Below are 89,094 nucleotides of genomic sequence, written 5' to 3'. Positions count from 1 at the left end.
GCCGAGCAGCTCCGGAACGGCGAGGTGGCCTATCTGCTTCAGAACAAGCGCACGGAAAACGTCTGGGGCCAGAACCTCGGCAGCGACGACGAGCCCCTGCTCACCGCCGACGGCGCGAAGCGGGTCTATAAGGTGGATTTCACCTTCAACAGCCAGGTGCGCGCCACGCGCTACGCCACGCGCAACAAGGCCATCTACGGCTCCATGCCCACCGTGCAGGAAATTCTGGGCACGGGCTACAACCCACAGCATTATTACTCGGGACTGACCTTTGCCGACAATTTCAGCGGCTCCACCAGCGTGACCGCCGACAAGCAGGTGGCAGTAAGCTTCACCCACAAGGTAGTCTGCGAAATCGCCTCGAAGGCTGACTGGAAGGCGTTCCGCGACCTCGTCAACGGCGGACAGACCAAGCTCAACGCCAAGATGACAGCGGACGTCGACCTCGGCTCCGACATTTGGCAGGTGGGCAATCATTACGCCGGCACGTTCGACGGACAGGGACATACGCTGAAAATCAACTGGAATGACACATCAGGCTGGTTAGCCCCCTTCTACACTGTGGACGGCGCCACCATCAAGAACCTGCGCACCGAAGGAGAGATTAAGTCAAGCTCGTACTTCTTGTCAGGATTGGTTCAAAGCGCCTATGGCAACACCACCATCTCGGGCTGCGTCAGCGCGGTGAACATCACGAGCACCTATGGCAATGCCTCATGCGACGCGGCGGGCATGGTTGAATGCGTAAGGGATAATGCCAATGTTACCATCACCGACTGCGTTGTCAAGGGCAAGATCAACGCCACGACAGAGAAAGGCAAGGAAAGCATCGGCGGATTTGTACATCTTCTGTATGGTAAGTGCACCCTGAACAACTGCCTCTACGCCGGCGAGAACAATGGAACCAGATGGTCAAGGACCTTCGCCCCCTACTCTGGCTCAACCCTCAACAACTGCTACTACCTCAACCCCTGCGGCGATAAGCAGGGCACGCAGGTAACGAAGGAGCAGCTCAAGAGCGGCGAGGTGGCTTATCTGCTTCAGAACAAGCGCACGGAAAACATCTGGGGACAGTTGCTCGGCACGAACGACGAGCCGCAGCTCACCGACAAAGCCGAGAAGCACGTCTGCAAGGTGGACTTCAGCTACAACGACCAGGTGAAAGCCACGCGCTACGCCACCAACGGCAAGGGTATCCACGGCGGCATGCCCACCTTTACCGCAAAGGACCTCATGGGTAGCAGCTACAACGAGCACCATTTTTATACCATCGCCTTTGGCGGCGACTTCAACGGCTCAACCACCGTCAACGCCGACCGGACCGTGGCAGTGCTCTTCAACCATAAGGAAGCCTACGAGATAGCCTCGAAGGACAACTGGAAGACGTTCTGCGCCCTCGTGGACGGCGGACAGGCCGGCCTCGACGCCAAGATGACGGCGGACGTCGACCTCGGCTCGGACATCGTGATGGTGGGCGTGACCAGAAACTATTCCGGCACGTTCGACGGAGGGGAACATACGCTGAAGATCAACTGGAATAGCGTTTCAGCCAGACAATTAGCACCTTTCCAGAATGTGAAGGGCGCAACCATCCGCAACCTGCGCACCGAAGGGTATATCAAGTCGAACACTTATGGGTTGTCCGGATTGATTTATTCCGTGGATGGCGCAACCACCATCTCGGGCTGCGTCAGCAATGTGGATCTCACGAGCAGCTATGATAAAAATGCCGGATGCGACGCTTCGGGCATGGTTCACCATGTAACCAGCGGTGCCAGTGTTGAGTTCACCGACTGCCTCGTCAAGGGAAAGTTCCACGCCACGACCGACAATGGCAAGAAAGGCATGGGCGGATTTGTATATGGTCAGTATGGCACCTGCAAGCTGACCAACTGCCTCTACGCCGGCACAAACAACGCCACTGAAAGAAGCAACACCTTTGCCGACAAAGCCACCCTCACCAACTGCTACTTCCTCAACGCCTGCGGCAATGAGCAGGGCGAGAAGATAACCGAGGAGCAGCTCAAGAACGGCTACGTGGCCTACAAGTTGCAGAACGGCAGAGACACGCAGTTCTGGGGACAGACGCTCGGCACCGACAACGAGCCGCGGCTCATCGCCTTCGACAACTCGGCAAAGAAAGTATATCAGGTGGCATTCACCTACAACAACGAGGTAAAAGCCGCGCGCTACGCCAACAAGGGTGGCACCGTCAGTCTGCCCACCTTGCAGGAAGCCCTCGGCAACAGCTACAACCCACACCATTACTACACCGGACTGACCTTTGCCGACGGCTTCAACGCCTCCACCACCGTAACAGCCGACAAGCAGGTGGCTGTCAGCATCACCGAAAAAGACTGCTACGAAATCGCCTCGAAGGAAGACTGGAAGGCGTTCCGCGAACTTGTGAACGACGGACAGACCGGCGTCGACGCCAAGCTGACGCAGGATGTCGACCTCGGCGAGGAAATCCTGATGCTGGGCTATTACTTGCCCAACATTTACGAAGGCACGTTCGACGGACAGGGCCACACGCTCTCTTACAACTGGACTACCCCGGACGACGAAAGAGCCCCTTTCAAGAACGTGAAGGACGCCACCATCAGGAACCTGCGCATCAAGGGCAGCATCACGCTGACCTTAAAAAAACCGGACGACCCACAGTCGCGCGGTAGTCAGGCGGCAGGATTAATTAATTACGCGTATGGCAACACCACCGTTTCGGGCTGCGTCATCGACGTGGACCTCAAGGGGAGCAGCTCATTGGCAGGCATACTTCAATGGCCGGATGACACTGCCCATATCACCATTAACGACTGCTTAGTCAAGGGAAACTTCCACGCCACGTCCGACCTGAATGGCGGTACATATAGAACTATATCCGGATTTATAGCTCATAGGCACAAAGATGCCGCCTGCACGCTGAACAACTGCCTCTACCTCGGCACCAACAACGCCCTCGACCACGACAAAACTAGCCACACCTTCTGCTCGGAAAGTGAGCTGAACGAGGGCACCGGCTTTACGCGCATCACCAACTGCTACTACCTGAACGCCTGCGGCAAGGTACAGGGCGACAGGGTAACCGCCGAGCAACTCAAGAACGGCCACGTGGCGAAGCTCCTGCAAGGCAATCGCACCGACCAATGCCACTGGGCACAGCCGTTGGGCGAGACGCCGGGCCCCTACCGCGAGACCGGCAAGGCAGAGACCAACTACGTTTATTATGATACGGCGAACAGTCGCTGGGCGTGTGACGACTTCCGCCTCACCGACGGCCAGTCGCTGCCCATCGGGCTCGACTTCATCGCCGCCAGGGCGACCTACGAGCGCACGTTCGCCGCAAGCGGAAAGGCCACCATCTGCCTGCCCTACGAGCTGCCCGCCAACGGCTTCAAGGCCTACACCCTCTCGGGCGGCGACAACAGCGCAGTCCATTTCGCGGATGCGAAGGATAAGCTCGAAGCCTACAAGCCTTACCTGATTACTGCCGACGGTGTGCCACAGCTCGGCGGCGAGAACATACAGGTGAAAGCCTACAAGGCCGACGTCCTGAAGCAGACCGCCGCAGGCACAGGCCACAGCTTCACGGGCACGGTAGCCGGCTTGGACAACGCCGCTGCCGCCGCCGCCAACGCCTACATCCTGCAAGACGACGGCAAGTTCCACAAGGTGACGACGGACTATCCCACCGCCACGGTTCCCGCCTATCATGCCTATGTCGTTTGTCCGAAGACCTCAGGCGCCAAGCAGCTCTCCATCATCATCGACGGCGAGACCACCGGCCTGCGCGCCATTGAGACCACCGACCAGGACGGCACCATGCGCTACTACGACCTACAGGGGCGTTACATCGGTACTACGCTCCAAGGTCAGCCCAAGGGTATCTACATCGGTAACGGTAAAAAGATCGTGCATTGACGCATGTAGGGGGATGTGATTCATCACGCCCCCTACAACGAACAACCATTAAAACCATCAACAACAATGAAAAAGATATATGTCACCCCCCCAGCACCCAAGTAGTTAGACTTGAATTGACAAGCAGCATTCTGGCCGGTTCGACCTCGGTGAAAATCAGTGACGATCCCGCAACGGAACCGGCATGCGCTAAAAAAGGGTTCTTTGATGATGATGAAAGTTTGGAAGAGTAGCCCGTGGACTTGCAGATACTGATTGTCGGCTTCTGTTAAATCACTCATTGAAAATCAAGTAAAATGTAAAATGTTTATGTAGAAAAGCTTCGTGAGAAGCCAGACTTGACAGAGGGCCAAAGCGTTGGCCCTTCTTTTTTTGTTATGGAGCCATGTCGGATTTTGGGAAAAAATTGTTGGTCGGTTAAAAACTTGCAATCCATTTGCTTTTTTCTCCTTTTTCCTTTACCTTTGCTGTGCAATGTCCGCCCAATGAGGGCCGGCCATTGGCTGTCGTTACAACATTATACCGTAAAAACTATTAATCAGACATGGAAGAGATCCACCAAGCACCTGAAATCAATCTTGAAATAAAGCCCGAAGTGGCTGTCGGGAAGTACAGCAACCTGGCACTCATCAGCCATTCCCACAGCGACTTCGTCCTCGATTTCGCCACCATCCTGCCCGGCATGCCGAAGCCCGAGGTCGGCAGCCGCATCATCATGGCCCCGGAGCACGCCAAGCGGTTGGCCGCCGCCCTGCAGCAGAACCTCATGAAATATGAACAGGAGTTCGGCAAGATTGACTTGGGCATACAGGAAGAACGCATCGTGGCGCCGTTCGGCAACGGCGGCGCGCAGGCGTGACGTTGCAATTGCTGCTCCTGTGTAGTTCTTCTGCCTATTTCAAAGGTTGAAGAATGATTATATTGTGTTAAATAACGTATTCGTTTGTTTGTTTGTTGTAATATTAGTTAGGTGGTTTGAAAAAAACTTCCTACCTTTGCAGCCCGAAATGGGGGGTATTATACCCGTTTTTGTAATTCTCTGATTATAAACAAAATAAATATATAAATCTTAAAAGTAAAATTATGCCTACAATTCAACAATTGGTAAGAAAAGGCAGAAGGGTTTTGGTAGACAAGAGCAAGTCGCCGGCGTTGGACTCATGTCCTCAGCGTCGTGGCGTCTGCGTTCGTGTCTATACGACAACTCCCAAGAAGCCTAATTCGGCAATGCGTAAGGTTGCCCGTGTTCGTTTGACAAACCAGAAGGAAGTCAACTCCTACATCCCGGGAGAAGGCCACAACCTGCAGGAGCACTCGATCGTTTTGGTTCGTGGTGGTCGTGTAAAGGACCTTCCCGGTGTGCGCTATCACATCGTTCGTGGTACGTTGGATACCGCCGGTGTTGCCAACCGTACACAGCGCCGCTCCAAGTATGGTGCCAAGCGTCCAAAGGCAGCCAAGAAGTAATTTGGCTGAGAGCTGAGAGCCGAGAGCCACAAGGCTGAGGGCTGGGAGCTCTACATTTTTTTTATTTTTTAGTTGTTTTGCTGGAGAATTGTTAACACAGGTTGAGTAAATGTCCGGGAGCGGACGTTGAAGACAAGACATTATTACAGCCTCCGCAGACTACAAATTTTTTTATTTTCAATAATGAGAAAAGCAAAACCAAAGAAGCGTGTGATCCTTCCGGATCCCGTCTTCAACGACCAGAAGGTCTCGAAGTTCGTGAATCACTTGATGTATGATGGCAAGAAGACCATCTCTTATCAGATTTTCTACAATGCCCTTGACGCCGTGAAAGTCAAGATGTCGAAGGAAGAGAAGTCGCCCCTCGAAATCTGGAAGCAGGCTTTGGACAACATCACTCCGCAGGTGGAGGTGAAGAGCCGTCGTATCGGTGGCGCCACTTTCCAGGTGCCGACCGAAATCCGTCCGGAGCGCAAGGAGAGCATTTCTATGAAGAATCTTATCGCTTTTGCCCGCAAGCGCAGTGGCAAATCGATGGCAGACAAGCTTGCCGCTGAGATCATGGACGCCTACAACAGCCAGGGTGGAGCGTTCAAGCGTAAGGAAGATATGCACCGTATGGCCGAGGCTAACCGTGCATTCGCTCATTTTAGATTCTAAAAAAGAAAGGTAACAAAAGAAAATGGCAAATCGCGATTTACATTTGACTCGTAATATCGGTATCATGGCGCACATCGATGCCGGTAAGACAACAACTTCTGAGCGTATTCTGTTCTATACGGGCAAGACTCACAAGATTGGTGAGGTGCATGATGGTTCCGCCACCATGGACTGGATGGCCCAGGAGCAGGAGCGAGGTATTACGATTACGTCGGCCGCAACCACCTGCAACTGGAACTACAAGGGTAATTCCTATAAGATCAACCTGATCGACACCCCGGGGCACGTGGACTTCACTGCCGAGGTGGAGCGTTCGCTGCGTGTGCTCGATGGAGCCGTCGCTACATATTCTGCCGCCGATGGCGTTCAGCCTCAGTCGGAAACCGTATGGCGTCAGGCTGACAAATACAATGTCCCCCGCATCGGTTATGTCAACAAGATGGACCGCTCGGGTGCGGACTTCTTCGAGACTGTGCAGCAGATGAGGGATATCTTGGGTGCCAACCCGTGCCCTGTCCAGATTCCCATCGGCGCGGAAGAGAACTTCAAAGGCGTCGTGGACCTGATCAAGATGAAGGCCATCCTGTGGCATGACGAAACCATGGGCGCGGAATATGACATCGAGGACATCCCCGCCGACCTCGTTGATGAGGCGAACGAGTGGAGGGACAAGATGGTTGAGAGCGCAGCCAATTTCGACGACGAGTTGATGGAGTTGTATCTTGAAGGAAAGGATATTCCGGAAGAAATGCTGATTGCGGCCATCCGCAAGGGTACCATTGCCATGGAGCTGACTCCGATGACATTGGGTTCTTCCTATAAGAACAAGGGCGTTCAGCCTTTGCTCGACTATGTATGCGCATTCCTGCCCTCTCCGCTGGATACGGAGGCCATCGTCGGTACGAATCCCGATACAGATGAGGAGGAAGACCGCAAGCCTTCGGAGGAAGCGCCTACGGCAGCTCTTGCGTTCAAGATTGCCACAGACCCGTTCATGGGTCGACTGGTGTTCTTCCGCGTCTACTCGGGTAAGATTGCCGCCGGTTCTTACGTTTACAACCCGCGTTCGGGTAAGAAGGAACGCATCAGCCGTCTGTTCCAGATGAACTCAAAGCAGGAGATTCCCATGGACTCGATCGACGCCGGCGACATCGGCGCAGGTGTGGGCTTCAAGGATATCCGCACGGGTGACACGCTTTGCGACGAAGCCCATCCCATCGTGCTCGAATCCATGACCTTCCCCGACACCGTGATTTCCATCGCAGTGGAACCGAAGAGCCAGGCCGACATCACGAAGCTGGACAACGGACTCGCAAAGTTGGCCGAGGAAGACCCGACATTCACCGTGCGTACCGACGAGCAGAGCGGACAGACCATCATCTCCGGTATGGGTGAGTTGCACTTGGATATCATCATCGACCGTCTGAAGCGTGAGTTCAAGGTGGAATGTAACCAGGGCAAGCCCCAGGTGAACTACAAGGAAGCCATCATGGGTACAGCCCAGAGCCGCGAAACCTACAAGAAGCAGTCCGGAGGTCGTGGTAAGTTCGCTTGCATCGACGTGACCATCGGTCCAAAGGATGAAGATTACACGGAAGGCGACTTGCAGTTCGTCAACGAGGTCAAGGGTGGCAACGTGCCCAAGGAATTCATTCCGTCAGTGCAGAAGGGCTTCCAGGATTGCCTGAAGAACGGTGTGCTCGGCGGCTTCCCGATGACCGGCATGAAGGTGACGCTGACCGATGGTAGCTTCCACCCCGTAGACTCCGACCAGTTGTCTTTCGAGTTGGTTGCCCATCAGGCGTTCAGGGTTCTTTGCCCGAAGGCCAAGCCTGTATTGATGGAGCCCATCATGAAGGTGGAGGTCGTTACTCCAGAAGAGAACATGGGTGACGTCATCGGTGACTTGAACAAGCGCCGCGGCATGGTGCAAGGTATGGAAGAGGCCCGAAGCGGCGCCCGTATCGTCAAAGCCATGGTTCCCTTGGCTGAAATGTTCGGTTATGTGACGGCCCTCCGTACAATCACTTCCGGACGTGCCACCAGCACGATGGAATACGACCACCATGAGCCGTTGTCTTCCAGCATAGCCAAAGCTGTATTGGAGGAAGTGAAAGGCCATGCCGATCTCGTATAATCGTTGAAAACCAACCGGAAAAGAGACATTGTTTAGCGAATGACTCTTAAACAATGTTTCTCTTTTCTTATATAATAAATTTAATTACACTAATATTTTATGAGTCAGAAAATCAGAATCAAGCTGAAGTCTTACGACCATCAGCTGGTTGACAAGTCAGCCGAAAAGATTGTAAAGGCTGTGAAGGCTACGGGTGCCATCGTCAGCGGCCCCATTCCATTGCCCACCCACAAGCGTATCTTTACTGTAAACCGTAGTACTTTCGTTAACAAGAAGTCGCGCGAGCAGTTCCAGCTCTCCGACTTCAAGCGTCTCATCGACATCTACAGCTCTACCGCCAAGACCGTTGACGCGCTGATGAAACTGGAATTGCCTTCAGGCGTAGAAGTGGAAATCAAGGTTTAATGAATTGAATAGCGGATTTTTAAATTTATAAATTATATTGAAATGCCAGGATTAATTGGAAGAAAAATCGGAATGACATCCGTTTTCAGTGCCGACGGCAAGAATGTGCCGTGCACTGTTATCGAAGCAGGTCCTTGTGTTGTAACCCAAGTCAAGACAGTAGAAAAAGACGGTTACAAGGCCCTTCAGCTGGGTTTCGGTGAGGCGAAGGAGAAGCGTACTTCAAAGCCTCTGATGGGAACCTTCAAGAAGGCAGGCACAACACCTAAAAAGCACTTGGCCGAGTTCAAGTTTGATGAGGAATACAACCTCGGAGACACGATTACGGTGGACATCTTCAGAGACAGCAAGTTTGTCGACGTGGTGGGTACATCCAAAGGTAAAGGTTTCCAGGGCGTTATCAAGCGTCATGGATTCGGTGGAGTAGGACAGTCTACCCACGGACAGGATGACCGTGCCCGCAAACCAGGTTCCATCGGTGCCTGCTCTTATCCTGCAAAGGTGTTCAAGGGCATGCGCATGGCCGGCCAAATGGGAGGTGACAGAGTCACCACTCAGAATCTTCAGGTGTTAAAGGTAATTCCAGAACAGAATCTTCTCATCGTAAAGGGTTCTTTCGCTGGATGCAAAGGTTCAACTGTTTTAATTGAGAAATAATGGAAGTTAGTGTTTTGAATATCAACGGTCAGGAGACCGGCAGAAAGGTAACCCTGAATGAGGCTATCTTTGGAATAGAGCCTAACGATCACGTCCTCTGGCTCGATGTAAAACAGTATCTGGCAGCACAGCGTCAGGGTACTGCGAAGACGAAGGAGAGAAGCGAAGTGAGCGGCTCCACACGCAAGCTCGGTCGTCAGAAGGGCGGCGGTGGCGCACGTCGAGGCGACATCAATTCTCCGGTGCTCGTCGGCGGTGGTCGCGTGTTCGGCCCCAAGCCACGCAACTATGACTTCAAATTGAACAAGAAAGTCAAGGTGTTGGCTCGCAAGTCGGCCCTTTCCTACAAGGCTCAGGACAACGGCATTGTTGTTGTCGAAGATTTTACATTGGAAGCTCCGAAGACGAAAGATTTTATAAATATCACTAAAAATCTTAAAGTCGAAGGCAAGAAGATTCTCGTCCTTTTGCCAGAAGCAAATAAAAACGTATATTTGTCCGCTCGTAACTTACAGGGTGCTGAAGTTATGCCCGCATCTACACTCAATACTTACAAAGTCTTGAATGCAGATGTTCTTGTCATAGCAGAAAGTTCATTGAAGGCAATCGAAACTGTCTTAATCAAATAAAAGGAGAAATTAGATATGGGATTTATCATCAAACCTCTGGTCACTGAGAAGATGACCAAAATTACAGAAAAGAGGCCAAACCGTTATGGCTTTATCGTTCGTCCTGAGGCTAACAAACTCCAGATTAAGAAAGAGGTCGAGGGTCTGTATAATGTTACAGTTGAAGAAGTGAACACACTTCGCTACGCCGGCAAGCGTTCAAGCCGCTACACCAAGACGGGTCTCGTGAGGGGACGGAGAAATGCGTTCAAGAAAGCCGTCGTGACCATCAAGGATGGCGAAACAATTGATTTTTACAGCAATATTTAAATAAAAAATGGCAGTACGTAAATTAAAACCGGTAACTCCGGGACAAAGACACAAGATTATTGGCACGTTCGAGGATATTACTGCATCCGTGCCAGAAAAGTCTCTCGTTTACGGTAAGCGTTCTACCGGTGGTCGAAACAACACCGGTAAGATGACCGTTCGCTACATTGGCGGTGGTCACAAGAAGAAGTATCGTCTGATCGACTTCAAGCGAGAGAAAGATGGTGTTCCAGCTGTAGTGAAGACAATCGAGTACGACCCGAACAGGTCTGCCCGCATTGCCCTGCTTTTCTACGCTGATGGTGAAAAACGTTACATTATTGCTCCTAACGGACTGCAAGTAGGCACTACATTGATGTCGGGTGCAGAAGCTGCCCCTGAAGTCGGTAATGCACTTCCTTTGGCAAACATTCCTGTCGGTACTGTAATTCACAACATTGAATTGCGTCCGGGGCAGGGTGCTTTGCTCGTTCGTTCGGCTGGTAATTTTGCTCAGTTGACTTCTCGTGAAGGTAGCTATTGTGTAATCAAGCTTCCTTCCGGTGAGACTCGTAAGATTCTCTCTGCTTGTAAGGCTACTGTTGGTAGTGTGGGTAACTCCGACCATGCTCTGGAACAGTCTGGTAAGGCTGGTCGCTCCCGCTGGTTGGGTCGCCGTCCTCACAACCGTGGTGTTGTCATGAACCCTGTCGATCACCCGATGGGTGGTGGTGAAGGCCGTCAGTCCGGTGGACATCCGCGTTCACGCAAGGGCCTGTACGCCAAGGGTCTCAAGACACGCGCACCGAAGAAGCTTTCCAACAAGTATATTATCGAAAGAGCTAACAAGAAATAATAAAGAGTAAATTATGAGTCGTTCACTTAAAAAAGGTCCATATATCAACGTTTCTCTTGAGAAGAAGGTTCTTGCCATGAACGAAAGTGGCAAGAAGAATGTTGTCAAGACATGGGCCAGAGCATCAATGATATCCCCGGACTTTGTGGGACACACTGTTGCAGTTCATAACGGAAACAAATTTATCCCTGTTTACATTACCGAGAACATGGTAGGCCATAAGCTCGGCGAGTTTGCGCCTACACGTCGCTTCGGCGGTCACTCCGGTAACAACAAGAGGTAAGCGGGTTTAAACCATCTAAAATTAAGAATTGATAATGGGAGCAAGAAAACATATCGCTGCTGAAAAATTAAAGGAAGCACGCAAAAACCAGTACTTCGCCAAGCTCAAGGGTGTTCCTTCCTCGCCACGCAAAATGCGCTACGTCGTAGACATGATTCGTGGCCTTGAGGTGAACCGCGCCCTCGGAGTACTCAGGTTCTCGAAAAAGCAGGCTGCTGTAGATGTTGAGAAACTTCTGCGTTCGGCCGTTGCCAACTGGGAAACAAAAAACGACCGTAAGGCAGAAGACGGAGAGCTCTATATAAGCAGAGTCTTTGTTGACGAAGGTGTTACAATGAAACGTATGAGACCGGCACCGCAGGGCCGTGGTTACAGAATCCGCAAGCGTTCCAACCACGTGACTCTCTTTGTTGATGCCAAAACTAACGACGAAAAATAATAGATAGAATGGGACAGAAAGTTAATCCAATAGCAAACCGACTTGGAATCATCCGTGGTTGGGATTCAAATTGGTTCGGTGGCAAGGACTTCGGAGACAACATCGTAGAGGATCGTGAAATCCGCAAGTATCTGAACGAGCGCTTGGCTAAGGCAAGTGTTTCTCGTATTGTCATTGAGCGCACGCTGAAGCTCGTCACCATCACTATTTGCACAGCCCGTCCGGGTATCGTTATCGGTAAAGGTGGTCAAGACGTTGACAAATTGAAAGAAGAGTTGAAAAAACTCTACAACAAGGACATTCAGATCAATATCTTCGAAGTGAAGAAGCCTGAACTTGACGCTAATATTGTAGGAAACAACATCGCTCGTCAGGTGGAAGGCAAGATTTCGTATCGCCGCGCCATCAAGATGGCTGTTCAGAATACGATGCGCGCAGGTGCCGAAGGTATCAAGGTCCAGATTACCGGTCGTCTGAATGGTGCGGAAATGGCTCGCAAGGAAATGTTCAAGGAGGGACGCACCCCGCTGCATACGTTCCGTGCGGACATCGATTACTGTCAGGCAGAAGCCCTCACCAAGGTAGGTCTGCTGGGCATCAAGGTTTGGATTTGCCGTGGTGAAGTCTACGGCAAGCGAGACTTGACACCTAACTTTGCTCAGGAGAAACAGAATGGTGGCCGTTCTAACAATGGTGGCCGTAGCGGCCGCGGTAATCGCAAGAGAAACAATAACCGTTAAAAAGTAAGAAGCTATCATGTTACAGCCAAAAAGAGTAAAATATAGAAGACCTCAGGATGGGCGCGGCAGGAAAGGCAATGCCCAGCGAGGAACACAGTTGGCTTTCGGTTCGTTCGGTATCAAGACGCTTGAGGCCAAATGGATTGACAGCCGCCAGATAGAAGCTGCCCGTGTGGCAGTGAATCGCTACATGAACCGTGAGGGTCAGGTATGGATTCGTATATTCCCGGACAAGCCCATCACCCGCAAGCCTGCCGATGTTCGTATGGGTAAGGGTAAGGGTGACCCCGCAGGATGGGTCGCTCCCGTTACACCGGGACGTGTCCTCTTTGAAGTGGAAGGTGTAAGTTTCGATATCGCAAAGGAGGCGCTCCGTCTCGCAGCACAGAAACTGCCGGTAAAGACAAAGTTTGTTGTAAGACGTGATTTCGATAAAAACGCTTAGTTATGAAGAGTAAAGAAATAAAAGAACTCGAAACCAAGGATTTGGTAGAGAAGTTGGAGTTGATTCAGGAAAAGCTCACACGGATGAAGCTGAACCACGCCATCGCTCCGCTTGAGAATCCATCTCAGATTAAGGCCACTCGTCGTGACATCGCCCGAATGAAAACCGAACTTCGTCAGAGAGAACTTAACAAATAATAATGGTCCAGATGGAAACAAGAAATTTAAGAAAAGTAAGACAGGGTGTTGTCGTCAGCAACAAAATGGATAAAACCATTGTTATTGCAGCTAAGTTCAAGGAGAAGCACCCTATTTATGGTAAGTTTGTTCAGAAAACAAAGAAATACCATGCGCATGATGAAAAGAACGAAGCCAACATGGGCGACACCGTTCTCATTATGGAAACCCGTCCTTTGTCGAAGACGAAACGATGGAGATTAGTTCAAATTGTTGAAAAGGCTAAGTAATTATGATACAAGCAGAATCAAGACTTACAGTATGTGATAACAGCGGCGCGCGCGAGGCTCTTTGCATTCGTGTCCTGGGTGGTACCGGCCGCCGTTATGCAAGTGTTGGTGACGTCATTGTCGTTTCTGTCAAGAATGTCATCCCCTCAAGTGATTTGAAAAAAGGTGCGGTATCTAAAGCTTTGATTGTACGTACAAAGAAGGAGATTCGTCGGGCAGACGGCTCATACATCCGGTTTGACGACAATGCTTGCGTACTGCTCAACAACGCAGGTGAGCTTCGCGGCAGCCGTATCTTCGGCCCGGTGGCTCGTGAGCTCCGTGCAGTGAACATGAAGGTCGTTTCTTTGGCACCTGAGGTTCTTTAATCATTTAATTTTAAAAGTAATGAGTAAATTACATATAAGGAAAAACGATACAGTGGTTGTCCTTTCGGGTGGCGATAAGGGCAAGACTGGTAAGGTGCTCAAGGTGTTGGTTGAAAAGAACCGTGCCATCGTCGAAGGCGTGAACATCGTCTCAAAGAGCATGAAGCCATCAGCCAAGAATCCTCAGGGAGGATTCGTCAAGCAGGAGGCTTCCATCCATATTTCTAACTTGAGTTTAATTGACCCGAAGAGCGGCAAGCCCACTCGCGTAGCCATCAAGCACGAGGGCAAGAACGTTGTTCGTATCTCTAAAAAATCCGGGGAGGTGATTAAGTAATGGAAACAGCACAGTTAAAGAAGCAATATAAAGAGGTGATTGCACCTGCTTTGCAGAAACAATTCAACTACTCTTCAGCTATGCAGACTCCTGTACTGCAGAAGATTGTCATCAACCAGGGATTGGGCGACGCTACACAAGACAAGAAGATTATCGATGTCGCAGTCAACGAAATCACGACCATTACGGGTCAGAAGGCCGTTGCCACCTACTCCAAGAAAGACATCGCAAACTTCAAGCTTCGTAAGAAAATGCCAATCGGCGTGATGGTGACGCTGCGTCGTGAGCGCATGTATGAATTCCTGGAGAAGCTCGTGCGCGTGGCTTTGCCCCGTATCCGCGACTTCAAGGGTATCCAGAGCAAGTTCGACGGTCGTGGCAACTACACGTTGGGTATCACGGAGCAGATCATCTTCCCTGAAATCAACATCGACGAGATTGACCGCATCCAAGGTATGAACATCACTTTCGTGACGACAGCCAAGACTGACGAAGAAGGTTATGCTCTCCTCAAGGGATTCGGCCTTCCTTTCAAGAACGCTAAAAACGATTAAGCATTATGGCAAAAGAATCAATGAAAGCCCGCGAAGTAAAGCGTGCGAAGCTCGTTGCTCGTTACGCTGAAAAGCGCGCAGCTCTTAAAAAGGTTATAGCTACAGCCAAGGATCCGGCCGAGGCTTATGAGGCAGCTCGTAAGCTCCAGTCTTTCCCGAAGAATTCCAACCCTATCCGTCTGCACAACCGCTGCAAGATCACCGGACGTCCCAAAGGTTATATCCGTCAGTTCGGCCTTTCTCGTATCCAGTTCCGTGAGATGGCTTCGCAAGGGCTCATTCCCGGCGTAAGGAAGGCAAGTTGGTAAAAATGGCATACGATTGTTAGTGATTAGCGACGAAGACCTTTTCTTCTGTGCTATTCACTAATTATTGTGAGCCGTCGACAAGACCATTTATTTAATATTGTCGGGGTAGTCCCGATTAATTAAACATTTATATTTTATGACAGATCCAATAGCAGATTATCTGACTCGACTCAGAAACGCGATCATGGCCCATCACCGTGTCGTAGAGGTTCCTGCGTCAAACATGAAGAAGGAAATCACAAAGATCCTCTTCGAGAAAGGTTACATCCTCAATTACAAGTTCATAGAGGATGGCCCCCAGGGTACTATCAAAGTAGCTTTGAAGTACAATCCTGAAACAAAGAAAAACGCCATCAAGTGTTTGAAGCGTGTGTCCACGCCAGGTCTTCGCCGCTACACCGGCTACAAAGACATGCCGCGAGTTATCAACGGACTGGGTATTGCAATCTTATCTACGTCCAAAGGTGTCATGACCAACAAGGAAGCTGCCGACCTCAAGATTGGTGGCGAAGTTCTTTGCTACATTTATTAATTGGAGGATTGAATATGTCAAGAATAGGAAAAATGCCAATTGAAGTTCCTGCAGGAGTTACGGTAAACTTCGACAAGAACACGAATGTAGTATCGGTGAAAGGCCCCAAGGGTGAACTCTCACAATGGATAGACCCCTCCATCAAATTCAGCAACGCAGACGGTCACCTCACTTTCGAGGTGGATGAGGACAGTCCTGTAAACATCAAGCAGAAACAAGCTTTCCACGGCCTCTATCGTTCGCTGGTGAACAACATGGTTGTCGGTGTAAGCGAAGGATATAAGAAGACCTTGGAACTCGTGGGCGTAGGCTATCGCGTTTCCAACCAGGGCAATCTCGTGGAGTTCTCTCTGGGCTATACGCACCCCATCTTCATCCAGCTTCCCAACGAAGTGAAGGTCGAAACGAAGTCTGAGAGAAACCAGAATCCAATCATCTCGTTGGAATCTTGCGACAAGGCTTTGCTGGGTCTCATCTGTGCAAAAATTCGTTCTTTCCGCAAGCCGGAGCCTTACAAGGGCAAGGGTGTCTTGTTCAAGGGTGAAGTTATTCGCAGAAAGTCTGGTAAGACAGCTGCAGCCAAGTAATTTTAATTGAATTTGCAATTATGACAACAAAGAAAGTTGAAAGACGAATTAAGATAAAGTTCCGCATTCGCAAGAGTGTCAAGGGAACCGCAGAGCGTCCACGTTTAAGCGTTTTCCGCTCGAACAAGCAGATTTATGCTCAAGTTATTGACGATTTGACCGGCAACACGCTGGCTTCCGCCTCTTCACTCGGCCTGGAAAAGATGGCTAAATGTGAGCAGGCTGGCAAGGTAGGCGAGTTGGTTGCCGAGAAGGCAAAGGCCGCAGGCGTGGAGTCTGTTGTCTTCGACCGTAACGGTTATCTCTATCACGGTCGTGTGAAGGAATTGGCTGATGGCGCTCGCAGGGGCGGCCTTAAATTTTAAACGATTATGGCAATGGATAAAGTAAAAGTAAATAGTGATGTAGAATTGAAAGACCGTCTGGTCGCTATCAACCGTGTAACCAAGGTTACGAAGGGTGGTCGTACATTCACTTTCGCTGCCATCGTCGTTGTAGGTGATGGTAAGGGCGTAATCGGCTGGGGTCTTGGAAAGGCCGGCGAAGTCACGACTGCCATTTCCAAGGGCGTTGAGTCGGCAAAGAAAAACCTGGTGAAGGTCTCTGTTTTGAAAGGAACTGTTCCTCATGAAGTGGAGTGCTCGTTTGGTGGTGCGCAGGTTCTCCTGAAGCCCGCCGCAGCCGGTACCGGTCTGAAGGCCGGTGGTGCCATGCGTGCCGTGTTGGAGAGTGCCGGCGTCACCGACGTGATTGCCAAGTCGAAAGGCTCCTCCAATCCGCACAACCTCGTGAAGGCCACCATTCAGGCTCTTGGCGAAATGCGCGATGCCTATACTGTCGCAGGCTGCCGGGGCATCTCAATGGACAAAGTGTTTAACGGCTAATAGGATATCAAACAATGGCAACAATTAAAATCAAGCAGATTAAAAGTAAGATTGGTTATCCAATAGACCAGAAGCGCACTCTGAAGGCTTTGGGTCTGCATAAGATCTCACAGGTTGTTGAGGTTGAGGACACTCCTAGTCTTCGTGGCATGATCCGCAAGGTTCATCACTTGGTAACCGTAGTTGAATAATTAATTTTTAAATCGAATCGATGATGAATTTACATAGTTTGAAGCCCGCTAAGGGTTCTACGCATTCTGCTCGTCGTATTGGTCGTGGTCCGGGTTCCGGTCTCGGTGGAACTTCCACTCGTGGCCATAAGGGTGCCAAGGCTCGTTCTGGTTACAAGAGAAAGATTGGTTTCGAAGGTGGTCAGATGCCGCTGCAGCGCCGTGTTCCCAAATTTGGCTTTAAGAACATCAACCATAAGGAATACAAGATTGTCAATCTTTCGACCCTCCAGTCTCTGGCCGAAGCCAACGGCTTCACCAAGATTGGCAAGGCAGAGTTCGTGGCCGCAGGTCTTGCCAAGGCAAAGAGCCTGGTGAAGATTCTTGGCAACGGCGAGCTGAAGGCCAAAATTGATGTTGAAGCGAATGCATTCTCTAAGACGGCCGAAGAAGCAATCAAAGCCGTTGGTGGTAATGTAACTATAATCTAAGTAAATGAAAAAGTTTATTGAGACACTAAAGAACTGTTGGAAGATCGAGGACTTGCGTCAGCGCCTCCTCGTTGTTCTTCTATTTACGGCTATCTACCGTTTTGGCTCGTTCGTTGTGCTTCCCGGCATCAACCCGAGCATGTTGGACAAACTTCAGTCGCAAACCGCAGGCGGCCTTATGTCGCTTCTGGACATGTTCTCTGGTGGTGCATTTTCCAATGCATCCATGTTTGCACTTGGAATCATGCCTTACATCTCAGCTTCTATCGTTATGCAGCTCCTCGCTGTCGCCGTGCCTTATTTCCAGAAGTTGCAGCGTGAAGGCGAGAGTGGCCATAAGAAAATAAACTGGTACACAAGATGGCTTACTGTGGCCATCTTGCTGTTCCAGGCTCCCGCCTACCTTCTCAACCTGAAGGTTCAGGCCACCCAGGCTTTGGCGTCGGGGATTTCATGGACGGTGTTCATGATTCCCGCCACCATCATCCTTGCGGCAGGGAGCATGTTCATTCTGTGGCTCGGCGAGCGCATCACGGACAAAGGAGTGGGGAATGGAATCTCGTTGATCATTATGATTGGTATCATTGCACGTCTGCCACAGGCTTTCGTGCAGGAAATCGGCTCTCGTTTCACCGCCATATCCAGTGGTGGACTCGTAATGTTCATTGTCGAGATTCTGATTCTCTATGCAGTTGTTTGCGCATCCATTCTGCTGGTGCAAGGGACACGCAAGGTTCCTGTTCAGTACGCAAAGCGTCTGGTCGGCAACCAGCAATATGGTGGTGCACGTCAATATATCCCCTTGAAGCTCTTTGCAGCCAATGTAATGCCAATCATCTTTGCCCAGGCATTGATGTTCATTCCGTTGGTGGTCGTGCGTTTCCAGGCAGAGAACTCTTCGTGGCTCATGCGTTCTTTGATGGACAACCGCAGCTTGCTGTATAATTGTATCTATGTGGTCCTCATCGTGGCCTTCACCTACTTCTATACGGCGATTACGCTTAATCCGACGCAGATGGCAGAGGACATGAAGCGCAACAACGGCTTCATTCCCGGTGTCAAGCCGGGCAAGGATACGGCGGACTATATTGATACCATCATGTCTCGTATTACTTTTCCAGGTTCATTTTTCATCGCTTTCATCGCCGTCATGCCGGCGTTGGCCCACCTCCTCAATGTCCAGGACGCTTTCTCCCAGTTCTTCGGGGGGACGTCGCTTCTCATTTTGGTCGGCGTGGTCATCGACACCTTGCAGCAGATTGAAAGCCATTTGATGATGCGCCATTATGACGGTCTTCTCAATTCGGGTCGTACACGTAGTAGAGGCGGCGTATCTGCCTACTGAGATTGATATTCATATATCGTTCTCTCACGGCATTTACAATTGCCCATAGACTTGCAACAGCAGGATATCGCTCCTGCTTTCAATCCTCCGGATGGATATGACTCGACTCCTCTGTCCTGACATTCGGCCGAGGTGGTGAGGATTTCCATTTGGAGGAATATTTACACAAAGCATGATTCCGCTTATCCCTGTTGCGGCGAGCGACATTACGTAGTGGCAATTAAATTTAGAAGCACAAATATTCATTATGGCAAAGCAATCAGCTATTGAACAAGATGGCACCATCGTTGAATCTCTTTCAAACGCGATGTTTCGTGTGGAGTTGGAGAACGGTGTGCAGATTATAGCTCATATTTCCGGCAAGATGCGGATGCACTACATCAAGATACTTCCGGGAGACAAAGTGAAAGTAGAGATGAGTCCGTACGATTTGACCAAAGGAAGAATCGTATTCAGATACAAATAATTCAATTACAGCAATGAAGACAAGAGCATCATTAAAGAAGCGCACACCCGACTGCAAGATTGTTCGTCGCAAAGGTCGTCTGTTCGTTATCAACAAGAAGAACCCTAAGTACAAATTGCGCCAGGGTTGATGTTAAAGATTTGTAATTAATCATTGGTTGCTGAATTAATGATTAATTTTGCATGCTCTTTAACGAGAATCAAACGTTTTTATATTATTTTTATTCAATTTACAAATGGCAATAAGAATTGTTGGAGTAGATTTGCCCCAGAACAAGCGTGGCGAAATCGCATTGACCTACATCTATGGTATCGGTCGAAGTAGTTCAGCAAAGATATTGGATAAAGCCGGCGTTAATCGCGACCTGAAGGTCAGCGAGTGGTCTGATGACCAGGCAGCTAAAATCCGTGAAATTATCAGCGCTGAATTCAAAGTGGAAGGTGATCTCCGTTCCGAGATCCAAATGAACATCAAGCGTCTGATGGATATTGGTTGCTATCGTGGTGTTAGACATCGTAATGGTCTTCCTGTTCGCGGTCAGAGTACTAAGAACAATGCTCGTACCCGCAAGGGAAAGAAGAAGACTGTTGCTAACAAGAAAAAGGCTACTAAGTAATTAAGGAGGTAATTATTATGGCAAAGACAAAAGCAACATCCAAGAAGAAGAATGTACGCGTCGACGCAGTCGGTCAACTCCACGTACATAGTTCGTTCAATAATATCATCGTTTCTTTGGCAAACAGCGAAGGTCAGGTCATCTCCTGGTCATCGGCCGGCAAGATGGGCTTCCGCGGTTCAAAGAAGAACACTCCTTATGCCGCCCAGGTGGCAGGCGAGGACTGCGCCAAGGTGGCTTTCGACCTCGGTCTTCGCAAGGTGAAGGCCTATGTGAAGGGCCCGGGCAACGGCCGTGAGTCTGCCATCCGTGCCGTGCACGGTGCAGGCATCGAAGTTACGGAAATCGTAGACGTGACTCCATTGCCGCACAACGGCTGCCGCCCTCCAAAGCGTCGTAAGGTTTAACTCTTAATACATTACAAGATTATTTTTATATTATGGCTAGATATATAGGTCCGAAATCTAAAATTGCGCGTCGTTTTGGTGAACCCATCTTCGGCGCCGACAAAGTTTTGTCCAAGAGAAACTTCCCTCCTGGACAGCATGGCAACAACCGTCGCCGGAAGATGTCCGAGTACGGAGTCATGTTGGCAGAGAAGCAGAAAGCCAAGTACACCTATGGTGTGCTTGAACGCCAGTTCCGTAATATGTTTGAGAAGGCCGCCAAGGCCAGCGGCATTACCGGTGAGGTTCTTCTTCAGAACCTGGAGAGCCGTCTCGACAATGTGGTGTTCCGTCTGGGCATTGCCCCGACCCGTGCCGCCGCCCGCCAGCTGGTAGGCCACAAGCACATCGTCGTCGATGGCAAGGTTGTTAATATCCCTTCTTTTTCAGTAAAGCCTGGTCAGATTGTTGGCGTTCGAGAGAAAGCCAAGTCTCTTGAGGTCATCCAGACGGCACTTGCGGGTTTCAATCACAGCAAGTACCCATGGATAGAGTGGGACGAGACTTCTAAGAGCGGCAAGTTCCTGCACAAGCCGGAGCGTGCCGACATTCCGGAAAACATCAAGGAGCAGTTAATCGTTGAGTTGTACTCTAAATAAATCATTAAGTTAATGGCGATATTAGCATTTCAAAAACCTGATAAAGTTGTAATGTTGGAGGCCAACGACAAATTCGGCAAGTTCGAGTTTCGTCCTCTTGAGCCGGGCTTTGGCGTTACCATCGGCAACGCATTGCGCCGCATTCTTCTTTCATCGCTGGAAGGCTATGCTATCAACACCCTGCGTATCGGGGGTGTCGAGCATGAGTTCTCTTCCGTGCCAGGTGTGAAGGAGGATGTGACCAACATCATCTTGAATTTGAAACAAGTAAGATTCAAGCAAGTAGTAGAAGAATTCGAGAATGAGAAAGTTAGTATCACCGTAGAGAATTCCACCGAATTCAAAGCTGGTGATATCGGCAAGTATCTGACTGGATTTGAAGTGTTAAACCCTGATTTGGTGATTTGTCATATAGATGCCAAAGCTTCCATGCAAATAGACCTCACGATCAACAAGGGCCGCGGCTATGTTCCGGCCGATGAGAACCGCGAGTTCTGCACGGATGTCAACGTAATTCCAATCGATTCTATCTACACCCCTATCCGTAACGTCAAATATTCGGTTGAGCCTTATCGTGTCGAACAGAAGACCGATTACGACAAACTGGTCATTGAAGTTACGACCGATGGTTCCATATCCCCCAAGGATGCGCTCAAGGAGGCTGCCAAGATACTCATTTATCACTTCATGCTCTTCTCCGACGAGAAGATAACATTGGAGAGTCCTGACACGGAAAGCAATCAGGAGTTCGATGAAGAGGTTCTCCACATGCGCCAGTTGCTCAAGACAAAGCTTGTCGACATGAATCTTTCTGTCCGCGCGCTCAACTGTCTGAAGGCGGCCGACGTCGAGACGCTTGGCGATCTTGTCCAGTACAACAAGACCGACCTGCTCAAGTTCCGCAACTTTGGTAAGAAATCGCTTTCTGAGCTTGATGATTTGCTCGAGAGTCTGAATCTGTCGTTTGGAACCGACATTTCAAAGTATAAACTGGACAAGGAGTAGTCTGAACATGGCGGCGGCCTGTGGGGCTGTGTCCCGCGGCCGTGCTGCCTTTAGGTGAATGTCCACAACAATCAAAAAACAAAATGAGACATAATAAAAAATTCAACCATCTGGGTCGTACTGCATCTCATCGTAAAGCCATGCTTGCCAACATGGCCATCTCGCTGATCATGCACAAAAGAATCACTACGACCCTCGCAAAGGCAAAGGCCTTGAAGAAGTATGTGGAACCGCTTCTGACCCGTTCAAAGAAAGATGACACCAACAGCCGCCGCGTTGTTTTCCGTTATCTTCAGAACAAGGAAGCCGTCAAGGAACTCTTCGGCGAGGTTGCTGCCAAGGTGGCTGACCGTCCGGGTGGCTACACCCGCGTCATCAAGCTGGGCAACCGTCGTGGCGACGCCGCCCCCATCGCTTTCATCGAGCTTGTAGACTTCGATGAGAACATGGCAAAGGCTCCCAAGGCCGAGAAGAAGACTCGCCGCAGCCGTCGCTCCACCAAGAAAGAGGAGGCTGTCGAGGCTCCCGTAGCCGAAGAGCAGGTGGCCGAAGCCCCTGCCGCTGAGGAAGCAAAGGCTGAATAAATTAGCAGAATATCCATTCTCATCAATAGTGAAGGCCGTCGACGCGAGTTGGCGGCCTTCATTGCGTTTTTTGCCAGGCTGTTTCGTCGTGCTTGTTGCCCCCTGCCGTGGTGTAGTCTCTCGGGCGGCTGTAGGACATGGCCGCATATTGCGTGTGATGGGGGAGGATGGACATGACACGGACATGGCGAGTCTCTTATTATGCCGTGTTGCCCCTTCTTTTGCTTCTGCAAGTGCATGATTCCCGTGTGATGGTGAAGTTGTCCCGGCTGCCCTTTCAGACAGTGAAAGGCCTGTTTTCGGCTCCTGAAAGCAGTGCTTTCAGCGTGCCGGAAGCCATCGGTTGCAAGCCCGGAAGCCTGCTTTGAGCTGCGAGCGGCTGGGGGCTTGCGCCGTCCGCATGGAACTTTTATTAATTAGCCTTAAACTTCAATCCGTTCATTAGAAAAAGATTGTAGCATTATTCCTAATGAACGATTTGGGTTTAATGAATCGTAATCCGCACCGATAGCCACTTTGTACTTTTGGAAAATTTCTTTATCTTTGTAATTCCAAAAGTTGAATATCACATGTGCATAGTTTCAGAATACATGCTAAAGGACGGTCGCTTCCCTTTGTTCGTGCAAGGGGATTCTTTAGATGTGTTGCGCAGAATATCCGACTGTTCCGTGGATTGCTGTGTGACAAGTCCCCCATACTGGCAAAAACGTCAGTATGAAAATGGAGGAATAGGGCTTGAAACGTCTCCCAAAGAATATATTGACAGTCTCTATGAAATCATCAAAGAGTTGAAACGTGTACTCAAGCCAAGTGGCGCTTTCTGGCTTAATATCGGAGATTCCTACCACAATAAATCATTGCAAGGTATTCCTTGGCGAGTCGCATTGAAGATGATAGATGACGGCTGGATTCTCCGCAACAACGTGATATGGAACAAGCATAAGGGCGGTCTGTCGCCCAACCCCGACCGATTCGGCTCGGTGTTCGAGGATTTTTTCTTCTTTGTGAAGAATGACAAATATTATTTTGACGCAGACTCTATTCGATCAAAACCTCGTCAGGCCACAATCAGGAATGGTGCTGTCGTATCGGCCACAGGTGTCAGCGGAATCAGGTACAGACGGCAGATAGAACTTTCGACAAGCCTGACAGACGAGGAAAAGGAAAATGCCATAAATCAATTGGATTATGTGCTTGGTCGTATCAAGCGCGGTGAGATTTCAGATTTCCGAATGGTCATCCGAAACGAGCAGCGTATAACACATTCTGATTCCATAAAGCTTTCAGGACGTGCCAAGGAACTTAGAGACAAGGGGTTCTATTTCCTTTTCTACAATCCGAAAGGTACGATGCCCAGTGACGTGTGGGATATTATCCCTGAAGATTCACAGCACCGCAAGATGCACTTTGCTCCATATCCTGAGGAGTTATGCGTGATTCCAATCAAGTCTACTTGCCCAAAAGACGGAGTGGTGCTTGACCCCTTCAGCGGTACAGGTACGACAATGAAAGTGGCTTACGAACTGGGGCGTAAATCTATCGGCATTGACCTGTCGAACGAGTATATCAAATTAGCCAAGCAAAGAATATGTCAAGAGTCAGGGAATTATTTACCTTTTCAGTAGAGCAAGAGGAGCTGAAGTGGAGAAGTATTCTAAAAAGTCAGCACTGCCGCTATTCGGGTAAACGCTGCTTCAAGGTACGCAAGAGCCAGGCTGCCATTTCAATCGGCACATGCACCGTTCGGTATGGAGCGGATGACAAGGATGTCATCATCTGTCCCCAAAGATTGTTGGAGCGTAAGCAGATTTTCGCAGACTGTCTGCATCTGCTGACCTCACATCAGCCCGGAAACGAACTGCATCTTGTTAGGGAGGTATCTGTCCCTGGCGGTAGCGTAGATTACTTTCTCGTATCAACAGACTCCAACCGTAAAGTCAAGGATTTCGTGGGAATCGAGTTGCAAACTATGGATACGACCGGAACGGTATGGCCGGAACGTGAACTCGCCCTGCAAGAACTTGGATTGAAGGAAAACGTACCTGTTCCTGACAAAAACTTTGGTATGAACTGGAAGATGACCGCAAAGACAATTCTAGTGCAGTTGCATCATAAAATAGACACTTTTGAAAGCATCAACAAACATCTTGTCCTTATTGTCCAAGACCATCTCCTCGAATATATGAGAAAGGAGTTTGTGTTTGCATACGTGAACTCACAGCCCCTGATAGGAGACTCCATGCACTTTCATTCCTATAAATTGAAAAAGGAAGACACAAACTACAGGTTGGTACTTGACAACAGGTTGAGTACAGATAGTGATGGCATTTCAAAGTTATTGGGATTGAATGCAAATGCAAATGTCGGATTCGATGAAATAGCCAAAGTGCTGGAAGTGAAAATATCAGATGCGACAATATTCACTATCGCATGACAGCTATTTGCACCTGCATACAATTTCCCTTGATGCGCTTTTTGGTTACAGCCTTCAAACTCTACTATAAAAGGATTTACAGGGGCGACTCCCTTGCTTTGTTCGCAACTTCTTTATACGTTTGCATGCGTATTACTCATGCTCAACCCATCATGCGCTCGAAAATGAAAAAACTATTGCTGGCTTTCCTCTGCCTTTCCTTCTGCGGCTTGCAGGCCCAGACCATCCAAGATTCGATTGCCATCGCCACGGCGCCGTGGCGCGTGCTGTCCTCTGCCGACGGGGTCACCGTCAGGCAAATGGCGTTTCCCGTGCTCTATGGCGCGCCGCAAACCATTTCCATCGTCGAAACCAGGCTCACGGGCGGGCGCAGGGTGGGCATTGCCGTGACCGGACAAGGCAAGACCGTCGGCGCCACAGCCGACAGTGTCGGAGCCTTGGCCGCCGTGAACGGCTCCTATTTCGACATGAAACGGTTCAATTCGGTGTGCTGTCTCAAGGTGGACGGCCAGGTCGTGGACACCACGGAGACCCAAGAGCTATCCCTGCGTGTCACCGGTGCCATCCTTGCGGACGGCCGGAAACTGCGAATCATGCCCTGGAACCGGCAGACGGAGTTGGGCGACAGGCGGCGTCGGGGCACCCTCCTGGCCTCGGGCCCCCTGCTGCTGTGCGGCGGAAGGCCCTGCGACCTGACCGGTTGCGACAGCGGATTCGTGGCGACGCGCCATCCCCGCACGGCCATCGCAACGATGGGAAACGGCAAGCTCCTCTTCGTCGCCATAGATGGACGTGCCCCAGGCCATGCCGGGGGGATGAGTCTGCCGCAACTGGCCCATTTCCTGCGTGTCATCGGTTGTCGCGACGCCATCAACATGGATGGCGGCGGCTCCACGACACTTTGGGCTGCGGCCTGCGGAGGCGTGGTGAATCATCCCTGCGACAACAGGCGTTTCGACCATCAGGGCGAACGCAAGGTGGCCAATGCCATCTATGTCTACAGATAGTTGTTGTCCGGCAGGCGGGGAGACGTCTGCCAAGACATGGAAAAGCCCTGTCCGACGAATGATGGCATGCGTCAGGACAGGGCTTGTCGGTTGATGGCGCGCAGGGCTATTCGCTCTGCATGGTCACCTCTATGCGACGACGACTGTCGAGAAGGTCTTTCGCCATTTGTTGCACATCGCGGGCGGTGAGGTTGCGCACCAGCTGCTCGTAGCCGGTGTGGAAATCAATGCCGTCTTGCAGCTGATGGTAGATGACATAATCCCAATAGCCGTTGTCGATGATGTTTTGGCCGTAGGTCTTCAGCAGATACTTCTTCGCCTTGTCCATGCTCGCCGGGTTGGGGCCGCGTTCGGCGATATGCGCCAGCTGCCGGTAGACGATGGGTATCAGTGTGGCATACTTGGCGGGGTCGGTGCGGAAGGTGATGCGCAGCATGGCCGTGGGACGGTTGTCCTTCTCAAGCTCATAGCTGACGCTCACCCCGTAGGTGCCCCCCTTCTCCTCGCGCACGCTGTCGGTGTAGGCCGTCTGCAACACGCGTTGCAGCACGTCCAGCGCAAGGTCGCTCTTGGCGGTGTAAGGCTCTTCAAAGGTGTAGAAGATGTTGACCAATGCCGAGGGCGTGTTCATCCGCTTTTTGAAGAGCCGCGTCTCGTCGGCGTCACGCACGTCGGGCGTGGGATGTTTCTTCCAGCCTGTCGGTTGGGTTGCCGTGTTGTTCTTGCTCGACGGCAGCGTGGCGACATACCGGCAGAGCAGGGGACGCAGGGCGTCGATGTCGACATTGCCCACAAGCAGCATGGTGAACTTGGACGCATCGGCGAAGCACTCCCGGTAGATTTGCCACACACGGTCGTAGGACACGCGGTCGAGCGTCTCGCGCTTGGTGGGCTGCATGCGTGGATGGTTGCCGTAGAGTATCGCGACGAGCGAGTCGTTGTAGCTCACCTGCGGGTTGGCCTCCCTGTTGGTCAGGAAAGAGCGCATGCGGTCTATCGCCCCATTGAAGGCAATGGTGTCACGGCGGGGCTGCGCGAAGTAGAGATAGGTGAGCTCCAGCATTGTCTTGAGGTCTTTGACCGACGACTTTCCGGTAAGCTGCTGCGTGTCGTCGCTGATGGATGGCGTGACGCCGGCCATCTTCGAGGCGAGCATTTTGTGCAGCGTGTTCTTGTCGAAAGCCCCCACACCAGCGTCGGTGATGGCGCTGGTGACAAACGGGAAGTTGGGCGCGTCGCTGTCGGGATAGCGCGACGTGCCGCCCTCGCCCCAGAGGCGCATGGCTATCTGGTCTTTGCTGTGATCGGTCTGCTTGACATAGACGGTGACGCCGTTGCTCAGTTCCAGCACCTTCGTGCCATGCAGGCCCGCCCGTTCGCCGACGATCGTCCCCGGTTGGGGCGGCGTGGGGATGAGTTCGCCGGTCAGTTGCGGCTCGCTGTAAGGCTCGTAAGTCCTCGCTTGCGCGTCGAGCACATACCGTTCGAGCGTGTCGTCGGGCGGCAGAACGAACTCGGGCTTGTCGGGTGCGTAGACCACCAGCACCTGGTTCCTGTCCGAAATCAAGCTTTTCACCGCCCTGTTCACCTGCTCCGAGGTGACGGTACGGTTGAATTGCCTGATGAGTTCAAGCTGGAACGCCTCCGTGACCACCGGTTCGGCCGACAGGAAGTTCTGCAGTGCCTTGTTCACGAAGTAGTGGTTGCGGCGGTCGTTGCGCTCGGCATATTGGCGTTCGGCCACCTTCAGCCGTCGGTCTTGCGCCCGTTGCAGTTCGCTCTCGGTGAACCCGTAGCGGCGGGCACGCTCGCTCTCGGCTATCACGGCGTCGAACGAGCCTTTCACATTCTCCTGCCTGCAGCCGAAAGAGAGCCGGAAAGCATCCTTGGTGCGCGACACCAGGAAGGGGCCGGCATGGGCCGAGGCCGACAGGAAGGGCGGGACGGCCTGCTGTTGCAATTCCTGCAAACGGGCGTTGAGCATGGAGAGGATGAGCGACTCGATGTAGTTGTCGCGCAGATAGCCGACGGTGGTCTTCTCGCCGTCGGGCACCACATCGTGCTTCATGAAGAGGTTGGCCAGCATGATGGGCTGTTCGCTGTCGCGGTCGGTGGCCACAATCATCCGGTCGTTGTCGGCCACGGGATAGTAGACGCGCTCGGCGGCCCGTTTGGGGCGTGGAATGGCGCCGAACAGCCGCTTGATTTTCGCCTCCACCTCGGCCGGGCGGATGTCGCCCACCACGATGATGGCCTGCAAGTCGGGCCGATACCATTTCTTGTAATAGTCGCGCAGGTCCTTGTAGGGGAAGTTGTCCACGATGTCCATCGACCCGATGGGCAGGCAGTCTTCATACTTCGTGCCCCGGTAGACCGTCGGGAGCACCCGTTCCATCATGCGCTGCGTGGCCTTTCCGGCACGGCGCGTGCGCCATTCTTCGTGTATCACGCCACGCTCCTTGTCTATCTCTTTGTCGGTGAGCAGCAGGTCGTGGCTCCAGTCGTGCAGGATGAGCAGGGCCGAGTCGAGCACGGCCTCGCGCCCCACAGGCACCGCCGATATGTTGTACACCGTTTGGTCGACGCTCGTATAGGCATTGAGGTTGGCACCGAACTTCACGCCCACGCTCTCACACCACGGCACGATGGCCGGCGACTTGCCGTTGCCCCGAAAGTGTGTGGTGCCGTTGAAGGCCATGTGCTCCAGGAAGTGGGCCAGTCCGCGCTGCCGAGGCTCTTCGAGGATGGAACCCACCCGTTGGGCGATGTAGAAGTCGGCTATGCCCGGCTCCTTGGCGTTGTGACGGATGTAGTAGGTCAGTCCGTTCTTCAGCTTTCCCGTCAGGAAAGAAGGGTCCTGCTCCAGTGCTTGTGCGACGACGAGGGTCGGCGACAGCAGCAAGAGCAGCACCCATGGAAAGTATTTCTTCATGTAGGAAATGTTTCAGGGTTTGCAAGTCTGATGATTTCAACCACTTGCTTCTTCTTTATCTCACGACCATCTTCTTGCCGCCGATGATATAGAGGCCCGCAGGCAGGTTGTCGATGGCCTCCGCCATGGTCTTGGCCCGCTTGACGAGCACGCCCCTGAGCGTATAGACGTTGCAGTTGCCCGCATTGTTCTGCTGCACGTTCAGGTCCTTGATACTGGCCGGCACGCCACTCTCGGGTTGAATGTCGTCGCAGGTGTGCTTCGTGAGGACAATGCCCCAGTTGTAGAATTGGGTCGGTTCACCTGTTGCGCCCAAGACGGTGCCGGAGTTGCCGCGTGGTCTTGCCATGGAAACGAAAGCGTTGCCGTCAATCAGGGGTGCTCCCAACATGCCTACAGAGGCTTGATTGAGTACGATTTCTTCCTTCTCTTTCGTAAGTTTACCGTCCTTGAGCGTATATTTGTTGAGCCGGGCTTTCGTTGATAATGAATATCCGTAGACCCAAACGGTGGCAGGGTCTTTCGTTTCGACCACGGCATAGGCGGCTGTGATGGACTTCCCGTCTATGCCGGCAGCCAGCCGGTTGCCGCTTTTGGCGTCCGCCTTTACGATCATGGCTTCACGCATCTTGGTCGTTGTGGAGATGAAAGGCGTCGGAGAGGCGTCGTCGGCCAAGCTTCCCGTAATCAGACCGGTCATATAGAGGCTGCCGTTATAGTATTGGAGGTTCATGTTCTGTACGGCATAACTCGTGCCACCGAACTTCCCGCCGACCAACATCTTGATGTAGTTGGGCTTCAAATCATTTGTTCTGATGGAAGCATAGATGAGGTTGTGGCAATCGTTGGGTTTCAAGGTGGTGTCGCCGAACTTGATGGTGGCGGTGCCGTCGCCCTGAAAGCGTCCGCTCACATAAAGAACATCATCATGGATGACCATCTTCTCGAATGTCGCAAACTTGATGTTGCTTTCGTCTTCTGTCATGAACTGGAGCAGATAGCCGTCCTTATCGAGTTTGGCGATGAACGGGTCGCCTGCCGATGACTGTATGCTGCCGTCCCATGCTGCCGTGTTCTTGGCCTCGTGCGTCTCCTTTGTGCCGTCACGCTTTTCAAAGGTGACGGACGACATGTAGTTGCCGCACACATAGATGTTGCCCTTGCTGTCTACGACCAGCCCCTTGTAATAGATGGCATAGCTGCCGAAAGTCTTGCCTTTGACGGTGGGATGCGTGGTGGTGGCTATCAACCTGGCCCATTCCACGTGCCCGTCCTTGTCTATCTTGGCGATGACCCCTTCAACGGAAGAATGGCCGTCTCCGGCCGGCGTGTAACTCACTTCCACCTTCTTGTCGTCAGCCCCGACGAGGCGGAAGAGTGTCGTTTCCGTCTTGTCGGCCAGATTGCGCACGTCGCCGGCAAAGACCAGGCCGCCGTCGGCCGTCGGATAGATGGATTTGTTGTTGTAGAGATAGCCCTTGTCCGAGTACACCGTCCACATCACGGCGCCTGTTTGGGGATTCATTTTCTGCAACAGGAGGTTGTCGTTGACGGAGTTGTCATTAGTCCCGACATACAGGCAGCCCTCAATCTCTTTCCCTTGGGCGTCTTTAAGCGGTTGCCCGTCGAAATAGACTTTGGTTCCAGTGAGCGTGTTGGTACCGAAGGCGTTGAAGGTTACATAGTTGCCGTCCGTAGTCTTGATGACGGAAACGGGCGTGTTGCCGGACTTGGTCTGCCCGTAGATGGTGTGGTGCCACTGGTATTTGAAGTCCGCGGCATGAGCTGCGGCCATGGTTGCCAGCATTACAAACGAAAGGAGTAAATTTTTCATCATAGTCTTTGGGTTTTAGTTGAATATTTATTGATCTCAAATTCAGAACTCCATGCCCAGCGAAAGGCGCAGGAGGTTGTTGTGTTCTGTCTTCATGTAGCGTGCGTGATTCCATTCGGCGGCGACAAACACGCTGTAATGGCGGTTCACGGCATAGTCGGCTTCGGCCCGCAAGGCGGCTTCCTGGCGGTTGTTGCCGTAGAAGGCACAGCGATGACGCACGGGGGCCATCATGCGCTCATTGACACTTCCGTTCAGCGTCGTGCTGCAACGGCTGTTCCAGGCGTAGTCCAAGCGCGCGGCGGTTTGCAGTAGCCACCGCTTCATCTGCCACATTCCTTTCAGCGAGAAGGTTGAAATCTGCGCAGAAGAGGACATTTTCCGCCATGGGTCGACGTGGCTTTCGCGGATGTGGCGGTAGTGTTGGGTCAACGAAAGGTCATATACGGCCGTGCCCGACGGGCGATATTGGCACAGCAACGCCCCCGAGAGGTTCCATCGTCTCTCCCGATACTGCCGGCCCGAAGCGATCTGTGGATAGATGTTGTCTTGCGCCGAGCCGAAGATGTTTTCCATTCCACGCCGCTCGTCGTGGGTTTCCGCCATCCTCACGCCCCACGTGCAAGCTTGTCCCTTGCGCAGGTAGCCCAGTTCGAAGCCTTGGTGTCGCAACTCCAACTTCGTGAGCGGAAGTTCGTTGAGGTCGGAAATGATTTTCTCCACAGCCAGGAAACTGTAGTTCAACGAAGCGTAGACGCCGTTTCGGGGAGCGGCGGGTCGCAGCTCCATCGTGGCATTCCATCCCAGTCCTTTGTAGTAGGTGGAGGTGTAGGAACCCCTGAACCGGTAGTAATCCACGCCCAGTCCGGTGAGATGATAGACGGCCGGCTGCGACGTCTCGTTGTAAAACGCGAGCGCGTTCGTCTGCTTGTAGCGTCGGACGCCCGCCGACAGTCCCCCCTCGTAAGTCCCGCTGAAGAGGCCTGACCAGCCCATTCCCGCCTTCACCTGCAAGTCTCCCGTGAGGTTCTTGGGGCGCGGGTCCACTGTCCGGTATTCCAACCGGGCCGTGTAGCGGCCTTCCACACCGATTGTCCATCTGTCCTTGTGGTGGGCGAAGCCCCCCGTGAAGTCGTAGGTCTCCTTGCGCGAGACGCCTCCGCCGACAGTATCGGCCATGACATAGGGATAAAGAAGGTCGAAATCGGTGGTCTCGTTATAGCGTATGTGGCGGGTCTTGCCATTGGCGTAGTGCGCCGTCCCCCAGAGGGAGACATGCTTCTTTCGCAGAAACGCGTCTATGTCGCCCACGACTGCCGTCGTCTTGTCGCCATGCTCCAACTGCTGTGGAAGCGTGGCCCGGCTGTCGGTGTAGGTCGAGGCCAACCGGTTCAGCGAATACCGGTAACGATTCCATTGCATGGCGGGGTTGCGGTAGACTTCCGGAAACCATGAGCGGGTGTCGCTCCGGTGTTCCAACTGTCTCTCCACAACGTTGTCGTCGGCCTTTGCCGAAGCGATAGGGCCGACGACGGCAAGCGAAACCGCCATCAGGAAGTGAGCTGTCTTCTTGTTCACGTCTTTTGCTTTTAGTCCTTTACTTCTTCTACTTCTTCGGGGTCACGCCATCGTAGGTGTGTGTCGAAGCCTTGGTGCCGTCGGCACTGATGGCTGTTCCCTGTTCCTCTATCACCGAAGGGATGCACTCCGTGTTGAAATCTTCTGTGGAATTGTTGGTGTCTTGCAGGTGGATGACACCTTTTCCGTCTATGAATTGCAACTTGCGGCGAATGCTGCGGAAGTAACGGGTCTTGTCGCGATCCACATATCCGACGTGCGTCCATCCCGCATCCACCGACGGAGGGAGGATGTTCCACAGCCGTTTGCTCTGCACGCTGCAGTTCACCCCGTCCACAATCCACGCGTTGGGAATCTTGTAGGCCGTTTGCTGCATGGGGAAAGTGCCCTGCGGGAGATACATCGTATAATAATAGGTGTACAGATAGTCCTTGAGATACTGCTCCTTGCTGACGTTTTTCGGAATGCGGGCCAGCGCAAACGACGTGAATCCGCGGTTGTGCAGGACATAGAAGCTCAGCGTGTAGCAATACCACTTGTCCAGATTGGGCACCGTGGGGCTGTCTATGTCGAGATGCGTGGGCGACGTGGAGATGTCGTACCACTCGAAGTCGGCCTTGCTCAAGTCAAACGAATTGGGGTTGGCCACCCGGTGGTCGATACCCGTGTCGCAGATGAGCAGCGACTGGCCGGGCATGACCGGATGTTCCGTTCCGTTGCCGGGAATCACGTAGACCGACCATACCGTAAACGTGTCCTTGCGGATGTCGGGCGAGTATTCGAAAAGCTGCACCGACTTGAACTTCGACTCGCAGAAGGCCAGCCCGTCGGCATAGAGCACATGGTCGGTGTTGTTGAATATCTTGATATAGCCGTCGCCATAGTATTGCGAGCCCGAGGCGCGCAGCGTGCCGGAAAAGAATATCTCCTCAAAGATGAAGTCGTCGTTTGCCGCCGAAAGGAAGGTCTCTATGCGCAGACTTCCCGAAGTTTCCGTAAGCGAAACGTTCTCGGCCTTGCCGGTGAGGTGTCCTTTCGCCGTGGCGGTCTCCGCTCCGTCGCCATTGTCGTAGGTGACGTCGGCCGAATACACGCAGTCGTAAAGTCCTTCGGGCAACCGGATGTTGCCGGAGTGGGCCACGCTCGTCTTCTCGCCCGACGTGAGGTTGACGAACTGAATCTTCTCCGACACTACCTTGAGGTTTTTCACGTTCGTGGGATAGTCGATGGTGAGGTTTGTGGCGACCTCCTGTAGCGCCTTGTCGTCGCTGCACGACGAGAGCAGGGCAAGCATGGCCAGCGCCAAAGTGTATAGAATGCTTTTCATCTTTCTGTTTTTGGGGGGATTGTTGGTTGGGGATTATATGTTGAGATTGGCTTCCACCCCGAAGTAGGGCGAGGCGTTGCGGCGTATCACCTTGCCGTTGGACTTGTAGTCGGGCAGGTAGTCCAATATCTTGTTGGCAAAGAAAGACAACCGCATGTAGCGTCCGATGCGCTTGGTGGCCTTGAGGTTGACGATCATCGACATCGGCACCGTGAACGGGCGGAACATGTCGGCCTTGTAGGTTTGCACCAGCTGCTTCAGAAGAACATCCTGTTCACTTTCCAGGGTGTAAGGATGGACTTTCCCGTCAACCGCCGAGATATAGGCGATGGGGTAGCCGTTCTTCTCCTGCCGCTTGGTCTTGATGAGCCACATGTACTGCACCGATGTGGTGAAGATGAATCCCCACTCGGGCACTTGGGTGTCGAGGGTGAAGTTGGTGTTGAGCCTGTCGTTCACCCGTCCGTCGTTCCAGTCGTAGAGGCCCACGTAGGATTCGCTCACGGGGCGGTTGTCTATCACCGTACTCACGGGGTCGAACATCGGCTGGCTGTTGGTGTAGGTGGTGTGGAACCACGCTCCGCTGACATTGACGCGAGTGCGCAAGGCGCGGATGCGGGCCGAGGTGAATTGCAGTTCGACGCCCTGCTTCACCATCTTGCTGCCGTTCGAGGCCTGCTGGTAGCCGTCGAGCACGTGTCTGTTCTCGAAGGGCAGCGTGCGCCAGTCCGTGCCGGCGGACATCCGCGAAGCGTCATATTTCTTGTAAAGGTAGTCGCCGTAGATGCGGGAATAGCGGAAGCCCGACGTCATTTGCTCGTAGAAATAGTCCAGGCTCAGCGAGTTCTCTTTCCAATCGACGTCCAGGCGCACTTCCCACTTGCGGTTGCGGGCCGGCTTGATGGCATGGTTGGTGGGGTCCTGTCTGTAGCTCATCACCACGAAGCGGCTGTCGCGTTCTGGGTTTTGGGTGTCGTAGTAGGCCAGTTCCACGAAGTCGCTGTAATAATTGTCGGGATAGAGATAGTTGAGCGTGGGGTTTTTAGTCGTCAGCCCCCATCCCGCAGCGACCGCCAGGCGCAGCGGACTGCCTCCGACGGTGAGATAAGGCAACCGCCAGTTGAGGTTGACACGTGGGTCGGCATATACCTTTCCGTTCATCTCGAAGCGTTTGTCAAGTCCCGGCATGGTGTTGAGGCGCACGCCGAGCATGCCTTCCAATACGCTGCCCCCTATCTTCGCCACGAAGTTTTCCTCGCCGAAGGCCGACAGGTTCTGCAGCCCGGGGATGTCCTTGTAGCGTCGCGGCCTGGCCGACCAGCCGTTGACACTGAGCGGATGGCTCATGTCATACACCTGACCGTCGCCATAATTCTTGGAATAGTCCCAGTTGAGTCCCAGTTTCAGGCGGTTTTCCAGCTTGCCCGCGTCCAAGCGGAGCAGTGCCTTGGCCTTGAGCCAGGCGTTGAAGGGCTTGCCGTCGCACAGATAGTCGGCCACATATTCGGCATAGACGGCGGCGGCTTCGCGTTCCCCTTCCTCCCATCCCGTGGGCACAATGCCGTAGCGTTGCGGGGCCACGAGGCGTCGCTCGTGCAGGCGGTCCAGCTGCTGCGACACGGAGGTGTTGACCTCCAACTCGCGGAGCAGCCCCTTTTTGCGCGTCATCGACCAGCTGTTGGTGAAGACCATGCGGTTGTAGTTGGAGCGGTATTCGTCGATACGCCCGTAGTTGAGGTCGGGATCGGCCTTGCTGTTGTCGAAGGAACCGGAATAGTCGAATGCCGACTCCCATTTCCACGCCGTCTTTCCCGCCGTCGTCCTGAGCGTGTAGCGCAAGGAGGCGTTCAGCCGCTTGTAGTTTTCGAGATTGTCGGTGGGATCCACCTTGGAATCCAGATAGCCGAGGTCTACGTTCAGCACCCGTGCGTCGCCACTGCCGAGCGCAACGCCTTTCCCCAAAGAGAACAACTTGCTGTAGCCGTCGGCCTTGAAGCGGGCCGAGAGCGGCATTTTGCGGCGTATCTTCCTGATGTTCACAATGCCGCTGGTCAAGTTGCCGTATTCCACCGATGGTATTCCCCGTATCACTTCCACGCGCTCGATGTCGTCGGTGCCTATCGTGCGCATGTCAACGCCCTTGTTGGTGATGTTGCGATAGTTTTCGGCCCCGCTGCCCGAGGTGACGTGTTGCGTGTCCGAAAGCGGGGAAAACTGAAGGTTGGCGTCGGTGTTGATGGGCGTTCCGTCCACGACGAACTGCGTTCCGAGCGACGAGATGGCAAAGGCGTTGTTGTGCGACAAGGCCCCGCCGGAAGTCATGTTGCCCGTTTCGCGCAGACTTATCGTGTTGGCCACGCCCATGTTCGGGTCTTTGGAGTAGCCGCCGGGCAGCAGTTCCATCAGGTCGGCCAGACTGTTGGGTTGCAGCTGGTTCATCGCGTCGCGCCCGATGATCGACCTGGTGACGAGGCCCTGCGCCTCCTTGGCCGTGACCGTCACTTCGCTGAGGCGGAGGTTGGCTTTCAGGCTCACGTTCAACGTCGTGTTCTTGGAAAACGTCACGGTGCGCCGGTAAGGCTCGTAGCCCACATAGCTCACCTTCATCACATAGCTTTCGCCCGCCACCAGGTTGATGGAGAAGCGGCCGTCGGCATTGGCCAGCGTGGCCTTGGGGTGCTTGCCTTGAAACGAAACTGTGGCCATGGCAAGCGCAGTCTTGTCGGTGGCGTCGGCCACGACACCACTCACATTGACATGTTGCTGACCCGCGCAATGCAGCGAAAGCCAGCAGCACAACATAATGAAAATAAATCTTGAACCCATCGGGAAAGTATACAAATGACGAAACCGGTTCTTATGGTTGCAAAAGTAAATCGATTCAAAACCATCAACAATACCTAAAAATGACTATTTTCTGTTGTTGGCAATCATCAAATGGAGAGGCGCAGCGTGATTCTTCACGCTCCTACGGCCCACGCCATTCGCAGAGACGGAAAATTGGGGCTCGGAAGACGTCAAAACAAAACATTTGTAAAATTCCGAGGCTCGGAAGACGTCAAAACAAAACATTTGTAAAATTCCGCGGCTCGGGAAACGCCAAAACATAACGTTTGTTAAATTCCGCGGCCCGGGAAACGTCAAAACAAACGGCGGCGGACTTTCCGCTGCCCGGGAAACGCCAAAACAAACGGTGGGACGGAAAAACGGAGGCGGTTTTTGACCATTCCATCACATGAAAGGCAATTTGGCACGGCGAAAGAGAACAAATCGGTGCGGACAGGCCATATTCGCCTGCCCGCTCTGGCCAACGACGCCCATTCCCGCTACATGTACATGAAGGACGTGCTGTCGGGAATCCCCTGCCCGTCGTGGAACCCGCAAATTGACCTGCATTAATAATTCAAGGGGAAATGGATCATAAGGTTGTCGTTGGTGGGGCATGAGAGAATTTCTTTGTAATTTTGTGGCGGAAAATTTCTTTTCAATTCATATCGGCATGATTATTACGATAGCACGGCAGTGCGGTTGCGGTGCCTTGGAGGTGGGCAAGCTCCTGGCCGCACGTTACGACATCCCTTTTTACACTCGGAAGAGTCTCATGCAGATGGCCAAGGACAACGGTGTCCTGGGCAAGATGCACGACTTCTTCGAGGAGCGGCCCGTCGACGAACTGATGTATGCCATCTCGGCGTTCGAGAACGAGGAGGGCAACGACGAGACCAACCATCATTCGATGCGCCTCTTGGCCAATCTGATAGGCCGGCGTGACTGCGTGATCATCGGCCGTTGCGGCAACTACATCTTCAGAAACAGGGCCGACCTGGTGTCGGTGTTCCTGAAAGGGAACTTTGAGGAGCGTGTGAAGGCGATGGCGCGCTGCGACAACATGAGTCTGGCGGAGGCGGAAGAGTTCGTGCGCGAGACCGACGACAGCCGCGTGCGCTACCACAAATACTACACGGGACTGACCTGGGGCAATGCCGACGACTACGACATCTGCTTCGACAGCCTGCGGCTGGGCACGGAGAAGACGGCGTTGCTCATCGGGGAGTATGTCAAGGATGTTGGATTGTAAACAGTTGAATATGAAATTCGTAAAGCAATTCTTGCTCATCCTTCTTTTTTCCTTTCTCGGTGAACTTCTTCATTACGTGATTCCGCTGCCCTTTCCGGCCAGTATCTACGGCATTGTGTTGCTTTTCGCTGCGCTGTCGGCCAAGGTCGTGAAGGTGAAGGACGTGCGCGAGGTGAGCGTTTTCCTCATCGCCGTCATGCCGGTGATGTTCATTCCGGCGGCAGTGGGGCTGATCGACGCGTGGGACGACATCCGCTCCAACCTGTTGCAGTATGTTGTCGTGACGGTGGTCAGCACGTTCGTGGTGATGGCAGCGGCCGGTTGGGTGACGCAATACGTTGTTAAAGGCAGAAAGGGAAAAGAGTAAAAGGGCCTTTGGAAAAGTAAGAAAGTAAAAAGGAAAGACGATGATGAAAGAGTTGTTGGAGGGGTCGGTTTATTTCGGCGTGTTGATTAGTTTGGGTTCCTACGCCATCGGCATGTATCTGCGCCGAAGGACGGGTTGTTCGTTCGTGAATCCGTTGCTTGTCTCCATCCTGTTGGTGATATTGGTGCTGTTGTTCGCAGGCGTCAGCTATGAAGATTACAACGCCCAGGCCTCGTGGCTGGGCTATCTGCTCACGCCCGCCACCATCTGCCTGGCCGTCCCGCTGTATCAGCAGGTGGAACTCTTGAAGAAGAACTACCGCGCCATCCTCTCCGGCATTGCCGCCGGTGCCCTTTCGAGCATGCTTTCGGTGTTGTTGCTGGCCCTCTTGTTCCGCTTCGACCATGCGGCCTATGCCACATTCCTGCCCAAGTCCATCACGACGGCCATCGGCATGGGCGTGTCCGAAGAGCTGGGAGGCTATGTCTCCGTCACCGTCGTGGCCATCATCGTCACCGGTGTGCTGGGCAATATCTTCGCCGAACGCTTCCTGAAACTGATCAAGGTGGACGAACCCATCGCCAAGGGTATCGCCATCGGTTCGTCGTCGCATGCCATCGGAACCTCCAAGGCCATGGAGATGGGCTCCGTCGAGGGAGCCACGAGTGGCCTCTCCATCGTCGTGAGCGGTATTCTGACCGTTGTCGGCGCCTCGCTTTTCGGTCTGATTCTGTGAAAAACGGCTGATTTGCACGTGACGGATGGCTTATGGCATGTCGTTTGCATAGACAAGTATCAAACCCTTTAACACTTTTATAATGGCATTAGGAAAATGGATAGGCGAATTTCTCGGTTTCATTTCGGGCGGCGGAGAAGAAATTCCAGGCCATCAACGAAGCCAAGGAACGCATCTTCAAGGCCCGCGGCATGGCGTAAGGGCTATTTTAGCAGCCAATATAAAAGGGTGAAAAGGTGAAAGGGTGAAAGGGTGAAAGGGTGAAAGGGTGAAAAGGTGAAAAAGTAAAAAGAAGACATGAAACGATAGGGAAAACCCTATCCCATGGTAGGGGAATTGCGTTGGCGATTCCCTGTTTTCGTTCTACTTTTGCAAGTGGATAAAACGTTTATATGATGAACAAAGGTATCATTGCAGTCATGGGCGCAGCCCTCTTGTTGAGCGGTTGTGGCACTTATACGGCAGAAGGAGCCTATACCGGTTCCACACTTGGTTCGATATTGGGCAGTGCCATCGGTGGTTTGTCCGATGGTCCGAGGGGCTCGGACGTGGGAACCATCGTAGGAATGGTGGGTGGAGCGGTCGTGGGAGCGGCTATCGGCAATGCAGCTGACCGTCAGGCTGAGGCCGAAATGATAGAACATAGGGAAGCCGTGAAGCAACGGCGGGCCGACCGCGACCGCTATGATTACGACCGCCGGCTGCCTCAGACCAGCTCTTCTGCCGACCCGTATGACAGCGGCTACGACCCCAACAACGGTGGCGACGACCGCATCTACGATTTCGACAGTCCCGATTATACCGGCGACTACAGCGCGCAGAAGCCTGTCGAGGTCTATCCGAACCGCTCGAACATAGACAAAAAGGCCGACACCTATCGTTATACGCCTAACATCGAAATACGCAACGCCCGCATCGTGGACGACAATCAGGACAACGTGATTTCGCGCGGCGAACTTTGCAAGGTGATTTTCGAGGTGTTCAACCGCGGCAATACGACCCTCTACGACCTTCAACCCATGGTGGTTGAGGCCAAGGGCAACCGCCATCTCTACATCTCGCCGAGCGTTCATGTCGAGAAACTGCAGCCGGGCAAGGCCATACGCTACACCGCCATGGTGAAAGCCGACAATCGTCTGCGTGACGGAATGGCCAAGATTTGCGTTTCGGTGCTGCAAGGCACCAAATCAATATCTAAGGTTTGTGAGTTCAATGTTCCTACGAGAAAATAGGAACTGCGGTGGAAAAACAAAATTCTCTCAATTATATTTCTCGCTCATGAGGCCTGTGACCTATGGTTGCAGGCCTTTTCAATAGTTGTCCAAGGCTTTCTTGATACGTTCTTTCCGTGTCGGTTTGTGGTGGTCGACGAGCAACTTGTCCACGCCCCACACAATAAGTCCGAGCAGGTTGGGGCCTCCCCTCATCGGTCGCGACAGGGCAATCTCTTCTTTTGTCATGGGCTTGAAGAGTTCGCCGCGACGCTGGTGGCCTATGACCTCCACGTCGGACAACGTATGTATCTTGGGTATCAGCATGATGGTGTCCTGCTTGAAGTCCTCCCGGTCCATCCGTCGTGGGTAATACTTGCCGTGACTGATGGTGATGCGGTTGAAATTGCGGCTGCTGAGGATGAACTCGCCCCGCCAGTTGGTCTTCACCGACTGGTTGCCGTCGGTGTAGATGTTCACGTCGCGCAAGGGAGTGTGGGTGATGGCGTCGGCAATGACGAAAGTATGCTCGCCGCTTTGGGACGCAGGTTGTTGAGCCTGTGCCGTAGAGGCGAGGATCGAAAAAGCGGTTGTCAGCAATGTTTGGGCATTTCTCCACATGGTTGTGACGGCTTGAAGATGGATTCCGCCGACAAAGATAGAGGAAAAACGGGAAAGCGTCACGTTAACGACAACCAAATAGATATAATGTCGTTTAACGTCCGCAGCATGTCAAACCATGTTCTTTTGCAGGTTGGCCAGGATCACACCGGCCAATATCATGCCCGAACCGATGTAGGCGATGGTCGTCATGGGCTCGTCGAGGAAGATGGCGCTGGCCACGATGGTGGTCAGTGGATTAAGGTAGGTGTAGTTCGTTGTCTTGAGTGCGCCGAGCTTGTCGATGACCCAACTCCACAGCGCAAAGCACAGGAAGGAGGCCACAATGCCCAGGAACAAAGCGTTGACATAGATTTCCGGTTTCAGGAAATCGCGCAGGGGGAACTGCCATGGGTCGACGGCGAACACCGGCAACATGGTGACCAGGCCGTAGAAGAACACCTTGCGGGTGAGGAAGGCGGCATTGTAGTTCTTGCTGACCTTTCGGATGAGCAGGCTGTAGACGGCCCAGCTGACCGAAGAAGCCAGGGCCAGCAGGTCGCCCACGGGGTTCAGGCGCAGCACAACCTGGCCGTTGAAGATGACGAGGCCCACGCCCGCCAGCGCCAGGATGGAGCCCGCGATGAGCTGCCAGCCCGCCTTGAACTCCCTGTAGATGGCCAGGGCGAAGAGCGTCGTGATGAGGGGAGCCGTCGAAACGATGAACGAGACGTTGTTGACATAGGTCAGTCCCACGGCCATGTTCTCACTGACGAAGTAGAGCGAGCCACCCGTTATGCCGAGCCCCATCATCCGGAGTTCGTCTTTCCAGTTGTGACAGAACAGCCGTTTGGGTGATATGAACCAGATACAGATGTAGGCCAGCAGGAATCTGACCACGAAAATCTCCGATGGACTCATGCCGTGGAGAATCAAAATCTTGCTGTTGATGAACGTCTCGCCCCAAATCAGTGCCACGATCAGCGCGATGAGATGAAACCAAAAGTGTTTGTTGTTCTGCATAATTATCGCAAAAATATAAACAATCGGCCATATATCAAACCTTTATTCGTTATTTTTTCAACTTTGCGGTTATTTTTTCCCGTTCATGTGGTCGGCTCTTCAAGCGGGTAGGTTGTCGATGGTGGGCGTCGGCGAGTATTCGGCGGTGAATGGAATGGCATAAACGTATTTTATACTACATAATGGATGAATCCTGACTTTTATTTATACCTTTGCATCCCAGTATGCTTCATATTTGTAAAAGTTATACGGATATTCTTAGGATAAGTATGAAAAAAACTGCAAACTATTTTTTGTCCCAAAAAGGGGAGCGGCGGCTGACCATGCTCACGGCCTACGACTACCATACGGCATGCGCGATTGACGAGGCCGGTATCGACATGATTCTGGTCGGCGACTCGTTGGGCAACGTCATGTTGGGCTACGAGAACACGCTGGCCGTGACCGTCGACGACATGATACACCATGGGAAGGCCGTCTGTCGGGGCGCCCGCAACGCGTTCGTGGTGGTGGACATGCCTTTCATGTCTTACCAGACATCCATTTATGACGCGGTGAAGAACGCCGGACGCATCATGAAGGAAACCAACTGTCAGGCCGTGAAGCTGGAAGGAGGGGCAGGTTATGCCGACCGCGTGCGTGCCATTGTGGAAGCCGGCATACCTGTAGTGGGACATGTCGGCCTTACCCCGCAGTCGTTCAATACGCTGGGGGGCTACAAGGTGCAGGGCAAGACTGCCCAGGCCGCCCAGCAGCTGCTGGACGACGCCCGTGCGCTGGAAGCGGCCGGGGCTTTCGCCGTCACATTGGAGTGTGTGCCCGAGGCCTTGGCGCGGAAAATCACGGAGCAGGTGTCGGCCCTGACCATCGGTATCGGGGCCGGGAAATACTGTGACGCGCAGGTGTTGGTGTATCAGGACATGTTGGGCTATGCCGACGGCTTCACGCCGAAGTTTGTAAAGAAGTACGCCAATCTTCATGACACCATGCTCGAAGCGTTCCACCGCTATAAGGACGAATGTGAGTCGGGGGCTTTCCCCGCCAAGGAACATACGTTCAGCATTGACGAGGATGTGTTGGAAAAATTATATTGAACATTGTTTTACGAAACGCCGTCTTGCCGTTGCGGGGCGACACAGATTAACGATAGGATAAAATGCAAATAGTAAAGACGATAGAAGAAGTCCGTGCCATCGTTTGTGCGTGGCGTGAGGCCGGGCTCTGTGTAGGGCTGGTGCCGACGATGGGCTTCCTGCACGAAGGTCATCAGAGTTTGATCGCCTGTTCGGTCGCCGACAACGACCGCACGGTGGTGTCGGTGTTTGTCAACCCCATTCAGTTTGGCCCGACGGAAGACTTGGAGGCCTATCCGCGAGACATAGAACGTGACAAAGCCTTGGTCGAAGCCACCGGTGGCGACTTGATTTTCAACCCTGAACCAGTGGAGATGTACCCTCCCCACTTCACGACATTTGTCGATACCACCGAGACGACGGAGCTGTTGTGTGGCGCTCGACGCGCCGGACACTTCCGTGGCGTGTGTACCGTCGTGAGCAAACTGTTCAACATCGTAGGCCCCGACCGTGCCTATTTCGGGCAGAAGGACGCCCAGCAGCTGGCCACGGTGCGCAGATTCGTGCGTGACTTGAATTTCAATATTGAGATTGTTGCGTGTCCCATCGTGCGCGAGGAGGACGGATTGGCCAAGTCGAGCCGCAACACTTATCTTTCGACCGAGGAGAGAAAGGCCGCGCTTGTCTTGTCGAGAAGCCTTCGGCAAGCCCAGGCTGCCGTGGAAAACGGGGAGCGGAGGGCCAAGGTCGTTGTGGACATCATTGCCGACTGCCTGAAGCAAGAGCCGTTGGCACGCGTGGATTACATTGAAGTGGTGGATTTGGACAACGTGCAACGTGTGGAAAAGATAGAAGAAAACACGTTGGTCGCCATCGCCGTATATATAGGAAAGACCAGACTTATCGATAATTTCATATGGAAGTGACACTGCTGAAAGCAAAGATACACCGTGCCGTCGTGACGCAGGCCGACCTGGACTACGTGGGTAGCATCACCATCGACAGCAAACTGATGGCTGCCGCAGGCATTGTGGAATACGAAAGAGTGGAGATTGCCGACGTGAACAACGGCAACCGTTTCGCGACATACGTCATCGCGGGCTATCCAGGCTCGGGCATTATCTGTGTCAATGGCGCGGCAGCCCATTGCGTGGAGGTGGGCGACAAGCTGATCATCATGGCTTATGCGTCCATGACGCCGGCCGAAGCCGCTACCCATCATCCCAGAGTGGTGTTTGTTGATGGTGATAACTATATTACTCGTCAGGCAAGCTATGAGCGGCACGGACTCCTCAGCGAACAGGAATGAAGAAGAGAATATGATGTTGAAAGGGAAGAACGTTGTGTTGGGCGTGTCGGGCAGCATTGCCGCTTACAAGGCTGCCGGTCTGGCTTCGACGCTTGTCAAGTTGGGGGCGGAGGTCGACGTGGTCATGACGGCGAACGCGTGCCGGTTCATATCGCCGTTGACGTTTGAATCGCTGACGTCGAGAAAGTGTATAATTGACACATTCGACCGCAATTTCTCTTTTGACGTGCGCCATGTGTCGTTGGCCCGCAAGGCCGACGTGCTGATGGTGGCGCCGGCCACGGCCAACGTAATCGGAAAGTTTGCCAATGGCATTTGCGACGACATGCTTTCGACCACCTTCATGGCTTGCCGCTGTCCCAAAATCGTCGCGCCGGCCATGAATACCAACATGTGGACCAATGAGGTGTTGCAAGACAATCTGCGAAAGCTCGTGCATTACGGCACGTCGATCGTGCAGCCTGCCGAGGGACGGCTGGCCTGTGGCGACGTGGGAAGTGGCAAACTGGCTTCGGAAGAAGAACTGCTACAGCACATCCTGCTACAGATAGGTTTGCCGCACGGCATGCAGGGCAAGCGTGTGCTGGTCTCTGCTGGGCCGACGCAGGAGTCCATCGACCCCGTGAGATACATCACCAATCATTCCACCGGCAAGATGGGGTTTGCCTTGGCGAAGATGGCTCGGATGAGAGGGGCCGAAGTGACGCTTGTCACAGGGCCGGTCAGCTTGTCGCCGTTCCATGGGGTGGAGACGGTGGCGGTGACGACGGCGCAGGAAATGTACGACGCGGTGACGAGCAGGAGCGACAACTTCGACGTGGTGGTGATGTGTGCCGCCGTGGCCGACTATACGCCCCACAATCATGCGCCGCAGAAGATGAAGAAAGGCGAAGGGGATTTGACGATTCGCTTGACGCGCACCCGTGACATACTGGCGCATTTGGGACATAACAAGCGCGACGGACAAATCATCGTCGGCTTTTCGATGGAAACGGAGAATCTGTTGGACAACTCCCGCGCAAAGCTGGTCAAGAAGCAGGTGGACATGATTTGCGCCAATACAGTCGCGTCGCGGGACACCGGCTTTGCGGTCGATACCAACCAAGTGACACTTGTCACGGATGACGGCGTTAGGGAACTGCCGTTGTGCAGCAAGGACGAGACGGCCAACCTCATCCTTGATGCTATTATGGAACGCTTGCGGCACATCGCGTGAATCCGCCCTTCCGATTTCCAATGAAACTTTGATTGGTTGAACGTTCATTGGAAATCTCATGGAGAGCCTCAAGCCTGTGTAGATGATGGTTTTGGGGTGATATCATAAAGAAAGGCGAGTTGCCCCGCCTTGTTTGTTTTCACAACGGAATAATCCTTATTGTGACTTGCTTGAAAACAGCCGCAAATATAAACAATTAATAACTAAGAACCAAATAAAAACAGTAGAAAAATGAAAACAATTCTTGGATTAGACTTGGGAACCAATAGTATTGGTTGGGCTAAAGTCTCTGTTGACGACCATGGAAATTACTTGCATGACATTAAATTGGGTAGCCGCATCATTCCGATGAGTCAGGACATCTTAGGCAACTTTGACAAGGGAGTGACGGAATCGCAGACGGCTATTCGTACTGGTTTTCGAAGCGTTCGGAGGATAAGGGAGCGTTCGTTGCTGCGGCGGGAGCGCTTGCACAGAGTGTTGCACGTGATGGGATTTCTGCCCCCTCACTACGATTCCGCAATAGGGTGGAATAGGGAAGAAGCCTCCACTTATGGCAAATTCCTCAATCATGGCGAGCCCAAGTTGGCCTGGGAACGTCTTGAGGATGGCTCCATGCGTTTCCTTTTCATGGACTCCTTCCACGAAATGATGGCCAATTTCGCCCGTCATCAGCCTGCATTGGTGGCTGACGGAAGGAAGATCCCGTTGGACTGGACACTCTATTTCCTGCGGAAAAAGGCCCTCTCGCAAGCTGTCGGCAAAGAGGAGTTGGCGTGGATACTGCTTAACTTCAATCAGAAACGAGGATATTATCAGCTGCGCGGGGAGGAGGAAGAAGAAAATCCAACGAAGCGCGAGGAATACTATGAGCTGAAAGTAGTCAGCATAGAAGTCGCAGAAGAAGGAAAAGGGGGCAATACCTGGTATCGTGTTCAGTTGGAAAACGGATGGATATACCCCTGTCCCAGCAAGATAGCCTTGGATGATTGGGTAGGAAAGATCAAGCAGTTCATTGTAACCACCGAGTATGAGAAGGACGGAACGACTCTCAAGAAAGATAAGGACGGTGAAGTCAAGCGGTCGTTCCGTGCACCGGATGAAAACGATTGGGGGCTTCGGAAGAAACGTACCGAGTCGCAGTTGGAAGACTCGGGCAAGACCGTCGGTGCCTTTATCTACGACCATTTGCTGGCAGAACCTGTCGATAAGATTCGTGGAAACTTCATCCGTACTATTGAACGCAAATATTATAAACAGGAACTGGAAGCTATCTTGCGTGAGCAAAGCAAGCATCACGAGGAACTGCAAAGCAGGGAAATGCTGGCAAAGTGTGCGGAAGAATTGTATCAAAGCAATCAACCCCATCGGGACAGCTTGATGAAGAAAGACATGGTTTACCTGCTTCTGACCGACCTTATCTTCTATCAGCGTCCGTTGAAAAGCAAGAAATCGCTGATTGCCGAGTGTCCTTACGAGTATTATAAATATAAGGATAAAGAGAAAGGAAAGAAAAAACGGCAAGGAATCAAGTGTGTCGCGAAGTCGAATCCCTATTATCAGGAGTTCCGCCTGTGGCAGTTTATCGTCAATCTAAGGCTCTTTGACAGGACTGACGACAAGGAGGTGACTGCCGAATATCTCCGTTCGAGGGAAGATTACGCCCGTTTGTTTGCTTATTTGAACGACCGGAAGGAAATCAATCAGGAGACATTGCTGAAGGATTTCTTTGGATTGAAGAAGGTAAAGATAGGTGCCGAAAAAGAGTTTGCCATCCGTTGGAACTATATAGAAGACAAGGAGAAGAAGTATCCCTGTAATGAGACGAGGCACGAACTGCTTCTTGCGCTCGACAGAGCAGGCATGGATCGTAGCTGGCTCGACGATTCGGAACTTCAATACAGGCTTTGGCACTTGCTCTATTCGGTGGAAGCCAGAGACGAAGCCGAAGGTGCGCTGCACAAGCTAAGGGATGATGACGAGTTTGCCGGTGCCTTCCTGAAGGTGAAACCCTTCAAGAAAGATTATGGAGCCTACTCGGAGAAAGCCGTGAAGAAGCTGTTGGCTGTCATGCGTATGGGCAGTTGGTGGCACGAGGAGGATATCTGCAAGCAGACAAGAGATAGAATAGAACGTATTGTGCAGGGAGATATAGAGGAGAAAATACGAGAGCGGATGGGTCATGCGGCTTATTCTTTCAGCCATCTTGCCGATTTCCAAGGTCTGCCCGAATGGCTGGCGTGTTATGTCGTGTATGGTCGGCATTCAGAGGCAACGCATATACTGCGTTGGGACTCTCCGGATAAACTGCTGTCATACATTAAAGGCTTCAGACAGCATTCGCTTCGCAATCCTATCGTAGAGCAGTGTATCCTCGAAACACTCCGAACGGTTCACGATATATGGAAAGAAGCAGGACACATAGATGAGATTCATGTAGAACTTGGACGCAGAATGAAGAGTACGGCCGAGCAGCGTGCGCACATGACGAAGAATATATTGAGAAATGAAAACACCAATTTGCGCATCAAATGCCTGTTGATGGAACTTAAAAATGATGCTGACGTCAAGGATGTACGCCCTTACTCGCCAATGCAACAGGAGATATTGCGTATCTACGAAGAAGGAGCTTTGCAGCAGTTGACCAAAGATGATACCGAGTATGCAGAGATTTCCAAGATATCGAAGATGGCACAACCTTCGGCGAAAGAACTTTTAAGGTATAAACTGTGGTTGGAACAGAAGTATCGGTCGCCCTATACAGGAAAGTCCATCTCTCTGTCCAAGCTCTTTACTTCGGCCTATCAGATAGAACATGTCATTCCGCAAAGCCGTTACTTCGATGATTCTTTTAACAACAAGGTGATTTGCGAGTCGGAAGTGAATACGCTGAAGAGCAATATGCTGGGCTATGAGTTTATCAAAAATCATGGTGGCGAGATTGTCCACTGCACGATGCTGGGCGATGTAAAGGTTTTCAGCGAGAGTGAATACAAGACTTTCGTTACCGAACATTATTCCAATAACAAGTATAAGAAGGAGAAACTTCTGCTGGAAGATATTCCGCAGGAGTTCCTGAACCGCCAGATGAACGACAGTAGATACATAAGTAAGGTGGTGAAGGGGTTGCTTTCGAATGTCGTCCGTACTGAAGATGAATTGGAAGCAACGTCTAAGTTTGTCGTTTCCTGCACAGGTGGGATTACCGACAGGCTGAAGAAAGACTGGGGACTGAATGATGTTTGGAACAGCATTGTTTATTCTCGTTTTGAGCGACTCAATAGGTTGACAAAGTCAGAAAACTTTGGACATTGGGAGAATAAGGAAGGGAAACGGGTGTTCCAGACCTCTGTTCCGATGGAATTGCTGCCTGGTTTCAACAAGAAGCGTATCGATCACCGCCATCATGCTATGGATGCGCTGGTGATAGCATGTGCCTCGCGCAATATCATCAACTACCTGAACAACGAGTTTGCTAAAAGTCCAAAGCAGCGGGAAGACTTGCGTCAGTTGCTTTGCGAGAAGAATCGTATCATCCGCAAGCCGTGGGAAACATTCACGCAAGATGCGCGTGCGGCATTGGAGGATGTGGTTGTCAGCTTCAAGAATTATGTTCGTGTCATCAACAAAGCTACCAATTACTATGAACGGTACGATGCAGACAGCAAGAAGACGATGGTGCCGCAGAAAGGCAACGAGATGTGGGCGGTGAGAAAGCCAATGCACAAGGAGACTGTCTTCGGACATGTCAACCTTCGCCGGAAAGCTGTTGTCAAGCTAAAGGAGGCTTTGGAAAACATCTCTTCTATTTGTAATAAGGAGCTGCGCGACTATATTAATGTCTTGGTGGATAAGCAATTCAATACCAAACAGTTGCTTGCTCATTTCAAGAGCACGGATTACCGTTGGAACAAGCAGTATATAGATAAGGTGGAAGTGTGGCGATTCAGTGATGAAAAAGAGCCTATGGTGGCAACGCGAAAGTTGCTCGACACCTCATTCGATAAAAAGCGCATTGACGCAATCACCGATACAGGCATTCAGAAGATTCTTCTTAACTATCTTGAAGCTAAAGGCGGAGACCCTGCCATTACCTTTACACCAGAGGGAATTGCCGAGATGAACCAGAACATTGCAGTTTATAATGATGGTAAAAAGCATCAACCTATTCTAAAGGTTAGAGTTGCAGAGACTATGGGGGAAAAGTATCAAGTAGGAGAAACTGGTAATAAGGCTGATAAATATGTTGAGGCTCAGAAGGGAACCAATCTTTATTTTGCTATCTACGAGGATGAGGAAGGTAAGCGAAGCTACGATACCATTCCGTTGAATGAGGTAACAGAACGGCTGAAGCAGGGCCTGTCTCCTGTGCCGGAGAAGAACGAAAAGGAGGTTCCTTTGAAGTGCTATCTGTCGCCCAACGACTTGGTGTATGTGCCAAGGGAAGAAAATGGTAATGAATTGGACAAGGAAAGAATCTATAAATTTGTAGATTCTAGCGGTACAACTGCGAATTTTATTCCTCACAGGTCGGCGGGGCTTATTTATAATGTGGATAAGAAGATAGCGGAGTCTTTCTGTAATGGTACTATTATTCAAAACGAATATGGAGTAGGTAGTCCACAATCAAAGAATCAAAAGTCTTTGACAGGTGAAATGATAAAGGCCGTGTGCTGGAAACTTGATGTAGACCGGTTAGGAAATATCCTCAGAGTCATAAAGTAAGGCTGTCTTGTTATGATAAAGAAAACTCTTTGCTTCACCAATCCTATCTATCTGAGTCTACGCAATGCCCAGTTGGTGTTGCATTTGCCTGAAGTAGAAGGTAACGATACACTGCCCGAAACGCTGAAAAAAGAGGCCGAGCGCACCATCCCGATAGAAGACATTGGGGTGGTCGTGCTCGATAATCGGCGCATTACAGTAACCTCCGGAGTACTTGAGGCACTGTTGGCAAATAATTGTGCGGTCATTACTTGTGACCAAAAAGGTATGCCCGTGGGTTTGCTTCTTCCGTTATGTGGCAACAATACGCAAAACGAGCGGTTCCGTATGCAGTTGGAAGCTTCTCTGCCATTACGTAAACAACTCTGGCAGCAAACTGTAAAGCAAAAGATTCTCAACCAGGAGCATGTACTACGAACTAATACTGACAAAGAGACCAACTGTATGCGAGTATGGGCAAACGATGTTCGTAGTGGTGATTCGGAGAATCTGGAAGCAAGGGCTGCCGCCTACTACTGGCGTAATCTTTTTACGGACTATCCTGATTTTGTTCGTGGGCGGGAGGGTGCACCGCCCAACAATCTTTTGAATTATGGTTATGCCATCTTGCGTGCAGTGATAGCCCGATCGCTGGTAGGGAGTGGCCTACTGCCCACTTTGGGAATTCATCATCACAACCGGTACAACGCTTATTGCTTGGCAGATGACATCATGGAACCCTATCGTCCGTTTATAGACCAACTTGTCATTGACATGATTCGTTGCAATGGCGAAGTTTCGGAAATTACGAAAGAACAGAAAATGCAGCTCTTGGCGATTCCGATGTTGGATGTTGTGGTGAATGGCAAGCGAAGTCCACTGATGATAGCTGCGCAACAGACGACAGCGTCTCTTGCAAAATGCTTTGCTGGGGAAGCCCGGCACATCAGTTATCCGGAAATGTAACTGTTTATGTCCAGTTTCAATCGCCTCAGCGAATATCGGATTATGTGGATTCTCGTATTTTTCGATTTGCCGACGGAGACCAAGAAGGAAAAGAAAGCCTATGTTGATTTTCGTAAATCCCTGCAGAAGGACGGGTTCACTATGTTCCAGTTCTCCATTTATGTGCGACATTGCGCAAGTATGGAGAATGCGGAAGTTCATATAAAGCGTGTCCGTGCGTTTCTACCAAAGCTTGGAAAGGTTGGGATTTTGTGTATTACCGATAAGCAGTTTGCCAACATCCAGCTTTTCTATGGTGAAAAACCGAAGCCCCCTAATGCTCCCGGTCAGCAGCTGGAACTGTTCTAATCTTCAATTGATAGAAAACGAAAATCCCACCCTTGGCAAGTGGGATTTTGTTTTGTAGTATCACTTTTTTATTTTTGCAATATCTATATATTGTATTGGTAATCAATATTATATAGATAATCAGTTGTTGCTGATACTGCAAAGGTAGTTGTTTTCAAGCAAATCACAACATTTCGGCAAGTTGGGATTCAAGGGCGGCGGTTGTTGCTGATACTGCAAAGGTAGTTGTTTTCAAGCAAATCACAACTGAACCTTGTGTGCCTCCTGAGAGCAATGGTTGTTGCTGATACTGCAAAGGTAGTTGTTTTCAAGCAAATCACAACGGAACTACAAGGATTCCAGAGGTTACCAAGTTGTTGCTGATACTGCAAAGGTAGTTGTTTTCAAGCAAATCACAACGGCTGGGGAACTTGGCTACGTACTGCCGGAGTTGTTGCTGATACTGCAAAGGTAGTTGTTTTCAAGCAAATCACAACATGTCGGGAATGGTATTGTGCAGAGCATGGTTGTTGCTGATACTGCAAAGGTAGTTGTTTTCAAGCAAATCACAACTGGTCATAGAACTGGCCATTCGCAGTTGCTGTTGTTGCCGATACTGCAAAGGTAGTTGTTTTCAAGCAAATCACAACATGTCGGGAATGGTATTGTGCAGAGCATGGTTGTTGCTGATACTGCAAAGGTAGTTGTTTTCAAGCAAATCACAACTGGTCATAGAACTGGCCATTCGCAGTTGCTGTTGTTGCCGATACTGCAAAGGTAGTTGTTTTCAAGCAAATCACAACCAGTCCGTTGGCAGCCGAAGCCGACCTTGCGTTGTTGCTGATACTGCAAAGGTCGTTGTTTTCACGCAAATCACAACTGATGTGCGGGTTTACTTTCATGAAGATGATTTGTCAAACGTCGTCGGTATCTTGATTGTCTTTTAGTAGCATGAGTGCAAACTGATGAATCTTTGGTAAAAAAAAGTTCGGTGCAAAGCCGCGAAAGTACGGGCGTCGCCCTCCGCCAACTTTCTTAATTCTTTCTGATTAAAGTTCATGCTTTCCTTTCTACTCTTTTAATAAGTCGGTTTCTCATGACAAAAATACCTAAAATTAGATTGGCAGCCAAACACACACACTTTCGTCCAGATTTCCGATGAAATAAGCATATAGTGGGAAGGCACAGTATCTCCGTCTTGTCAAGTAGATTCGTCAGAAGACCATACATCGGCTGTCTGATAAATGTGTACTTTGTTCATGACTCTATTGATTTGTAATCGCCTTTTGAGTATGGTAATACAATATTGCAACCCTCCAAGAAAAGAAACAGACCATACTTTCCCAAAGAAAATGGAAAATGTCCATTCAGTTGGCACCTGACCCAAAAGTTTTATATATTTTTGCATTGAACTTGTGGTATGATTCAAATATCCATAGTTTCCAACCTAATCAATCCCGCATATTATGCCCACAAAGATCGTTGCACTCGACATCAAGGAGAGACATCCTAAGTTGCTTGATTCCAAAACCGATTTCATATATGCACGTTTTGGAAACCAGCTCCTGACCATTCTCCGCCAGCAACTCCCTGACAACACGATAGAAGACAACATCGACATTGCCCTCACGCTCTATATGGAAGACATCATTGCCGAGAGCGGATTGTGGCACGGCTTTGTGATGAGGCACAAGGAGCTTTACGGGAAGTATCTTCCTTTTTATCCCATTGATGAAGACGAATATTTCCTCAACGATTCCAACGTCGAAGACATCCAGTTTCTCATCTGAAACTATTTGTCCCTCAATGAAGGGAAACTCATTCATCCCATAAGCCCATTTATTCTCTGTGCGCCACAAGTAGTATTCAATTTCTGTCTGAACAGCTTCGAGACGTTGCCTGTCAATGAAGCGCTGCACGACTATTTCCACCGCTGCGCGTTCATGGACGACTTCGTCACGATGCGCTTCACACTGGAGTGGCTGCTTTTCGACAGCTATCTCACTTTCACCCCGCAACTCGCTGCCAAATATCAGAATTTACATCAACATCTATACGAAACCCTCTATGCGGAAACGGACAACATAAGGCAGTCCATGTACATGGCAAACAGCCTGAGCGTTTTCTTGTTTAGGGTTGGTCTTTTGGCGCTTTATCCCAGCGAATGGCTGGAAAACATCCTAAGAGCCAACTGACAAGACAAGTATGCCGCACGTCTCTCAAGCATTTTCTTTGATAATATCAACATCTATAAAGTCATAGAAGAACAGGACGATGGCATACTCTTCGAATTGAGTGACGGCAAGGAACGGTTTGTGGAATACGCGGCTTTGAACCTCAAGCGCGGCGTGATCGGAAAGTCAAAGAAGATCATCATGTCTCTTGTCTTTTATATGGACAGATGGGAGTTGAACGGTGTCATGAGCATGTTGTCCGATGATGACGACAAGCCGCTGGCGGAATCGACCGAAGACACGGACGCCCCATCCACCATAGGCATTCCCAACTACAAGAAGCTGATGAAGCTGTCGGGCAACAGTCCGCTCTTCTATTTTAAAGATGAAAAAGAATACCTTGACTTCCTGAGGAAGGACATGGGACTGAAAAACGTCGATGCGCAAATCGGCATGTTCCAAGGTGACGGTGAAAACATCGTAGCGTTCATCCCCAGTCCGTCAACAGGCTTTGAGACGTGTTCCAACGCTGCGCAATGTATCTGTGATGAACGAAATCCATACTACGTTGCCACTACCGGCATAGACGAGCAATGGAACCTATTCGTCTCACTTTCCACCCATGAAATGCTCCAATATCTTTTCGAGCGTGACATGCTGCCTCAGCTCCGCTTCCCTTGTCCGCCGGGATTGGAAGCAGAAAGCCACAAGATAGTCGTAGAGAACTGGGATTTTCTGGAACGGAATTTCAAGCGTATAAACTATTAGAAATCATGACCAAAACCAAACTGAGAAAGAAACTTGAGGCACTTCCGAAAGAAAACGTCATCAATGTCGTGATGGCACTCTATGACGCCAGCAGGGAAGCCAGGATGTATTTGGACTTTTACACCACACCCAACAGTCTGGAAGAGGGCAAACGCTTCAAAAAAATCATCCGCCGCGAGTTCTTCCCCGAGCGGGGATTTTCCGAACGACCTTCATTTGCCACATGCAGAAAAGCCATCTCCGATTTCAAGAAGATGAAGCCTCAGCCTCTATATCTCGCCGACCTCATGATTTATTACATAGAAAACGGCTGCGAATACACGATGACCTTCGGCGACATGTGGGAGCAATACTACACCACTCTTGAAACCAACTTTGAAAAAGCCATGAAATATATTATTGAGCACGGACTGCTGGCCGACTTCAAAGAACGCGTCGAACGCATGCTCAACGCGACGGATTGCGGCTGGGGCTTTTCGGACACGTTGAGGGATATCTACGCGGAGTATAGCAGGTGATATTGCCGTAACATGGGGCCACTTTGCCATACTCGTATATAACAGGCGGATTTACAATGCGGTGAAAGCCGCCATCAAACCAAAGATGATACCTGGCGTGTTCGCAATGGCGAGAGGCCAATCCCTCTTCTCTTTGAACAGCCCGTAGCCCACCCACAGCGTACAGTTTACTGCTGCCATAAACGGTTGGATGAAAGTCCCCTTTTGTCCGGACAAGTTGTTTTCGATTTGCGGAATATAGAACACATACATCAATACAGATGTTACCATTCCAATCCATCCCAGTGTTGTGAAAAATCGTTCCTTTGTCATCATTGTCAAATTTCAAGTAGGTAGATACCATGAATGTCCACTCCCTTTTTCTATCTAAAATTCGCCGCTTTCGTCGCATGAAGATGCTACACATTTGGCGTAACAAGGTGGAGTTTCATGATTTTGGAATGCAAAACTAAGACTTCGGATAGAGATATGCAAATTTTAAAATGCTTTTTTCACATCTCTTTGCGGACTACAAGACCCTCGGCTTTCGCTTCAGTTTGGGAGAACGCATGGAATAAGATGGCGTCCCATATCTCGGAGGTTGGGAAATCAGCTTCGCAATCTCGTCCTTTTGTACTTCTTGTTTCATGAGTTGCTCAAGCATGTCGGCGTAGAGCTGGTGTATGCTGCCGTCTTTGCGGTCGGGCCAATTATAAGCAAGGTAGCGGGCGTACTCCAAGCACTTCATGTTCCATGCGTGCGGACTTTCCTTCAACGCATGACGCGCTCTGCCAACGAGGAACTTCAACCGGTTCATTATTTCCGTTTTGTTCTGAACGGTGTCTGCTAGTAGAGAGTCGATGTGTGCGGCAGCTTCGTCAAACTTCATCCGATTCATGTCGTTTTCTATGCGAATGAATGCCAGATTGAACTGTTTGCCTTCAAAGTCGCACAATCTTTCTATCTCGCTCGGCTTGCCATATTTGGTCTCGGCAAAGAGTTTGGCGTCCACCGACTTTTTTGAATACAGACGACAGTAGTCCTCGTAGTTTCGGGAAACGTCCTGAAGATATGGCGTCAGGCCAGAGATGGCAACGACAAATGCTTTCCACACCATACTGTCGCGCAACGTGTGGCCTGTTTCAATGAGCTGATTAAATGCCCGACCCACGGCCTCTCTGTCGTGAACAGCGTGCTTATAGTGTATGTAATTCAACAGAAAGTCCTTGTCGCGCTTGCCTTTTTGATAGGCTTCCGTCAAATAAGTGGAATGCTTTTCGGGAACCAACGCGCCCTTGCCCGTCTCTATGAACGTTTCAGGAGTTTGCGTACTCGAACTCACATGCACCGCTTGCTCCGAATCGGGATTGATGAAGCAATACGTAGGATAGAGGCGTACATGATACTTGGACGCAAGGGCGACTCCCTCGCCGTGCTCCGCATCTATCTGCACACAAATGAAATGGTCGTTGTAGAAGGCTCCCACCTCGGGCAGCGAGAATACGTTTTCGACCATATTGAGGCAGGGGCCGCACCATTGGGTGTAGAAGTCTGCAAAGACAAGCTTATGCTGCGACTTGGCCATTTGCAGTATCTCGTGCCATCCGCGTCGTTCGAAGTGAATGCCACCGTTGCCTCCATGGGCTGGAATGCAAAGCTGTTGCAGGAAAAAAGCAACCAACAATGGGAATGTTCTCAATCGTTTCATGTCTCAATCCACTAAATATTCATCGTTACGTCCAAATGTCCTATACTTATAAATGACCAACGGCTTGACGCCACAGACGCCTGTATACTTGTTCAACACTTTAGGCTTCGCTCCTTCGAGACTCACCTCGACGATATCGCCTTTGAGTTCGTCACCCTTCCCTTGCGTGTCGTCGCCATATCGGGAAACGGCTATCACCATCTTTTTCTCATTCCGGTGCAGGCAAATATCAGAGATAACGGCTTCCTTGGAATAACCCAATTCTTCCAAAGAGATAATTCTATCCGACGTATTAGGTGCTATTCCGGAAGCTACATTGAGGATGTTGTACTTATAGATTCCTTTGGTCGTGTTGAAATATACGTATGGCGAATTGCGCAGCATGAAGAATCTGGAGGATGGCGACGCTTCCGTTGCATCAACAGAGGCTATATGGTTTTGGCTCTCCGTGTTGAAAGTGGCAAAGCGCACCTTCCCTTCCTTCTCCATGGCGGCAAAGCAGAATCCCATCTGATACGTGTCTTCACCATAGAAAGCCTTGTAGCCGGGGAAGGATACGTCGGGATCCACGGCGGTCAGTTCACCGGAAGAGAACGTATAAAAGACGCCTTGGTTCTCATCGAACACACATTCCATATCGGTTGTCGTCCAGCCTGCGTTCAGGTTCTTGCCCTTGTTGGGCGTGGGTTTCCTGCCCGTGACAAACATCATCGGTGAGAACTTGCATTTCTGTCCTTCTCCCCCTGCATAGTTGGAGTAGAAAACTTCCGGCTTCTTGGCTCGTTCGTATGAAATGACATAGATTCCTCCGCCGGCTATCACGTAGAGATATTCATCGTTCATGATACTGCCGTATGGGGTCCTTCTCCATTGAAAGACGATGTTGTTCATGTATTCGGGCGTATAGGAAGAATAGTCGGGAATAGGATAGAGTTCGCCGTAACTGAGAAAGAAGTTCTTGTCTATCTTTCCCATGTAGTCCAGCGTGACATTGCTCAGCTGCACGAGTCCTTCGTCGCAAATGAGTTTTATGCCGTAGCCGCCGTATCTCCTGACATAGGCGAAGGCCCCGTCCACAAAGGTCTGGTGCAACTGTCGCGGGTGGGTTCCTAATGATTCGTCATGGTTCTTGTTGTAGAACATCGTCATGAACTTGGCATTGGGAATGTCCAGCCTCAAATAAGACAAGTCCGCTTTGCCGTCTTTTGAACTCACGACGAGAATGCCATCGGAAGAAGTCGAGTAGTTGACGATGAGCTTCGTCGTGACAAACGTCTTCACCTTGGTGTCCTTTTCCGTAATTGTAAACAGCAGCGTGTAGCTTCCCTGCGCGACGCCCACTTCATAATCCAAGTCCTTCCGCGTGGAAATGACTTTATCGGCTATCTTCCATTCATAGGTATATTTGGAAGTGTCGTTGCCAAAGATGGATCCGCTGATGTCGGGATTGATCTCCAACTTGGAGAATCTGTCAATCTCGACGCTTTCGGGTATTCCCTTGACCGCGACCTCATCTATCTCATGATAGTCGTAGTTTCCCTTGTCCTCATAGCATGCCGACAACGTCGCCAGCAGCAACAGGCCCAATAGATATTTGATTGTTTTCATAAGTTTTCTCCTTTTTCTATTCACCATCCATGTCTATCAAGTTGTCGAAGCCCACTCGTTTCCCCGTTTCCTGGTCTATGACGACATTGTCTTTCAGATAGCCTTTCAGCGCGTTGATGTAACGGTCTGCGTCATTGAGAATATTCACCTTGCTGTAAAATTCTTCCGTATTGAACATCAGAAGTATTCTGTATTTCTGCGGATGATAATAGCCCAACGCGTAGACGTTCCACCATTTGGGCTGGGCCACGTAATTGTTCATGGATATCTTGACCTCATGCCCCTCGCGTATGCCGGGCTTCAGTTCCTCCGTCTCCACCAATCGCAGGATGAGCGACTTCTGTTGTTTCAGCGTGAAGGAAGGACTCAGGTGCGAACGCAACAACACGACCCTCAACGTATCCGTCCAAGTGTTGGCATGAAAGGTGTAGGTTTCCGGCAAAGACATGTAGTCTTCATTCACCTTGGCGGTCGTCGTGCCTTTCACAACCGTTCCTTTCTCGACCGCTTCCACCCGATAATGCTTGTCGGCCAACAACGGGTTGCCCAATATCAGGACTGGAATCTTCACCTCGAAACTTTTCACCTCGTCGGGCAGCAACCCCATGGAAACCTCCAACGAGTCGCGCACAATCAATCGTTTGGCCGCGTAATTGGGGTCTTGATACAGATATTCGAAATAGATTCTGTCGCCTTCCGAATAGGGCACGTCAATGTCCTTGGAACAAGCCATGGTCAAGACGCATGCGGGAATCATCCATAGTTTTAGCCAAATATTTTTCATTTTTCCTCCTTTTTCAATGATAAATGCCATATTCCTTTTCATCTTCCGGCAATGGAAAGACCAACACGGAATTGGACGGTTCGATGTTGACCAATATATTCAGGATAGGACTGTTCAGCCGTTTGTATTCATAGAACATCTTCCCCTCTCCTATAAACTCGCGGCGCATCTCCGCAATCAGCACATCCTGGTTGATGACCGGCTTGTCGGCTGCAGCCGAGTTGGAAATGCGTGAACGCCGAAGCGTGTTCAATGTCTCCAACGCATCCGACTCGTCCAGTCGCATTTTGCATTCCGCCGCAATCAGATACATTTCCGAGAGCTTGATGAGCACCTGCTTGGGATAGAACTTCTTGATATCTTCTTTGGTGTATTTCACAAGATACTTGCTTTGCGGTTTCACCCAAGTCGACAACCTCACATCGTTGTTGTTGTTCTCAAACTGGTCGTTGATGTCGGTGGCCAAGGGCAGGGCGGCACCGCTCACGGACGTCTGTGTGACGATACCGAGATGCAATTTCTGGGCATTGGTCAGAATGGACTTGTTCCTGAGCGAGAAGATGTGTTCGTCGTTGAACAAGATATCCAATGAGTCGGGCTGCACATTGATACTCTTGGCCACGTCCAACAGCTTGAACTTGCCCGACCGGATAACGTCGGCCGCAGCCTGTCCGGCCTCCTTGTAGTTTCCTTCATCCAGCAAGACACGCGCACGTAAGGCCTCGACCGCATAGTAATTGGCACGTGCCACGTAGCGGTCGGCTTCCGTCTTGTCGGCAAAGTCGCAAGGCGTCACCTTCCTGATGGCGTCCTGTTCCAGTTCCTGCTTGGCCCTATTCAGGTCCCGCTTGATGTTTTCAATCACCTGACGGACGCTCACGGCTGGTGTCGCTTTCACGCCAAACGTCTCCACATACGGGATGGCAGTGGCTTGCGGCTCTCTTTTGACGTCGGGAGCGAACATCCGCAAGAGGTCGTAGTGCAGATAGGCCCGCAAGAAGAGACATTCCCCCTTGATCTGATGTTGGGTTGAAGTGGGCATGACCTTCCCGTTCTTGTCGAGCCACAGCAGGATGTTGTTGATTTCGGCCACCACGGCATACATCTTGTTCCATATCGAACCAATCTGCGTCCTCACCTGCTCGTTGCCATACTGGTAATCCTTGGCATAATGATATTGGTGATAAACCGTCGCCATGGCTTCGTAGTCATACACCTGTCCCAAGACATCCAACAAACCGAACGTAAGCTCCTGACCATACAGGTTGGCAGACGACATGTCGGCATACACGCCGGCCAGCGCATCCTTGAAGCCCTGTTCCGTCGAGAAAAGTTTCTCTTCGTCGACAGAAGTCTCAGGTTCCACCTTGAGCCAGTCGTTGCATGAGGACATAAGCAAGGCGAAAACACCTATTACAATATATCGAATGAGTTTCATAATCGTTTAAAATCTAATGTTCAAACCAAAAGAATAAGAATGCGCATAGGGGTAGGCAATGCCTCTTTCCTGCTTGATGGAGGAGAATCGAACCAAGTCGGTGGCCGATGCTGTCAGCTTCACATACTCCACGCCGAATGCCGCAATGAACTTCTTGGGCACGGTGTAGGTTAACGAGAGATTGGACAAGACCAGCGAGTTGTTGTCCTGCACGAACCGGCTGGTCTGGTAAACGGGCGACTGGTCGTCGATTCTTCGGAACATGGTGTGGTCTCCCGGTTGCTTCCAACGGTCGTAGAGCACCCGCTTGTCGGCATTCAATGCCGGATTGGCGCCCTCCACCTTGGTTGCCAACGTGGAATTATAGGCCTTTCCGCCATACTTGTAGGTTGTCACGGCATAGAGGTTGAAGCCCTTCCAGGCGATGTTGTTGATGATGTTGCCGTTGTATTTGGGCTCGGTGTCGCCCACGACCACCTTGTCCTTATAGTCATAGATGAAAGACAGAGAGCCGTCGCGCTTATAATAAATCTCGTTTCCGGTGGCCGGATCGATACCCCCCGAGCGAACCACATAGATCGCTGTCGTGGAGTTGCCGTTCTCATATTGGTTGGCCACCCTTCCGCCTATGTTGCTGTTTTTGTCGGTGTTGTGCCGCTTGTTCATATCTTCCAACTCGTTGGAAATCTTGCGAATCCTGTTCTTGTTGTGGAAGGCGGAGAAGGTGGTCGTCCACGAGAAGTCCTTCGTCTTGAGCCAGTTGGCCGACAAGCGGGCCTCCCATCCCGTGTTCTCCACCTCGCCCACATTCTCCGTATAGGATGTGAAGCCGGTAGAGGGCGCAACGTTCATGGGCAGCAACAGGTTGTCGGTCAGCTTCCGGTAGACGTCTCCATAGAAAGCCAGCCTACCATTGAACACCGAAATGTCCACACCCAGGTTATAGGCCATGGTCTGTTGCCATTTCAACTTGTTGTTTCCATAGCCCTGCAAAGTCGCTCCCCAAGAGTCGAGATAGATGTTGTTGGCATGATAATAGTAGCGCGTGATGGCCTGCGACGAAGCGAAATTGATGTTGCCCGTGCTACCCATCGAGGCCCTGAGGCGCAGATTGGCAAACTTTTCGTTCATGAATTTCTCCTTGTGTACGTTCCATGCCACACCCAACGACCAGAAAGGGGCAAAGCGCGAGTCATTGCCGAACTTGGAAGAACCATCCGTACGGAACGAGAAATCCACGTAGTAGCGTTCCTTCAAGCCGTAGTTGGCATTGAACAAGACACCGAACAGACGCGACACATCCGACTCGCTTGCCGGTTTGCTGTTGGCCGCGTACTGCTGGGCGAAGTGGATATTGTCGAGATTGTCATTCAAAAAGCCGGTTGCCGAGAACCCTTGGCCACGCACGGTATTGTCCGTGAAGTTGGTGCCGAGGGTCATGCTGAGAGTGTGTACCTTTCTGAATGTACTGTAATAGGACAACAGGACGTTGCCGTCGAGCGTGGTTTCGGTGGTATTGAAATACGTGGCACGACCCTTCTTTTCAATCTCCGTCTCCTCGGCATAGGCCGGAGAGTTGGGCGAAACGAAGGTTTCCTGCTGCGAAAGGGCCTTGGCATAGCTCAAGCGAGCCGTCAGTCGAAACGCGTTCAGGAAGCGCCATTCCAGATAGAAGTTGTCCGTCCAGGTCGTCGTGTTGGTCTTGTCGCGGTTGGCCAGCGTGGCATTGATCATCGGATTCACGTGGTTGGTGGACAAGACCTTCACCAAATGGCCTTCGCTGTCGTAGATTCGGTCGTATGGATTCTGCTGGGCGAAGAGACTGAACGAGCCGTATGGCGAGTTGTTCGACTTCACTTCCGAAACACTCAGGTCGTTGCGCACCCTGAAGTTCTCGCCTATGTTGTAGTCCAGAACGGCACTGAGCCCGTAGTTGTCCCTGTCGGAACCCTTCATGACGCCCGCGTTCGTGTCGTATCTTCCGTTCAACTGATAGCGCAGATTGTTGTCGCCACCCTCCAGAATGACCGAATACTTCTGGTATAAGGACGTGCGCAAGGGCTGTGAAAGCCAATAGGTGTTCACGCCGCGGGCCACCTCCTGCAACCGTGCGTTGTAGAGGCGGTCCATCGCCAGTTGCCCTTCCAGCCCGCCGGCCGCAAAAATGTATCTTCCCGCAAGGCGTTCGAACTCCAGTTTTTCGGCGGCATTCATCAGGTTGTAGTCCCTCAAATCAGGAACCGACAGGGCATAGTTGGCACTGAAATCCACCTTGATACGCCCCGGTTGCGGTCGCTTGGTCGTCATCACGATTACGCCGTTGGCACCACGGGAGCCATACATGGCCGTGGCGGAGGCGTCCTTCAGAATCGTTATGTTGTCTATGCGGTTGATGTCATAGTCATAAACGGTCTGGGCGGAAACCTCCACGCCATCCATGATATAGAGCGGGCCGTTGGGATTGGCACGGGAACTCTCGGCGGAACCCCTCAAGTCGAAAGTGCTTTGCCCGCGCAGCGTCACCTCGGGAACGTGGTTCGGGTCCGACCCGTAGTCCGCCTCCTCGGTCAACCGCAGCGACGGGTTGTAGGCGGAAAGCGTGGAGAGAATATTGGTGGCTCCCAGGTCTTTCAACTGCTCGGCCTTGATTGTGATTTCAGAGCCTGTGTAGCTTTCCTTCGACCGACTGTAATAGCCGTTCACTACGACATCCTGCAACATGAACTCCTCACTGGCCTCCATGTAGACATCCATGTGGTTGTGCCCCGTGTAGTTTTTCTCGGCGGTCTTCATGCCGACATAGCTGAAAACCAGCGTCTGTCCCGGGGCTACCTTGATTTTGTATTTGCCATCTACATCCGTGACCACGCCGCCGCTCACGCCTTTCACCCTGACGGTAGCGCCGATGGCAGGCTGCTTCTCGGCGTCGAACACGGTGCCGTAGACATCGCCAGAGGCAAGCCCCGCTGCCGGTTGAGCTGGTTTCGACAAACGGATGAAGCGGTCTTTCACGCTGTAACGCAACGGCGTATTCCTCAACAAGTCGCGCAAAGCCACATCCATGGTGACGCCATTGATATGTATGCTCACCCGATAAGGTTCCACATCCTCCGACGAAAACTGAAGTTTGTAAAAGCCCGAAAGCCGTTCTATGGCCTTCAAGGCCGTGCTCAAACGTTCTTCCGAACACGCATACGTGATGCGGTTTCCCTGTGTCAGCTGCTGGGCGTGCAGCGATGGTGCGGAAAACAGCCATAGAAGCAAGACCAACAAAGCGGCCTCGACCTTTCTTTTTCTCCTGTCTCTCATATAAATTTCAGCTGTGATATTAAACTATTGCTACTTATGATAACAAGGAAGGGCAGCAAACGGTCACCTCTACTCCCCCAAAAAAACAAAATGAAATAATTTAACAAAAGGCTCAAAATGCTTGCGTTTTTCTGAAACAAACTCTTTTTGCCGGCAAATATGCGAGTTTTGAGCGAGTTTGGTATTTGATTGTGAATCAACAACTTCCGATTTTTCAAGAAACAACAGGCCACTCTCCAGCCGCTCAAAGCAGCCCTTTTGGCTTACAAAAGCAGTCTGATTGGCTTCTCAAAGCAGCCTTTTTGTCTTGCAAAAAGGCTGCTTTGAGAAGCCAATAGCTATGCTTTCATCGGCTGAAAGCATAATGATGAAGAATCAAAGCCGGATATTCGCCCTCCGATTCCTCGCCTTTCATCCCCTCAACGCGCTATAAGCTCGATTTTAAAATGCAGAAATCCGTGAGCTTTCCTTGACAAAACAGAGACCGGGCACAAGTCGAACGGCTCCCGTTCAATAGACCACGATGTTGGAACCTTGGACGACGATCTTGAACTTGCACAGCAGATTCAGGTCTTCAATGCCCTGACGGACGTCGGCGGAGCGCAAGGCGCTGAAGTGAAGCCTGAAGTTCTGGTGGCGTGCGTCCTTGAACACCACGCCCAGGTTGTACCAACGGCCGAGCTCCTTGAGGATGTTGACCAGCGGCGCGTCGTCGAAATAGAACATGCCTTCGACCCATTGGCGCACGGCGTAGGTGTCAGCCTGCCGCACACGCACGACACCTTGCGGGTCGCACCAGGCCTCTTGGTCGGGCGACAACGTGGCTTCCGTCTTCCCCGTATGGCTGTTGAGTATCTCGACGGCCCCCTTCACAAGCGCCACATGCGGCTGTTCGTGGGCGTATTGCCTGATGTTGAACTCGGTGCCCAACACGCGGACGTTCATCTGGCTGCCCACGACGACGAACGGAACTTTCGTGTTTCGGGCCACTTTGAAATAGGCCTCACCGTCCAATTTCACCTTTCTTGCCTGGGCGGTGAACTTCTCCGGAAACTCGATTCTGCTCTCGGCATTGAGCCATATCTCCGTTCCGTCTTCCAAGATGACCTTGAAGCTCATGCCGCGCGGCGTCTGGATGCGTTGCAGGGGCGTGTGGGCGGAGGGGGTGGAGGTCGTGGAAGCGACGTCCGCCGGGCTGCCGTGTCCCGCATGTAGCGCGGCGGCGCGGAAGGAAAGGGAGTCCAGTCCAGCCAAGGTCTTGGTCCGGCTGCCCGACCGGAAGGTGACCTGTCCCACTTCATCCTGGTGTTGCAGGACGACGAGCGGCATGCTTCGGCCGGCCTGCGCCCCCGACTGGAGACGTTGGTAGACGACCATGCCGCACCACATGGCCGCCGCGCCGACCGCCGCAGCCGCCACGAGTTTCCAACGGGCCGTCGACCGCGGCTCGTCTTGTCCGTTGCGGGCCTTGAACTTCAGCCATTCGGCCTCCACATCGGGCGTGCTGCTGTGGCGTCGCCTGTAGAAAACCCTCGCCAAGAACTCTATCTTTTGATGATTATTGTTCATGTCATAAAATCGTTTTATTGATTAAAACACGTTTGTCCGTTTATTCGTCACCTCTTTCCTTCACCAATAACGCAGCCCGAAGCGCCGCCATCATCTTGCTGACGTGCTTGTGGACAGCACTGACGCTGACCGACAGACTGTCGGCCACCTCCTGATAGGTCTTGTTCTCATAACAGCAGGCCTCGAAGACGAACTGGGTCAGCGGCGTCTGTCGCTCGATGACCTCCTGCATCTTGGCCAACCGCTGTTCCAACAACTCGGAATCGCCCAGCATCTCTTCCTTCATCCGGGCATAAGCGGCGCGGTTGTCGCACTCTACCTTCCGGTGACGCAGATGGTTGAGCGACTTGTTCTTGATGGCGGTGAACAGATAAGGGGCCATTTGGTAATGCCGTATGCGGTCGTATGACTTCCATAGGTCGGCAAAAAGCTCGCTCACCAGGTCTTTGGCCACCTCTTCGTCCTCCACCCAGTCCAAGGCCTTGTAGAACAAAGGCGTGTACCACTCCTTGAAGAGGGCTTCAAATTCATCTGCGTGGGGGTGAAACTTTGACATGGGCATTGAGCTTATATCGGATGCGGAGACCTTGCCCGACGAAGAACGCTTCATGCGGACAGGTCGATCATGATTTGCAAAAATAAGAAGAATGCACGAATTACGGCCACGAACTGTAATAATTTATCGTTACCTTTGTCTTATAAGCGAAATGCAGAACAAAAATGGAAGATGAAGCTATCGTAAGACGGATATTGGAACAGGGCGAAACGGGGTGTTTCGGCGAAATCGTCAGCCGCTATTCCGGCCCCGTCTATTCCAAGACCCTGGGCCTCATGAAGGATGAAGACCTGACCCGAGACATCGTTCAGCAGGCTTTCATCCGTGCCTACAGCAACCTCGACAGTTGGCGGGGCACCCATCTGGGCGGCTGGATCAACGCCATCGCCACGCACCTGGCGCTGAACGCTCTCAACAAAGCCCGACGGCGACGCACACAACCCATTGAGGAGTGCGACGTGAAAGCCCCGAACGACAGCTACTCGGACGAACATGAGCGCAGGCTGCAGGCCATGGAAGAGGCCATCGGCCGACTTCCGGAACTCGACCGGAACATCATTCGACTGCATTATTACAAGCAGAAAAAGGCACAAGAGATCGCCGCCACGCTGGGACTCTCGGCCAACAACGTGCTCGTGAAACTGCATCGCATACGTGAACAACTGAAAAAGCAAATCAACAATGAAAGAGATGAATGACCAACTGTTCGACACGCTCATCAGGGAGAGCTTCGACCGCCGACATATTCTGGACGAAATCAACGCGCAAGTGATGCGCGACATCAAAGCCTCGGCACGCCGGCAACGCCTCCGCCATTGGGCTCGCCTGCTGACTTTCTGCTTCGGCATGCCGGCCATCCTCATGGCCGTGGCGGGCGGCACCTATTATGCCGTCAGCCAGATGCAGCACTGGCAGGACGTATTGCCGCTGCTCGCGTCGGCCCTCTTCGGGCTGGCAGCCATCGGATGGCAGTTCAACAAAAGATTGTCGGAATATTCTTGGAAATAGACTGTAAGTTTTCAGCAACTTATCGGTCATATAAACAGAAAACAAATTCATAACCCTTTAAAACATATCATTATGGGACCTGAAATCATTGGCTTAGCCTCATCCGTATTGGGAATCACTTGTGGAATCGTCGCCGTCGTCAGCAGCAGTATTGTCAAAGTGAAGAAAATGAACAACGAAAGGCGTATTCGAGAGTCGATCATCGCCAACAACGTCGACCCCGAGACCGCGCGACAACTGGTCACGCCCGAAGAAAAGCAGAAAAAGAACCCCTACGCCGTGCTTCAGTGGGGCTGCGCATTGCTCGGCCTGGCGCTCGGCTATCTCTTCACACTGCTTCTGAACGGCCTGTTCGGCGTGAATATAAACGAAGATTCCCTGCCGTTCTGGATCATTCTGTCGGCCGGCGTCGGCATCGGACTGCTGTCTTCTTTCGCCATCAAACTGAATATGGAAAGCAAGAAAGACGTCTCCGACCGGCAGGAGAATTGAGAACATCGCCGTCCTTGAATGCGCAAACGGGTGAAATCGGCTTCACATAAGGCTGATTTTACCCGTTTTCTTTATTACCTTTGCATGCGACAAGCTGCACTCGGCCATTTGAAAGCAAGCTTTCATTGCGCTCGTTTGCATTGTCTTTGCAAAATCCACGGAAGAATAGTTTATTTATGCAAATCATTTTATCCTCTGCCAAAATCATGAAGACAAGGACAACGGCCACCGCGCCCTTGTCTTCGCAAGCCGCGTTTCGGCAGGAAGCCGGGTTGTTCGCACAGGAAATGGGCCTGTGGGAGGAAGAAGACATCGCGCGCGAACTGCATTGCAATCTGGAAATAGCCCGCGAAAACAAGCGTCGCTTTGCCCGTTTCCCCTATGACGGGGAAGGGCTGCCAGCCCTGCTGGCCTATCACGGACAGGCCTACAAGTATCTGAAGGCCGACACGTTCTCGGCCGACGACTTTCGCTTCGCCCAGCAACATCTCTTCATCCCGTCGTTTCTGTACGGACTTCTGCGGCCGCTCGACCTCATCCTTCCCTACCGCATGGAGGGCAACGTGAAGCTCGAAGCCACCGACAACCAGACGTTCTTCGCCTACTGGCGGCCCCGCCTCACCCAAATGCTCATCGACGCCGTGCAAGCCGACGACGGCATACTCGTGCATCTGACCACGGGCGAGTTTGAACATGTGTTCGACTGGAAGCGGGTGAAGCGGGAGGTGCGTGTCGTCCAGCCCCTGTTCTACGTCGACGACGGCCGCAGGCTGAAGACCATCGTGGTGCATGCCAAAAGCTGCCGTGGCGCCATGACCCGCCACATCATCCTAAACAGGCTGTCACGGCCCGAGGACATGAACGATTTCGAGCTGAACGGCTTCAAATACAACGCCCGTTTTGGCGACGCCGACCATCCCCACTTCATTCTCGACATGTGATAGTCAGCGGAGCGAACGGGGCTTTTCTTAAGGTCGTGGTTCCGCTTTCCTGCGGTAGAACCTCACCCAGTCAATCCGCATCTCGCAGGGAAGGGTGGCCGGGTTGACCTTGCCTACCCACATCCCGCCCAGCTGCATGTCGAGCATCAGGTAGAAAGGTTCGTCGACGAAAGGGTATTGACCTTCGCTCTCCAGTCCCGGCAACCGGGGATAGGCGAAGGTCTTGCGGCCATTGATGGAGAAGACGAGGCTGTCCTTGAATATCTCTACGGCATAGGTGTTGTAGCGATGGTTGCGTATCTTGCCCGTAGAGCCGTGGGGCGGCACCTTGTATTTCTTCAAGTCATACGTGTAGTGCGTGTGTATGGTCTGATAGGCGATGGTGTCATGGTTGAGATGTTCCATGATGTCGATTTCGCCTCCCAACGGCCATTTGCCTTTCATGGGAAGCATCCAGAACGCCGGCCAGGCCCCGATGGCTTCGCCGAGCTTGGCCTTGACGACCATCTTGCCAAGGCCGAACCCCCGCTTCGTCCGCACGCCGCCCGTCAGATAGCGGGCCGTGTCGGCTTTTTCCACGTTGTTGACCGTTCCCCGCAAAATCAAGCGTCCGCCTTTCACCGCATAAAGACTTTCATGCGCTGACATGTACTTGTTCCAATCAGATTTGCCGCGCGGTATCTTCTCCCAGCGCGACGTGTCGACGGCATTGCCGCCGAAGTTCTCCTGCCATGCCAGCCGATAGCCCGAAGTCCGGCAGGACGACAGCACCAACAGGCCGAAAGATAGCCAAAACCAAATGTATTTCTTCATAAACAGATAACGGAATGACATGAAATTATTGTGAAAAGGACTGGAAAGAAAAGGAAAACCGACAGGAAAACAAATGAATATGCTATCTTTGCAGAAGACAGGCGGCACTCGACAATACGAAAGTAAACTTTCATTGTGCTCGTTCGCACTGTCTTTATAAGGACAAGTTACACATTAATATATTATAGAAATGGAAATAGGACAGAAGCTACCCGAGTTTCTTGGCGTAGACCAGGACGGTAGGGAATTGAGACTGAGCGACTTCAAAGGCAAACAACTGGTGCTCTACATCTACCCCCGCGACTCCACGCCGGGCTGCACCAACCAGGCTTGCAGCCTGCGCGACAACTACGAACGCTTCCTCGCCATGGGCTATGCCGTGGTGGGTTGCAGCACACAGGACGCCAAGTCGCACAAGAAATTCATTGAGAAATACCAATTGCCGTTCCCGCTCATCTGCGACACGGAGATGAAACTGGTGAACGAACTGGGTGTCTACGGCGAGAAGAAGAACTACGGTAAGACCTACATGGGCGTCTTCCGCACCACCTTCATCGCCGATGGGAACGGCATCATCACCCGCATCATGGGCCCGAAAGAAATCAAGGTGAAGGAACATGCCGCACAGATTTTAGGCTGACATCTTCTCTCTATAAAATAAAAAGCACATGAAACACAACTATTTCAAAACGGCCATCACCCTCATGGTGGCCGTTTTCGCTTTCCAAGCACAAGGGCAAGGCCTCCAGGGCGACTGGACAGGCAAGCTGGACCTGGGCGCGCAGAAGCTGTCGCTGGTCTTCCACATTGACATCGTGGGCAAAAAGGTGACACTCGACGTGCCGGAGCAGGGAGCCGCGGGCATTCCGATGACCGTCAACCACCTTTCCGACGATTCCATCAGCGTGCTCGTGCCCCAAATCAGAATGTCGTTCAGCGGACGACTGGCCACCGATGAACTTCATGGGACATTCACCCAAGGCCCCATCACCCAACCTGTTGTCTGCATCCGTGGGCAAAGGAAATACCTGCGGCCGCAGGAACCCACGCCGCCGCTGCCTTATCCTACGGAGGAAGTGGTTTTCAAGAACGACAAGGCGGGCGTCACCCTCAGCGCGACGCTCACCTATCCCAAGGATTTCAAGCGGGGAAAAACTCCCGTCGTGCTCTTCGTGACGGGCAGCGGGCCGCAAAACCGCGACGAGGAACTGTTCTTCCATAAGCCTTTCCTCGTCATTGCCGACGCGCTGGCCAAGGCGGGTATCGCCTCGCTGCGCTACGACGACCGTGGCGTAGGCAAGTCGACGGGCAAATTCGGTGAGGCCACGACGTTCGACTTTGCCGACGATGCCGCCGCCGGACTGCAATATCTGCGCGACCGGAAGGAGTTCGGCAAGGTGGGACTGGTCGGTCACAGCGAGGGTGGGATGATTGCTTTCATCCTCGGAAGCCGCAAAAAGACCGACTTCATCGTGTCGTTGGCGGGCCCTGCCACACGCGTCGACACGATGATGTGCATGCAATTCAACAAACTGGCAAGGGCCAAGGGCGCGACCGCAGACGTCGTCAACTCGGCTGAAAACGCCCGAAAAATGCTGTTGGCCATGAATCCGAGCGCATGGATGAAGGCCTTTGTCGACCTCGACATGGTGCCCTACGTGAAGAAAGTGGACTGCCCGGTGTTCCATGCGAACGGCTCGCTCGACCTCAACGTGCCGGCCGAACTGACCATTCCGGCCCTCCGCCGTCACCTGCCGTCCAACCGGAAGACGCTCATCAAGGAATACGGCGGGCTGAACCATGAGTTCCAGCATGCCACGACGGGCAATCCCGAAGAATGTGTCAACATCGAAGAGACGTTCGCCCCCGAAGTATTGCATGACATGACCACTTGGATCAACAAGTTGTAATCCATTCCCAAAACAATCCCCGGATGACAGGCAGCCCGCCATGGGCCGCCTGTCATCCGGGGATTTTCCGTTGATAAGGAGCGAGTGTCTCGAACTACTTCTTCACCAGCTCCATCGTGTCACGGGCGATGACGATTTCCTCGTCGGTGGGCACCAATACGACCTTCACCTTCGAGTCGTCGGCCGAGAGGATGCGCTCCTCGCCACGGCAGTGGTTGCGCTCGGCGTCCATCTTGATACCGAGATACTCCATATCAGTGCAGGAATCCCAGCGAACGCCTTCCTGGTTCTCGCCCACGCCGGCCGTGAACACGATGATGTCCACACCGTTCATGGCTGCAGCGTAGGCGCCGATGTATTTCTTGATGCGATAGTTGTACATTTCCAAGGCCAGGTGGGCACGCTCGTTGCCGGCCTTGTCGGCATTCTCTATCTCACGCATGTCCGAACTAATGCCCGTGATACCGAGCACGCCGCTCTCCTTGTTCAGGAAGTCGGCCATCTCCTGGGGCTTCATGCCGGTCTTGTCCATCAGGTAAGTGACGGCCGAGGGATCGATGTCGCCGCAGCGGCTGCCCATCATCAGACCTGCCAGCGGCGTCAGTCCCATGGAGGTGTCAATCACCTTGCCGTACTTCACGGCAGCCACGCTGGCCCCGTTGCCGATGTGGCAGGTGATGATTTTCTGCGTCTTGATGTCGACGCCGAGGAAGTCGCACACGCGCTGGCTCACGTAACGGTGGCTCGTGCCGTGGAAGCCATAGCGGCGAACATGGTATTTCTCATAAAATTCGTAGGGCACGGCATAGAGATAGGCGTGTGCCGGCATGGTGGAATGGAAGGCGTTGTCAAACACCGTCACCTGCGGAACGTGGGGCATGAGCGCGTTGACGGCACGAATGCCACGCAGGTGGCCGGCGTTGTGAACCGGCGCCAGGTCGCAGAGGTCGTCGATACCGGCCTCGACTTCGGGAGTGACGATGCAACTCTCGTTGAACTTGTCGCCGCCCTGCACGATGCGGTGGCCCACGGCGTCGATTTCATCCAGGCTTTTCAGCGCGCCTATCTCGGGGTCGAGCAGGCACTTGAACACCAATGCCACGCCTTCCTTGTGGGTCGGCAGGTCGGCCATGATCGTTCGCTTGTCGCCGTTGTCGAGCTTCACCTTGATAAAGGCCTCGTCCAATCCGATGCGTTCAACACCACCTTGTGCCAATACAGCCTCGTCGTCCATATTGTACAACTTATACTTAATGGAACTGCTGCCGCAGTTTAATACTAATATTTTCATATATTAAATGTGAAATGTTAAATGTGAAATGTTATATTACTTCTTCGCATCTTGTGCCTGACAAGCCGTGATGGCTATCATGTAGTAGATGTCGTCGACGCAGCAACCACGGCTCAGGTCGTTCACCGGACGGGCGATACCCTGGAGAATCGGGCCGATGGCCGTGGCGCTTCCCAGGCGTTCCACCAGCTTGTAGCTGATGTTGCCCACTTCCAGGCACGGCACCACCAGCACGTTGGCCTTGCCGGCGATGGGACTTCCCGGGGCTTTCTTGGCCCCGACGGCAGGCACGAGGGCCGCATCGGCCTGCAGTTCGCCGTCGAGTTTCAGGTCCGGAGCCAGCTCGTGAGCCAGCCGGGTGGCCTCAACCACCTTGTCGACCACTTCGTGTTTGGCGCTTCCTTTGGTGGAGAAACTGAGCATGGCGACCCTCGGGTCGGTCATGCCGGCCACGCTTCGGGCGGTCTGGGCGGTGCTGACGGCAATCTGTGCAAGCTGTTCGGCGTCGGGCACCGGCGTCACGGCCACGTCACCCATGACGATGATACCGTCATCGCCATAGGCCTTCTCGTGCGTCAGGAGCAGCATGGCGCCGCTCACGCAGGTGATACCGGGGGCGCACTTGATGATCTGCAAGGCCGGGCGAAGCGTGTCGCCCGTCGTGCTGAGCGCGCCCGACACCTGGCCGTCGGCCCCCTCGGTCTTGATGATCATGCAGCCCAGATAGAGCGGATTCTTCACAAGTTCGCGGGCCTCTTCGAGGGTCATGCCCTTCTTCTTGCGGAGTTCCGCCAGCAAGGTGGCATACTCTTCGCCCTTGGGGTTGTTTTCCGGGTCGACAATAGTGGCCCTGTCGATGTGGGTCAGCCCCCATTCGGCGGCCAACCGCTTGATTTCGGCAGGATCGCCGATGAGAATCAGCTTTGCAAGGTCGTCGGCCAATACACGGTCAGCAGCCCTCAATGTACGCTCCTCCGTAGCTTCAGGGAGCACAATGCGCTGTTTGTTTGCCTTTGCGCGGGCAACAATTTGCTGTAATAATTCCATGTTGATGTGTATAAAATAACAATTTGTTCATTAGGATATAACCGGAAATCGCCATTTTGCCATTTCCAGTTTGCAAAATTACGACTTTTTATCGAGACGCGGCCGTCTTGCCGCCACAAAAAGCGGTTTTGTTGTCAAGCCAACTCTTTGGTCAGAATGCTTTCCAGCTCCTCGGCACTCAACCGCAGGCGGAACTCTCCCTTGATGGCCACCGAGATGCGGCCCGTCTCTTCGGACACGACCACGGCCACGGCGTCGCTGTCTTGCGAAATGCCCATGGCCGCCCGGTGGCGCAGGCCCAGTTCTTTCGGAATGTCGAAGTTGTGGCTCACGGGCAGAATGCAGCCGGCAGCCTTGATTCGTTTCTTGGAGATAATCATGGCACCGTCGTGCAGCGGCGAGTTCTTGAAGAAGATATTCTCGATGAGCCGTTGGTCGATGCGGGCGTCAATCAGGTCGCCCGTCTCCACGATGTCGTCGAGTGGCGCGCCCCGCTCTATCACAATGAGCGCGCCCACCTTGTTCTTGGCCATGCTCATACAAGCCATCACGATGGGCATGATGGCCTCCTTGTCGGCCTCCTCGCGCCGCTTGTCGCCCATGAAGGCCATCAGCCGCTTGAACCGCTGGTGGGCGCCGAGCGAATAGAGGAATTTGCGGATTTCTTCCTGGAAGAGAACGATGAGTCCGATGACGCCCACGCTGACGAGTTTGTCGAGGATGGAGCCGAGCAACCGCATTTCAAACACCTGACTCACGAAGAGCCAGAGGAGCACAAACACCATGATACCGATGAAGACGTTGAGCGAGCGGCTCTCTTTCATCAACCGGTAGATGTAGTAGAGCATGAGCGCCACGAGGACGATGTCGATGACATCCTTGATTCCAAATACGAAAGGCATTTTCTTTACAGGCTTTTTAGGTTGGATGAATGATTGGGAATGGAATCTGTCAATAGCTGCCGGTGGCCAGCTTCGTTATCCGCACGGCCTCCACGGCTTCCTTCACGTCGTGCACGCGCAGGATTCCGGCACCTTTCTGCAAGGCTATCGTATTGAGGACGGCGGTGCCGTTGAGGGCCGTCTCGGGCGAACCGCCCACCAATTTGTATATCATGCTCTTGCGAGAAATGCCCACCAGCAACGGCAGTTCAAGCGTCTGCAGGCGTTCCATGTGGCGATAGATTTCATAGTTCTGCTCCAGCGTCTTGCCGAAACCGAAGCCCGGGTCGAGAATGATGTCCTTGGCGCCCCGGTCGCGCAGCTGTTGCACCTCGTCGGCAAAGGCTATCAGCATGTCGTGCAGGTTGGACTTGACCGACATCAGGATGTAGGGACACTTCAACCGGCCCACTTCGTCGAACATGCTGCCCTGCTCGTGGATGGGCGTATTGACGATACCGGTCAGTCCGCCCTCACTCACGTCGTTGATGATGTCGGCCCCCCATTCCTCGATGCAGCTGCGGGCCACCAGCGGGCGATAGGTGTCCACGCTGACGGGTACGTCGGGCACCTCGCGTCGGACAATCCCGAGCGCGCGCTTCAGCCGTTCGCGCTCCTCCTCTTCGCTCACCTCGAAGGCTCCGGGGCGTGTCGAGAAGGCTCCCACATCAATCATCGTGCCGCCTTCCTCCACGATTTGCAAGGCCCGTTCGGCTATGTCGCGTTCCGTCTGTTTGCGGCTGCCCGAGTAGAAGGAGTCGGGCGTCACGTTGAGAATGCCCATCACCTGGGGCTCACGGAGCGACAGCAGTCGTCCGCGTACATTTATCGAATAATCCATCATACGGACAAAAGTAATAATAAAAGTTGAAAAACAATGCAAGAAACGGCAATCATTCAACGAGGTCGTGCGTCTTTTGCCCCAGACTATGCCCACGACCGATTTCCCACGGCTGCCCTTTCAGCGGCCGAAAGGGCAGCTTTTACAAGCTGAAAGGGCCACCGTTGTAAAGTAAAAGGGCCACCGTTGCAAAGCAAAAGGGCCACCGTTGCAAGCAGAAAAGGCAGCTATTGCAAGCTGAAAGGACGGCTTTTCAAAAAATAATGCTATCTTTGCGCCATCCTATCATACGATAAAGTTCTGCGTTATGATCATAGATACATTGGAAAACCTGAAGTTGTATGCGCCCATGAACGCGCGCATCAAGGACGTCGTGGCTTTTCTGGCCGAGCACGACCTGCGTGGCATGCCCGAAGGTCACCACGAAATCGACGGCCCCGACTTCTTCGTCAACATCCAGGAGCATGGTGCCAAGACCGCGGACGAGGCCGTGCTGGAATACCACCGGTCGATGGTCGACGTTCAGATTCCGATAGGTGGCCCCGAGACCATGGGCTACACGCCGGCAAGCAAGCTGCCCCAGGACGGCTACGACGCCGCGACCGACGCCGCTCTGTTGCCCGGCATTCGTCCCGAAAGCTTTGTGACGGTGCAACCCGGCGAGTTTGCCATCTTCCTTCCCACCGACGGCCACGCCCCCTGCGTCGCCCCGCCCGCCGGTTTCAAGAAAGCGGTCTTCAAGATGAAGGCTGACAGGTGATTGCGTTCCACACTTCACATTCTACATTTCACACTTCACATATCCATGTTCAAAGACTTTTTACTGGTCGGCCTGGGCAGTTTCATGGGTGGCGGCACCCGTTTCCTGATTGCCAAATGGGCACAGACGCTGGTAGCGGGAGCCTTCCCTCTGGGCACTTTCCTTGTCAATATTCTGGGATGTCTGCTGATTGGCTTCCTGTCGGGGCTTCCCCTACAAGCGGGATGGCTGTCGCCATCGAGCCGTCTGGTGCTGGCAACAGGTTTCTGTGGCGGTTTCACCACATTCTCCACCTTCATGAACGAGAACATGACACTCCTGAAAGACGCCAACTACATGCTCTTGTTCGGCTACCTATTGGCCAGTTTGGCTGTAGGTTTTGTCGGTGTCGTCATCGGTAGTCAGCTGGCCGGATGGATGAAAGCTTAGAACCATCGTGACAAACCGGCTGTGTAATGGATAAACTATAAGCTGACCATCGTGGATTCCGACACCAATCATATCTTCTCCGTGGCTTTCACTCATGACGAGCGGAAAGCGTTCGACATGGTTTTCACCCGTTTCTTTCCACGGGTGAAACGCTTCGTCATGGGCTTCTGCGGCGACGAATACGAGGCGGAGAACATCGCTCAAGACGTATTCATGAAGCTGTGGGTGAAGCGAAGCCACATTGCGTCGGTGGAGAATCTCGACGCCTATATCTACGCCATGGCCCATCATGCCGCCCTCGACGCCCTGAAGTCGGTGGCCTTGCGCAGCCATGCCGACGTCGAAGGCTCGGAAATAGCCGACGAGACCCGCGTGGAGGACGCCATCTACAGCCGTGAGTTGCACGAAATCATCCATCGCCAGATCGAGAAAATGCCGCCCCAGCAACGCCGTGTGTTCCGAATGAGCCGCGTGGACGGCCTGAAGAACGACGAGATAGCCGAAGCGTTGCACATCAGCAAGCGCACGGTGGAGACGCACATCACCGCCGCCTTGGCCGAACTCCGCCGCCTCGTCACCTTGTTTGTCGTGGAAATGCTGCTCCAGCAGTTCGGTTGAAGTCAAATCGGTTCATTGAAACGCTGCTCCAGCAGTTCGGTTGAAGTCAAATCGGTTCATTGAAATGTTGCTTCAGCAGTTCGGTTGAAGTCAAATCGGTTCATTGAAACATGGTCATGGTGCATTGCGCATGCAACTGCTTGTACTGAGCATGCAACCGCTTGTAGTGCGCCTGCAACCGCCTTGGCGGTTGGTCTTTTTATAGAGCAGGGTTGTGAGCGCAGCGAGCTACCCTGTTCGGCAAGTGGTGACAAGAAACTAGGCCGAAGGCCTTGGTCTTTTTTACGTTTGTGGTAGATGTCGTCGGGAATAAAGGGTGAGCCGTCGGAGTAGCCAATGGATTTTGAAGCATGCGGAGGCACGAGATGCAAGGGTGATATGATGGCCATGGTTGCGGGCGGCTGCCCCTCTATGACGGGCGGGCAGGCTCGCATGCCGCCCCCCGAGGCTTTCCTGCGGGTGTTGAAGCCAGCGGCTTCACCTCTCCGTAACCCCCGGTCATGCCGCAGGATGACCGGGGGAGGGGTGCCCGCCATCCATCCGTCGACCCTGGAGGGGTCGCCCACCATCATCATGGCAGTCTTTGGGCGACCCTTCCAGGGTCGATTTCCGCCTGGTCTTTTATCCCCTGGTCACTCCGCTTCGCAGAGCTGACCAGGGGTTACTGAGCGATGAAGCCTCCGGCTTCACTTCCTGCGCAGTCTGCGACAGGCATTTGTTGATACCCAATGGTTCGTGGAGGCATAATCATGGGCATTGTGCATGCAACCGCTTGTGCTGAGCCACCACCCGCTACGCGGTTGCAGGCGCACAGGGTGGTTGACCTTGTTTATATAATGAGATTAATGCCCGTGAAGCGTAATGATGGCAACCGCATGACGATTGTCAGCGCAGTATACCATGGCAATTTTCCAATGATTGATTTGGGTTGATTAGCTTAACTTCTTTTAACTACGTGTCCTTCGTGCTTTCGTCGTTATGTCAGTAAACCGCGAAAGCATGAACAACTACATAGCCTATCAAATCGTAAGAAACTTTGTGGACGGACTCATTCCACGCCGCTATCGCCCGCTTGTGGCGCGTTGGTTGCGTGGCGACGAGGATGTGGAGGCCAAGGAAATGGCCTTCAGAAAGGTGTGGGACCAGACGCCGGAGAGCGAAACGGTAGACCTGGCGCAGTCATTGGCCGCCTTCCAACATAGTCGCGACGCCTACGAACGGCGTTGTGCCACGCTCCGTCTGCGTCGGCGGGTTGTCAAGTACGCGGCCGGCTTGCTGCTGTTGTTGGCTTCCGGCGGTGCCCTGTGGTATTCGGCTTCGTCCTATCACGCCCGCTCGGGTGAGCTGCTGGAGTGCAGCGTGGCCAACGGGGCGACCGACGGGCTGACCCTTTCGGACGGAACGCGGGTGCGTGTCAACGCCGGTTCCACGGTGCTGTATCCCCGTAAGTTCAGCCGTTTTGCCTCGAATCGTGAGGTCTATCTGGAAGGCGAGGCCCATTTCGACGTGTCGAAAGACGCCAAGCAACCTTTCATCGTACACGTCGGCAACCTGCGCATACGCGTGTTGGGCACCCGGTTCAACGTGAAGGCCTACGCCTGTGACGAGAATGTCACGACAACGCTGGAGGAAGGGAAGGTCAGCGTGAGCAACGGACGGCACTCGGCCCTGTTGAATCCCAACGAACAGCTCGTCTACAACCGCGTCAGCGGACTGATGCGGAAAAGCTCCGTGGACAGCGAACGCTACAACGCGTGGATGCAGGGCAGGCTGGTGTTCGAGCAAGAACAGCTCGGCCGTGTGCTTGCCGACGTGTGCCGCAAGTACAACATCGAAGTCGTCGCAGCCCCCTCGGTCGACACGGGGCGAAGATATACCATGAGTTTCCGTAACGACGAGCGCATCGACGACGTGATGAAAGTCATCACGAAGATAGCCGGAAACCTCACTTATCAACACGAGCACGGACGAATCGTGCTCAAAACAAAGAAAGGAGGCGCCCGATAGACAGAAAAGACAACAACGAGTATTAACTTATCATTTATAATTAGAACGATTCAAATTATCTGATACTAAAGTATGAAACGATTTATCAATCCATTATCAAACTCAATAATGGCCAAACCAAAGACATTTTTCGTAGCTGCGTTATTGTTTGTCGCATCGGGTGCCTACGCGCAGAGCCGGATGATCAAGCTCCAGCAGAAGAAAGCTACGATGAAAAGCCTGATAACGGCTATCGAAAAACAAACATCAAAGTCTGTAGACTACGGACAGAACAGCATTAATCTGAAGAAAGTGGTCAATGTCAGCTCGTCATCCATCGAACTGTCAGACCTGCTCAAGGAAATGCTGAAGGGCTCGGGACTGGAATACACCATCACCGACCGACATATCATCATATCACAGCAGCAGGCCAAGCCGCAGCAGGAGACGGGCAAGGCCGGTTCTGTCAAGGTGGCGGGCCAAGTGGTGGACGCCAACGGCGAGAGCCTGCCGGGCGTTTCGGTTCGCGTCAAGGGAACGAAGAATGCGACCGTGACCGACGTGGACGGCAACTTCACCATCAACACCAACCGCGGCGACGTGCTGGAATTTTCTTATGTGGGCTTCGCCACCAAGGAGGTGAAGGCTGCCGACGCTGGCCGCCGCCTCACCCTGACGGAAGACTCGAAAGTATTGAACGAAGTTGTGGTGACGGCTTTGGGTATCAAGCGCGCCGAGAAGGCGTTGAGCTACAACGTACAGAAGGTGTCGAGCGAAGAGCTGACCCGCAACAAGGACGCCAACTTCGTAAATTCTCTTAACGGTAAGATTGCCGGTGTAAGCATTTCGAAGAGCGCCAGCGGCGTGGGTGGAGCCACCCGTGTCATCATGCGTGGCGCCAAGTCGATCGACGGCGACAACAACGTGCTCTACGTCATCGACGGTATGCCTCTGTTCAACTTCAGCGGCGGGGCCGACAGCGGTGTCATGGGCGAAGGCCGTGTGAGCAGCGAGGGCATTGCTGACTTCAACCCCGAGGACATCGAAAGTATCAACGTGCTGGCCGGCCCATCCGCGGCAGCCTTGTATGGCAGCAGCGCGGCCAACGGTGCCATCCTCATCACGACGAAGAAGGGCAAGGAAGGTCGTCTGGAGATTTCCTACTCTTCGTCGGCCGACTTCAGCAAGCCGCTGATTATGCCCAAGTTTCAGAACACCTACGGCAACAAGCCCGGCATGTATGAGAGCTGGGGCGAGAAACTGCCCACTCCCAGCAGCTACGATCCCGCGAAGGACTTCTTCCGCACCGGGACGAACTTCATCAACGCGTTGACCGTCAACACTGGCAATGAGTTCAACCAGACCTTCGTGTCGGCGGCTTCGACCAACTCGAAGGGCATTGTGCCCAACAACACTTACGACCGTTACAACTTCACCGTCCGCAACACGTCGAAGTTGTTCAAGGGCAAGGTGCAGCTCGACCTGGGTGCATCCTACGTCAAGCAGAAAGACAACAACATGGTTTCGCAGGGAGAATACTGGAATCCGATCGTGGCGGCCTACCTCTTCCCCCGCGGCGAGTCGTTCGAAGACATCAAGACGTTCGAGCGCTTCAACGTCGTGCGCAATTTCCCGACCCAGTATTGGCCGGTGCAAGAGGGCCGCTTCGCCAACCAGAACCCCTACTGGACGGCCTACCGCAACCTGGCTCCCGACGACAAGGACCGCTATATGTTCAACGCGGGCCTCACCTATAATATATATGACTGGCTGAGCGTGGCCGGCCGTGTGCGTCTCGACAGGACGTTCATGACGAGCGAGCGCAAGGTCTACGCTTCTTCATACGAATACTTCGCCAAGCCCAACGGCTTCTATGAGTATTACGACTACAAAGACCATCAGACTTATATCGACGCCATCGCCAACATCAACAAGCGTTTCGGCGACTTCAGCCTCGCGGCCAACGTGGGTTACAGCTACTCCGACTTCGCTTCGCTCACCCGTGGCTACGGCGGCAACCTCGTGCTGTTGCCCAACAAGTTTTCGCTGACCAACATCGACCCCTCCGACAGCAAGATCCGTGAGGCCGGCGGCGACTCGAAGGTGCGCAACGTGGCAGCCTTTGCCAGTGCCGAACTGGGCTGGAAGAGCATGGTCTATCTGACGCTTACCGGCCGTAACGACTGGAACTCGCGCCTGGTCAACTCCTCGGAAGAGTCTTTCTTCTATCCTTCCGTGGGTCTGTCGGGTATCGTTTCGGAAATGGTGAAGCTGCCCGAGTTCATCTCCTACCTCAAAGTGAGAGGCTCTTATACCGAAGTGGGCTCTCCCGTTTCGCGTTCGGGCATGACACCGGGCACCATCACGACGCCGCTCGTGGGCGGCAGCTTGAAGTCGACCGACATCTATCCGTTCACCGACTACAAGGCCGAGCGCACCAAGTCGTATGAAGTGGGCTTGACGGCACGCTTCTTCAAGAAGCTGTCCGTGGAATTCACATGGTACAAATCCAACACCTACAACCAGACATTCATCGGCGAACTGCCTGAAAGCTCAGGTTACAAGGCCGTTTATCTACAGGCGGGCAACGTTGAAAACCGTGGTATCGAGATGACCGTCGGCTACAACGACAACTTCGGCGGTTTGCAGTGGAACTCTTCGTTGACCTACTCTAAGAACGTGAACGAAATCAAGGAGATGGTGAAGGACTACGTGCATCCGAAGAGTCCGAAGCCCATCAACATTCCGGAAGTGTCGAAAGACAAGGGCCGTGTGATACTGAAGGTTGGCGGAAGCATCAGCGACATCTACGCACGCAAGGTGCTGGCCAAGGACAACCAGGGCTATGTCAACGTGACTTCTTCGGGCGGTATCAACCTCGAAACCGTGGATCCCATCTACTTGGGCAAGACGACGCCCGACTTCACGATGGGCTGGAACAACTCGCTCAGCTATAAGAACTTCGGTCTGAGCTTCCTCTTCAATGCCCGTTTCGGCGGCGTTGTCACCTCTTCCACCCAGGCACTGCTTGACCGCTTCGGCGTATCGAAGGCTTCGGCCGACGCCAGAGACGCCGGTGGCGTGATGATTCCTCACCAAGGACGCTTCGACGCCAAGAAGTATTACACGCTGACGGCGACCGGCGAAACCGACCTTGCGGGCTACTACACCTACAGCGCCACCAACATCCGCTTGCAGGAACTGACCTTGAGCTACAAGTTCAATCCGCGTTGGTTCAACAACGTGCTGCGCGACCTCACCCTTTCGTTCGTGGCCACCAACCCGTGGATGATTTACTGCAAGGCCCCCTTCGACCCGGAGATGACCTCTTCCACAGGAACCTACGGACAGGGCAACGACTATTTCATGCAGCCGAGCCTCAAGAGTTATGGATTCAGTGTCAAGTTTAAATTCTGAAAACGATGAAAAAGAAAACATGTCTATATATGATAGGACTGTTGGCTTTGTCGATGTTCACGTCCTGTGACTTCGAGAAAGTCAATACCAACGAGTTTGAAATGCTTCCGGAGGAGGGGCTGAAGGACGGAATCGCCGTCGGAGGTCCCATCACAGCCATGCAGAAATGCGTCGTTCCCGTGGGAACGCAGGCCGATGGAACCAATGTCGTCAACAGATACCAGACGGCCTATAACCTGGCGGCAGACTGCTGGAGCGGCTATTTCGGACAGAACAACAACTGGGGCGGCCCCAACAACCTGAACTATTTCCTGCGTGACGGCTGGGTGGCTTCGTCCTATACGGAAGCCTACTCCACGATGATACCGTTGTGGCAGGACGTCAAGAGCAAGACCGAGACCGCTTTCCCGGAGGCTTTCGCCCTGGCGCAAATCCTCAAGATATCGGCTTGGCACAAAGCCACTGACATGTTCGGCCCCATTCCTTACAAGGAAGCCGGCAAAGGACTCATCACCGTTCCTTATGACAATCAGGAGGAAGTGTACAAGGCGATGTTCACCGAACTCACCGACGCCATCGCCGTGCTGGCGAAATATGTCGACCAAGGCGGTGCCACGTTGCTGGAGAAGGCCGACGCCGTGTATGGCGGCAACGTCAAGAATTGGGTGGTTTATGCCAACTCTCTGATGTTGCGCCTGGCCATGCGCGTGTATTACGCCGACGCCGCGTTGTCGCAGAAGTATGCCCTCCAGGCCATCAATCATCGCTATGGCGTGATGAAAGGTAAGGAGGATGAGGCCAAGATGGAGCAGGGAGCCGGCTTGGTGTTCAAGAACAACCTGGATGTACTCATCAACCAGTATAACGAGTGTCGCATGGGTTCGTCGATGTTTGCTTACCTGGCTGGCTACGAAGACCCCCGACTGCCCAAATACTTTACGCAGTCAACGATTTACCAAGCTGTCAATGTGGGCAAGTTAGGTAAGTACTGCGCCGTTCCTACGGGACATTCGCTTCCCAGTAACAAGACCTTCAAGGACTGCTCGAAGCCCAACATTCCTCCGACGACACCGACCTATTGGATGCGTGCGTCTGAAGTGTACTTCCTGAAGGCCGAAGCCGCGCTCCGTGGCTGGGCTGTCGGCGCAACAGCAGAGGAACTTTACAAGCAAGGTATCGCCATGTCGTTTGAGGAAAATGGTGTTCCCGCTTCGCAATTGAATGACTACATGAACTCTACACGTGAGCCGATGCAGTACAAGATGACGATGTATTCACCCTATATTTCCGTAGAAGAGGTTCCGGTGAGCCAGGCTTCCGTCAAATGGGAGGGTGACACCGAAAGGAAACTGGAGAAAATCATGATTCAGAAGTGGATTGCGCTCTATCCGAATGGACAGGAAGCTTGGAGCGAATATCGCCGCACGGGCTATCCCAAGCTGCACAAGGTGGTCAGCAATGGCAGCAATGGCGAGGTGGACAGCAACATCGGCATTCGCCGCATGCGCTTCCCGACCAACAAGGCCACCTCGCAAGAAGAACTGGAGAATCTGGAGAAGGCCCGCAAACTGCTGCGTGGCGGCCAGGACAAGGCTGGCACACGCCTATGGTGGGACAATAGGAAATAATGCTTTAAAACCTAAGAACAATGAAAAAAATCAAATATTACACGTTGTTGTTGGCATTGCTGGGCGGATTCGTTGCGACTTCCTGCTCCGACATGACCGAACCCGAAGCCAAGGACTTCGACCACGTGGGCGGATTCAACACGCTCAACAACGCCAAGAGCGAGAAATATTACGCCGACTTGCGCGCCTACAAGCAGACGGCCGTCAACTATGGGCGCCCGGTGGCTTTCGGCTGGTATTCCAACTGGTCGCCGGCCGGCACCTATCGCCGCGGCTATCTCACCTCCATGCCCGACAGCATGGACATCGTCTCTATGTGGAGTGGCGCGCCGAACCGTTTCACCATCACGCCTGAGCAGAAGGCCGACAAGGAGTTTGTGCAGAAAGTGAAGGGCACCAAGCTGCTCGAAGTGACCCTGCTGTCGTACATCGGCAAGGGCCGCACGCCCGAGTCAGTCTACCAGGAAGTGGAGAAACAGGCCGAGAAGGAGGGTTGGCACAATGATGAAGAGCGATTGAACGAGGCCAAGAAGAAAGCACGCTGGAAGTTCTGGGGCTTCGATGGAAAGTTTGAATCGGACAACCACTATCAGGCGTTGGCCAAGTTCGCCAAGGCCCTCTGCGACTCTCTCGAAGCCAACGACTGGGACGGCTACGACATCGACTGGGAAATCGGCAGTGGCGTCTTCGACATGGACGGTACATTGAGCTACGACAGGCATTTGATTTATCTCATCAAGGAGATGAACAAGTATATTGGCCCGAAGAGCGATCCCGAGCACAAGGGGCACAAACTCATCTGTGTAGACGGGCACTTCGGAAGTCTCACCAAAGAACTCGATGGCTACGTGGACTATTGGATTGATCAGTCTTATGGCCGTTTCACCTATTTCGACAACTACGACATCGACCCGAAGAGTATCATCACGACCGAAAACTTCGAATCTTCTTTCTCTTGGGGCGGTCGCTTGCTCGAACAGGCTGCGTCCATGCCGTCGAAGGGATACAAGGGTGGCGTAGGCGCTTATCGCTTTGACAACGACTACGACAACACGCCCAACTACAAGTGGATGCGTCAGGCCATTCAGATCAACCAGAAAGTGTTCAACGAATGGAAGGCCAAGCAGGGCAAATAAAGCCGCTGGCAATCTCTGTATATCTATTAATTTAACACGAAAGAAACAATGAAAAAGCAGATATTAAGCTATGTGGCTTTGGGGTTGGCGATGTTTCTGCCGACAGCCTGCAACGACAGCGAGAGCGACTTGCTGAAGCCCAAGGTTTATTTCGAGAACAAGGAATACAATGTGGAGGTGAAGGGAGACAAGCCAACGATGGACGTTGAGCTTACCTGCCGGCTCTCCGACAAGCATTCGTCCGAGGTGGCGGTGTCCTACTCCGTGGCCGAGGAAAGCGTAGTGAAAGACTACAATGCCAAGTACGGCACCAACTATCTGGCACTGGACGCCAAGGACGTGAAGTTGGAGCAGACCGCTTCGACCATCGAAAAGGGACAGTTGTTTGCCGGCAAGGTGAAGATGATATTGAGCAACCTCGACAAGTTGGTCGAAGGCAAGTCATACGTCGTGCCCGTGCGGCTCCATTCCGGTTCGGTTCCCACGATTGAGGGCACCGACATCGAGTTTGTCATCCTGGCCAAGCCATTTACCATCACCCAAGTGGCGGAGTTTAATAATGACTATATTTCGGTTAAGTTCCCTGCCGGCACTTTCTTCAAGTCGTTCACCTACGAAGCTCTCATCTATCCTACATACTTTGGCAGTAACAACACTGTTCTTGGTACAGAGGGTGTTATGATTCTTCGTATTGGAGATACGGGTGGCGGTATACCTAAGGGTATCGTTCAAGCTGCCGGCCGTCAGCACTATGAGGCTCCAGAAAAGTTACAGACGAACAAGTGGTATCATCTGGCCCTGACGTTCGACCAATCATCCGGAAAGACGGTGATGTATCTCAATGGCAACAAGTGGGCAGAGTCGGCCTGGAACATTACGGGCTTCGACCCCAACGCCGACGTAGGTTTCAACATCGGTAAGCTCAAAGGATTTCCGTGGGGCGAGCGTCCGTTCGAGGGCTGCATGAGCGAAATCCGCGTGTGGAGCGTCGCCCGCAGCGAGAACCAAATCAAACAGAACATGCTGGGTGTGGATCCCAAGTCCGACGGTCTGGAGCTCTACTACAAGCTCAACGGCACGGAAAAGATTGAAGGCGGCGTTGTGAAAGACGCGGCCAAAGGCCTCGCCGGTCGTACAGACGGCTTCAGTATCAAGAAGCTGGATGCACCCGTATCTGTCAAGTAGTCCAAAACTTGGTTCTAAATAATCTCTTTAAAACACCCTGGCAGGCCTCAATCTGTCAGGGTGTTTGCTTTTACATTCAAGGCAACATCGCCGTGTCAGCTGCCACTGCCGATTTGCCGCCATGGAAGAACTACTCTTCCAATGAATTTCCTTTCAGAAAAAGGGACGTTCGATGCCGCTGATAAAAGCTGGTGCGCTTCAAGTCATCTGGCACTTTGCCCGACAATCCGCAATTGGAAATATTGCCCGTGGCTCCATGGTTGAATAGGTAACCATAGCCGACTGGAATCCCTCCACTGAGCGGATTGTTGTATATATAGAGTTCGCGCAGATCTTTCCAAACGGTAGGTCTACCCTCTGCATCCAAAGGTAATACCGGAATGTTTCCAGTGAAGGCATTCAGATAAATCTTGATGGACTGCAATGCCTCGTTTTTTAGCAAGTCGGCAAGGTTTCCCGTGAAAGAGTTGACAAAACCCGCAGGTGTTGCCGTCGGGTGATTTGAAAGATTGAGGGCTTTCAGCTGCTTGCAATCAGCCAAACTTTTGGGGACGGAGCCTTTTGCGGCACATTCGATGATCCATAAAGTATTCAACTTTTCCAACATCCCGATTTCTTCCGGAATACCAGTGAGCTTTTGATGTTTGAACTTCAACGTCACCAATTCGGACAAGTGGCACAACGGAGTTATGTCCCCAACGATATTGTTTGGCGTGAAGAATACAATCTCTTTCACGCGACCGTTTACAACAGTCACGCCGGGCCAATTCACTGCATCCGTCTTCAATGGAGCATTGAAGTTCCATTTCTTAGTCCAGTTTGCCCCATTGGCATTCTTGTAAAACTCTTTCAGATAGTCTATATCGGTCAACTCAACAACTTTCGACGACTGCGTAATCTGTATCGGCAAAGAAATTCCATTGCTACCGTTCAGACTAATCTCCACCTTACGCTCCTCCATTCCCGTCAACTTCTTGACATGCACCACCAATTCCAACTCATTGACTTCGACCGGCGTGACAGCCGGCTGGCTTTTCAATTCCAGCCAGTCGCAATCGTCGGGCAGTACACATGTATAGTCCACCACTGTGGTAAACGGGATTTTGATATTCTGTTCTGATACAGAAACCATGAATGCACTTTTACCCAGTTTCATGCCGACTCCTTCCTGCATGACCGTCTGCGACCAGGTGTGGTCGGTCGTAATCCAACCTGTGACCGTCGCTTCCCGTTGTGTCAACAAGGGATTGGCTTGCACTTTCATTTTGTATTGCCCATTGCCAAGATCATTGGCTTTGACGATGTCGACCCAAGCAACATCCGTCTTGACCCGCCAAGGAGCCGAGGCATAAATCTCCAAATCGGCCTCTTGTTCCTGATAGCCAAGCTGTACGATGTCTTTTCCGAATTTGAATTCTTCCTTTGGCACAGCAAATCCCATGTGGTCTGTGAAATCCTGACACGCATGCAACAATGTGTAGGAGAAGAGAACCGTCATGCCGGCCTTTATCGTTTGTTTCATTCTTGTCATATTCATATCGTTCTTCTTTATTCTTCCTTTACTATCAACAATCCATTGGCAACAGCACGCTCCAGACCTCCATAGTCATACGGCCAGTTTCGCACGGCAAATGAGGCGGACGCTTCGTTTTCTTTTGAGCGTATAACAAAAGTGGACGAACCGCCACCATCCAGATTGATGGCGTCCTTCACCCCCAAGGCTTTCATCACGTTCGACATGTCTGAGAAAGTCATGCCGTTTGAATTCCAGAAATTGCGACCATCCACAACCATCAGGTAAACGATGTTGCCCGCAGTGACTCCCACACACGTGCGAGGTTCCAGCTGTGTATTGGTTTGCGCTTCAATCTGCCCGTTTCGCAACAGCCGATGCCGCCCACCAACGGCTTCCAGTATGTTGTTCTTCATCTTGTCGAACTCATCGTGTGACCCGATGACAGCCTGTTTGTCTTTTGTAATTGCAAAGAAGGTGGACTTTTCGTCCGCCATCGTCGTCTTGAGGGCTTTGCCTTTGCGATAGAATATGCCGCCAGGCGTGCCTCCACCTGCAAAGAAATCCCCATTTACGGCCCCCAGCACATGTTCGACAGAACTTTCATAAGCCTTGGCCTGCAATGTCATGGGCTGTACTCCGAATTGAGAACCATTGTCGGGAGAAGAAGCAACAATCGTCACCCCATTAGTTTCGAGAGCCACCTCGAAAATGTACAACTTGGTTGCCAAGCCTGTCTCGGAAAGACACTGCATCTCGCATGCCTGCACCCCCGACGAAAGCGTGTAGGCTGTGTCTTTGAAGAAGTGTCCTACAAAGCCGCTGTTCTCTGCAATTTTTCTACCGATTTCCGTTTTAGCCCCTTCATTGGAGTAAGCGGTCTTCTCGTCATCGTCGCTGCACGAAGTCCAACACAGCAAAACGACAAGTTACTATGTTTGCAAAGGCTAACGTATTGCGACGAGTTAGACCTCGCTTTTCGGAGGCTTCGCGCCTCCGGCCGCATGGCAAGCCTCCGCGGTGTTTTTCATAGTCTGCAAGGAAAGAGTTGGTACGATAATAATTGGATTGTATATTTGTAGTGCAAACGACAAATGACAAACAATTAGAACCGTACCGATATGCAAAGAAACAAAATTTCCTTCAAGGGACAAAAGATTTACATAGGAATTGATGTCCACGCAAAAACTTGGGAGGTCTGTGTGCTGACCGAGTCGGGTTACAGAGAGAGGCACCCGCAGCAAGCCTCCGCAAAGACGCTCTTTGACTTTTTGAAGAAGCATTTCCCTGATGGTGAGTACCACGCCGTGTACGAGTCTG

At 52.4% G+C, this 89,094-nt stretch carries 89 protein-coding genes and 2 pseudogenes; 69 read left to right on the top strand and 22 right to left on the bottom strand.

Features of this window, described 5'->3' with window-relative positions; all coding sequences use genetic code 11:
- From K334_RS15030 to K334_RS0109585, 38 genes are all read left to right on the top strand, one after another.
- The coding region (locus K334_RS15030) for a filamentous hemagglutinin (protein ID WP_161625385.1) at nt 1-3,921 on the top strand (3,921 nt) is incomplete at its 5' end.
- Between the two features lie 544 nt (nt 3,922-4,465).
- A complete protein-coding gene (locus K334_RS0109760; RefSeq protein ID WP_021589334.1) occupies nt 4,466-4,780 on the top strand; it encodes a DUF3467 domain-containing protein in 315 nt (104 codons plus the stop codon).
- Between the two features lie 224 nt (nt 4,781-5,004).
- Nucleotides 5,005-5,388, top strand: coding sequence for a 30S ribosomal protein S12 (gene rpsL / locus K334_RS0109755; protein WP_025881971.1), 384 nt, complete (start codon nt 5,005-5,007; stop codon nt 5,386-5,388).
- Nucleotides 5,389-5,571: 183 nt separating this feature from the next.
- Entirely contained in the window at nt 5,572-6,048 is a 477-nt protein-coding gene (gene rpsG / locus K334_RS0109750; RefSeq protein ID WP_021589343.1) for a 30S ribosomal protein S7, read from the top strand.
- 22 nt (nt 6,049-6,070) lie between these two features.
- Nucleotides 6,071-8,185: an elongation factor G gene (fusA, locus tag K334_RS0109745; protein WP_021589351.1), complete on the top strand. Its 2,115-nt coding sequence runs from the start codon at nt 6,071-6,073 to the stop codon at nt 8,183-8,185.
- A 99-nt stretch (nt 8,186-8,284) separates the two neighbouring features.
- On the top strand, nt 8,285-8,590 hold the full coding sequence (rpsJ, locus tag K334_RS0109740; protein WP_006283658.1) for a 30S ribosomal protein S10: 306 nt from the start codon (nt 8,285-8,287) through the stop codon (nt 8,588-8,590).
- 42 nt (nt 8,591-8,632) lie between these two features.
- Nucleotides 8,633-9,247 carry a 50S ribosomal protein L3 gene (gene rplC / locus K334_RS0109735; RefSeq protein ID WP_025881985.1) on the top strand — a complete coding sequence of 205 codons (615 nt, stop codon included), beginning with the start codon at nt 8,633-8,635 and terminating at the stop codon, nt 9,245-9,247.
- Nucleotides 9,247-9,876, top strand: coding sequence for a 50S ribosomal protein L4 (gene rplD / locus K334_RS0109730; protein WP_025881987.1), 630 nt, complete (start codon nt 9,247-9,249; stop codon nt 9,874-9,876). Before rplC ends, rplD begins: the two co-directional genes overlap by 1 nt.
- A gap of 15 nt (nt 9,877-9,891) precedes the next feature.
- Nucleotides 9,892-10,185 carry a 50S ribosomal protein L23 gene (rplW, locus tag K334_RS0109725; RefSeq protein ID WP_021589317.1) on the top strand — a complete coding sequence of 98 codons (294 nt, stop codon included), beginning with the start codon at nt 9,892-9,894 and terminating at the stop codon, nt 10,183-10,185.
- A gap of 7 nt (nt 10,186-10,192) precedes the next feature.
- A complete protein-coding gene (rplB, locus tag K334_RS0109720) occupies nt 10,193-11,020 on the top strand; it encodes a 50S ribosomal protein L2 (protein ID WP_021589355.1) in 828 nt (275 codons plus the stop codon).
- 13 nt (nt 11,021-11,033) lie between these two features.
- Nucleotides 11,034-11,303 (top strand): 30S ribosomal protein S19, encoded by a 270-nt coding sequence (gene rpsS, locus K334_RS0109715; protein WP_021589326.1) that lies wholly within the window; start codon nt 11,034-11,036, stop codon nt 11,301-11,303.
- Between the two features lie 34 nt (nt 11,304-11,337).
- Nucleotides 11,338-11,742 (top strand): 50S ribosomal protein L22, encoded by a 405-nt coding sequence (gene rplV / locus K334_RS0109710; RefSeq protein ID WP_021589321.1) that lies wholly within the window; start codon nt 11,338-11,340, stop codon nt 11,740-11,742.
- Nucleotides 11,743-11,750: 8 nt separating this feature from the next.
- Nucleotides 11,751-12,482, top strand: a complete 732-nt coding sequence (gene rpsC / locus K334_RS0109705; protein WP_021589354.1) for a 30S ribosomal protein S3 — start codon at nt 11,751-11,753, stop codon at nt 12,480-12,482.
- Between the two features lie 16 nt (nt 12,483-12,498).
- Entirely contained in the window at nt 12,499-12,927 is a 429-nt protein-coding gene (rplP, locus tag K334_RS0109700; RefSeq protein ID WP_021589320.1) for a 50S ribosomal protein L16, read from the top strand.
- A 2-nt stretch (nt 12,928-12,929) separates the two neighbouring features.
- Entirely contained in the window at nt 12,930-13,124 is a 195-nt protein-coding gene (gene rpmC / locus K334_RS0109695; RefSeq protein WP_025881994.1) for a 50S ribosomal protein L29, read from the top strand.
- A gap of 2 nt (nt 13,125-13,126) precedes the next feature.
- Nucleotides 13,127-13,393 carry a 30S ribosomal protein S17 gene (rpsQ, locus tag K334_RS0109690; protein WP_081658077.1) on the top strand — a complete coding sequence of 89 codons (267 nt, stop codon included), beginning with the start codon at nt 13,127-13,129 and terminating at the stop codon, nt 13,391-13,393.
- A 2-nt stretch (nt 13,394-13,395) separates the two neighbouring features.
- The gene (rplN, locus tag K334_RS0109685) at nt 13,396-13,761 is read left to right on the top strand and encodes a 50S ribosomal protein L14 (protein ID WP_004369535.1); all 366 of its coding nucleotides are present in this window, start codon (nt 13,396-13,398) and stop codon (nt 13,759-13,761) included.
- Nucleotides 13,762-13,780: 19 nt separating this feature from the next.
- The gene (gene rplX / locus K334_RS0109680; RefSeq protein ID WP_021589315.1) at nt 13,781-14,098 is read left to right on the top strand and encodes a 50S ribosomal protein L24; all 318 of its coding nucleotides are present in this window, start codon (nt 13,781-13,783) and stop codon (nt 14,096-14,098) included.
- On the top strand, nt 14,098-14,652 hold the full coding sequence (gene rplE, locus K334_RS0109675; RefSeq protein ID WP_021589318.1) for a 50S ribosomal protein L5: 555 nt from the start codon (nt 14,098-14,100) through the stop codon (nt 14,650-14,652). The genes rplX and rplE overlap by 1 nt, the downstream gene beginning before the upstream one ends.
- 5 nt (nt 14,653-14,657) lie before the next feature.
- Nucleotides 14,658-14,960: a 30S ribosomal protein S14 gene (gene rpsN / locus K334_RS0109670; protein ID WP_021589338.1), complete on the top strand. Its 303-nt coding sequence runs from the start codon at nt 14,658-14,660 to the stop codon at nt 14,958-14,960.
- A 136-nt stretch (nt 14,961-15,096) separates the two neighbouring features.
- Complete coding sequence (gene rpsH / locus K334_RS0109665) at nt 15,097-15,492, top strand: 30S ribosomal protein S8 (protein WP_021589333.1); 396 nt, start codon at nt 15,097-15,099, stop codon at nt 15,490-15,492.
- A gap of 14 nt (nt 15,493-15,506) precedes the next feature.
- Nucleotides 15,507-16,079 (top strand): 50S ribosomal protein L6, encoded by a 573-nt coding sequence (gene rplF / locus K334_RS0109660; protein ID WP_025881996.1) that lies wholly within the window; start codon nt 15,507-15,509, stop codon nt 16,077-16,079.
- A 20-nt stretch (nt 16,080-16,099) separates the two neighbouring features.
- Nucleotides 16,100-16,444, top strand: coding sequence for a 50S ribosomal protein L18 (gene rplR, locus K334_RS0109655; protein WP_021589324.1), 345 nt, complete (start codon nt 16,100-16,102; stop codon nt 16,442-16,444).
- A gap of 6 nt (nt 16,445-16,450) precedes the next feature.
- Nucleotides 16,451-16,963, top strand: coding sequence for a 30S ribosomal protein S5 (rpsE, locus tag K334_RS0109650; protein WP_021589313.1), 513 nt, complete (start codon nt 16,451-16,453; stop codon nt 16,961-16,963).
- A gap of 14 nt (nt 16,964-16,977) precedes the next feature.
- Nucleotides 16,978-17,154, top strand: coding sequence for a 50S ribosomal protein L30 (gene rpmD, locus K334_RS0109645; protein WP_025882000.1), 177 nt, complete (start codon nt 16,978-16,980; stop codon nt 17,152-17,154).
- A gap of 23 nt (nt 17,155-17,177) precedes the next feature.
- A complete protein-coding gene (rplO, locus tag K334_RS0109640; protein WP_025882001.1) occupies nt 17,178-17,624 on the top strand; it encodes a 50S ribosomal protein L15 in 447 nt (148 codons plus the stop codon).
- Nucleotides 17,625-17,628: 4 nt separating this feature from the next.
- A complete protein-coding gene (gene secY / locus K334_RS0109635; RefSeq protein ID WP_027444883.1) occupies nt 17,629-18,969 on the top strand; it encodes a preprotein translocase subunit SecY in 1,341 nt (446 codons plus the stop codon).
- A 247-nt stretch (nt 18,970-19,216) separates the two neighbouring features.
- Nucleotides 19,217-19,435, top strand: a complete 219-nt coding sequence (infA, locus tag K334_RS0109630) for a translation initiation factor IF-1 (RefSeq protein ID WP_004341775.1) — start codon at nt 19,217-19,219, stop codon at nt 19,433-19,435.
- A 13-nt stretch (nt 19,436-19,448) separates the two neighbouring features.
- Nucleotides 19,449-19,565, top strand: a complete 117-nt coding sequence (gene rpmJ, locus K334_RS14510) for a 50S ribosomal protein L36 (RefSeq protein WP_006950529.1) — start codon at nt 19,449-19,451, stop codon at nt 19,563-19,565.
- Nucleotides 19,566-19,670: 105 nt separating this feature from the next.
- On the top strand, nt 19,671-20,051 hold the full coding sequence (rpsM, locus tag K334_RS0109625; RefSeq protein WP_025882003.1) for a 30S ribosomal protein S13: 381 nt from the start codon (nt 19,671-19,673) through the stop codon (nt 20,049-20,051).
- Between the two features lie 17 nt (nt 20,052-20,068).
- Nucleotides 20,069-20,458 (top strand): 30S ribosomal protein S11, encoded by a 390-nt coding sequence (rpsK, locus tag K334_RS0109620; protein ID WP_021589341.1) that lies wholly within the window; start codon nt 20,069-20,071, stop codon nt 20,456-20,458.
- Nucleotides 20,459-20,490: 32 nt separating this feature from the next.
- The gene (gene rpsD, locus K334_RS0109615) at nt 20,491-21,096 is read left to right on the top strand and encodes a 30S ribosomal protein S4 (protein WP_021589310.1); all 606 of its coding nucleotides are present in this window, start codon (nt 20,491-20,493) and stop codon (nt 21,094-21,096) included.
- 12 nt (nt 21,097-21,108) lie between these two features.
- A complete protein-coding gene (locus K334_RS0109610) occupies nt 21,109-22,101 on the top strand; it encodes a DNA-directed RNA polymerase subunit alpha (RefSeq protein WP_021589362.1) in 993 nt (330 codons plus the stop codon).
- 83 nt (nt 22,102-22,184) lie between these two features.
- The gene (rplQ, locus tag K334_RS0109605) at nt 22,185-22,685 is read left to right on the top strand and encodes a 50S ribosomal protein L17 (RefSeq protein WP_021589316.1); all 501 of its coding nucleotides are present in this window, start codon (nt 22,185-22,187) and stop codon (nt 22,683-22,685) included.
- Between the two features lie 173 nt (nt 22,686-22,858).
- A complete protein-coding gene (locus K334_RS0109600) occupies nt 22,859-23,053 on the top strand; it encodes a hypothetical protein (protein WP_154655587.1) in 195 nt (64 codons plus the stop codon).
- 156 nt (nt 23,054-23,209) lie between these two features.
- Nucleotides 23,210-24,310 carry a DNA-methyltransferase gene (locus K334_RS0109595; RefSeq protein ID WP_025882009.1) on the top strand — a complete coding sequence of 367 codons (1,101 nt, stop codon included), beginning with the start codon at nt 23,210-23,212 and terminating at the stop codon, nt 24,308-24,310.
- On the top strand, nt 24,274-25,119 hold the full coding sequence (locus K334_RS0109590; protein WP_025882011.1) for a NotI family restriction endonuclease: 846 nt from the start codon (nt 24,274-24,276) through the stop codon (nt 25,117-25,119). Before K334_RS0109595 ends, K334_RS0109590 begins: the two co-directional genes overlap by 37 nt.
- 164 nt (nt 25,120-25,283) lie before the next feature.
- Nucleotides 25,284-26,126 (top strand): phosphodiester glycosidase family protein, encoded by an 843-nt coding sequence (locus tag K334_RS0109585; protein ID WP_154655586.1) that lies wholly within the window; start codon nt 25,284-25,286, stop codon nt 26,124-26,126.
- Between the two features lie 106 nt (nt 26,127-26,232).
- On the opposite strand, the gene K334_RS0109580 is transcribed toward K334_RS0109585, so the two are convergent.
- Genes K334_RS0109580 through K334_RS0109560 form a run of 5 tightly spaced genes read right to left on the bottom strand, consistent with a single transcriptional unit; the run spans nt 26,233 to nt 36,599 of the window.
- The gene (locus tag K334_RS0109580; protein ID WP_027444880.1) at nt 26,233-29,058 is read right to left on the bottom strand and encodes a M16 family metallopeptidase; all 2,826 of its coding nucleotides are present in this window, start codon (nt 29,056-29,058) and stop codon (nt 26,233-26,235) included.
- A gap of 55 nt (nt 29,059-29,113) precedes the next feature.
- Nucleotides 29,114-30,895 (bottom strand): SBBP repeat-containing protein, encoded by a 1,782-nt coding sequence (locus tag K334_RS0109575; protein ID WP_025882012.1) that lies wholly within the window; start codon nt 30,893-30,895, stop codon nt 29,114-29,116.
- 39 nt (nt 30,896-30,934) lie between these two features.
- Nucleotides 30,935-32,470 (bottom strand): DUF6850 family outer membrane beta-barrel protein, encoded by a 1,536-nt coding sequence (locus K334_RS0109570; RefSeq protein WP_027444879.1) that lies wholly within the window; start codon nt 32,468-32,470, stop codon nt 30,935-30,937.
- 28 nt (nt 32,471-32,498) lie between these two features.
- Entirely contained in the window at nt 32,499-33,797 is a 1,299-nt protein-coding gene (locus tag K334_RS0109565) for a DUF4876 domain-containing protein (protein ID WP_025882015.1), read from the bottom strand.
- Between the two features lie 33 nt (nt 33,798-33,830).
- Nucleotides 33,831-36,599, bottom strand: coding sequence for a TonB-dependent receptor (locus K334_RS0109560; protein ID WP_248623514.1), 2,769 nt, complete (start codon nt 36,597-36,599; stop codon nt 33,831-33,833).
- Between the two features lie 417 nt (nt 36,600-37,016).
- Here K334_RS0109560 and K334_RS14840 point away from each other — a divergent pair, with 417 nt between their 5' ends.
- The 6 genes from K334_RS14840 to K334_RS0109535 all read left to right on the top strand — a co-directional run bounded on the left by K334_RS14840 (nt 37,017) and on the right by K334_RS0109535 (nt 40,210).
- Nucleotides 37,017-37,196 (top strand): hypothetical protein, encoded by a 180-nt coding sequence (locus K334_RS14840; RefSeq protein WP_036891302.1) that lies wholly within the window; start codon nt 37,017-37,019, stop codon nt 37,194-37,196.
- Nucleotides 37,197-37,296: 100 nt separating this feature from the next.
- Complete coding sequence (locus K334_RS0109555; protein ID WP_025881562.1) at nt 37,297-37,875, top strand: cytidylate kinase-like family protein; 579 nt, start codon at nt 37,297-37,299, stop codon at nt 37,873-37,875.
- A gap of 10 nt (nt 37,876-37,885) precedes the next feature.
- Nucleotides 37,886-38,242 (top strand): CidA/LrgA family protein, encoded by a 357-nt coding sequence (locus tag K334_RS0109550; protein WP_025881560.1) that lies wholly within the window; start codon nt 37,886-37,888, stop codon nt 38,240-38,242.
- A gap of 40 nt (nt 38,243-38,282) precedes the next feature.
- Nucleotides 38,283-38,978 (top strand): LrgB family protein, encoded by a 696-nt coding sequence (locus tag K334_RS0109545; protein WP_238319075.1) that lies wholly within the window; start codon nt 38,283-38,285, stop codon nt 38,976-38,978.
- 82 nt (nt 38,979-39,060) lie between these two features.
- Complete coding sequence (locus K334_RS15180; RefSeq protein WP_211225445.1) at nt 39,061-39,210, top strand: hypothetical protein; 150 nt, start codon at nt 39,061-39,063, stop codon at nt 39,208-39,210.
- A gap of 163 nt (nt 39,211-39,373) precedes the next feature.
- Nucleotides 39,374-40,210, top strand: coding sequence for a glycine zipper domain-containing protein (locus K334_RS0109535; protein WP_027444877.1), 837 nt, complete (start codon nt 39,374-39,376; stop codon nt 40,208-40,210).
- A gap of 78 nt (nt 40,211-40,288) precedes the next feature.
- Here the strand turns inward: K334_RS0109535 and K334_RS0109530 are convergent, their stop codons facing one another.
- Together K334_RS0109530 and K334_RS0109525 are read right to left on the bottom strand one after the other, a co-directional pair.
- On the bottom strand, nt 40,289-40,810 hold the full coding sequence (locus tag K334_RS0109530; protein WP_025881553.1) for a hypothetical protein: 522 nt from the start codon (nt 40,808-40,810) through the stop codon (nt 40,289-40,291).
- A gap of 111 nt (nt 40,811-40,921) precedes the next feature.
- Entirely contained in the window at nt 40,922-41,812 is an 891-nt protein-coding gene (locus K334_RS0109525) for a DMT family transporter (protein ID WP_027444876.1), read from the bottom strand.
- Between the two features lie 269 nt (nt 41,813-42,081).
- Between K334_RS0109525 and panB the strand changes: the two genes are divergently transcribed.
- The 10 genes and pseudogenes from panB (at nt 42,082) to K334_RS0109460 (ending at nt 54,867) form a co-directional block, all read left to right on the top strand.
- Entirely contained in the window at nt 42,082-42,906 is an 825-nt protein-coding gene (gene panB, locus K334_RS0109520; protein WP_025881551.1) for a 3-methyl-2-oxobutanoate hydroxymethyltransferase, read from the top strand.
- Between the two features lie 62 nt (nt 42,907-42,968).
- Nucleotides 42,969-43,811, top strand: a complete 843-nt coding sequence (gene panC / locus K334_RS0109515; RefSeq protein WP_025881549.1) for a pantoate--beta-alanine ligase — start codon at nt 42,969-42,971, stop codon at nt 43,809-43,811.
- Nucleotides 43,802-44,194: an aspartate 1-decarboxylase gene (panD, locus tag K334_RS0109510; RefSeq protein WP_027444875.1), complete on the top strand. Its 393-nt coding sequence runs from the start codon at nt 43,802-43,804 to the stop codon at nt 44,192-44,194. The genes panC and panD overlap by 10 nt, the downstream gene beginning before the upstream one ends.
- 10 nt (nt 44,195-44,204) lie before the next feature.
- Entirely contained in the window at nt 44,205-45,410 is a 1,206-nt protein-coding gene (gene coaBC / locus K334_RS0109505; RefSeq protein WP_248623513.1) for a bifunctional phosphopantothenoylcysteine decarboxylase/phosphopantothenate--cysteine ligase CoaBC, read from the top strand.
- Nucleotides 45,411-45,641: 231 nt separating this feature from the next.
- Nucleotides 45,642-50,135, top strand: a complete 4,494-nt coding sequence (cas9, locus tag K334_RS0109500; RefSeq protein WP_025881547.1) for a type II CRISPR RNA-guided endonuclease Cas9 — start codon at nt 45,642-45,644, stop codon at nt 50,133-50,135.
- Between the two features lie 12 nt (nt 50,136-50,147).
- Nucleotides 50,148-51,080 carry a type II CRISPR-associated endonuclease Cas1 gene (cas1, locus tag K334_RS0109495; protein ID WP_025881544.1) on the top strand — a complete coding sequence of 311 codons (933 nt, stop codon included), beginning with the start codon at nt 50,148-50,150 and terminating at the stop codon, nt 51,078-51,080.
- Between the two features lie 6 nt (nt 51,081-51,086).
- The gene (gene cas2, locus K334_RS0109490; RefSeq protein ID WP_021589359.1) at nt 51,087-51,428 is read left to right on the top strand and encodes a CRISPR-associated endonuclease Cas2; all 342 of its coding nucleotides are present in this window, start codon (nt 51,087-51,089) and stop codon (nt 51,426-51,428) included.
- 1,445 nt (nt 51,429-52,873) lie between these two features.
- Nucleotides 52,874-53,602, top strand: a pseudogene (locus K334_RS15280) (DUF3843 family protein).
- Between the two features lie 96 nt (nt 53,603-53,698).
- Nucleotides 53,699-54,349 (top strand): DUF3843 family protein, encoded by a 651-nt coding sequence (locus K334_RS0109465; RefSeq protein WP_025881541.1) that lies wholly within the window; start codon nt 53,699-53,701, stop codon nt 54,347-54,349.
- A gap of 5 nt (nt 54,350-54,354) precedes the next feature.
- Nucleotides 54,355-54,867, top strand: a complete 513-nt coding sequence (locus K334_RS0109460) for a DUF6155 family protein (RefSeq protein WP_021589204.1) — start codon at nt 54,355-54,357, stop codon at nt 54,865-54,867.
- Between the two features lie 51 nt (nt 54,868-54,918).
- Here K334_RS0109460 and K334_RS0109455 read toward each other — a convergent pair whose 3' ends face one another.
- The 8 genes from K334_RS0109455 to K334_RS0109410 form a co-directional block, all read right to left on the bottom strand.
- The gene (locus K334_RS0109455; protein WP_025881538.1) at nt 54,919-55,179 is read right to left on the bottom strand and encodes a SemiSWEET family transporter; all 261 of its coding nucleotides are present in this window, start codon (nt 55,177-55,179) and stop codon (nt 54,919-54,921) included.
- A 196-nt stretch (nt 55,180-55,375) separates the two neighbouring features.
- Entirely contained in the window at nt 55,376-56,554 is a 1,179-nt protein-coding gene (locus K334_RS0109450) for a thioredoxin family protein (RefSeq protein WP_081658075.1), read from the bottom strand.
- A gap of 3 nt (nt 56,555-56,557) precedes the next feature.
- Nucleotides 56,558-58,162 carry a PKD-like family lipoprotein gene (locus K334_RS0109445; RefSeq protein ID WP_036890253.1) on the bottom strand — a complete coding sequence of 535 codons (1,605 nt, stop codon included), beginning with the start codon at nt 58,160-58,162 and terminating at the stop codon, nt 56,558-56,560.
- Nucleotides 58,163-58,178: 16 nt separating this feature from the next.
- Nucleotides 58,179-58,946, bottom strand: a complete 768-nt coding sequence (locus K334_RS0109440; RefSeq protein ID WP_161625384.1) for a DUF4843 domain-containing protein — start codon at nt 58,944-58,946, stop codon at nt 58,179-58,181.
- A gap of 13 nt (nt 58,947-58,959) precedes the next feature.
- Nucleotides 58,960-60,384 (bottom strand): RagB/SusD family nutrient uptake outer membrane protein, encoded by a 1,425-nt coding sequence (locus tag K334_RS0109435; protein ID WP_027444872.1) that lies wholly within the window; start codon nt 60,382-60,384, stop codon nt 58,960-58,962.
- Between the two features lie 6 nt (nt 60,385-60,390).
- A complete protein-coding gene (locus K334_RS13850) occupies nt 60,391-63,693 on the bottom strand; it encodes a SusC/RagA family TonB-linked outer membrane protein (RefSeq protein ID WP_051218720.1) in 3,303 nt (1,100 codons plus the stop codon).
- 510 nt (nt 63,694-64,203) lie between these two features.
- Nucleotides 64,204-65,262 (bottom strand): FecR family protein, encoded by a 1,059-nt coding sequence (locus tag K334_RS14235; protein ID WP_025881529.1) that lies wholly within the window; start codon nt 65,260-65,262, stop codon nt 64,204-64,206.
- Between the two features lie 40 nt (nt 65,263-65,302).
- Nucleotides 65,303-65,818: a sigma-70 family RNA polymerase sigma factor gene (locus tag K334_RS0109410; RefSeq protein WP_161625383.1), complete on the bottom strand. Its 516-nt coding sequence runs from the start codon at nt 65,816-65,818 to the stop codon at nt 65,303-65,305.
- Nucleotides 65,819-65,982: 164 nt separating this feature from the next.
- Between K334_RS0109410 and K334_RS0109405 the strand changes: the two genes are divergently transcribed.
- The 4 genes from K334_RS0109405 to K334_RS0109390 all read left to right on the top strand — a co-directional run bounded on the left by K334_RS0109405 (nt 65,983) and on the right by K334_RS0109390 (nt 68,259).
- Nucleotides 65,983-66,516 carry an RNA polymerase sigma factor gene (locus K334_RS0109405; RefSeq protein ID WP_025881526.1) on the top strand — a complete coding sequence of 178 codons (534 nt, stop codon included), beginning with the start codon at nt 65,983-65,985 and terminating at the stop codon, nt 66,514-66,516.
- Nucleotides 66,500-66,826 carry a hypothetical protein gene (locus K334_RS0109400; protein WP_027444871.1) on the top strand — a complete coding sequence of 109 codons (327 nt, stop codon included), beginning with the start codon at nt 66,500-66,502 and terminating at the stop codon, nt 66,824-66,826. The genes K334_RS0109405 and K334_RS0109400 overlap by 17 nt, the downstream gene beginning before the upstream one ends.
- A gap of 72 nt (nt 66,827-66,898) precedes the next feature.
- Nucleotides 66,899-67,318, top strand: coding sequence for a hypothetical protein (locus tag K334_RS0109395; protein ID WP_025881524.1), 420 nt, complete (start codon nt 66,899-66,901; stop codon nt 67,316-67,318).
- 176 nt (nt 67,319-67,494) lie between these two features.
- Nucleotides 67,495-68,259, top strand: a complete 765-nt coding sequence (locus tag K334_RS0109390) for a YaaA family protein (protein WP_025881523.1) — start codon at nt 67,495-67,497, stop codon at nt 68,257-68,259.
- Between the two features lie 27 nt (nt 68,260-68,286).
- Here the strand turns inward: K334_RS0109390 and K334_RS0109385 are convergent, their stop codons facing one another.
- On the bottom strand, nt 68,287-69,072 hold the full coding sequence (locus K334_RS0109385) for a glycoside hydrolase family 16 protein (RefSeq protein ID WP_027444869.1): 786 nt from the start codon (nt 69,070-69,072) through the stop codon (nt 68,287-68,289).
- Between the two features lie 190 nt (nt 69,073-69,262).
- Between K334_RS0109385 and K334_RS0109380 the strand changes: the two genes are divergently transcribed.
- Both K334_RS0109380 and K334_RS0109375 read left to right on the top strand, forming a co-directional pair.
- Nucleotides 69,263-69,712, top strand: coding sequence for a peroxiredoxin (locus tag K334_RS0109380; protein ID WP_027444868.1), 450 nt, complete (start codon nt 69,263-69,265; stop codon nt 69,710-69,712).
- A gap of 28 nt (nt 69,713-69,740) precedes the next feature.
- Nucleotides 69,741-70,982, top strand: a complete 1,242-nt coding sequence (locus K334_RS0109375; RefSeq protein WP_025881522.1) for an alpha/beta hydrolase family protein — start codon at nt 69,741-69,743, stop codon at nt 70,980-70,982.
- A 94-nt stretch (nt 70,983-71,076) separates the two neighbouring features.
- On the opposite strand, the gene K334_RS0109370 is transcribed toward K334_RS0109375, so the two are convergent.
- The 4 genes from K334_RS0109370 to folP form a co-directional block, all read right to left on the bottom strand.
- The gene (locus K334_RS0109370; RefSeq protein ID WP_025881521.1) at nt 71,077-72,273 is read right to left on the bottom strand and encodes an acetate/propionate family kinase; all 1,197 of its coding nucleotides are present in this window, start codon (nt 72,271-72,273) and stop codon (nt 71,077-71,079) included.
- Between the two features lie 36 nt (nt 72,274-72,309).
- The gene (gene pta, locus K334_RS0109365; RefSeq protein ID WP_027444867.1) at nt 72,310-73,320 is read right to left on the bottom strand and encodes a phosphate acetyltransferase; all 1,011 of its coding nucleotides are present in this window, start codon (nt 73,318-73,320) and stop codon (nt 72,310-72,312) included.
- 134 nt (nt 73,321-73,454) lie between these two features.
- Nucleotides 73,455-74,222, bottom strand: coding sequence for a diadenylate cyclase CdaA (gene cdaA / locus K334_RS0109360; protein WP_027444866.1), 768 nt, complete (start codon nt 74,220-74,222; stop codon nt 73,455-73,457).
- Between the two features lie 49 nt (nt 74,223-74,271).
- Nucleotides 74,272-75,105, bottom strand: coding sequence for a dihydropteroate synthase (gene folP / locus K334_RS0109355; protein ID WP_025881517.1), 834 nt, complete (start codon nt 75,103-75,105; stop codon nt 74,272-74,274).
- A 304-nt stretch (nt 75,106-75,409) separates the two neighbouring features.
- Here folP and K334_RS0109350 point away from each other — a divergent pair, with 304 nt between their 5' ends.
- From K334_RS0109350 to K334_RS0109310, 8 genes are all read left to right on the top strand, one after another.
- On the top strand, nt 75,410-75,862 hold the full coding sequence (locus K334_RS0109350) for a NanQ anomerase/TabA/YiaL family protein (protein ID WP_025881515.1): 453 nt from the start codon (nt 75,410-75,412) through the stop codon (nt 75,860-75,862).
- A gap of 45 nt (nt 75,863-75,907) precedes the next feature.
- Nucleotides 75,908-76,291, top strand: coding sequence for a fluoride efflux transporter CrcB (crcB, locus tag K334_RS0109345; protein ID WP_025881513.1), 384 nt, complete (start codon nt 75,908-75,910; stop codon nt 76,289-76,291).
- A gap of 51 nt (nt 76,292-76,342) precedes the next feature.
- Complete coding sequence (locus K334_RS0109340; protein ID WP_021589060.1) at nt 76,343-76,909, top strand: RNA polymerase sigma-70 factor; 567 nt, start codon at nt 76,343-76,345, stop codon at nt 76,907-76,909.
- 999 nt (nt 76,910-77,908) lie between these two features.
- A complete protein-coding gene (locus K334_RS0109330) occupies nt 77,909-78,916 on the top strand; it encodes a FecR family protein (RefSeq protein WP_025881510.1) in 1,008 nt (335 codons plus the stop codon).
- A 72-nt stretch (nt 78,917-78,988) separates the two neighbouring features.
- Nucleotides 78,989-82,312: a TonB-dependent receptor gene (locus tag K334_RS0109325; protein ID WP_027444864.1), complete on the top strand. Its 3,324-nt coding sequence runs from the start codon at nt 78,989-78,991 to the stop codon at nt 82,310-82,312.
- Nucleotides 82,313-82,317: 5 nt separating this feature from the next.
- Nucleotides 82,318-83,940 (top strand): RagB/SusD family nutrient uptake outer membrane protein, encoded by a 1,623-nt coding sequence (locus tag K334_RS0109320; RefSeq protein ID WP_027444863.1) that lies wholly within the window; start codon nt 82,318-82,320, stop codon nt 83,938-83,940.
- Between the two features lie 20 nt (nt 83,941-83,960).
- On the top strand, nt 83,961-85,076 hold the full coding sequence (locus K334_RS0109315; RefSeq protein WP_027444862.1) for a glycoside hydrolase family 18: 1,116 nt from the start codon (nt 83,961-83,963) through the stop codon (nt 85,074-85,076).
- 48 nt (nt 85,077-85,124) lie between these two features.
- A complete protein-coding gene (locus tag K334_RS0109310; protein WP_021589117.1) occupies nt 85,125-86,261 on the top strand; it encodes a DUF1735 and LamG domain-containing protein in 1,137 nt (378 codons plus the stop codon).
- Nucleotides 86,262-86,391: 130 nt separating this feature from the next.
- On the opposite strand, the gene K334_RS0109305 is transcribed toward K334_RS0109310, so the two are convergent.
- Complete coding sequence (locus K334_RS0109305; RefSeq protein ID WP_051218719.1) at nt 86,392-87,798, bottom strand: BACON domain-containing protein; 1,407 nt, start codon at nt 87,796-87,798, stop codon at nt 86,392-86,394.
- A gap of 11 nt (nt 87,799-87,809) precedes the next feature.
- Nucleotides 87,810-88,694, bottom strand: a complete 885-nt coding sequence (locus K334_RS13840) for a phosphodiester glycosidase family protein (protein ID WP_025881508.1) — start codon at nt 88,692-88,694, stop codon at nt 87,810-87,812.
- A 201-nt stretch (nt 88,695-88,895) separates the two neighbouring features.
- Between K334_RS13840 and K334_RS13835 the strand changes: the two are divergent.
- Nucleotides 88,896-89,094: pseudogene (locus K334_RS13835) on the top strand (IS110 family transposase); the annotation flags it as partial.

The sequence above is a fragment of the Segatella baroniae DSM 16972 = JCM 13447 genome, from assembly GCF_000426585.1.
In the GTDB taxonomy this organism is placed as follows: domain Bacteria; phylum Bacteroidota; class Bacteroidia; order Bacteroidales; family Bacteroidaceae; genus Prevotella; species Prevotella baroniae.
The sequence above is the reverse complement of the archived record's forward strand: the minus strand, read 5'-3'. Positions and strand labels throughout refer to the sequence as shown.

Coding starts and splice junctions, on each gene's coding strand:
- K334_RS0109455 (WP_025881538.1), bottom strand. CDS start 55,179: ATGACAAAGGAACGATTTTTCACAACACTGGGATGGATTGGAATGGTA.
- rpsQ (WP_081658077.1), top strand. CDS start 13,127: ATGGTCCAGATGGAAACAAGAAATTTAAGAAAAGTAAGACAGGGTGTT.
- rpsK (WP_021589341.1), top strand. CDS start 20,069: ATGGCAAAGACAAAAGCAACATCCAAGAAGAAGAATGTACGCGTCGAC.
- pta (WP_027444867.1), bottom strand. CDS start 73,320: ATGGAATTATTACAGCAAATTGTTGCCCGCGCAAAGGCAAACAAACAG.
- K334_RS0109585 (WP_154655586.1), top strand. CDS start 25,284: ATGAAAAAACTATTGCTGGCTTTCCTCTGCCTTTCCTTCTGCGGCTTG.
- K334_RS0109590 (WP_025882011.1), top strand. CDS start 24,274: ATGTCAAGAGTCAGGGAATTATTTACCTTTTCAGTAGAGCAAGAGGAG.
- K334_RS0109610 (WP_021589362.1), top strand. CDS start 21,109: ATGGCGATATTAGCATTTCAAAAACCTGATAAAGTTGTAATGTTGGAG.
- K334_RS0109555 (WP_025881562.1), top strand. CDS start 37,297: ATGATTATTACGATAGCACGGCAGTGCGGTTGCGGTGCCTTGGAGGTG.
- rpmJ (WP_006950529.1), top strand. CDS start 19,449: ATGAAGACAAGAGCATCATTAAAGAAGCGCACACCCGACTGCAAGATT.
- rplO (WP_025882001.1), top strand. CDS start 17,178: ATGAATTTACATAGTTTGAAGCCCGCTAAGGGTTCTACGCATTCTGCT.
- K334_RS0109580 (WP_027444880.1), bottom strand. CDS start 29,058: ATGAAGAAATACTTTCCATGGGTGCTGCTCTTGCTGCTGTCGCCGACC.
- K334_RS0109370 (WP_025881521.1), bottom strand. CDS start 72,273: ATGAAAATATTAGTATTAAACTGCGGCAGCAGTTCCATTAAGTATAAG.
- rplN (WP_004369535.1), top strand. CDS start 13,396: ATGATACAAGCAGAATCAAGACTTACAGTATGTGATAACAGCGGCGCG.
- cdaA (WP_027444866.1), bottom strand. CDS start 74,222: ATGCCTTTCGTATTTGGAATCAAGGATGTCATCGACATCGTCCTCGTG.
- rpsL (WP_025881971.1), top strand. CDS start 5,005: ATGCCTACAATTCAACAATTGGTAAGAAAAGGCAGAAGGGTTTTGGTA.
- infA (WP_004341775.1), top strand. CDS start 19,217: ATGGCAAAGCAATCAGCTATTGAACAAGATGGCACCATCGTTGAATCT.
- K334_RS0109760 (WP_021589334.1), top strand. CDS start 4,466: ATGGAAGAGATCCACCAAGCACCTGAAATCAATCTTGAAATAAAGCCC.
- K334_RS0109545 (WP_238319075.1), top strand. CDS start 38,283: ATGATGAAAGAGTTGTTGGAGGGGTCGGTTTATTTCGGCGTGTTGATT.
- rpsM (WP_025882003.1), top strand. CDS start 19,671: ATGGCAATAAGAATTGTTGGAGTAGATTTGCCCCAGAACAAGCGTGGC.
- rplF (WP_025881996.1), top strand. CDS start 15,507: ATGTCAAGAATAGGAAAAATGCCAATTGAAGTTCCTGCAGGAGTTACG.
- K334_RS0109385 (WP_027444869.1), bottom strand. CDS start 69,072: ATGAAGAAATACATTTGGTTTTGGCTATCTTTCGGCCTGTTGGTGCTG.
- K334_RS0109325 (WP_027444864.1), top strand. CDS start 78,989: ATGAAACGATTTATCAATCCATTATCAAACTCAATAATGGCCAAACCA.
- K334_RS0109305 (WP_051218719.1), bottom strand. CDS start 87,798: ATGAATATGACAAGAATGAAACAAACGATAAAGGCCGGCATGACGGTT.
- K334_RS0109560 (WP_248623514.1), bottom strand. CDS start 36,599: ATGTTGTGCTGCTGGCTTTCGCTGCATTGCGCGGGTCAGCAACATGTC.
- rplQ (WP_021589316.1), top strand. CDS start 22,185: ATGAGACATAATAAAAAATTCAACCATCTGGGTCGTACTGCATCTCAT.
- K334_RS13850 (WP_051218720.1), bottom strand. CDS start 63,693: ATGAGAGACAGGAGAAAAAGAAAGGTCGAGGCCGCTTTGTTGGTCTTG.
- coaBC (WP_248623513.1), top strand. CDS start 44,205: ATGATGTTGAAAGGGAAGAACGTTGTGTTGGGCGTGTCGGGCAGCATT.
- rpsG (WP_021589343.1), top strand. CDS start 5,572: ATGAGAAAAGCAAAACCAAAGAAGCGTGTGATCCTTCCGGATCCCGTC.
- K334_RS0109395 (WP_025881524.1), top strand. CDS start 66,899: ATGGGACCTGAAATCATTGGCTTAGCCTCATCCGTATTGGGAATCACT.
- K334_RS0109565 (WP_025882015.1), bottom strand. CDS start 33,797: ATGAAAAGCATTCTATACACTTTGGCGCTGGCCATGCTTGCCCTGCTC.
- K334_RS0109530 (WP_025881553.1), bottom strand. CDS start 40,810: ATGTGGAGAAATGCCCAAACATTGCTGACAACCGCTTTTTCGATCCTC.
- cas2 (WP_021589359.1), top strand. CDS start 51,087: ATGTCCAGTTTCAATCGCCTCAGCGAATATCGGATTATGTGGATTCTC.
- K334_RS0109405 (WP_025881526.1), top strand. CDS start 65,983: ATGGAAGATGAAGCTATCGTAAGACGGATATTGGAACAGGGCGAAACG.
- rpsE (WP_021589313.1), top strand. CDS start 16,451: ATGGCAATGGATAAAGTAAAAGTAAATAGTGATGTAGAATTGAAAGAC.
- K334_RS0109445 (WP_036890253.1), bottom strand. CDS start 58,162: ATGAAAACAATCAAATATCTATTGGGCCTGTTGCTGCTGGCGACGTTG.
- K334_RS0109375 (WP_025881522.1), top strand. CDS start 69,741: ATGAAACACAACTATTTCAAAACGGCCATCACCCTCATGGTGGCCGTT.
- K334_RS0109525 (WP_027444876.1), bottom strand. CDS start 41,812: ATGCAGAACAACAAACACTTTTGGTTTCATCTCATCGCGCTGATCGTG.
- K334_RS0109435 (WP_027444872.1), bottom strand. CDS start 60,384: ATGAAACTCATTCGATATATTGTAATAGGTGTTTTCGCCTTGCTTATG.
- cas1 (WP_025881544.1), top strand. CDS start 50,148: ATGATAAAGAAAACTCTTTGCTTCACCAATCCTATCTATCTGAGTCTA.
- rplC (WP_025881985.1), top strand. CDS start 8,633: ATGCCAGGATTAATTGGAAGAAAAATCGGAATGACATCCGTTTTCAGT.
- rpmD (WP_025882000.1), top strand. CDS start 16,978: ATGGCAACAATTAAAATCAAGCAGATTAAAAGTAAGATTGGTTATCCA.
- K334_RS0109350 (WP_025881515.1), top strand. CDS start 75,410: ATGATCATAGATACATTGGAAAACCTGAAGTTGTATGCGCCCATGAAC.
- K334_RS15180 (WP_211225445.1), top strand. CDS start 39,061: ATGGCATTAGGAAAATGGATAGGCGAATTTCTCGGTTTCATTTCGGGC.
- K334_RS0109380 (WP_027444868.1), top strand. CDS start 69,263: ATGGAAATAGGACAGAAGCTACCCGAGTTTCTTGGCGTAGACCAGGAC.
- rpsJ (WP_006283658.1), top strand. CDS start 8,285: ATGAGTCAGAAAATCAGAATCAAGCTGAAGTCTTACGACCATCAGCTG.
- K334_RS0109535 (WP_027444877.1), top strand. CDS start 39,374: ATGAACAAAGGTATCATTGCAGTCATGGGCGCAGCCCTCTTGTTGAGC.
- K334_RS0109330 (WP_025881510.1), top strand. CDS start 77,909: ATGAACAACTACATAGCCTATCAAATCGTAAGAAACTTTGTGGACGGA.
- rpsD (WP_021589310.1), top strand. CDS start 20,491: ATGGCTAGATATATAGGTCCGAAATCTAAAATTGCGCGTCGTTTTGGT.
- rplP (WP_021589320.1), top strand. CDS start 12,499: ATGTTACAGCCAAAAAGAGTAAAATATAGAAGACCTCAGGATGGGCGC.
- rplB (WP_021589355.1), top strand. CDS start 10,193: ATGGCAGTACGTAAATTAAAACCGGTAACTCCGGGACAAAGACACAAG.
- K334_RS0109600 (WP_154655587.1), top strand. CDS start 22,859: ATGACACGGACATGGCGAGTCTCTTATTATGCCGTGTTGCCCCTTCTT.
- rplE (WP_021589318.1), top strand. CDS start 14,098: ATGGAAACAGCACAGTTAAAGAAGCAATATAAAGAGGTGATTGCACCT.
- rpsS (WP_021589326.1), top strand. CDS start 11,034: ATGAGTCGTTCACTTAAAAAAGGTCCATATATCAACGTTTCTCTTGAG.
- panC (WP_025881549.1), top strand. CDS start 42,969: ATGCAAATAGTAAAGACGATAGAAGAAGTCCGTGCCATCGTTTGTGCG.
- K334_RS0109410 (WP_161625383.1), bottom strand. CDS start 65,818: ATGTCAAAGTTTCACCCCCACGCAGATGAATTTGAAGCCCTCTTCAAG.
- rpsC (WP_021589354.1), top strand. CDS start 11,751: ATGGGACAGAAAGTTAATCCAATAGCAAACCGACTTGGAATCATCCGT.
- rplD (WP_025881987.1), top strand. CDS start 9,247: ATGGAAGTTAGTGTTTTGAATATCAACGGTCAGGAGACCGGCAGAAAG.
- rpsN (WP_021589338.1), top strand. CDS start 14,658: ATGGCAAAAGAATCAATGAAAGCCCGCGAAGTAAAGCGTGCGAAGCTC.
- rpmC (WP_025881994.1), top strand. CDS start 12,930: ATGAAGAGTAAAGAAATAAAAGAACTCGAAACCAAGGATTTGGTAGAG.
- K334_RS0109550 (WP_025881560.1), top strand. CDS start 37,886: ATGAAATTCGTAAAGCAATTCTTGCTCATCCTTCTTTTTTCCTTTCTC.
- fusA (WP_021589351.1), top strand. CDS start 6,071: ATGGCAAATCGCGATTTACATTTGACTCGTAATATCGGTATCATGGCG.
- panD (WP_027444875.1), top strand. CDS start 43,802: ATGGAAGTGACACTGCTGAAAGCAAAGATACACCGTGCCGTCGTGACG.
- K334_RS0109320 (WP_027444863.1), top strand. CDS start 82,318: ATGAAAAAGAAAACATGTCTATATATGATAGGACTGTTGGCTTTGTCG.
- K334_RS0109440 (WP_161625384.1), bottom strand. CDS start 58,946: ATGAAAAATATTTGGCTAAAACTATGGATGATTCCCGCATGCGTCTTG.
- rplR (WP_021589324.1), top strand. CDS start 16,100: ATGACAACAAAGAAAGTTGAAAGACGAATTAAGATAAAGTTCCGCATT.
- secY (WP_027444883.1), top strand. CDS start 17,629: ATGAAAAAGTTTATTGAGACACTAAAGAACTGTTGGAAGATCGAGGAC.
- folP (WP_025881517.1), bottom strand. CDS start 75,105: ATGATGGATTATTCGATAAATGTACGCGGACGACTGCTGTCGCTCCGT.
- K334_RS0109390 (WP_025881523.1), top strand. CDS start 67,495: ATGCAAATCATTTTATCCTCTGCCAAAATCATGAAGACAAGGACAACG.
- rplW (WP_021589317.1), top strand. CDS start 9,892: ATGGGATTTATCATCAAACCTCTGGTCACTGAGAAGATGACCAAAATT.
- K334_RS0109310 (WP_021589117.1), top strand. CDS start 85,125: ATGAAAAAGCAGATATTAAGCTATGTGGCTTTGGGGTTGGCGATGTTT.
- K334_RS0109460 (WP_021589204.1), top strand. CDS start 54,355: ATGACCAAAACCAAACTGAGAAAGAAACTTGAGGCACTTCCGAAAGAA.
- rplX (WP_021589315.1), top strand. CDS start 13,781: ATGAGTAAATTACATATAAGGAAAAACGATACAGTGGTTGTCCTTTCG.
- K334_RS0109400 (WP_027444871.1), top strand. CDS start 66,500: ATGAAAGAGATGAATGACCAACTGTTCGACACGCTCATCAGGGAGAGC.
- K334_RS0109450 (WP_081658075.1), bottom strand. CDS start 56,554: ATGAAACGATTGAGAACATTCCCATTGTTGGTTGCTTTTTTCCTGCAA.
- rplV (WP_021589321.1), top strand. CDS start 11,338: ATGGGAGCAAGAAAACATATCGCTGCTGAAAAATTAAAGGAAGCACGC.
- panB (WP_025881551.1), top strand. CDS start 42,082: ATGAAAAAAACTGCAAACTATTTTTTGTCCCAAAAAGGGGAGCGGCGG.
- K334_RS0109575 (WP_025882012.1), bottom strand. CDS start 30,895: ATGATGAAAAATTTACTCCTTTCGTTTGTAATGCTGGCAACCATGGCC.
- K334_RS14235 (WP_025881529.1), bottom strand. CDS start 65,262: ATGAACAATAATCATCAAAAGATAGAGTTCTTGGCGAGGGTTTTCTAC.
- K334_RS0109315 (WP_027444862.1), top strand. CDS start 83,961: ATGAAAAAAATCAAATATTACACGTTGTTGTTGGCATTGCTGGGCGGA.
- rpsH (WP_021589333.1), top strand. CDS start 15,097: ATGACAGATCCAATAGCAGATTATCTGACTCGACTCAGAAACGCGATC.
- crcB (WP_025881513.1), top strand. CDS start 75,908: ATGTTCAAAGACTTTTTACTGGTCGGCCTGGGCAGTTTCATGGGTGGC.
- cas9 (WP_025881547.1), top strand. CDS start 45,642: ATGAAAACAATTCTTGGATTAGACTTGGGAACCAATAGTATTGGTTGG.